The 90,693-nt window shown below is 39.8% G+C and carries 73 protein-coding genes and 1 tRNA gene; 50 read left to right on the forward strand and 24 right to left on the reverse strand.

All coding sequences use genetic code 11. From position 1 onward, the window contains the following. The first annotated feature begins 2 nt into the window (after positions 1–2). Positions 3–77, forward strand: a tRNA-Asn gene (locus tag ACHUFV_RS24140). A gap of 140 nt (positions 78–217) precedes the next feature. Here the strand turns inward: ACHUFV_RS24140 and ACHUFV_RS24145 are convergent. Then, positions 218–445: a hypothetical protein gene (locus tag ACHUFV_RS24145; protein WP_394238681.1), complete on the reverse strand. Its 228-nt coding sequence runs from the start codon at positions 443–445 to the stop codon at positions 218–220. 235 nt (positions 446–680) lie between these two features. Between ACHUFV_RS24145 and ACHUFV_RS24150 the strand changes: the two genes are divergently transcribed. Then, positions 681–1,397, forward strand: coding sequence for a metallophosphoesterase family protein (locus ACHUFV_RS24150; protein ID WP_394238683.1), 717 nt, complete (start codon positions 681–683; stop codon positions 1,395–1,397). 51 nt (positions 1,398–1,448) lie between these two features. On the opposite strand, the gene ACHUFV_RS24155 is transcribed toward ACHUFV_RS24150, so the two are convergent. From ACHUFV_RS24155 to ACHUFV_RS24170, 4 genes are all read right to left on the reverse strand, one after another. After that, positions 1,449–2,666 carry an ATP-binding protein gene (locus tag ACHUFV_RS24155; RefSeq protein WP_394238684.1) on the reverse strand — a complete coding sequence of 406 codons (1,218 nt, stop codon included), beginning with the start codon at positions 2,664–2,666 and terminating at the stop codon, positions 1,449–1,451. Positions 2,667–2,900: 234 nt separating this feature from the next. Then, a complete protein-coding gene (locus ACHUFV_RS24160) occupies positions 2,901–4,169 on the reverse strand; it encodes a cytosine deaminase (RefSeq protein ID WP_394238685.1) in 1,269 nt (422 codons plus the stop codon). A gap of 3 nt (positions 4,170–4,172) precedes the next feature. Then, positions 4,173–5,438, reverse strand: coding sequence for a cytosine permease (gene codB, locus ACHUFV_RS24165; RefSeq protein ID WP_394238687.1), 1,266 nt, complete (start codon positions 5,436–5,438; stop codon positions 4,173–4,175). A gap of 346 nt (positions 5,439–5,784) precedes the next feature. Then, a complete protein-coding gene (locus ACHUFV_RS24170; protein ID WP_394238689.1) occupies positions 5,785–5,940 on the reverse strand; it encodes a hypothetical protein in 156 nt (51 codons plus the stop codon). Between the two features lie 359 nt (positions 5,941–6,299). Here ACHUFV_RS24170 and ACHUFV_RS24175 point away from each other — a divergent pair, with 359 nt between their 5' ends. Further along, positions 6,300–6,758 (forward strand): Hsp20/alpha crystallin family protein, encoded by a 459-nt coding sequence (locus tag ACHUFV_RS24175; RefSeq protein ID WP_394238691.1) that lies wholly within the window; start codon positions 6,300–6,302, stop codon positions 6,756–6,758. Positions 6,759–6,810: 52 nt separating this feature from the next. Here the strand turns inward: ACHUFV_RS24175 and ACHUFV_RS24180 are convergent, their stop codons facing one another. Beyond that, the gene (locus ACHUFV_RS24180) at positions 6,811–7,683 is read right to left on the reverse strand and encodes an AraC family transcriptional regulator (RefSeq protein WP_394238693.1); all 873 of its coding nucleotides are present in this window, start codon (positions 7,681–7,683) and stop codon (positions 6,811–6,813) included. A gap of 389 nt (positions 7,684–8,072) precedes the next feature. Here ACHUFV_RS24180 and ACHUFV_RS24185 point away from each other — a divergent pair, with 389 nt between their 5' ends. From ACHUFV_RS24185 to yppF, 13 genes are all read left to right on the forward strand, one after another. Further along, on the forward strand, positions 8,073–9,071 hold the full coding sequence (locus ACHUFV_RS24185; protein WP_394238695.1) for a LacI family DNA-binding transcriptional regulator: 999 nt from the start codon (positions 8,073–8,075) through the stop codon (positions 9,069–9,071). Between the two features lie 238 nt (positions 9,072–9,309). Further along, positions 9,310–10,125, forward strand: a complete 816-nt coding sequence (locus ACHUFV_RS24190) for a sugar phosphate isomerase/epimerase family protein (RefSeq protein ID WP_394238696.1) — start codon at positions 9,310–9,312, stop codon at positions 10,123–10,125. Between the two features lie 24 nt (positions 10,126–10,149). Further along, complete coding sequence (locus ACHUFV_RS24195) at positions 10,150–11,319, forward strand: substrate-binding domain-containing protein (RefSeq protein ID WP_394238698.1); 1,170 nt, start codon at positions 10,150–10,152, stop codon at positions 11,317–11,319. A 27-nt stretch (positions 11,320–11,346) separates the two neighbouring features. Then, positions 11,347–12,522: a levoglucosan dehydrogenase gene (locus ACHUFV_RS24200; protein WP_394238700.1), complete on the forward strand. Its 1,176-nt coding sequence runs from the start codon at positions 11,347–11,349 to the stop codon at positions 12,520–12,522. Positions 12,523–12,704: 182 nt separating this feature from the next. Beyond that, positions 12,705–14,204, forward strand: a complete 1,500-nt coding sequence (locus ACHUFV_RS24205; protein ID WP_394238702.1) for a sugar ABC transporter ATP-binding protein — start codon at positions 12,705–12,707, stop codon at positions 14,202–14,204. Beyond that, positions 14,185–15,177, forward strand: coding sequence for an ABC transporter permease (locus ACHUFV_RS24210; protein WP_394238704.1), 993 nt, complete (start codon positions 14,185–14,187; stop codon positions 15,175–15,177). Before ACHUFV_RS24205 ends, ACHUFV_RS24210 begins: the two co-directional genes overlap by 20 nt. 30 nt (positions 15,178–15,207) lie before the next feature. Further along, positions 15,208–16,386 (forward strand): Gfo/Idh/MocA family protein, encoded by a 1,179-nt coding sequence (locus tag ACHUFV_RS24215; RefSeq protein ID WP_394238706.1) that lies wholly within the window; start codon positions 15,208–15,210, stop codon positions 16,384–16,386. Continuing rightward, the gene (locus ACHUFV_RS24220; protein ID WP_394238708.1) at positions 16,383–17,351 is read left to right on the forward strand and encodes a sugar phosphate isomerase/epimerase family protein; all 969 of its coding nucleotides are present in this window, start codon (positions 16,383–16,385) and stop codon (positions 17,349–17,351) included. The genes ACHUFV_RS24215 and ACHUFV_RS24220 overlap by 4 nt, the downstream gene beginning before the upstream one ends. An 86-nt stretch (positions 17,352–17,437) precedes the next feature. Further along, complete coding sequence (locus ACHUFV_RS24225; RefSeq protein WP_394238710.1) at positions 17,438–18,406, forward strand: ROK family glucokinase; 969 nt, start codon at positions 17,438–17,440, stop codon at positions 18,404–18,406. Between the two features lie 891 nt (positions 18,407–19,297). Next, on the forward strand, positions 19,298–19,519 hold the full coding sequence (locus ACHUFV_RS24230) for a hypothetical protein (RefSeq protein ID WP_394238712.1): 222 nt from the start codon (positions 19,298–19,300) through the stop codon (positions 19,517–19,519). A 201-nt stretch (positions 19,520–19,720) separates the two neighbouring features. After that, complete coding sequence (gene gloA2 / locus ACHUFV_RS24235) at positions 19,721–20,137, forward strand: SMU1112c/YaeR family gloxylase I-like metalloprotein (RefSeq protein ID WP_394238714.1); 417 nt, start codon at positions 19,721–19,723, stop codon at positions 20,135–20,137. A gap of 75 nt (positions 20,138–20,212) precedes the next feature. Further along, a complete protein-coding gene (locus tag ACHUFV_RS24240) occupies positions 20,213–21,592 on the forward strand; it encodes an MDR family MFS transporter (RefSeq protein ID WP_394238716.1) in 1,380 nt (459 codons plus the stop codon). Positions 21,593–21,812: 220 nt separating this feature from the next. Continuing rightward, positions 21,813–22,010, forward strand: a complete 198-nt coding sequence (yppF, locus tag ACHUFV_RS24245) for a YppF family protein (RefSeq protein ID WP_394238718.1) — start codon at positions 21,813–21,815, stop codon at positions 22,008–22,010. A 116-nt stretch (positions 22,011–22,126) separates the two neighbouring features. Here yppF and ACHUFV_RS24250 read toward each other — a convergent pair whose 3' ends face one another. Continuing rightward, a complete protein-coding gene (locus ACHUFV_RS24250; RefSeq protein WP_394238719.1) occupies positions 22,127–22,606 on the reverse strand; it encodes a DUF3920 family protein in 480 nt (159 codons plus the stop codon). Between the two features lie 408 nt (positions 22,607–23,014). On the opposite strand from ACHUFV_RS24250, the gene ACHUFV_RS24255 reads away from it, so the two are divergent. Next, positions 23,015–24,556, forward strand: a complete 1,542-nt coding sequence (locus ACHUFV_RS24255) for a flavocytochrome c (RefSeq protein WP_394238721.1) — start codon at positions 23,015–23,017, stop codon at positions 24,554–24,556. Positions 24,557–25,376: 820 nt separating this feature from the next. Here ACHUFV_RS24255 and ACHUFV_RS24260 read toward each other — a convergent pair. Continuing rightward, positions 25,377–27,356 carry an oxidoreductase gene (locus ACHUFV_RS24260; protein ID WP_394238723.1) on the reverse strand — a complete coding sequence of 660 codons (1,980 nt, stop codon included), beginning with the start codon at positions 27,354–27,356 and terminating at the stop codon, positions 25,377–25,379. A gap of 417 nt (positions 27,357–27,773) precedes the next feature. On the opposite strand from ACHUFV_RS24260, the gene ACHUFV_RS24265 reads away from it, so the two are divergent. Next, positions 27,774–28,697: a catechol 2,3-dioxygenase gene (locus ACHUFV_RS24265; RefSeq protein ID WP_394238725.1), complete on the forward strand. Its 924-nt coding sequence runs from the start codon at positions 27,774–27,776 to the stop codon at positions 28,695–28,697. 109 nt (positions 28,698–28,806) lie between these two features. On the opposite strand, the gene ACHUFV_RS24270 is transcribed toward ACHUFV_RS24265, so the two are convergent. After that, positions 28,807–29,586 (reverse strand): DeoR/GlpR family DNA-binding transcription regulator, encoded by a 780-nt coding sequence (locus ACHUFV_RS24270; RefSeq protein WP_394238726.1) that lies wholly within the window; start codon positions 29,584–29,586, stop codon positions 28,807–28,809. A gap of 742 nt (positions 29,587–30,328) precedes the next feature. Here ACHUFV_RS24270 and ACHUFV_RS24275 point away from each other — a divergent pair. The 8 genes from ACHUFV_RS24275 to tkt all read left to right on the forward strand — a co-directional run bounded on the left by ACHUFV_RS24275 (position 30,329) and on the right by tkt (position 39,295). Continuing rightward, a complete protein-coding gene (locus tag ACHUFV_RS24275; protein WP_394238728.1) occupies positions 30,329–31,438 on the forward strand; it encodes an MDR/zinc-dependent alcohol dehydrogenase-like family protein in 1,110 nt (369 codons plus the stop codon). 218 nt (positions 31,439–31,656) lie between these two features. After that, on the forward strand, positions 31,657–32,940 hold the full coding sequence (locus ACHUFV_RS24280; protein WP_394238730.1) for an MFS transporter: 1,284 nt from the start codon (positions 31,657–31,659) through the stop codon (positions 32,938–32,940). A 130-nt stretch (positions 32,941–33,070) separates the two neighbouring features. Then, positions 33,071–34,075, forward strand: a complete 1,005-nt coding sequence (locus ACHUFV_RS24285) for a dihydroxyacetone kinase subunit DhaK (protein ID WP_394238732.1) — start codon at positions 33,071–33,073, stop codon at positions 34,073–34,075. A 15-nt stretch (positions 34,076–34,090) separates the two neighbouring features. Beyond that, positions 34,091–34,750, forward strand: a complete 660-nt coding sequence (dhaL, locus tag ACHUFV_RS24290; RefSeq protein ID WP_394238734.1) for a dihydroxyacetone kinase subunit DhaL — start codon at positions 34,091–34,093, stop codon at positions 34,748–34,750. Between the two features lie 263 nt (positions 34,751–35,013). Beyond that, positions 35,014–35,490 carry a ribose 5-phosphate isomerase B gene (gene rpiB / locus ACHUFV_RS24295; protein WP_394238735.1) on the forward strand — a complete coding sequence of 159 codons (477 nt, stop codon included), beginning with the start codon at positions 35,014–35,016 and terminating at the stop codon, positions 35,488–35,490. A 28-nt stretch (positions 35,491–35,518) separates the two neighbouring features. Then, positions 35,519–36,469, forward strand: coding sequence for a class II fructose-bisphosphatase (gene glpX, locus ACHUFV_RS24300; RefSeq protein ID WP_394238737.1), 951 nt, complete (start codon positions 35,519–35,521; stop codon positions 36,467–36,469). 118 nt (positions 36,470–36,587) lie between these two features. Beyond that, entirely contained in the window at positions 36,588–37,247 is a 660-nt protein-coding gene (fsa, locus tag ACHUFV_RS24305; RefSeq protein ID WP_394238739.1) for a fructose-6-phosphate aldolase, read from the forward strand. Positions 37,248–37,288: 41 nt separating this feature from the next. Next, entirely contained in the window at positions 37,289–39,295 is a 2,007-nt protein-coding gene (gene tkt, locus ACHUFV_RS24310) for a transketolase (protein ID WP_394238740.1), read from the forward strand. A gap of 273 nt (positions 39,296–39,568) precedes the next feature. Here tkt and ACHUFV_RS24315 read toward each other — a convergent pair whose 3' ends face one another. The 5 genes from ACHUFV_RS24315 to ACHUFV_RS24335 all read right to left on the reverse strand — a co-directional run bounded on the left by ACHUFV_RS24315 (position 39,569) and on the right by ACHUFV_RS24335 (position 45,404). After that, positions 39,569–40,297, reverse strand: coding sequence for a TcaA NTF2-like domain-containing protein (locus ACHUFV_RS24315; RefSeq protein WP_394238742.1), 729 nt, complete (start codon positions 40,295–40,297; stop codon positions 39,569–39,571). Positions 40,298–40,488: 191 nt separating this feature from the next. Continuing rightward, complete coding sequence (locus ACHUFV_RS24320; RefSeq protein WP_394238743.1) at positions 40,489–40,749, reverse strand: YiaA/YiaB family inner membrane protein; 261 nt, start codon at positions 40,747–40,749, stop codon at positions 40,489–40,491. Positions 40,750–40,861: 112 nt separating this feature from the next. Then, positions 40,862–42,166 (reverse strand): DUF418 domain-containing protein, encoded by a 1,305-nt coding sequence (locus ACHUFV_RS24325; RefSeq protein ID WP_394238745.1) that lies wholly within the window; start codon positions 42,164–42,166, stop codon positions 40,862–40,864. An 82-nt stretch (positions 42,167–42,248) separates the two neighbouring features. Beyond that, the gene (locus ACHUFV_RS24330; protein ID WP_394238747.1) at positions 42,249–44,342 is read right to left on the reverse strand and encodes a metallophosphoesterase family protein; all 2,094 of its coding nucleotides are present in this window, start codon (positions 44,340–44,342) and stop codon (positions 42,249–42,251) included. A 144-nt stretch (positions 44,343–44,486) separates the two neighbouring features. Further along, positions 44,487–45,404, reverse strand: coding sequence for a DMT family transporter (locus ACHUFV_RS24335; RefSeq protein WP_394238749.1), 918 nt, complete (start codon positions 45,402–45,404; stop codon positions 44,487–44,489). A gap of 425 nt (positions 45,405–45,829) precedes the next feature. Here ACHUFV_RS24335 and ACHUFV_RS24340 point away from each other — a divergent pair, with 425 nt between their 5' ends. The 3 genes from ACHUFV_RS24340 (at position 45,830) to ACHUFV_RS24350 (ending at position 48,498) form a co-directional block, all read left to right on the forward strand. After that, positions 45,830–46,579 (forward strand): YveK family protein, encoded by a 750-nt coding sequence (locus ACHUFV_RS24340; protein ID WP_394238751.1) that lies wholly within the window; start codon positions 45,830–45,832, stop codon positions 46,577–46,579. Then, positions 46,569–47,270: a CpsD/CapB family tyrosine-protein kinase gene (locus tag ACHUFV_RS24345; protein ID WP_394238752.1), complete on the forward strand. Its 702-nt coding sequence runs from the start codon at positions 46,569–46,571 to the stop codon at positions 47,268–47,270. Before ACHUFV_RS24340 ends, ACHUFV_RS24345 begins: the two co-directional genes overlap by 11 nt. A gap of 139 nt (positions 47,271–47,409) precedes the next feature. Beyond that, positions 47,410–48,498 carry a LysM peptidoglycan-binding domain-containing protein gene (locus tag ACHUFV_RS24350; RefSeq protein WP_394238753.1) on the forward strand — a complete coding sequence of 363 codons (1,089 nt, stop codon included), beginning with the start codon at positions 47,410–47,412 and terminating at the stop codon, positions 48,496–48,498. A gap of 61 nt (positions 48,499–48,559) precedes the next feature. On the opposite strand, the gene ACHUFV_RS24355 is transcribed toward ACHUFV_RS24350, so the two are convergent. Together ACHUFV_RS24355 and ACHUFV_RS24360 are read right to left on the reverse strand one after the other, a co-directional pair. After that, positions 48,560–49,282 (reverse strand): hypothetical protein, encoded by a 723-nt coding sequence (locus ACHUFV_RS24355; RefSeq protein WP_394238755.1) that lies wholly within the window; start codon positions 49,280–49,282, stop codon positions 48,560–48,562. Positions 49,283–49,828: 546 nt separating this feature from the next. Further along, complete coding sequence (locus ACHUFV_RS24360; RefSeq protein ID WP_394238756.1) at positions 49,829–49,957, reverse strand: hypothetical protein; 129 nt, start codon at positions 49,955–49,957, stop codon at positions 49,829–49,831. A 502-nt stretch (positions 49,958–50,459) separates the two neighbouring features. On the opposite strand from ACHUFV_RS24360, the gene galE reads away from it, so the two are divergent. The 14 genes from galE to ACHUFV_RS24430 all read left to right on the forward strand — a co-directional run bounded on the left by galE (position 50,460) and on the right by ACHUFV_RS24430 (position 65,299). After that, positions 50,460–51,449 (forward strand): UDP-glucose 4-epimerase GalE, encoded by a 990-nt coding sequence (gene galE / locus ACHUFV_RS24365; protein ID WP_394238758.1) that lies wholly within the window; start codon positions 50,460–50,462, stop codon positions 51,447–51,449. Positions 51,450–52,009: 560 nt separating this feature from the next. Further along, the gene (locus ACHUFV_RS24370; protein WP_394238759.1) at positions 52,010–52,159 is read left to right on the forward strand and encodes a hypothetical protein; all 150 of its coding nucleotides are present in this window, start codon (positions 52,010–52,012) and stop codon (positions 52,157–52,159) included. Positions 52,160–52,456: 297 nt separating this feature from the next. Further along, positions 52,457–54,592 (forward strand): BglG family transcription antiterminator, encoded by a 2,136-nt coding sequence (locus tag ACHUFV_RS24375; protein WP_394238761.1) that lies wholly within the window; start codon positions 52,457–52,459, stop codon positions 54,590–54,592. Beyond that, positions 54,589–55,971, forward strand: a complete 1,383-nt coding sequence (locus ACHUFV_RS24380; protein ID WP_394238763.1) for a family 4 glycosyl hydrolase — start codon at positions 54,589–54,591, stop codon at positions 55,969–55,971. The genes ACHUFV_RS24375 and ACHUFV_RS24380 overlap by 4 nt, the downstream gene beginning before the upstream one ends. A gap of 5 nt (positions 55,972–55,976) precedes the next feature. Continuing rightward, positions 55,977–56,699 (forward strand): 6-phosphogluconolactonase, encoded by a 723-nt coding sequence (locus ACHUFV_RS24385; RefSeq protein ID WP_394238765.1) that lies wholly within the window; start codon positions 55,977–55,979, stop codon positions 56,697–56,699. Positions 56,700–56,712: 13 nt separating this feature from the next. Further along, the gene (locus ACHUFV_RS24390; RefSeq protein ID WP_394238767.1) at positions 56,713–57,063 is read left to right on the forward strand and encodes a PTS lactose/cellobiose transporter subunit IIA; all 351 of its coding nucleotides are present in this window, start codon (positions 56,713–56,715) and stop codon (positions 57,061–57,063) included. 177 nt (positions 57,064–57,240) lie between these two features. After that, positions 57,241–57,582, forward strand: coding sequence for a PTS sugar transporter subunit IIB (locus tag ACHUFV_RS24395; RefSeq protein ID WP_394238769.1), 342 nt, complete (start codon positions 57,241–57,243; stop codon positions 57,580–57,582). Between the two features lie 36 nt (positions 57,583–57,618). Then, the gene (locus ACHUFV_RS24400; protein WP_394238771.1) at positions 57,619–58,953 is read left to right on the forward strand and encodes a PTS sugar transporter subunit IIC; all 1,335 of its coding nucleotides are present in this window, start codon (positions 57,619–57,621) and stop codon (positions 58,951–58,953) included. Between the two features lie 214 nt (positions 58,954–59,167). Then, complete coding sequence (nagB, locus tag ACHUFV_RS24405) at positions 59,168–59,917, forward strand: glucosamine-6-phosphate deaminase (protein WP_394238773.1); 750 nt, start codon at positions 59,168–59,170, stop codon at positions 59,915–59,917. A gap of 262 nt (positions 59,918–60,179) precedes the next feature. Then, entirely contained in the window at positions 60,180–61,163 is a 984-nt protein-coding gene (locus tag ACHUFV_RS24410) for a glycosyltransferase family 2 protein (protein ID WP_394238775.1), read from the forward strand. A gap of 13 nt (positions 61,164–61,176) precedes the next feature. Further along, the gene (locus ACHUFV_RS24415; protein WP_394238777.1) at positions 61,177–61,608 is read left to right on the forward strand and encodes a GtrA family protein; all 432 of its coding nucleotides are present in this window, start codon (positions 61,177–61,179) and stop codon (positions 61,606–61,608) included. A 543-nt stretch (positions 61,609–62,151) separates the two neighbouring features. Beyond that, on the forward strand, positions 62,152–63,213 hold the full coding sequence (locus tag ACHUFV_RS24420; RefSeq protein ID WP_394238779.1) for an ATP-grasp domain-containing protein: 1,062 nt from the start codon (positions 62,152–62,154) through the stop codon (positions 63,211–63,213). A 15-nt stretch (positions 63,214–63,228) separates the two neighbouring features. Continuing rightward, positions 63,229–64,011 carry a PHP domain-containing protein gene (locus ACHUFV_RS24425; protein ID WP_394238780.1) on the forward strand — a complete coding sequence of 261 codons (783 nt, stop codon included), beginning with the start codon at positions 63,229–63,231 and terminating at the stop codon, positions 64,009–64,011. After that, on the forward strand, positions 63,977–65,299 hold the full coding sequence (locus ACHUFV_RS24430) for a polysaccharide deacetylase family protein (RefSeq protein WP_394238782.1): 1,323 nt from the start codon (positions 63,977–63,979) through the stop codon (positions 65,297–65,299). The genes ACHUFV_RS24425 and ACHUFV_RS24430 overlap by 35 nt, the downstream gene beginning before the upstream one ends. Before the next feature lie 903 nt (positions 65,300–66,202). Here ACHUFV_RS24430 and menC read toward each other — a convergent pair. From menC to ACHUFV_RS24445, 3 genes are all read right to left on the reverse strand, one after another. After that, positions 66,203–67,315 carry an o-succinylbenzoate synthase gene (menC, locus tag ACHUFV_RS24435; protein ID WP_394238784.1) on the reverse strand — a complete coding sequence of 371 codons (1,113 nt, stop codon included), beginning with the start codon at positions 67,313–67,315 and terminating at the stop codon, positions 66,203–66,205. A gap of 87 nt (positions 67,316–67,402) precedes the next feature. Beyond that, positions 67,403–68,533, reverse strand: coding sequence for a M20 peptidase aminoacylase family protein (locus tag ACHUFV_RS24440; protein ID WP_394238786.1), 1,131 nt, complete (start codon positions 68,531–68,533; stop codon positions 67,403–67,405). A 478-nt stretch (positions 68,534–69,011) separates the two neighbouring features. Continuing rightward, a complete protein-coding gene (locus ACHUFV_RS24445) occupies positions 69,012–70,502 on the reverse strand; it encodes a peptide MFS transporter (RefSeq protein WP_394238788.1) in 1,491 nt (496 codons plus the stop codon). Positions 70,503–71,511: 1,009 nt separating this feature from the next. Here ACHUFV_RS24445 and ACHUFV_RS24450 point away from each other — a divergent pair. The 3 genes from ACHUFV_RS24450 to ACHUFV_RS24460 all read left to right on the forward strand — a co-directional run bounded on the left by ACHUFV_RS24450 (position 71,512) and on the right by ACHUFV_RS24460 (position 75,603). After that, a complete protein-coding gene (locus tag ACHUFV_RS24450; protein WP_394238789.1) occupies positions 71,512–73,689 on the forward strand; it encodes an SEC-C metal-binding domain-containing protein in 2,178 nt (725 codons plus the stop codon). Between the two features lie 130 nt (positions 73,690–73,819). Continuing rightward, complete coding sequence (locus tag ACHUFV_RS24455) at positions 73,820–74,980, forward strand: hypothetical protein (protein WP_394238791.1); 1,161 nt, start codon at positions 73,820–73,822, stop codon at positions 74,978–74,980. Positions 74,981–75,159: 179 nt separating this feature from the next. Next, complete coding sequence (locus ACHUFV_RS24460) at positions 75,160–75,603, forward strand: hypothetical protein (RefSeq protein WP_394238793.1); 444 nt, start codon at positions 75,160–75,162, stop codon at positions 75,601–75,603. An 83-nt stretch (positions 75,604–75,686) separates the two neighbouring features. On the opposite strand, the gene tagU is transcribed toward ACHUFV_RS24460, so the two are convergent. The 3 genes from tagU to secA2 all read right to left on the reverse strand — a co-directional run bounded on the left by tagU (position 75,687) and on the right by secA2 (position 80,552). Continuing rightward, positions 75,687–76,661 (reverse strand): polyisoprenyl-teichoic acid--peptidoglycan teichoic acid transferase TagU, encoded by a 975-nt coding sequence (tagU, locus tag ACHUFV_RS24465; protein ID WP_394238797.1) that lies wholly within the window; start codon positions 76,659–76,661, stop codon positions 75,687–75,689. Between the two features lie 618 nt (positions 76,662–77,279). After that, positions 77,280–78,179, reverse strand: coding sequence for an accessory Sec system S-layer assembly protein (locus tag ACHUFV_RS24470; protein WP_394238800.1), 900 nt, complete (start codon positions 78,177–78,179; stop codon positions 77,280–77,282). Positions 78,180–78,182: 3 nt separating this feature from the next. After that, positions 78,183–80,552, reverse strand: coding sequence for an accessory Sec system translocase SecA2 (secA2, locus tag ACHUFV_RS24475; RefSeq protein WP_394238801.1), 2,370 nt, complete (start codon positions 80,550–80,552; stop codon positions 78,183–78,185). Between the two features lie 829 nt (positions 80,553–81,381). Here secA2 and ACHUFV_RS24480 point away from each other — a divergent pair. The 3 genes from ACHUFV_RS24480 (at position 81,382) to ACHUFV_RS24490 (ending at position 86,780) form a co-directional block, all read left to right on the forward strand. Further along, positions 81,382–84,039 (forward strand): S-layer homology domain-containing protein, encoded by a 2,658-nt coding sequence (locus tag ACHUFV_RS24480; protein WP_394238803.1) that lies wholly within the window; start codon positions 81,382–81,384, stop codon positions 84,037–84,039. Positions 84,040–84,543: 504 nt separating this feature from the next. Then, the gene (locus tag ACHUFV_RS24485; RefSeq protein ID WP_394238805.1) at positions 84,544–84,978 is read left to right on the forward strand and encodes a zinc-ribbon domain-containing protein; all 435 of its coding nucleotides are present in this window, start codon (positions 84,544–84,546) and stop codon (positions 84,976–84,978) included. A 584-nt stretch (positions 84,979–85,562) separates the two neighbouring features. After that, complete coding sequence (locus ACHUFV_RS24490; protein ID WP_394238807.1) at positions 85,563–86,780, forward strand: stalk domain-containing protein; 1,218 nt, start codon at positions 85,563–85,565, stop codon at positions 86,778–86,780. Positions 86,781–86,864: 84 nt separating this feature from the next. Here the strand turns inward: ACHUFV_RS24490 and ACHUFV_RS24495 are convergent, their stop codons facing one another. Both ACHUFV_RS24495 and ACHUFV_RS24500 read right to left on the reverse strand, forming a co-directional pair. Then, positions 86,865–87,923, reverse strand: a complete 1,059-nt coding sequence (locus tag ACHUFV_RS24495) for a hypothetical protein (protein WP_394238809.1) — start codon at positions 87,921–87,923, stop codon at positions 86,865–86,867. Positions 87,924–87,940: 17 nt separating this feature from the next. After that, the gene (locus tag ACHUFV_RS24500; protein ID WP_394238811.1) at positions 87,941–89,395 is read right to left on the reverse strand and encodes an MBOAT family O-acyltransferase; all 1,455 of its coding nucleotides are present in this window, start codon (positions 89,393–89,395) and stop codon (positions 87,941–87,943) included. A 295-nt stretch (positions 89,396–89,690) separates the two neighbouring features. Between ACHUFV_RS24500 and ACHUFV_RS24505 the strand changes: the two genes are divergently transcribed. Continuing rightward, positions 89,691–90,476: an N-acetylmuramoyl-L-alanine amidase gene (locus tag ACHUFV_RS24505; protein WP_394238813.1), complete on the forward strand. Its 786-nt coding sequence runs from the start codon at positions 89,691–89,693 to the stop codon at positions 90,474–90,476. Positions 90,477–90,693: the final 217 nt, after the last annotated feature.

Here is a 90,693-nt window from a genome sequence, read left to right on the forward strand (position 1 = left end):
ATTCCGCAGTAGCTCAGTGGTAGAGCTATCGGCTGTTAACCGATCGGTCGTAGGTTCGAGTCCTACCTGCGGAGCCAGTTTCTTAAATTACATACAATTAATAATAGAGACCTAATCCCTTGATTAGGTCTCTTTCTTCATTGTTATAGATTCTTTATCAATCATTCTTGGAATCTATAATAATAGATTCAATCTCTTATCCTTCCATCTTATTTTGTTAATCAAACCAGAACGGTTTTCTTTTGCTTTGGCGATCCTCGCCAACATGATCATAATGTTTATGATCATGGCCATGATGTTTATCATCATCCTTTTTAATAATGACCACATCATCTGCGAAAATAATCACTTTATCAACCTTAATAATGAGGTTTCCATCATCATCAAACATTCCGGTAAGATTGCCTTTATCGAAACGAATGTGGTGATGTTTTTTTTCTTCCATTCATTTTCCTCCTTTCAATCTTCTACAATTAAATTATGCTTTCTAGTAACAGAAGGTATGGACAAGTACTAAAAAGCGGCAGTCCATTTTTCTATTTTTTTAAACTCGCTATTAAACATCTTGCTGATTTTAAAAGTAGAACATCAACTACTGATGCAACGTTTGGGACGTAAACTTTGTACATGCTGCAATGTTCAGATAAAATAAAACTAATTTTAAAAAAGGAGGGGACTAAATGAAGATTGCTTTTATTTCGGATATCCACGGAAATGCCAATGCACTTGATGCAGTGCTAGAGGATATCAATGGACGTTCTGTTGATAAAATTTGTGTTCTTGGAGACATTTGTTATCGCGGACCTGAGTCGCAGCGTTCACTGGATCTTGTTCGCTCGTTACATACAGATGTGATCAAGGGGAATGCGGATGAATGGGTGATCCGCGGAGTGAATAAGGGAGAGGTCGCCGATCATGTGCTTGGAATGATGAATAAGGAACGGGATTGGATTTGTTCCCAGTTGGATGATGAAGCCATTAGTTACCTTAAGGGTCTGCCTACAGAATTAAAGCTGGAGGAGGAGGGTGTAACGATTCATGCCTATCATGCGACACCTAGCAGTCTTTTTGATATTGTGCTTCCTCATGAAAGTGAAGAAACACTAGAAAGGAAAATGATGGTTCAATCGGCTGATATTTATATTTATGCACATATCCATCGACCGTATATACGATTTTTGAATGGAAAATGCATTATTAATATAGGCAGTGTCGGGCTTCCTTTTGATGGAAATGATAAGGCCTCATATGCGCTATTGGATCTACACGAGGGCAGCTGCCAAACCTCGATTGTGAGGGTGGCATACGATGTGAACCAAACGATTCAGCAGTTTGCCGAATCAGATTACCCGAATCGTGATCAGCTTATTTCTATTTTAAAAAATGCACGGATATAGCAAAAAGGGCTCCTTTGCACATGAGGCAGGAGCCTTTTTAAAAAAAGAAATTTATACTGGAATCGTAATCGTAAACGTCGTACCATTGCCTTTCTCGCTATCCACTTTAATCGTTCCTTTTACCTTATGGATGGTACTGTACACCATCAGCATTCCGAGGCCTGTCCCGTGATTTTTCGTAGAATAAAAGGGTTTGCCTAAACGAGCAATCTGTTCTTCTGTCATGCCGATTCCTGTGTCTTTTATCGAGATGATAATTTGATTTTTCCGTTCAAACACGTGAATCGATAGAATTCCACCTGTATCCTTCATTGATTCAATTCCATTTTTACATAAGTTGATTAAACATTGTTGAATTTGATTCTTATCGTACTTTCTTTTTAACGTGTTCTGAAAGGAAAGATGAATTTCCACCTGGTGCATATGGGCATAAGGCTGAAGAATGTTCTTCGTATACTCAACCTCTTCTTTAAAATCGGAATAAACCATGTTTTCACTTTGCGGTCTGGAGTAGGCTAGAAAATCATTGACGATTTGCTCAGCTCGCTGCAGCTCTAGTAAGGAATATTCAATATAGCCTTTTTCCTTTCTTGGTATATCCTTTGATTCGTTTAATAGCTGCAGGAAACCATTTGTCACCGTAAGCGGATTTCGAATCTCATGGGCCACACTTGCTGATAGCTCACTGATCAAATGTAACCGTTCCGAATGGACAAAAGCTTCTCGTGCTTTCATATTGGCAATGATTTTCTCGATTAAGAAAGTCAGAATAAAGGTCATCACAATATAGGTTGATAGGGAATTGATAGCCAAAATCCAGAATTCTTGATTTAACGGTACTTGAAAAGCTAATGTAATAAGATAAAAAAGGATGGTAAAAAAAGAAACTGAAACCGCTAAGGAAATTCTGTGATTTTTTTCTAATCGCTGAAACCTTCTGCTCCATATTTGGATGAATGGAAATATAACCGTATTATATAGAAATGCCTGAATTGCACCATCGCCGCCAATAATCAAACAACGGTAGGTGATAAGAATAAGATAAAGAATAAAGCCATATTTATATCCACCGTATAGTGCAACGAGAATTAAAGGGATTGAACGTAAGTCAAAAATAAACCCGCTCTCCAAGTGAATAGGAAATGACATACATAATATCATCGAAACCGCTGCAAGAATCACAATAACCAGATTACTTAACACATGCGTCCGATTTTCAAAAAAGACAAGGTATGTCAAAACCGGCAAAAGTAAAAATAAAAAATTCAATAAAAGGGATTCTAACAAACCACAAGCTCCTCCCATCAAAAAAATCACAATCCTAGCTATTCTACCATAATAATCAAAGCAAATCCTTCCTTTTTTGAAGCATTGGTTCGGTTCTTTTGCCACCATTTAGTGTTGGCTGGATGTAAAGAGAAAATACTTTAACGCATTAACAAAGCGGGGGACTGACCCCCGGTGCGTTAATGCGCGAAAGTCAATCCCCCTTGTTTAAGTATATTATTTGTTAAAGTTGATTCTTTCTTCCGTTTGTCCAAGTTTGATGCTGGTTTTAGCTGGCTTGGTTTGGGCGATCACACTACCGTTTCGAATCGAGCAGGTAACCGTTGCTTGTTTGCGGATCACTTCGTATTCGTTTTCGGCAGACAATATAATGAGGTTGGCTGGTTTGCCTTCTTCAATTCCGTAGCGATCTTCGATATTTAATGTTCTAGCACTATTAGCAGTGATAAGGTCAATTGAGTCAACAATCTGCTCGTAGCCCATCAATTGGGAGGCATGAATGCCCATATGCAGTACCTGTAGCATATTGCCTGTTCCAAGCGGATACCATGGATCAAAAATATCATCATGACCAAAGCATACATTTAATCCTGCCTCGAGCAGCTCTTTTACTCGTGTTAAGCCTCTGCGTTTCGGATACGTATCAAATCGGCCTTGAAGATGAATATTTACAAGCGGATTTGAAACAAAGTTGATATCCGACATTTTTAATAAACGGAATAATTTATACGTGTACGCATCATTGTAGGATCCCATCGCAGTTGTATGGCTTGCAGTTGTACGTGCACCAAGTCCGCGTTCGTATGCTTCCTTTGCTACCACCTCGACAAAGCGGGATTGCTCATCATCAATTTCGTCACAGTGGATATCCACTAAACGATCATATTTTTCTGCCAGGTCAAAGGCAATTTTCATCGAATCCACGCCGTATTCTCTAGTGAATTCAAAGTGGGGGATACCGCCGACAGCATCTGCACCCATTTTTAAAGACTCTTCCATTAGCTCCGCGCCGTTCGGATAAGAAAGAATGCCTTCCTGCGGGAAAGCCACCAGCTGAAGGTCCACATATGGTGACATTTCTTCTTTTACCTCAAGCATTGCTTTTAAAGCGATAAGCGTTGGGTCTGTCACATCTACATGTGTACGAACATGCTGAATTCCCTGTGCAATCTGCCATTTCAAGGCTGTTTTGGCTCTTGTTTTTACATCTTCAAATGTCAGTGTTTCCTTACGCTCGGACCATCTTTGGATCCCTTCAAAAAGAGTGCCGCTATGATTCCAATCAGGTTCACCTGCTGTCAGGGTCGTATCCAGGTGAATATGCGGGTCAATAAAAGGTGGGAGGACGAGTGAGCCCGCCGCATCAATGATTTCACGGTCTGTCGTTTCGATCTCAGCCTGTGTAATCTGCGTGAATTTTCCGTCCTCAATCACAATATTCCATAATCCAGTTTTTCCTCTAAGCGTTGCATTTTTAATAATCATCTATTAGCTCACCTTTTCATTCAATTTACGTACAGTCTTAGGTGCGAATAAAGGCGCACTTTTCATAAGAACTACATATAGGATGATCGATCCGACAAGTCCATTAATTGGCGCGATGCCTGGTACTAGCTCTGCAGCGGCTACTCCGCCAGCCCATGCTAGAATGGCCATCCAGTTCACTGATTTAAACGTCATTTTTTCAAATTTACGCTTATATTTCTCACGGCTTAGGAAGAAGTAATCAGCGATAATAATGGCTCCGATAGAAGGAAGCGCTGAACCTAGTACAGTTAAGAATCCAGTAAAGTTGTTGTACAGCCACATCGCTGCGATCGTTCCAAGAATACCATTGAACACGACAAATTTATTTCTGCCCCATTTTGTGATGGTTGTATAGCCTAAGCTTGATGCGTATAATGCATTTTCATTCGTTGTCCAAATATTAAGGCCAAGTACGATAATCGCTGGTAAAATTAGTCCTTGTAAAAACATGACATCTGAGATATCTGATTTGCCATAAGTCATTGCTCCGATTGCACCGAACAAGAACATTAATGAGTTTCCTAGGAAGAAAGCAATCCCTGTTGCGGTTACAGCTGACTTAGGTGTTTTGGCAAAGCGGGTAAAGTCAGGTGTCAAAGTCCCGGCGCTAACGAAGGAGCCGATACAAATCGTTAAGGCTGCGGCAATTCCAAGGCCTTGAACCGGCTGATAAGCCATTAAGCCTTCCATACCACCGATTGTTTCCGTTGCTTCAGAAACAGAGTAGCCTCCAAGGATGGCAATTGCAGGTACGGCCACCATTCCAAGTATAGCTAGAGCTTTCATTCCATAAATGGCTGTTAGAGTCATTAACATTCCTGAAAGTACGATAAGAAGATATAAATTAATACCAGTTGCTTTATATACAGGTACGGCAAACATTGCCACACCAACACCAAACCATCCAACCTGAGTGGTCGCCAGTAGAAAAGAGGATAGATAGGAACCTTTTACGCCAAAAGCATATTTTGTTAAAAGATGTGTGGATAATCCTGTTTTTGCCGCGATATGGGCAAGGGCACCGGTATAAATGCCAAGTAATAGATTCCCAGCCAGAATGACTAGAATAAATGTTTTAAAGCTTAGACCGTTGCCGAGTGTTCCACCAGCCCACATGCTTGCGGAGAAGAACGTTAATCCAAGCATGACCGCGAGAATTTTCCAAAATCCGCTTCGATGTTTTTGTGGTACAGGTGATAATGAGAATTCTAAATCTTTGTTTTCCATTTCCAATTCCTCCAATAAAGTATTTTTGGAACTGGTACCGACGTTTTTGGCAATAAAAAAAGGTTTATTGCCAGATACGACAATAAACCTCTTCTACTTATCCATAGACAGATAGGTATAGCAAAATAGAGCATACCCCGCCTATGATAAATGTCCGTTGTCCTTGTCAGCCTCTCTGGACTGAATTAAAGGTACCAGTATTTAATTGAGTTTATTATTGCAGGAAAAAGATAGACTGTCAACAGTGAATTTTCGAGTAAATGCAATTTTCCATAAAGAAGGTTTATAGATTTGGGTTAGGACGGGAATAAAAAACAGGCATCCGTCAAGGTGCCTGAGTTATTTTTTAACAGCTTTGCATACCTACTAAAACAAAGCCGCGATATTCATTGTAATCTAAAGCAAGACTATTCGTGAATTCCATAATGTCCCGTTCAATAGCTATTTGTACACCATTGATTACTTCTACTTGATCATCTTCCTGTGGCTCATCCAGAGACACACCAATCTCCGGGCCCCCTCAGCCATAGCCTGAAAAATACAAGCGAACTCCAGATTTATTCTGCGAAGCCAACAAAGCAGTCAGCTCATCACGAGCAATATCCGTAACCTTCAACCTTCTCCATCCCTCTCTATAAAATTATAATAATATGAACCTAATAATATACCATATGGGGTATAAAGTAAAGCCCTTTAGCACAGTAATACGCTGGGGGACAGTCCCCCAATGCGTTACTGTGCTACCGAGGTGGGGGTCTGTCCCCCAACGCTTTAGAGCAGTAACGGGCTTGTTTTTTCACATCTTTTGGATGCCTGCATAGGATATGGAGGATAGTTTCTTGCCTGGGAGGGGATGACCAGATGTTTGAGCGTAAGAAAAATGAGGGTAATGATCATTTTGGAGAGTTAATGAGGCCGATTAATCAATTTTTAAATGAGAAGCCTGTAAAGGGATTTTTGCAGCAGATCGATGAACTGTTTCAAAAGTCTTTCACATTTACACCTTCTATCAATGTGGACGTCGTGGAAACAGAACAAGATTATCGCATAACTTCAGAGCTTCCGGGAATCAAACGGGAACAAATTGACATTGATATTATTGATCATTACGTAACAATCACCGTTCAATCATCCGAGTCCTTAACGGAAGAAGATGAAAACCGAGTTGTGGTTAGAAGGCAGCATTCGATGCAGCGATCAAGCAGAACCATTTCATTGCCGCAGCCGATTAATGAAAAAACGGTAAAAGCTTCATATAAAGATGGATTGCTGGAAATTATTGTTCCTAAGGTAAAGGGAAGGAAAATTTACTTAGAATAGCAGGCAAATTAAAAACAAGCAGCGGATACTGCTTGTTTTTTGCTGTCTGGCATTACTTTTTCGAAACGGGAATCCAAATTTCACTCCTAAAAGTAGGTGACGTAACGTACTTATGTTCATTCCAAAGAATTTCTGGTCCTTCCACTAGCTGGTAATTAGCAGCAGGAAGCCACTCGGAATAAATGCGCCCCCAAATATTCTGCAGTGTATCAGGAAACGGCCCGACAGCTTCGAAAACCGCCCATGTGGAAGCGGGAACCTCAAGCTGTGCCATATGTTCCGGGCACTCCTTCGTTGTCGCCACCCCAATGTAATGATCAAGCTCGCCTTTTTCCTCCATCCGACCCTCCGAAAAATTGGTGGATGCACTAAGCAATCCGATTGGTTCGACATTTGAAAGGCTCTTTAACAAGGTGATTTTTTCCATATCAAGACTTTGCCACATGGACGAGATTTCCGGATTTACCCCGTTAAAAATAATCGGTACCCGCTTCATCAAGCCTAAAATGCGGAACGCTTCTTTTTCCACAATACGATAGTTCATTTCATTTCCCCCTTGAATCGTTAATTGAAAGGTCATTTTCGGAAAAGCCTTCAGAGAATGTCCGCTGCTTCTTGCCTCCGACGGGGTAAGACCGTGCAGGCTGTGAAACGCACGGGTAAAGGAATCTGCCGAGCTATACCCGTATTTCACCGCAAGATCAATCACTTTTACGGAGCTGTCACGAAGATCAAAGGCTGCAAGCGTAAGACGTCTGCGGCGAATGTATTCTGCAAGCGGGATCCCCGCAAGAAAGGAAAACATCCGTTTAAATTGATATTCAGAACAAAGCGCAATCCTTGCAGCCTCCTTTAAATCAATCTCAGCCGTAAGATTTTCTTCTATATAGTTTAACGCTTGGTTCAAGCTTTTAAGAGAATCCATCTTATGACCTCCTTCCTTCATAGAATAGCAGGATGAATCCGAATCCATCCGACTTTTCGCGAATGGGTTTTGCGGGGTTTGATAAAAGTAAAGCATACATCTTGTTAAAAGTTTATAATTTGTCCTACACTTACTAAAAACAATGTATACGACAAAAATTGTAATATTCTATCATTTCTCTTCTCACATACAGAAAAAGAGATAACATGATTACATTCCGATACAGTATAGGCTCTATAGAAAACCTTATAAAACAGGTTAAAATGGTGATTTTATTGAAATCGATGCAATTCAAATTTCATAAAAAATTTTTTCTAAAAAAAACTTGAAATTACAAATGTAATCGATTACACTACAAACATAGAGAAGAAACCGAAAGGAAAAATGAAATGGTTAGAATAGCAGATGTTGCGAAATTGGCTAATGTTTCCACTGCAACAGTATCCAGAGTACTAAGTAACACTGGTAAGGTTAAAAAGGAAACATCTGAAAAAGTGTTAGCAGCTATAAAGCAACTAAATTATCAACCGAATATACTGGCTAGACAACTTAGAACACTAGAAACAAAAACCATCCTTGTGGTTGTCCCGGATATTTCAAATCCATTCTTCTCAAAAGTGCTGCGGGGAATAGAGGTAGTTGCCGATGAAAATGGTTACCAAGTCCTTCTAGGTGATACGATTAATAAGCCTGAACATGAAATTGCTTTTCTGGATATTTTACGTCAAAAAAAAGCTGACGGAATGATTTTGTTAACAGCAAGAAGTGACCGCAAATCTCTAGAGCAATTAACTAAAGAATATCCTGTTGTATTAGCATGTGAATATATAGAAGGTGCAGCAATCCCAACTGTTTCAATCGATAATATCAGCAGTGCAAGAAAGATTACAGAGCATCTAATCCAATTGCAGCACGAACGAATTGCAACAATAACCGGACCTTTACATGTTGTGTTAGGACGGGACCGTTTAAAGGGATTTCAACAGGCAATGACACAATATAGTCTGCCATTAGATCAATGTTTAATACAAGAAGGGGATTTCACTTTAGAAAGCGGCTGTAATCAAATGTTAAAATTGTTAGCTCTGGAAAATCCGCCTACTGCTGTCTTTGCTGCAAATGATGAAATGGCTATGGGTGCTATCAAAGCAATTAAATCTAAAGGTTTAAAAGTACCAAATGATATTGCTGTTGTTGGTTTTGATGATATTAAATTCGCTTCCATATTCGAGCCAGCTCTTACAACTATTTCACAACCAACCTTTGAGATAGGAGAAAAGGCAATTGAATTGCTGATTAGCTTGATAAATAATAAACCGATTCAAAAAGAGCAATATATATTAGAGGATAAATTAATCATTAGAGAATCATGTGGGAAGTTTAAATAGTGAGCACTATGGGTTTGTTACAATAAAACTCATTCTCTCCTATATGAAATGTAATCGATTACACTATACAATAAATAGAAATGTAACGAAATATTTTTTTGATAACGAATGTAATCGATTACACTCATATAACAATGCATTATATTCATTCTTATTTTTTAAGGTGGTGGTGCGTTACAACGTTTTGCTAATAACATCCTAATTAAGTAAGTAATTTTTAATAATGGAGGAATAGATCATGACAGTTAAATTTGGATATGTAACAAATACTTGGGGAGGCGTTGTAGGCCATCCTGCTGGAGTAACTTCTATTAAAGATTCATATTACCTTGCTAATGGATCAACGGAAGAAGCTCTAAAGGACATCTCAAGTGCTGGTTATGTTGGATTTGAATTATTTGATGGAAACCTCATGCAATATATAGATCGAAAAGAAGAATTCCTAAAACAAATCAACGAAAACTCTTTAAAGTTTGTCGGAGTGTATACTGGCGGGAACTTCATTTATCCAGGGATTTTAGAAGAAGAAATAGCAAAAATTGAAAGAGTTGCAGCTTTTGCATCAGAGTTAGGTGCTGAACATCTTATCATAGGTGGAGGTGCAGTTCGTTCAGGAGGAATAGAAGAGAGTGATTTTGAAGCATTAGCTTCAGCACTAGATAGAATAGTAGAAATTGCTGAGAAAAATAACTTAATTGCAAGTTACCACCCTCACCTTGGAACATGTGTAGAATCGCCGGATCAGCTGGACAAGCTTATGCCTTTAACGAAAATCAATTTATGTCCGGACACTGCTCATATTGAAGCTGGAGGCGGAGATCCAGTAGAGGTAATGAGAAAATATATTGATCGCATTAAATATGTCCACTTTAAGGATTTTGGAAATGGCGAATTTCAACCATTAGGTGTTGGCCACCAAAAGTTTGAAGAAATGGCTGCCATTTTACATGAAGCTGGTTATGAAGGCTGGATTACGGTTGAGCTAGACAGCTACCCAGATCCAAAGGAAGGTGCCGTTATCAGTCGCAAATATCTTTCACGATTTGAAAAATAAAAGAAACTATTTGGGGGAGAAACCATGAAAAAGAAACTAGCGGTCTTAGCGATGTCGGTATTACTAAGCAGTACAGCACTAATGGGATGTGGCAGCAACTCAAGTACTTCAGGTAAAGATGAAAGTGCGAAGCAGGAAACATCTATAAGCACTTCTGGACCCCTTACAATTAACCAAAAAATAAATGGAGATCAGGAAATTCTAAGTAAAGGTCCTTCTGGGGAAACGGCAGTATCAGCAAAAACACTTCAATTAACTGAAGATGAATTGGCAAAAATCAAAGAAGGTAAATATAAAGCTGCCATTGTTATGCACTATGCTGGTAATGACTGGGCAACTGCACAAATTAACGGCTTAAAGGCAGCTTTTGAAAGAATGGGGATTGAAGTAGTTGCTGTAACGGATGCTCAATTCAAAGCAGAAAAACAAGTATCTGACATCGAAACAGTTCTAGCAAAAGATCCAGATATCATCATTAGTATCCCGGTTGATGCTGTATCAACTGCAAATGCATACAAAAAAGCTGCAGAAGCAGGAGTAAAAGTTGTATTTATGGATAACGTACCAAGCGGATTACAGGCTGGTAAAGATTACATTAGTGTTGTATCTGCGGATAACTATGGAAATGGCGTTGTTGCTGCGGATATCATGGCTAAGGAACTTGACGGAAAAGGAAAAATTGGTGTCGTTTATCATGATGCAGACTTCTTTGTAACGAAGCAACGAACAGAAGCATTTGAAAAGACAATCCAAGAAAAGTATCCAGATATCAAAATTGTTGCACGTGGCGGTATAGCAAGTGAAAGCGATGGGGAAAAGGTGACATCAGGTTTGTTGACAAAAAATCCTGATCTTGATGGACTGTTTGTAGTTTGGGATGTGCCTGCTGAGGGAGCATTAGCAGCAGTTCGTACAGCTGGGAAAGAAGACATGGTTATTACAACAATCGACCTTGGCACAAACGTAGCACTTGCTATTGCATCCGGTGGAAATATTAAAGGTCTTGGTGCTCAATTACCATTTGACCAAGGAATCTCTGAAGCAATCTTAGCAGGTTATGGTCTATTAGGCAAGGAAGCTCCAGCATATGTAGCGGTTCCCGCGCTTAGTGTGACACAAGATAATGTATTAGATTCTTGGAAACTTGTTTATTCTACTGATGCACCTGAGACAATTCAAAACGCAGCTAAATAATAGAAAAGATAATAGGAGGAATACATGATGAAAAAATTAAACGTTGGAATGATTGGCGGAGGATTTATGGGAAAGGCGCATGCACTTGCATATGCGGGAATGCCGATGTTTTTTTGGCCGGCACCAGCCATTCCACACCGCCATACATTAGTTGATGTTACTGAGGAAATTGCTAAAGATGCTGCTGCAAAATTAGGTTTTGACAACTATGCAACAGATTGGAGAGAAGTAATTAACAATCCTGAAATCGATATCATTGATATCGTGACACCAAATAATACTCATGCTGAGATTGCAATTGCTGCAGCTAAAGCCGGCAAGCATGTTATTTGCGAAAAACCATTAGCATTAGGAGCAGAGCAGGCTAAGGAAATGTTAGATGCTGTAACAGAAGCTGGCGTTAGACATATGGTTGCATTCAACTATAGAAGAACACCTGCTGTTGCATTGGCAAAAAAATATATTGAAGAAGGTAGAATTGGAAAAATCTTAAGCTTCAGAGGAACTTATTTACAAGATTGGTCTGCTGATCCTAATTCACCTCTTTCATGGCGCTTCCAAAAGAAAGTAGCTGGATCTGGAGCACTTGGAGATATCGGTACACATGTTGTTGACTTTGCCCGTTATTTAGTTGGTGAAATTACGGATGTAAATGCTGTAACCAAAACGTGGATCCCAGAAAGACCACTTCAGACAGGCGGAGCAGATAAATTAGGTACAGTAAAAAGTGTTGAAGATGCTCCTAAAGGTGCAGTTGACGTAGATGATGAGTTTATCACAATGGTTAAATTCGATAATGGCGCTATTGGAAGTATCGAAGCTACTCGTAATGCATGGGGTAGAAATAACTTCTTAACATTTGAAATTCACGGTGAAAAAGGCTCTTTATACTTTAACTACGAGCGCCGCGATGAGCTTCAAGTATGCTTTGCAGATGATCCATCAGATGCAAAAGGTTTTAGAACTGTTTACACAGGACCTGCCACACCATACGGCGAAGGGTTATGGCCAATCCCTGCCTTAGGAATTGGTTATGGAGAAACAAAGATTATTGAAACATATGATTTCTTTAAATCTATTGTTGAGGGCACTGAAGTATCACCAAACTTTAATGACGGATATCGTATTGAAGCAATTGCTGATGCAATCCTTGAGTCTGCTGAAAAAGGCGAATGGATAAGCCTTGAGAAGGTTTTGGCGTAGTAGAAGAACAACATTAAATAGAGGCTGCTATTTATTAGCTGCCTCTAATAAAAAAATGCTAAAAAACATAGTTGATTGTTGACTTTCGTTACAGGTATGTAGATCATTTGAAATCGAAATACCTGTAATGGAAATCAACAGTTAAGCTTAAGCAAAGCCTAATAAAAAGAAGGTGAGTTACGTTGGAAAACACAGTTCTGGAAATGAAAAATATATCAAAATCCTTTAATGGAATTAATGTTCTAAACTCTGTCAATTTCTCTGTCAGGAAAGGTGAAGTGCATGCCTTGATGGGCGGAAATGGTGCGGGGAAATCCACATTAATGAAAATTCTAACGGGTGTCTATACAGCTGATGATGGTGAGATTCTGATTGATGGAAATAAAGTAGTAATAAACGATATGAAGGATGCTAGGAAAAATTACATTTCAATGATTTTCCAGGAATTTAGTTTAATTCCTACTTTGACAGTAGCGCAGAATATTTTTTTAACAAGAGAGTCTAAAAACTCACTAGGTATTTTAAATGATAAAGAAGCAATTGAGCGAACGAAAGAATTGTTGAAAGAACTAGAAGTGGATATTGATCCGAATGATGTTGTTGCAAAATTAGGTGTTGGATATTGGCAAATGACTGAAATTGCAAAGGCACTTTCCCAAGAAGCAAAAATCTTGATCATGGATGAACCATCATCCTCATTAACTAAGAATGAAACAGAAATTCTTTTCGCTTTTATCGAAAAGCTTAAACGTAAAGGGATTTCGATCATCTATATATCTCACAGGATGGAGGAAATTTTTGAGGTTTGTGATCGTATAACCATCCTGCGTGACGGTAAAAATGTCGTGACTGAAAATATTAAAGACATCAGCATGGAAACAGTTGTCCAAAATATTGTTGGTGTTGAAATGGATAAAGCATTTGAATGGGTTGAGAGAACCTATACAACTGATGTTACACCGGTTTTGGAAGTGAAAAATTTAGCATCAGGTAAAAGAGTTCAAGATGTCAGCTTCAAACTATATCCAGGAGAAATATTAGGGATTGCTGGTTTGATGGGAAGCGGCAGATCAGAAGTGGCTCGTTCCATCTTCGGAATGGACCCAATTGACAAGGGTGAAGTATTTGTTAAAGGGGAAAAGAAATCCATTCAATCCTCTAAAGACGCCATAAATAATGGAATGGCACTTATTCCTGAAGATAGAAGGGTACAGGGGCTTGTTCTAGACCATAGTGTTAAGGATAATATGATTCTCCCAATCCTTTCTAAATTAAAAAAGGGTTTCACAATTGATAACAAGAAAGCAAATGATATTGCTGAGAAGCTAGTAAGAAAGCTGAATATTAAAACTGATGATATCTTCAAAACTACTAAACTATTATCAGGCGGAAATCAACAAAAAATAGTATTAGCAAAATGGTTAGCCAATAATCCAGATGTATTAATTTTGGATGAACCGACAATTGGTGTGGATATCGGAGCTAAAACTGAAATTATCGAAATCATTCGTGAATTAGCGAATGACGGAAAAGGTATATTAGTGATTTCATCAGAACTTCCTGAGCTACTGGCTGTAAGTGATAGAGTTATCGTAATGCACGAAGGCAAAGATCTCAAGGAGATGAATCGAAGAGAAATTCATTCAGAGGAGGAGCTTCAGCATGCAATCCAAGGATATTAAGGTCAATAATCAAATGAGTAATGATGTATCACTAAGTTTTCTAAAAAAGTTTGATTGGCGAAATTATATTGTTTACTTTGCTTTTATTGGTGTAATTATTTATTTCTCTGTCACATTATATGATGATGGATTCGTTTCAACTGATAATATGATGAACATTATCCGCCAAACAGCCATGATCACAATTATGGCCGTGGCAATGACTTTTGTCATCAGCTCTGCTGAAATAGATCTTTCTATTGGTTCAATTACCGCTCTATCTTCACTTTTCGCGGCACTTGCCATTCAATCGGGATTTGGATTTATTGGAGGTCTTGCAGCAGGCTTAGCAACTGGGTTGGCAGTGGGATTCATCAATGGGATTTTAATTACAAAAATTAAGATTCCATCATTTCTAGTTACGCTTGGAACGATGGGAATCATAAGTGGTACGGCTATGTGGGTTACGGATACAGCACCGATTCCAATTCTTGATCAAACCTTTAATTTTATCTTTGGTGCCGGAGAAATTGGCCCGATTCCAATTATCTTTATATGGACAATTATTGTAGTAGTGATTGGACATATTTTATTACGCAAGACATCATTTGGTAGACAAACGTTAGCAACAGGTGGAAATGAAAGTGCAGCAAAATTCTCAGGTATTAATACTGCAAAAATTAAACTCTATGCATTTATGGGAACAGGATTAGCAGCAGGCTTTGCTGGAATTTTATATGCAGGCCGTATGCAAGCAGGTCGTTATACCTTTGGACAAGGGGATGAAATGTCAGTTATTGCTGCTGTAATTCTGGGTGGAACAGCATTAGCAGGCGGTACTGGTACCATTATTGGGACAGTAGTCGGTTCCCTAATGATAGGGGTTATTAATAACGGACTAATTATCATGGGACTTGATGTCAGCCAGCAAATGATCATCAGAGGTTTAATTATCATTTTAGCGGTTGCACTTGGACGTAAATCAGTTCGATAAGATATTGCGGTTTGGATAGGAGGAAATAACATGGAGAAAATTAAGGTTGGAGTAATTGGTACAGGTTTTATTGGGCCAACTCATATAGAAGCAATTAGAAGACTGGGTTTTGCCGAAGTAGTAGGATTAGCGGAAACAAATCAGGAGGCTGCTGAAAAAAAGGCAGCTGAGTTGGGGATTCCAAAAGCATTTGGAGATTATCGTGAAATGCTTCAAGATCCTGAGATTCAAGTTATTCATAACTGTACGCCAAATCATCTTCATTTTCCAATCACGAAGGAGATTATCTTAGCTGGCAAGCATGTAGTATCAGAAAAACCCTTAGCCATGAATAGTGAGGAGTCTGCTGAACTAGTTGCATTGGCAAAACAGCATGGTGTGGTTCATGGTGTAAACTTCAATTATCGCCAGTTTGCTAGCGTGCAAAATCTACAAGCGAAAATTGCAAATGGAGATCTTGGAAAAGTAAACATTGTTCACGGTGGCTATTTACAGGACTGGCTTTTATATGATACGGATTTTAACTGGCGCATGAATCCTGAAATTGGTGGAAAGTCGAGAGCTGTTGCCGATATCGGCTCCCACTGGTGTGATACCGTTCAATATGTAACTGGAAAGAAAATTGTTGAAGTATTTGCTGATCTGGCAACAGTTATTCCGATAAGGAAAAAACCGAAATCGGCAGTGGCAACCTTTAGTACACAAGATCCTTCTGAGATCGAGTACGAGGATGTGCCGATTGGAACAGAAGACTATGCTTCAGTTCTAGTCCGCTTTGAAGACGGTTCAAGAGGTGTATTTACCGTATCGCAGGTAAGCGCAGGTCGTAAAAATCATCTTCATTTTGAAATTGCCGGCAGTAAATGTTCTGCATCCTGGAATCAAGAAGAGCCTGAGAAGGTATGGTTCGGTTACCGGGATAAACCAAACGAGGTTCTTCTTGCTGATGCAAGCCTGTTTGCAGCGGAAGCAAGGGGTGCCATCCATCATCCGGGAGGACATAACGAAGGATGGCCTGATGCGTTGAAAAATATGATGAAAAACTATTATTCTTTCATTCGTGACGGTAAGAGTCTGATAACAGATAAGCCAAACTTTGCAACATTTGAAGACGGACATATTTCGATGTGTATTACAGATGCTATTTTAGAAAGTAACGCAAAACAGCAATGGGTAAAGGTTGAAACGAAGAAGGAGGTTTCTATATGAAACTAGGTGTCTTTACTGTTTTATATCAAAACCTTCCTTTTGAAGAAGCATTAGATAAATTAGCAGTAATGGGTGTGGAAGCAGTAGAGTTTGGAACAGGGAATTATCCAGGAAACAGTCATTGTAATCCTGATGAGTTATTGGAAAGTCCTGAGAAATTAAGAGCATTCCAGCGTGCCATTGAAGACCGTGGACTAATGATAAGCGCCTTAAGCTGTCACGGTAATCCATTACATCCAAACAAAGAAGCAGCCGCAGAAGCACATGATGTCTGGAGAAAAACGGTTTTACTAGCTGAGAGATTAGGAGTAGATGTGGTGAATGGGTTCTCCGGATGCCCAGGAGATCATGCAGAAGCAAAATATCCTAACTGGATTACATGTTCTTGGCCACCGGAATATTCAGAGGCCTTGGATTGGCAGTGGAAGGAGGCAGTCCTTCCTTATTGGAAGGAAGAATCAAAGTTTGCCCAAACACACGGAATTAAGATTGCCTTTGAAATGCACCCGGGATTTGTTGTCTATAATCCGGAGACCCTGCTCAAATTAAGAGAGCATGCGGGAGGAAATATTGGGGCCAATTTTGATCCAAGTCATTTGATTTGGCAGGGAATTGATCCAGTTGAGGCAATTAAAAAGCTTGGCCGCGAAAATGCAATTTTCCATTTCCATGCGAAAGATACGTATATGGACAAAGCCAATGTCAGTGTGAATGGGGTACTGGATACAAAGCACTATAGTAAAATTTTAGACCGTTCCTGGACATTCCGTTCTGTTGGATATGGTCAAAATGAGAAGCTGTGGAAGGACATGGTTAGCACGCTTCGTGCAGTTGACTATGATTATGTTTTATCGATTGAGCATGAGGATATGCTAGCATCCATCGATGAAGGATTAGGCAAGGCTATTGGACTTTTGAAAGAAGTCCTCTTCAAGGAAAAACTTACCGAGATGTGGTGGGCATAAGTCATAATCATTTAATAGAGCAAAAGCCTTGTGGTATTTCACGCTACAAGGCTTTTCTTGTATAAAGGCGAAAAGGGTGAACAACAATGGATGACAAATGGTTAGTTGGTGTAGATATTGGTGGTACGACAATAAAGCTGGCGTTTATTACAGATGAAGGGGAAATTTCTCATAAGTGGGAGGTTCCTACGAACACAGCTGATAACGGAATTCATATTCCTTCGGAGATTGCTAGCGCAATTGATAGTAAGATTTCAGAATTAGGAGAAACGAAAGGGAAACTGATTGGATTAGGTGTTGGGGCTCCGGGACCTGTAAACGATGAGAATGGATCAATTGAGGTAGCCGTTAATCTGGGCTGGAGTCATTTTCCGCTTCGGGAATTGCTTGAACAAGCAACTTCTTTGCCTGTTGTGGTTGATAATGATGCAAATGTAGCTGCGATTGGTGAGATGTGGAAAGGAGCGGGAGAAGGGGCGCAAAATTTATTATGTGTCACACTTGGAACCGGAGTAGGCGGAGGTGTCATTGCAAACGGTGAAATACTACATGGAGTAAACGGCGCAGCCGGAGAAATAGGTCACATTGCAGCTGTGATCGACAATGCAGTGAGGTGTAATTGCGGAAAGCTGGGATGTTTAGAAACGGTTGCCTCTGCAACAGGTGTTGTCCGTTTAGCAGAATCGTATTTAAAATCATCAGATACAAAAAGTATCTTAAGAGAGGCAGCGCACCTATCTGCTAAAAAGATCTTTGATGAAGCGAAAGCTGGCGACGAGCTTGCTTTGAAGGTAGTGAATAAACTAGCCTTCCATTTAGGCTTTGCCCTCGCCAATATTGCAAATGTGACAAACCCAGAAAAAATTGTGATTGGAGGCGGAGTTTCTAAAGCAGGTGAAACGTTATTACGGCCGCTTCAACAGCAGTTTATGCAATATGCTTTCCCACGTGTAGCTGAAGGAGCCGAGCTGAGAATGGCAAAACTAGGAAATGATGCAGGAGTCATTGGTGCTGCATGGCTTGCAAAAACTATGTTGGTTTTACCTCAATTATAAGACTAATTCAAAGTAGTTCCTCAATATAGATGGAAAGTTGATATGAATTGCACCCCCGATTGTTGAAACAACTAACAATTGGAGGTGTAGTTTTTATGGTGAAAATTTTTAAAAGAGAACAAGCTGCCAATAAAAGAAGGCAAAAATACACTCTGTCCGCACAAAAAAACAGCCCATCCACCTATCACCAAAAACCCAATTCTGTATAAACTATAATAAAGGATTAAGAAGGTGATCAGATGCTTCTGCAAATAGCCCTTTACCTGTTAATCGGCTTCACCGTCTTATGGTACCTCAAGGCTCAGCCAATCAACACCATCCTAAAAGAAATTAGCTTCGTCCTCCTATGGCCATTCTTCCTCCTACTCCAATTCGTCGAACTAGTCGACAGCACCAAGAGAAGGCGGGAATGAAGCGGGGGGACGGTTCTCCTGCTTCCAAATGGTTCTCATATATATTTTTGAAAACGCGTAAAGTAGGCGCTTACGAGAATAATGACTATCAAGCATGATGATCTGTATACTCTACAGGTCTTTTTTTTATGCACTAGTGTTGTTGTCCAAAAGCACGCCATGTATGTACAAGAATTCTTTGTATTGTGATAGAGTGAAAGAATTGGTGAATCCAAACATTGACAGACCAAGTTTCACAATTTATTAGCAAAGTACTTTCCAATTTTATCTGAAAGGAGTGGTAAAGCTGGCAGATATTATCGCACTTATTATTATCGCTATTATCATATTCATCCTTATAAAGTTTCGAATCTTACGCATCAGCACCAGAACCTATCGTAACTACAGGTGGAAAGTAACGCCCAGAAGGTTGAAAGTTTCTTATACGAAATTCGATGGGACGGAATTCTTTCAGTTTTACTTAAAAAAAGACCAGCAAATGAAGATGAACTATTCTATTACCGTTGAAAATGGATCAGTAACCATTCATCTATGCAACAGAAAAGGAGAAATTTTCACGAAAAATTTTACTGAAAACGAAGAAGGGCAGTTCACCTTCCAAACAATCGGTAGACTATACTCTGTAGAATTAACTGGGGAAAACACAAAAGGGGGCTGCTCGATTGTTTTTCATAGTAAGGGGGAGACCTTGCCAAAATAAACATATAGAACGGAAGCATAGTCCTGTCCGGATGTTGTCTCAAACTGGCGCGAAAGTTTTGAGACAGTTTTTCACAATGCAAATCATCGGCACGAATGTCGAAAAAATGAGTCCATTAAACAAATCATTTTTCAATCCATATAGAAAGAAATATGATACTATTTTCCTTGTAACTCTTTTGCGAGGAAGGAAAGAACAACTATGAAATTAGTAAGCATCCACCACATTGCGATTATTTGTTCAAACTACGAGAAATCAAAGGACTTCTACATAAGGATCCTTGGGCTTACTCCGCTCAGAGAGGTCTATCGTGAGGAAAGGGATTCCTATAAATTAGACCTGGAAGTGAACGGCCACTACCAGATTGAGTTATTTTCATTTCCAAACCCGCCGGCGCGTCCGAGTTATCCCGAGGCAGCGGGGTTACGACATCTTGCGTTTGCTGTCGAGGATATAGAGGAGGCAGTCGGCTATTTACATGAGCAAAACGTAGAGGTTGAAACTATCAGGGAGGATCCATTTACGCAAAAAAGGTTCACATTTTTGTCTGATCCGGATGGATTGCCGATTGAGATTTATGAACAAGGTAACGCGGATCCAAGGATCGTGAACGAATGATAAAAAGAAGTACTGCAAAATCATGAAATTTGGAAGCGGGAGAACCGTCCCCCCGCTTCCAAAAGGAGGAATACGATGAAGAAGGAGACGAATCAAAAGTGGGTTATTTGGGCCTTGTTGATTGCGACGTTTCTTACGGCGATTGAGGGAACGATTGTGAGTACGGCAATGCCGGTGATTGTTGAGGATTTAGGAGGCAGCAATCTTTATACGTGGGTGATATCTGTCTATTTATTGGCCATGGTAATTGGCACGCCTATTTTTGGAAAAATGGCGGACTTGTATGGAAGAAAGCTGATGTTTACGCTCGGTGTTATCATTTTTGTTGCGGGTTCGATGCTTTCAGGGCTGGCACAGACGATGGAGCAGCTTGTCTGGTTTCGTGTGATTCAGGGAATTGGAGCAGGTGCTTTAACGACCATTCCATTTACGATTATTGGAGATGTGTTTGCTTTTGAACAGCGTGCCAAAATCCAAGGAATGATTAGCTCTGTCTGGGGAATATCAGGGATCGTTGGTCCGCTCGCCGGAGGATTTATCGTTGATTATATTTCCTGGCGCTGGATTTTCTTTATGAACCTTCCGTTTGGTATTGTTTCGTTGATTCTATTATGGGTATCGTTACACGAGCACCTGGAAAAGAAAAAGCAAATCATCGATTATCCGGGTATTTTTACCTTTGCCATCAGTATGACCTCGTTTCTTTACGCATTAACCTTATTGAAGGAGCAGAAGGCACTCACAAGCAGTATCCTGCTGCTGTTGGCTGTAGCGTTGGTTGGAATCGGATTGTTCTTTTGGATTGAAAAAAATTCCAAGGAGCCGATGCTGCCGTTATCGTTATTTAAAAACAAATTTATCTCTGTCGCAAATACGGCTGGCTTTTTATTCGGCTTTATCCTCGTAACCGTTACGTTCTATATTCCTTTATGGGTACAGGGTGTGAATAATTTAAATGCGACTGTGTCAGGTATTTCCATGCTGCCGATGTCGATTACTTGGCCGCTCGGGGCTATGCTGTCAGGAAGATGGCTGGCTAAAACATCAATTGGAAAAATAGCCGTTACCGGTATTTCCATCGTGGCTCTTGGCACCTTCGGCTTAATTTTTATGGATGATCAAACCACAATTGCATTCATGATGGTTATTACAGCAGTTCTGGGCTTCGGATTCGGTTTGGCTCTCACTGCGTTTACAGTCGCTGTTCAATCTGCGGTCGATTGGAAGCTCAGAGGAGCAGCTATGGGGTCCTTTAACCTACTACGAAACCTAGGTCAGGCAATCGGCATCGCGGTATCCGGCCTATGGCTAAGCGATGAACTATACGGTCATGTGCTTGCACAAAGCCTGCATACCGTATTCATCATCCTCGTCATCCTAGCAATAGTCGCCCTCCTTACAGGAAGCATGCTGCTAGGAAAAAATGGCCTATCCTTATCAACAGAAAAAAATTAGATGCAGGGGGACGGTTCTCTCGCTTCCAAAAAGGAAGCAAGAGAACCGTCCCTCCGTTTTTTGGAAGCACAAGAACCGTCCCCACGCTTCGGCAAAGTTTTTGTAGAAAAATGTCGGTAGTTTGAAAATTTTAATAATAAAACACATTAGGTCTCATGTGTTATACTAAAAACAACATAAGCAAGGTGATAAAATAATAAATGAAATGAGTGGATGAATCATGTTAGAAGAATTGATTAAGCGTTTTGAATCGGTAAAGAAGCGTAACCCATTACATGCCAATGAATTATTAGATTATCTGCAAAAAAGCTATATTTACGGTGAATTATCAATCGTTGAATACAAAAAATTCTTCTTAGAGCTTCACAAGCTTGAGGCCCGAAAGCCAGAGCAATTTGTTTTTTCAGTAGCAATGTAAGGTAGGGAAAAACATCTTCATATACGTAATCCACACTATTTTATACTCATACAAAAAAGAGAAAGACCTACTCGGTTCTTTCTCTTTTGTTATATTAATATAATAAATAGGTTATACTAAACCACATTTTCGCGGTCATAAAAGGTCCTGAAATACTCTTCCGTTTTTTCTTTGGCAAACTGAAAGGCATCGATTTCCGTTTTGCGTTCCTTATAAGGCAGTTTTTTATCAGTTTCGAAATGATGCCGGAAGCCTGGGTCCAGATCCTGCATCACATGCCGAAATTCATGGAAAATAGTCTCAATGAGGGTTTCATATTCCTCGTAATGAAAAATAAAAACAATCCCCAGCTCTCGCCAATAAATCCCCGCGGCAAAACGCAAATATTCATCTTCATCCTCGCCTAAATCGCTTACAATCTTATTCGCTTCCCTTATCGAACAAAAAATAACCGGTATTTGAAGCAAGGTATCCATATGGGCAAAAATTTCATGGTAAATGGAACGAATATTCCAAGAAAAATCACTGTCCAAAATATACCAGTTCTTATATTGTTGAAGGATCGTACGCTTCTGCAAAACTTCGGCTAATGTCATGAATCCAGCCTCCAATCCAAAATGGTCAACATGCTACTATCATATAGCCTATAGGTGCAGGATTATACCTATTGGATAATATTTCCATTGTTAAAATTATTCTAAAAAGGCTATAAAATCAGACGATTTTTAGAGAAAATATAAAATACATGCCTATAAGGATTACAAATCCAATAACTCAAAATTATAGAAATATTGTATAAATATTCCATTAGAATAGAGTAATCATCTATTATAAGACCTGCTCAAGCTATATAAAATATGAAACGATAACGTTCATTAAAACGACAAAAACTTGTGAGCGTTTTATAAAAGCCGCTGAATTTTATAGAAAAATAATATAGGAATTTGTATGATATCAACGTACTAACAAATGTGAATCTATTCACATTAAAGGAGATGACAATAATGAAGAAGAAAAGCATATTTTTTGTGCTCTTCTTAAGTATTTTTATGCTAATTGCTGCGGGCTGCGGAAGCAATAACGCAAGCGAGCCGAAAAAGGAAGATCCAAAAGAAGAGAAAAAAGAAGAAGCAAATAAGGAAGAAGAAGCTGTCACAGGTGCATCTGAAGAAGGCTCCTATACTCCATACGAAGAGCTTAAGGACAGCTATGATATCGTTATTATCGGTGCTGGTGGTGCAGGTATGACCGCTGCACTTGAAGCAAAAGCAGCAGGCATGAACCCAGTAATCTTAGAAAAAATGCCGGTTGCTGGTGGAAACACATCAAAATCTTCCTCTGGTATGAACGCGTCTCAAACAAAGTTCCAAACAGAGAAAGGCATTACAGATAGCAACGATAAATTCTATGAAGAAACATTAAAAGGCGGTAAAGGAACAAATAATCCTGAAATGCTTCGTTACTTCGTAGATAATTCAGCAGCTGCTATTGATTGGTTAGACTCCATTGGTATTCGTTTAAACAATATCACAATTACAGGTGGCATGAGCGTAGAGCGTACACACCGTCCTGAAGACGGCTCTGCTGTAGGTCAATACCTTGTAGCTGGATTAGTTAGAAATGTTGAAGAGCAAAAAATCCCTCTTTTCGTAAATGCTGATGTAAAAGAAATTACTGAAAAAGACGGAAAAGTAAATGGAGTTAAAGTCGTTTTTAATGGAAAAGATAAGAAAACCATTACAGCAAAAGCTGTTGTCGTAGCTTCTGGTGGTTTCGGAGCTAACATGGATATGATTGAGAAAGTTAGACCAGATCTAGCTGGCTATGTAACAACTAACCAAGAAGGAAGTACTGGCGACGGTATTAAGATGATTGAGGATTTAGGCGGTACAACAGTTGATTTAGAACAAATCCAAGTTCACCCAACTGTACAACAGGAAAATTCCTATTTGATTGGTGAAGTAGTTCGCGGTGAAGGAGCAATCCTTGTTAACGCGGAAGGTACAAGATTCCATAACGAAATGGATACTCGCGACAATGTAACAGCAGCAATCAATGCACTTCCAGAACAAAATGCTTGGCTTGTATTTGATTCAGGTGTTAAATCTCGTGCAAAAGCAATTGAACAATACGAGAAAAAGGGCTTTACTGTAAAAGGTGATACAATTGAAGCACTAGCTGAGCAAATGAAGGTTCCAGCAGACGCATTAAAAGCATCTCTTGACACTTGGAACACAGCAGTAACAAATAAAAGCGATGCAGAATTCGGCAGAACAACTGCAATGGACAACGCTTTAACAGGTGCCCCATACTATGCAATCAAAATCGGCCCTGGAATCCACTATACAATGGGTGGAGTAGTAATCAACACAAATACAGAAGTACTAACTAAAGATGGACAACCAATTCCTGGTCTATTCGCAGCAGGAGAAGTAACTGGCGGGCTACACGGTCAAAACCGTATCGGCGGAAACTCTGTAGGTGAGATCATTGTATTTGGCCGTCAAGCTGGAATTAAATCAGCTGAATTTGTAAAAGCGCAATAAAATTAGTTTTATATCACTATTAAACTGAAGGAATGCTTCTGAACTGGAAGTGTTCCTTCAGTTTTTTTGTTTTTTATTATAGTAGAGTTGGGCTGGGCTTTTTGAAGGACAAAATCGATTTGTGGGGAGGTAGAAATGTCCATGAGAAGGCTTATGAAGGACAAGATCGAGTTATGAGGTGGACGAAATGTCCATGAGAAGGCTTATGAAGGACAAAATCGAGTAGTGGGTTGGCCAAAATGTCCTTGAGGAGGCTTATGAAGGACAAGATCGAGTAGTGGGTTGCACGAAATGTCCTTGAGGAGGCTTATGAAGGACAAAATCGATTTGTGAGGCGGACGAAATGTCCTTGAGAAGGCTTATGAAGGACAAAATCGATTTGTGGGGAGGACGAAATGTCTTTGAGAAGGCTTATGAAGGACAGGATCGATTTGTGAGGAGGACGAAATGTCTTTGAGAAGGCTTATGAAGGACAAAATCGATTTGTGAGATGGACGAAATGTCTTTGAGGAGGCTTATGAAGGACAAAATCGAGTAGTGGGTTGGACGAAATTCCCTTGAGGAGACTTATGAAGGACAAAATTGAGCTGTGGGGAGGACGAAATGTCCTTGAGAAACCCTTTAAAGGACAAAAATCGATGCACGCATAAAAAGAGGTCCTTCACCCAGTTCATGAAGGACCTCTTTCTTTTATCTAATCAAACTACTATCCGTCAAAAAAATGAAGGACAATTACCTTTTTTCAGAGAGAAGGCGGTCCCTCATTAGTATGTTCAGGGACCTATCAACTTTCCTTCATCAGCCAAATCAAAACAACCAATCAAACAGGCACAACATTCCGTTTTTCACAAACCTGAGACTCCAGCACATAAGCCAATTCAAATCCATCCTTTACGGCTGTTGACAAGGACCCTGGATGATTGACCGCATCGCCAATAACAAACACATTATCGAAATGTAGGCGATACAATTCCTCTAATGGATTGTACGCCTGTGTTCCCATCGCGATCACCACATTATCCATTACAACCTCACGCTGCTCACCTAAAGCAGGATCCTTAATCATGACTGCACCCGGTTGAATCTCCGTTACCCGGTGGTCTGAGATGATTTTGACATTGGATTTCTGCAGACGATTCATCAGGCGCATTCTTGTTGGAGCGCTGATGCGTTTACCAATCGCAGTTGGAAGCTCAATAAAGGTCACATCATTCCCCTTAGCCGCCAGCTGGTCGGTGATGCTAAAGCAAATCATGCCGCTGCCCATTACGACGATTTTTTCCCTGTTGAAGTATTTATGGTGTGAATAGACATATTCATATCCATAGACATTCGGCAAATTATGCCCCGGGATATCCGGAATATATCCTTTGGCACCAGTTGCTAAAATAACCGCATATGGATCCATCGCTTTTAACAGCTCAATCGTTGGCTCGGTATTCATGCGGATATCAACACCTAACCGCTCCAATTCATGCTGCTGGAATTCAACAAACCAATTCATTTTTTCCTTATGGAGCGGCTTGCTTACAAGATGAAGCTGTCCGCCAAGCCGGCTGTCTTTTTCAAATAAGGTAATCCTGTAGCCTCTTTCGGCAAGAACCCTTGCTGCTTCCATGCCTCCCGGACCGCCGCCGACAATCACAACATGGCGCTTATCCTGAATCGGGGTTAGGTGATCAAATTCCATTTCCCTTCCTGCCCTCACGTTAACCGCACATTGAACATGGAGATGCTTACCCACAGATCTGATGCAGTGCATACAGCAAATACATTTACGGATTTCACTTTCACGGCCCTCCATTACCTTGTGAACCCACTCCGGATCAGCAATTTGCCCGCGCCCGATGGCGATAAAGTCGGCTTTTCCGTCTGCCAAAATCGACTCAGCAAATTCGGGCTCGCGAATAACACCTACAGCGATAACAGGGATGCTAACGGCTTTTTTCATTTCCTCTGCAAGATAGACCCTCCAACCTTGCTCGTAAAGCGGCGATTCGATAACCACTTCAAAGGATTCGTAGGTTCCCGCACTTGCATGAATCGCATCAACACCTATTTTCTCCAGGTGCATGCCAATTCTTTTTCCCAGCTCGACATCCATACCGCCTTCCACAAATTCATCAACACTTAACCTTACTATGACAGGATAATCACGTCCGCATTGCTCTTTAATGCCGAGAATGATCTCCTCTAAGAAGCGCATTCTGTTTTCAAAGCTGCCGCCATATTCATCGGTCCGAATATTAGTAAGAGGGCTTAAAAACTCATTCACCAAATAACCGTGTGCGGCATGAACTTCAACTCCGTCTGCACCTGCAAGCTTTGATCTAACAGCACCCATAATAAATTTGTTTACAAGCTCCTTCACTTCGGCAGTGGTTAATTCCCGCGGCTCTTCTCCAACTGCAGCACTAGTGATGGGGCTTGGTGCGACGATTTGTCTGCCGTCTATATAAATCGAGCTTGACTGACGTCCGCCGTGGTGCAGCTGAACGAACATTTTCGTTCCATACTTATGTAGGGCATTAGCCAAACGGTGGAATCCCGGAATGAAGCGGTCATCGTCAATCCTCGTTTGTACAGCCGAAGCCTTTCCGTACTTGTACTCAACAGAGGTCATCTCCACAATAATTAACCCCGCTCCGCCCTTTGCTCTTTCCTCATAATACCGAATTTGATGGTCCGTGATTTCGCCTTCAGTACCGGATAGGTTGGTTTCCATCGGAGGCATGACAACTCGGTTTTTCAACAGAAGATTACCGATTTTCCCTTGTTCAAATAAATGAGTGTAATTCAAAATCAATTCCCCCTTTTTAAAATAATGTTAAAAGTTTCACAATCTAATCCGAAAAATAAGTCCAATCCCATTATAATGGAAGAAGCAAGGTGTTTTATGATGTAAAAATGACAATTAAGTGAGAGATAGAGTTTGTCTTGAAAAAACGACAGCTACTGTCTAATTATATCGATTTTTCAGACAGTTGGTGCCATTGTATATCTATTTTGGAAGCGTTATCATTAGTTTGTAAATCTTATTTCATAGTTGTGTTGTGAATGATCCTAAACAGGGATGTACATTGATAAATCAGGGGATTTGGGAGGATCTTCTTTTTTATCAAAAAATGACGTCAACATGGTTTATTAGTTCAATAGGCTGATAGAACATCTATGAAATAAACGAATTCTAGTAATGAAAAAAGGGGCGTGTTAATCTATGATGAATTTTAACGGTATTGAAAGATTGGGACGTATTCAGCTAAGAGTACATGACTTTGAAAAATCAGTTGATTACTACACAAATGTTCTAGGTCTTGACATTACGGGCCGCGACGAAAACAGAGTCTATTTAAAAGCATGGGACGAATGGGATCATCACAGTGTAATCTTAGAAAAGTCCGATTCTGCCGGAATGGATCACATGGCCTTCAAAGTAACAAATAATGAAGTTTTAGATACATTAGAAAAGAAAATTGGTGACTTTGGCTGCTCTATCGAGCGTGTTTCAAATAAATCACGTATTGGTGAAGGGCAGGCAATCCGTGTTCTTGTTCCAACAGGACATAAAATTGAATTCTATCATGATATTGAATATGTAGGTGTCCCTACTGGTACACTCAATCCGCATCCATGGCCAGATGGTCTAAGAGGAATTGCACCGCATCGTCTTGACCATGCATTATTATCAGGCGATGACGTTGTGAATACAAAGAGATTATTTAAAGATGTATTAGGCTTTGTAGAAACGGAAAAAATCGTCACAGTTGACGGTGAAGACTTAATTGCTACATGGCTTACAACTACCATGACTGGACACGATATTGCTTTAATCAAAGGGCCAGTAGGGAAAATCCACCATGCAGGCTGGTATTTAGAAAGCTGGCATGATATTTTAAGAGCTTCCGATATTCTTTCACGTAACGAAGTAGAAATTGACGTTACACCTACTCGTCATGGTGTAACTAGAGGTCAAACCATTTACTTCTTTGACCCATCTGGAAACCGTAACGAGGTATACACTGGAGGATATGCTGTCTATTCTGACTTCCCAACCATTACTTGGACAGAGGACAAGCTTGGACAAGGTATCTTCTATCACCGCCGCCAGTTAAACGAAGCGTTCACTTCTGTATTTAGTTAATCAATACCTCTGAAAAAAATACAAGGGAGATCCTTTAATTAATGGGATCTCCCTTTTTCTTCAAAAAAATACTCCGTCAAGCACTAGTCCCGACGAAGTATACTCTTTATTAATTATCTAGAGGCGTAATTACATCAATATCATGCTTTGTAAGGACTTTTAAGGTCTCATCATTTATGGATTGGTCTGTAATCAATGCATCAATTTGATTAAGGTCTGCGAAAACTGCACTGGAGTTGCTTCCGATTTTCGTTGAATCGACTAAGGCGATAACCTTTTTAGACCGTTTGATCATTTCCTTTTTAAGTGAAATTTCATAGAGGTTAAAGTCAGTTAAGCCGGACTCTGCGGAAAAGCCATTGGCTGATGTGAAGAACACATCAATATTAACAGTATCAAGTATACTAACCCCTAAGGTACCTTCGATAGAAGTTGAACCTTTTGTCACCATTCCGCCAATCAATATAACGGTAATATCTGGATTGTCTTTTAGTTCTAATGCTGTTTGGAGTCCGCTTGTTACAACGGTTAGGCGAATAGGCTGATCCTTTAAGTAGCGGGCAAATTCTAGGACAGTCGAACTGGCATCCAGCAGAATACACTGTTTTTCTTTCACAAATTCCGAAGCGAGCTTTGCAATTTGCATTTTTTCATGTTTGTTTTTCTTTTCACGGGCTGAAAAACTCATTTCATTATTGTTTTCATCATTCAGAACAGCGCCGCCATGAGTTCTCGTTAATAGACCTTCCATTTCCATTTTACTGAGGTCAGTCCGTAATGTCGCTTCTGACACTCCGATTTCCTTAGCCAAGTCCTTCACAGTAATTCTTTCCTGCTCATGCAGGATTTGCATAATTATATTTTTTCGTTCGCTTGCAAACATTTTCATATATGTTCATCCTTATAACTTGGTATATTATTTTCATCTTATTGTATTTTTGCTTATTTTTCAATAATATTCTCTTTTAAACTTTTTCTTTATTTAAAAAAACGAAAAAACTGTGACGAATATAAAAGGGAAACTAGCTATCTATAGGATTCCCTCGCCATTTATTAAGGCCATCCACTTCTTTCATTTGCCTTCTTGAAGGATCTCCTTCTATTCTTCTTCTGTATATAGACGAAAATAAATATATTAACCACAATATATAGCACTTTTAAAATGCGTATAATCAAATATTTTTTTTCGTTTGTTTTCGTTTTAATTTAAATAAAGATAAATAAAAATAAATAAGAAAAATACACAAAAATATAATTGACAAAACAAAAATAAATGATAATATTTAGAGTGTAAAGCGAAACAAAACAACAAACAGGAGGTGTAGAGAACGAAATAAATTGAAACCGATTCCTTAAGATAGAACAATTTGTTTCTTATTAAAGATTTAGTGATTGCAATCAAGATTCAAGTGATAGAATAGTAGATTCCTAGTAAATTCAATTGATCTTTTTAACTGTAACAGATGTCACGGAAAGACGGAGACAAATCAGGTAGTATAAAAAGACGTGCTTATTTTAATAAAAGTATTAATCAATAGTAACATAGCTATTTAATATCCATCATAGATTCCTTCTCATCCATTTACATAAAAGATGATGGAAATAAACATATAAGAAAAGGAGATTTCCAAATGACACAAACACTTAACAACGAAACAATGCAGAAAGTTGAACTTCCAAAAACAATGAAAGCGGTTGTAGCATACGCTCCTGGGGATTACAAATTTGAAGAAGTACCTGTACCGACAATAGAAAATGATAAGGAAATCATCATCAAAGTAGAAGCATGTGGAATTTGTGCAGGTGATGTTAAAGCCTTTGATGGTGCTCCAAGCTTCTGGGGAGATGAAAAACAGCCTGCATACATTAAGGCACCGATGATTCCAGGACATGAATTTATTGGCCGGGTTGTACAAAAGGGTTCTGCCGTAAAAGATTTTGAAATTGGCGATAGAATTATTTCCGAACAAATTGTTCCATGTGAAGAATGCCGCTTTTGCAAAAGAGGTCAATACTGGATGTGTGAAAAACATGATTTATATGGATTCCAAAATAATGTAAACGGCGGTATGGCTGAATACATGAAATTACCGAAGGAAGGCCGTAATTATAAAGTTCCTGAAGATATGCCTATTGAACAAGCTATACTAATTGAGCCATATGCTTGTAGTATGCACGCAGTTCAAAGAGCAAAAATCCAGCTTGGAGATTTCGTTGTCCTATCAGGAGCAGGAACACTAGGATTAGGTATGGTCGCTCCAATTAAGAAATCAGGAGCAGTAACACTAGTCGTGTTGGATCTTCAAGATGACCGTCTTGAATTAGCAAAGAAATTCGGCGCAGACATTGTTTTAAATCCAAGCAAAGTAGATGCCGTGCAAGAAATTAAGAATATGACAGAAGGTTATGGCTGTGATATTTATATTGAAGCAACAGGGCATCCTGCATCTGTTGAGCAAGGCTTAAGTGCAATCAGAAAGCTTGGTACGTTTGTTGAGTTTGGTGTATTTGGTAAACCAGTAACGGTTGATTGGAGTATCATCAGCGACCGCAAAGAACTTGATTTGTTAGGTGCACATTTAGGGCCATATTGTTATCCATTAGTAATCGATGGCATTGCAAAAGGTGAAATTCCAACTGAAAGCGTAGTGACTCACCAATTTGGATTAGAGCAATTCCAAGAAGGCTTTGACCTTGTGAAAAAAGGTTCAGAATCCTTAAAAGTTATTTTAGTACCTTAAGTAATCAAAATCCCTTGTTTTACGATTTCCCAATAAATACTGTAACGCTGTCCCTGGATAGTATGTTTACCATTCAAAGATTACCTTCCCTGTTGATTGCCCCCAATCGGTAGGGAAGTTAATCGGAATTGAAAGCGTTTTATATGAAAAAAAACTCTTTGAAAAGTATTAGATAAATAATAAATAAATTTTATATTGGCTTTGGGAGGGTTAGGGAAATGAATGATTTGAGGCAGCAAGGTAATTTTTTAGATAAGATCGGCATTCCTTCAAATCTTGTGTGGGGTTACGTAGGCGTCCTTATTTTTATGATGGGTGACGGCCTTGAGCTCGCATGGCTCAGTACATATCTTGTTGAACAGGGAATAACCATTCAACAGGCAGCAACACTTACGACCGCTTATGGTGTAACCATAGCGATTGCCGCTTGGTTCTCCGGCGTCCTGGTAGAGGCCATTGGTCCAAGAAAAACGATGACTATCGGTGCTTTATTCTATGCAATCGGTCATGCTTTATTCGTCGGCTTTGCCTTGCCGGAATTACATTATGGCTTGATGATCCCGACATATGCTATCAGAGGTTTTGGCTATCCGATGTTCGCTTATTCATTTTTAGTATGGGTTACTTATAAAACCCCGCAGCAAAAATTAGGAACGGCAGTTGGCTGGTTTTGGTTTATGTTTACAGGCGGATTGAGCGTATTAGGTGCTTATTTCTCCAGTTGGTCCATTGCAGCTTTTGGCCATATTCCTACCCTTTGGACTGCTATTCTTTGGGTTATCATCGGTTGGTTTTTTGCAGTCTTCGTTAACCGCGATAAATTTGAGCTTAAAGCAAAAGACGATAATTCAGCATCATCAAAATTAAAAGAGCTGTTAAACGGAATTACAATTATAAAAAGAGAACCAAAGGTTGGTATTGCGGGTATTGTCCGTATCATTAATCAGACATCACAGTATGCGTTCCCATTATTCTTACCGCTCTACTTAGCTGACTATGGAGTCACTATGACAGTCTGGTTAAATATATGGGGTACGATTTTCATCTCGAATATTGCTTTCAATCTAATTTTCGGTGTTGTCGGCGATAAATTAGGCTGGAGAAACACGGTTACATGGTTTGGGGGTATCGGCTGTGCCACCTTCACACTATTATTATACCTCGCTCCACAATGGTTTGCCGGAAATATCTTTGTTCTTTCCATCATCGGTGTATTATGGGGCGCGTGTCTAGCAGGATATGTTCCGCTTTCTGCCTTAACTCCATCACTCGTTAGTGACGGCGATAAAGGAGCAGCTATGTCGATTCTAAATCTCGGAGCAGGTTTATGCGTCTTCGTTGGACCATCACTTGTAGCTTTATTCTATAATTTTGTCGGCACACAAGGAATTATCTTCATCTTAGTAGGTCTTTATGTATTAAGTGCTGTTCTCACTAGATTTTTAAAATTACCTTCGGAAGCCAATGTAAAAGCAGAAGATATTGAAGAAAGAGTGATCTAGTTTTATAGATTTTGTCAATAATTATTAAGACAATATTAAGCTATATTTATATGTCATTGACTCGACTGATATGGCAAAATAAAAATGATTAGATGGTTGACCATCAAAATGATAAAGGAGTGCAGCAGCTATGAAAAAGCTCATTAACAATCCAAAAAACGTTGTAGAAGAAATGCTTGAAGGATATTTGAAAGCGCACCCAGACTATATAAAAGCATTACCCGAAAATGACCGTGCACTCGTGACAATGAAAAAGACAAGAGAAGGTAAAGTTGGCATATTAATTGGAGGCGGTTCAGGTCACGAACCGGGATTTCTGGGATATGTAGGTGCTGGAATGGCAGATGGGGTTGCCGTTGGAAATATTTTTGCCTCCCCGTCACCTGATCCAATTTTGGAAGTAACAAAAGCAATTGATCAAGGTGCAGGCGTTGCGTATTTATACGGAAACTATGCTGGCGATGTGATGAACTTTGGAATGGCTGCAGAGTTGGCAGAATTAGAAGAGGATATTAAAGTTGGAATGGCTTTAACATCAGATGATGTAGCGTCAGCTCCGAAAGCGGAAAAAGAAAAACGCCGTGGAATTGCCGGATCCTTATTTATCTGGAAAGCAGCGGGAGCAGCAGCTGATTTTGGCTATAGCCTAGAGGATGTTATTCGTGTTGCGAAAAAAGCGAATGAAAATACCCGCTCTATGGGTGTTGGCTTATCTCCATGCTCATTGCCGCAAACGGGTAAACCAAGCTTCGAAATTGGTGAAGATGAAATGGAAATCGGTCTTGGCCATCATGGGGAGCCTGGAGTTGAAAAAGGACCAATAAAAACAGCTGATGAAGTAGCAGACCGCCTTGTTCATGATATTTTAGCTGATATCGAAATAACCAAAGGTGATAAAGTTGCTGTACTTGTGAATGGCCTTGGTTCAACACCAAGAATGGAATTATATATTATGTTTAGAAGAGTAGAGCAAATCCTAAGCGAATTAGGAATTGAAATCTATCGTTCCTATGTGGGAGATTATATTACTTCATTAGAAATGGGCGGCTGCTCTGTAACCTTAATGAAATTGGATGATGAGTTAATGAAAGCCGTTGATCATCCGGTTGATTGTCCGATGTTTGTTCAAAAATAAAGGGGGGTTATGAAAATGGAATTAACAGCAAAAGAGCTGAAACAATACTATAAAGAAATAGTCGAAATGATTGAGGAAAAAAAGGATTACCTTTGTGAGCTTGACCGTAAATTGGGCGATGGTGACCACGGTGTGACGATGTCTATCGGTTGGCAGGCAATCAATGATAAATTGGAAAACGAGCTGGTTGCTGAGGAAGATTGCAGCAAAATCAGCATTACGGTTGGAAAAACCTTTTTAAGTGCGGTTGGATCCTCTGTTGGTCCACTATACGCAACAGGTTTTTTACGCGGAGCAAAAGAAATTAAAGGCAAAACCGTCATAAACGATCAAGATCTTGCTCAATTCTGGATTGCCTTTGCTAAAGGTGTGAAGGAACGCGGACAAGCAGAGGTTGGCGATAAAACAATGATTGATACACTAGAGCCTTTCTTCCAAACATTAGAAGAATCTTTCAGTGAATCACAGGATTTCGTCCGTTCGTTCCGCCTGGCAGTAGAAGCAGGGAAAAAAGGAATGGAATCAACGAAAGATCTATTATCAAAAAGAGGGCGCTCGAGCCGTTTAGGTGAGAGATCCCTTGGTGCGCAGGATCCAGGCGCAACGTCAGCTTATTATATCCTATCGACGTTCCAAAGCTTCGTTGAAACACAAGTATTAAATGTAGGCGTATAAAAGACTATTGAATAAAGAATGACCACAACTCAACATAGATCCTTCAACCTGCATAATAGAAAATGAAAACATTCAAAAAAAGAATCAGGAACATTTATTTCTGGTTCTTTTTTTTGAAAAAAATTTGCGAAATTTTATTAAACGAAAATAAATAATAAAATAAAACGACAATAAACAAAAAAAAAAATTGAAAAACGATAAAGTGTGTATTAAAATGAAAATAGATAAAAATAAAGGCGAAAAATTTTAAGGGGGTTAACGAAATGAAAATTGGTATTGGCAGTGATCATAATGCGTTTCAATTTAAGGAAGAGATCAAAAAGTACTTGGCAGAAACAGAGCATGAAATAGTAGACTATGGCTGCTACAGCGAGGATGCGGTGGATTATCCGGATGTGGCATTTGAAGTGGCAGAGGCTATCAGTAATAGCAAGCTGGATCGCGGAATCTTAATCTGTGGAACAGGAATTGGTGTATCGATTGCAGCTAATAAATACCCAGGCATCCGTGCGGCGCTTTGTCATGATACATACTCTGCTGAAAGAGCGCAGCTTAGCAATAATGCACAAATCATTACGATGGGTTCACAAATTATCGGACTTGAAGCCGGTAAAAAAATTGTTGATGCCTACCTAAATTCCGAGTGGGCAGAAGGTTCAAAACGAAAAGTCGATAAAATTATCGAAAAAGAAAAAGAATTCGTAAATGTAAATTTTATAGAAACAGTAGCTTGTAACTAACAAGCAAAATCTAAAGGGGGGCAACAACATGCGATCATTGTTACTGGATTTATTAAAAGTAACCGAATCAGCCGCTATTGCAGCACTGCCGTGGATTGGCAGCGGCGATAAAATGGCTGCGGATGGTGCCGGTACAAATGCGATGCGTGAAGCGTTAAACAGATTAAGGATAAACGGAACAGTCGTGATAGGTGAAGGAGAAATCGATGAAGCACCCATGCTGTATATAGGTGAAAAGGTGGGGACCGGTAAAGGTCTGGAAGTAGATATCGCTGTCGATCCGATTGAAGGAACAAATCCTACTGTTAATGGGCAAAGCAATGCTAGCACGGTTATCGCTGTTGCTCCGAAAGGAACTCTGCTACATGCTCCTGATATGTATATGGAAAAAATGGCAGTTGGTCCAAAAGCAAAAGGAAAGATTGATATTGAAGCACCGTTGTTAGACAACATTCATGCCGTCGCAAAGGCGAACGGTAAGGATATAAGGGAATTAACGATTCTCATTCAAGATAGACCAAGACATCAGAGCTATATCGATCTAATTAGAAGGTCTGGCGCAAAAGTTCATTTATTCAACGATGGTGATGTAACCTATACAGCAGCAACCTGTATCGAAAGCTTGAATATAGATATGTTTCTAGGAATCGGCGGTGCTCCTGAAGGTGTTCTCGGCGCTGTTGCCGTAAGAAGCCTCGGTGGAGATATGCAGGCCAAGCTGCTGCCGTTTGATGAAGAAGAATTGAATAGATGTATGGATATGGGGATTCTTAATCCGACTAAGCCATTGCGACATGAACAATTAATTGGCTCGGATGAGTGCATTTTTGCAGCAACCGGAATTACAGACAATCTGTATTTAAACGGAATAAAGAAGGAATCCAACCAGTATGTCACCCATTCCATATTGATCTATGGAAAAGAACAGCGGGTACGTTATGTAGAGAGTCTGCATCCGGTTTTTGAGTTTGCTAGATAGAAAGAGAAACAGGACATTATTTAAGTGCATTTTTTGTTCCGTTAGTTGATTAAGGTTTCTTGAACGGGAAATACACATCCAAATTTAACAAATAAAAACATCATTGGAGGAAACCAAAATGGAATTTTTCTTAGACACAGCCAACATTGAAGAAATTAAACGAATTAACCGTTTAGGTCTGGTTGATGGTGTGACAACGAACCCAACGATCATTGCTAAGGAAAACAGAGATTTCGAAGAAACAATTAAAGAGATTTGCAGTGTTGTAGACGGACCAGTCAGTGCAGAAGTGATTGGCCTAACTGTTGAAGAAATGGTGAGGGAAGCGAGAATCATTGCTGAATGGGCTCCAAATGTTGTCGTGAAAATCCCAATGACAGAAGCGGGGATTGAAGCAGTCCATATTTTAGCAAAAGAAGGCATTAAAACAAATGTAACACTCATTTTCTCTGTATCGCAGGGTTTAATGGCTGCAAAAGCCGGCGCAACTTATATAAGTCCATTTGTAGGAAGAGTCGATGATATTGGTGTGGACGGTTTAGAGCTTATAAAAAATCTAAAAACGGTTCTTGTAAACTATCAATTAAAAGCAAAAATAATCACAGCGAGTGTAAGAAACATCGGACACTTGGAAAAGGCAGCCATTGCTGGTGCTGACATTGCGACAATCCCTGGAAGCTTATTCCCTAAATTATGGAGCCATCCATTAACTGATAACGGAATTAAACAATTTTTAGCAGATTGGGAGAAGGTACCGCAAAAAGAAACAAGCAAATAATAGGATAAAGCAACGAACTAATATGAAAAGGAGTGTTTACTTTGGCAATTACTGCTACCTCCGTAGAGCAATTATCTATTAATGCTATTCGCACACTTGCCATAGATGCTATTGAAAAAGCCAATTCAGGCCATCCTGGTTTACCGATGGGTGCGGCACCGATGGCTTACGCCTTATGGACGGAGTTTATGTCACATAACCCGAAAAATTCAAAGTGGTTTAACCGCGACCGTTTTGTCTTATCTGCCGGCCATGGCTCGATGCTGGTCTACGCATTGCTTCATCTATCAGGCTATGATGTGACCATCGATGATTTAAAAAATTTCCGTCAGTGGGGTTCTAGAACTCCGGGCCATCCTGAGTATCGTCATACAGATGGAGTGGAAACTACTACAGGTCCGCTTGGACAAGGGATTGCTACAGCAGTTGGGATGGCGATGGCAGAAGCACACCTGGCAGCTACTTACAATAAAGAAGACCTCACAGTCATTGACCATTATACATACGCATTAGTCGGTGATGGTGATTTAATGGAAGGCATCTCACATGAAACAGCATCACTTGCCGGACATCTTGGGTTAGGAAAATTAATCGTTCTATATGATTCTAATGATATTTCCCTTGATGGTGATTTAGATAAATCCTACTCAGATCATGCAGAAGAACGCTTTAAAGCCTATGGCTGGCAGGTTATTCGAGTGGAAGACGGCAATGATGTAGCGGCATTAGGAAATGCGATAAGTGAAGCAAAAAGGAATACAGCACAGCCGACGTTAATTGAAGTGAAAACGGTGATTGGATACGGCTCGCCAAATAAATCAGGTTCCTCGGCTTCGCATGGTGCGCCGCTTGGAAAGGTAGAAGTACAATTAACAAAGGAAAACTATCAATGGGACTTTGAGCCATTCCACGTTCCTGCTGAGGTGTATAACGATTTTACTGAAAAAGTGGTTAAAAAAGGTGCCTTAGCCGAAAACGCCTGGAACGCCGTCTTTGCCACTTACAAAGGAAAGTATCCTGAAGCAGCTGCAGCGTTGGAACAAGCAATCAGCGGTGAACTTTCTAGCAACTGGGCCGAGAATCTTCCAGTCTTTGAAATGGGAGAAAGTAAAGCAACGCGTGATACATCTGGTCAAGTGCTGAATGCGATTGCAGAAGCTTTACCACACTTTATCGGTGGAAGTGCAGATTTGGCCGGATCCAACAAAACAACGATTAAGGGGCAGGCTGATTTTTCAAGAAATACCTATGAAGGTAAAAATATTTGGTTTGGTGTTCGTGAATTTGCTATGGCTGCGGCCTTAAATGGTATGGCTTTGCATGGAGGATTAAAAGTATTCGGCGGTACTTTCTTTGTCTTCAGTGACTATCTTCGTCCAGCCGTTCGTTTATCGGCTCTAATGAAATTACCTGTCACCTATGTTTTAACACATGATTCCATTGCGGTAGGGGAGGACGGTCCGACACATCAGCCGATTGAACATTTAGCTTCCTTCCGCGTGATGCCTGGATTATCCGTCATTCGTCCGGCAGACGGCAATGAAACAACTGCCGCTTGGAGACTAGCGGTGGAATCAAAGGATAAACCGACTGCCCTCGTACTGACAAGACAGAACCTGCCAACATTAGAAAGTACGAAAGAGAAAGCCTATGAAGGGGTAAAAAAAGGTGCTTATGTTATCAGCCCATCTGCAAAAGAAACACCAGATGCCTTATTGATTGCAACTGGATCTGAGGTTCAGCTGGCCATTCAGGCACAGCAGGTGTTGCAAGAAAAAGGAATTAACGTAAGTGTTGTTAGTATGCCGTCATGGGATCGTTTCGACGAACAAGACCAAGAATATAAGAATGCTGTATTGCCTCCGCAAGTGACAAAACGGTTGGCGATTGAAATGGGCTCGCCGTTTGGCTGGGAACGCTATGTAGGTAACAATGGCAGGATTATTGGCATCGATGCGTTTGGAGCTTCAGGAAAAGCTGAGAAATTAATGGAGCATTTTGGATTCACGGTTGAGAATGTTGTAAAACAAGTGGAAGATTTAATGTAAGCCGCCTTACTCAACAGATGGATAATACAAATTATGTGAAAAGTAGATAGAACATAAAAATAAAAAAACGAAACGAAACCATTTGGATTCCTCCCTCGGAACGGCTGAATCCATGGAGCTTTGTGGAAGGGAACGCCATAAAGTCCAGAGAAAAGATACCATTTCATTGTAGGAATGGCATCTTTTCTCTGGGTGCGAATGACTCAGAACCCTGTTGCGAAAGGCTTTGTAACGGGGTTTTGAAGTCCTCGGAACCTCTTTTGCTGTTTAGATTTATATCAAAGTCGTTACCTGGAGGTCCGTAATTAAAAACACGCCATATTGGAATTTTTTCACGGTGTAGACATTTTCAAAGTCCATAATCGATTCTCTGCCTTCATCGCCATAATAGACGCTGAACGATTCCTGGACCGTTATGTGATACGTATCTTCTCCGATCGGTGTGATGCTGGAAATTTCATAATACAATAGGGTCTCCTTAATATTCCGATCATAGGTATCAAGCACATATTCCGCCTGAGCATTGTAGAAGGCACTCGCCGGGTCAATTAAATACATGATATAAATGAAGGCACCCTCGTTGACAGCTAATGGATAGTTGGCCATATATTCATCCATTAAAAGGTACATTTGCTGCTCTTCCAGTTCAGTGGGGCCTTCTTGAGTTGATGAAGATGGGATGATGGCAGGTCCTACAGGCTCCTCCGTTACGGGTTCAGTTTCAGTTTCGGTTGCGGGTTCGGAAGGCTGGGGTGCCGCTGGACGTTTGCCGCCTCCTGTTTGGTTATCACCTTTTGGCAGTTCCGGTTTTGGATTAGTTGGTTTAGGTACCTCATCTGTTGGCTGCGTTTCGGTTGGCGCTGGTTCATCAGCTGCTCCTTGATCCTGGACGCCCTCCGCAGGTGTTTCTGCCTCTTCACTCGATTTCTCCTTATCGTCGGAGCACCCGGCTAAAATGAATAACAGAATCAATAAAATCATCAATCCGCGCTGTTTGATCATCGACTTCACCTCTGAATGATTAGGGCGTGATGACTGATTTTTGGAGAGGATGGATAAGGATTCTATCAGCTGGTAAAAAAAGCCCCAACCCTATCCTATTCCGGGTGCAGGGTGAATTATGCCTTATTTTCAGAAAGCCCCATCAAAAAAGGCACCAACTCTCACTAAAGAGCTAGCACCTCTATAAATCTTTAATCCATCTTCGAAGACTGATTTTTACGCTCAAGCTCAGCCATGATTTCAGTATCTTCATAGTTATCGCGTGTAACCTTTTGTGTCAGAATCGCACCGACGGCCACTAGTATCATAACCGCAAGATAATAGCCTTTTTCATTTAACTCTAAGGACTCCTCATTGTAGAGACCGATACAAAATAACAGAATACCAGCAATCAGCGTGAAATAAGACAGCAGCGTGAAGGCAGGTGTATTCCGGCGTCTGTATTTATTCATAGTTCCCCTCCGTAAATAACTATAAGTACTATTTTAATAGTAAGAATAAAATTAAATGAATTATACCATAAGTTACCACAGGAGGGTAGATTTTCTGCTACATACCTGTACCCTATCCATTCAACCCGCTGGATTTCTCCTCTTTTTTCATCGGCTGAATATACCCGTATGTTAGGGTCCGCCACAGCCATTCAAACGGACCGAAGCGAAAGTTCTTCAGCCAGATATAGCTGAATAGAGTTTGTGCAACATAAATTGCGAGACAAATCAGTGTTCCTTCAGCAAGACTGACTTTGCCGAAATAACCGAGGCCAAGGAAAATTCCAACCGAGATGAAGGTCTGCAGAAGATAGTTCGTTAACGCCATTTGCCCGGTATAGCCAAGAGGTCGGAGCAGCTTCTGCCAGAACTCGCGGCGAAGCATCAATGTCAACGATGAAATATAGAAGAAGCATAGAGTCAATCCACTTAAACTAGTAAATAGGTAGGTAGCATTTTGTTGGTAAACGCCCACATCAATGACTTCTGTTTTAAAAATGGCCAACAAAGCCACGAGCGGAATGCTTAAAACCAGCGTCGTCCACCAAACCTTTTTAATCAGTGGCAGATGTTGTGAATCCGGTTTAAACACTCCTTTTTTTCCAGCATAAAGGCCGAATAGAAACATCGCCAATACGGTAATGATGGTAAATGGAATGTTTGCGGCAACACGACCCATTTCTGTTTGCAGGCGATAGGAAACCAACTCTCCATACGGTGCGTTTTCATACATATCAACATATTCAGAGAGCATGCTCGCCCTATCTTGGTCGGCCTCAGTATTAATGGTTTCCAGCTTAGAGGCAGGAGCAAGAAACTGTGCAGAAACCATTGCATGGAATACAAATAATAAGCTGAAGGCCCAAATCAAGAGCGTCTTTGGCTTTCTTTTATAAAAAAGCAGCAGGAGAAATCCGGTAATCGCGTAGGTATGCAGGATATCGCCGAACCAAAGGAAAACGAGGTGGAGCACCCCAAATAACAAAAGTGCAAACAGCCGTCTTGAAAATAATCTGTTGATTTGTAGCCCCTTCTGCTCTGCGCGGCTCATAAATATGTAAAATCCGAGGCCGAATAAAAAGGAAAAAATCGTATAAAACTTCGTTTGGACAAACATTTGAAACAGCAGGTCAAGCCAATAATTCACGCCCGAATAGTCCGGATGACTTTCCAGAAAGGCCGGGGAATGGAAGGCAGGCATGTTGACTAGAAAAATGCCAAGCAGCGCAAAGCCCCGGATAATGTCAATCGTCACAATCCTTTCACGACCGGATATAGGTGTTGATTTCATTCCATCATCTCCTACAGTAAAGATCCTGTTAGCTGGTGTATTTCTTTTTAAAAGAAGCACACCAGCTAACAGGCAAAACGCAAACACAACTAAATTAACTAATATGCGAATATAAGACAGGGTATGCTGAATTGATTGGATATAAGTTCCAGAAGGGTATCCCGAGGACCTACATACTGGAGATATCCTCATCCTCCATTTTGCATAGCTTATATTCGATCGCTCCTGCGGTATAGGAAAGCAATCCGAGATGGTTTTCCATTTCTATAATATCCTCTTTTTGGACTGGCTGGTAGCAAAGCTGATCCTTCCAAAGGTACGTTTGTGGAACAGTTTTCTTATCTTCAATTGTTTGAATGCGATAAGAAAGATCGCAGTACCGAATAATATCCTTATTCTTTCTCTTTACGCTGTTTACTTTAATAGCCATTTTTAAAAGAGCGCCCCAAGCACCTGAAAAACTCATGTTTTTAATTGGACTGGATGTAAATTGCTTTACATTCAGCTCGCGGCCGTCAGGGAAGGTAACGTTTGAAAAAACAGAGCTTCCATAATGGACATCTCCTGAAAAAATAATGCATTCATTCGGTCCCCAATTTGCTATCCTCTCAAGGAAGCTAGTAAAGCCTTTGCCGTTATATTTCCAGGCCTCAAAATCAAAGGTAGTCTGGACCTTCATCCCTAGAAGTTTAAGTGGGTACACATAATCATGTAGGAAGGATTCGATTAGTCCCATGCCGTAGACAGGCGTGGCGGAAACAACAATAAGCGGGCTGCCTGCACGCCAGCCACTGTCATACAGATGCTTGGTCACCTGCAGCCACTCGTTCCGATGAATCAGCTGAGGTGGCCGTGGTGCATCTTCAATGATTTTTCCTAAACTAACTGGCTTTGGCTGAAGGGCGTATTCCCGTTTTGTCCTCGTATCCAGAAAAACGGCAGTCGGCGAGGTGGGGGCAATAAAGTGCCATTGCTGTTCCTGCCAAAGGAGCTCTGTCCAATTATTATGATTCTTAAGCATATTCCCTTCCCTAAAAGTATGAAAATAGTTGTTTATGATGGTGATGAACTTCTGGTCAAACGCATCCGGGTCATTTCCCCAGCCTTGAAACGCCCAATAAGCGGATAGTCCATTAGCTACCACATGTCTGCCAAGGGGTGACTGCTCCACATTCTTCATCCAAACGTCGGATATATTCCAATCATCTGTCACATCATGATCGTCAAAAATCATGTAGGAGGGAATGTTCGCCATCAATCGTCGCACCTTGTATAACGAATGCTGAAACGTTGTTAGAATCTCCTGCTGCTCGTAGAAGCGGTCCCTAAGCTGCTGGATGACCTGCTGCTGCTTTTTGTTGAGCGAAGGATCGGGCTGTTGGAAATGAAGATGGATATGATTTTTCTCAAGAGCTTCCTCGAAGGATTCAAAAAGATTCTGTTCATGGGCGGACTCCCAGAGTGCCGGACTCCACACTAATAAATACATGGTAGCATATTCGCCGAATTCAATGAGATGATTATCAGCTGAGGATGAAGTAAAATGACAAAGATTTTCCATGATAAACTGTCTACCGTTGATTTGGCGGATGGAGGTGCGTAATGGTTCTTTGGCTAGATGGCTGTCTAACTCCTGCAGTGGCTCTCGCTGCCCCATTAATTGCTCTCCAAGCTGGGAAATAACACGGATGATTGGATCGGGAACGTCATCAGCGTATATTTGATCGCCTAGTAAAAAAAGAGCACTAGGCCGGTTTTCTACGGAGTCAAACTGCTCGTTAATCTGATTATCACCGATTGCAAGCGTGTCCTCTCCTTCACCGTGCAGCTTACGGCACGATCCGAAAAGCAGTCTGCATGGTTTTTCAGGGCTGTTCATGAAAAAGGTTGGATAGTTCAAATCACCATAGACAATGGAAGCGGGGTTATCAGAGGTAAGCAAGCTTAGGTCCCCAAGATGAAAGGACTCATGGTCATTGTCAAAAAATAAATTATAGCCAAGTAATGAATCCTTAGGAAATGTTCCTTGAGCTGGGGTGACTTTGATTAAGTGGACAAACAATCTATCTCCAAATTGGATTGTCCGGGTGTCACTGTGAGTGGAAAGCAGCGTTTCATTCCAGCGCTCTTTCTTTCTTACCATATGATAAAGCTTTGCAGTGATTTGAAAACGAGAGCTTGTCGCGATCCAAATAAAAACCTGAGTTGGCTCTACTCTACGAATGAACGGCCCGGCTAATACGGTAGGCAATGAAAACTCCATACAATCACCTCTTAAGAATAGACTTGCTCCATCCTATTCCCAAAACCAATCTAGGTGTCTGTCTAAAAGCGGTGTCAGGCACTACAAAAAGACAAATGAGGGTCATTTGTCTTTCTGCAGTGCCTGACACCATTGTTCTGCTTCTTACATCATCATCTGTTTGTTTCGGCGTTGTAGCAGGAGGGCTTCTAGTGTTCCTGAGCCTAGGAGGACTCCTGAGATGATGAGGACGAGTCCGGCATAGTGGGCGGGTACGATGGCTTCGTTTAGGAAAAGGGCCGCGCCTACTATGGAGAAGAAGGTATTTAGATTCAAGAAAATCGATGCCTCTGCCGGTCCGACTTGGCTGATGCAATAGTTATAGACTGCATGGCCGACACCTGTTCCAAATACAGCGGAAAGCAGGAAGACAATCCATAGCGACGGAGCGGCATCTGGAATGGTTGCCAAGCCGTTTGGCTCAATCCCTAGGCTGATGAGAAATAGAATAATAGAGCCAAAAAACAGCATATAGCCGGTAAACAGAACCGGATTCATTGTTTTGGAGGCTTTATTGATAATAAGAAAACTAATGGCCTGCGCTAAAATGGCCAAAAAGATATCAAAGTCTCCTAGATTGATGGAGTGTATCGTGCCGGTACCAAATAATACGGTGATGGACACACCAACACCGCCAAGGAAGAAGCCTAATAGCGTCAGTGCTGTCGGTCTTTTTTTCAAAAAAATCATCGATAACACAACGGTTAACAAGGGTCCCAACCCGAGAATCAACCCGGCATTGGCCGCGGTTGTTTTGGACAATCCAGTGGCTAAGAAATAATGATGGAGAACGACGCTTAGCATCGATCCTGCGGCTATGTATCCCCACTCTTTTCTTGAGGGCAGGCGGACCTTACGTGTGATGCTGAGCATCAGAAGCACTACCAGCGAGGCGGTGAAAATCCTTAATGACGTAATTGTTATCGGAGCCCAGTTATCAACGATTGTTTTCACCATCGAGACATTGAAGCCCCAGACAATCATTAAGCAGAACAGAACCATGTATATTTTCATTGCATTCATTATGAACCATTCAACCTTTCGAGTAGTATGACGTTATTTTAACATTATTCTGTAAATTTAAAATCAAAAGGCTCATACAAGATGAATTACCATAAAATTTTTTTGTTGGGATTTGTAGAACTATAGTATAATAGCATTTGTAAATCAGACGGAATCATGAAGCCTTACGTGGAGTAAATTCAAGGTGGAAACTCTCTGCGAAATGTAGTCAACCGTTCAAAAAGGCACTATTTGAAAAATATCACTGATTACCACAGAATTGCCATCTAGGAAAGTCTTTGGTTTTTTATATTTTTCGACTATAATAGAAACTATTGGGAAAATACAGCGACTTTTGGCTTATTTTGTAGAATGATAGCAGCTGCTTCTTTTTTTTACCATAAGATTCAGAAGCAATTGACTTCATACAGTATTGGGAGGGCAAAATGGAAGAAGAAACGATAAGTTTGCGAGAATTATTTGCTGTTTTGAGAAAAAGATTATCCATGATAGTCATTATAACTGTACTTGCAACCGTCATTAGCGGTGTTGTCAGTTATTCCTTTTTAAAGCCGGTTTATCAGGCGTCCACACAGATTCTAGTCAGCCAGGCGGCTGCAGGATCCTTAGCATCCATCGCCGGTATGTCCTTTGATAATGATGCAAAATACATTGAAACCTATAATGTAATTTTGAAAAGCCCATATATCCTAGATCAAGTGGTGAAGGAGCTGGACCTAGATACAACAGCACAGGGCTTGAACAATCAGGTTAACGTGACGCAACAGGGGAAATCACAGGTTGTCACAATCGCAGTGCAAAATCATGATCCTGCAGAGGCCGTAACAATTGCAAACGAAATTGCAAAGGTATTCCAGCGTGAAATTTCTGCACTGATGATGATTGACAACATTCATATTTTAACACCTGCCGAATTACCGGAAAATCCTGCACCGATAAAGCCGCAGCCGGTATTAAATATGGCGATTGCCTTAGTTGTCGGATTAATGGCATCAGTAGGAATTGCCTTTTTATTAGAATATCTTGATAATACCATCAAAAATGAACAGGATATTGAAAAGCTGCTTGAATTACCAGTCTTAGGAACGGTTAATACCATTGAACTGGAAGACGGAAAATCAACGAAAAAATCAACGACGATGAACAGTAAGCGGGGTGCAAAGGTTGAAGTTTAATAAAAAGGAAAAAAACAAGGTTTCGAATAAAAAATCCTTAATCACCTTTCTCAATTCTCGTTCACCTATTTCTGAACAATATAAAACGATTCGGACCAATATACAATTTTCATCTGATTTAGGAATTCGTTCAATCGTTGTCACGTCATCAGCACCAGGAGAAGGAAAGTCAACAACCGTTGCCAACCTTGCGATTGTGTTTGCCCAGCAAGGAAAGAAAACTCTTTTAATTGATGCTGACATGCGAAAGCCAACGATCCATTATAAGTTTAACCTGGAAAACCATAAGGGTCTGACAAATGTCCTGACCAAACGGAATGATCTTGAAGACTGCTTCCAAGAATCAGTGATAGAGAATCTATCCGTTCTCACAACAGGGCCAATCCCGCCAAATCCAGCTGAGCTTCTCGGTTCAAAAATAATGGATGATGTATTAGGGGAAGCATTAGAGCAGTTCGATATGATTTTAATCGATACGCCGCCTGTGTTAGCCGTTACCGATGCACAGATATTAGCTAATCGGTGTGATGGAACTATTTTAGTTGTTAAAAGTGGGGAAACACAAATAGATGCTGCTAAAAAAGCGAAGGAATTACTATTATCCGCTAACGGAAAGCTGCTAGGTACGGTTTTAAATCAGAAAAAAGTCAACCAAAGTCATTATTACTACTATTATGGCAGGGAAGAATAAGTAACTATCAAAACAAAAAGGATGGCTCACAAGGGTCATCCTTTTTGTTTGCTAAAAAAGTTCACTATTAGCGAACAAAAACTGCATAGCCCCTTCTTTTTTAAAGCATATTAATTGAAAAGAAAAGGAGGGTGATGGTTTGAAGCAAAGAGGAATGTGGGTGGCTCTGCTTGGTTTAGCGGTGTCCATCTGTGCTTTACTGCCTCTAAAAGCTCAAGCTGGTGAGCAGGCACATGAAGTATCTGTCAGACAAGTATTTGAATCAATGGGCTATAAGGTTACAGGGAAAGGAAAAAGCATCACCTTAACCCGTGAACAGGATGATGTTATTCAATTAGAAACAGATTCTAATCAGGCGCAAAAAAATGGCAAAGCTTATCCCTTAACAAAGCCCATTCGTTTTGATCAGCAAGCAGGTAAGAATATGATTCATGTGTTGGATGTTTATAAACTAAGCAAGGAAGAGAAAAAGGAAAAGCATTACCGGGTAAAGCAGGGCGATTCCTTATTTTCAATCTCTCGCCGGTTCCAAGTGACGGTGGAGGACTTAAAAGCATGGAACGACTTGATGTCGAATGTCATCATCCCGGGGCAGCACTTACATACACAGGATCCTATCTATATTGTAAAAGCAGGCGATTCCATTTGGGAGATTGCCCATAAAACAGAAAGCTCTGTGAAGGATATAAAAAGAACAAACGGCTTATTACTAGACATCGTTAAGCCAGGCCAAAGGCTGCGGATTCCGACTCAACCTTCAATCACACCGCCAAAGCAGTTTGCTGATGGTATCTTCCCGTTAGCTCAAGAAACCTATGATCCATTTGGGGACAGCTACGGAAATAGCCGAAGCTTCTCAACCAACGGCCAATCAAGAACGCATGAGGGTGCCGATATTATGACACCAAAATGGGTTCCAATCTTTGCTGCTGTCGAAGGAACGGTAGTAAGGTATGGATGGAACACGCTTGGAGGCTATCGAATCACAATTAAAGCAAAGGATGGGACAACCTTTTATTATGCCCATTTGATGGGATATCCACCTGGTCTGAAAAATGGCCAGTACGTTTCAAAGGGGCAGGTAATCGGATATGCAGGTGATACCGGCTACGGGGACGAAGGGACAAACGGCAGGTTTCCCCCACATCTTCATTTCGGTATGTATGACCCTAAAGGAAAGCCAATCAATCCATATCCGTATTTAAAATGGTGGGAAATGCAGCCTTAATAAGGGAGCGGGAATAAATGAAAAAAGCACAAGACCTGATTAGGTTTTGTGCTTTTTATGTTTAAAAATTTTGTAATTCATTAATTACATGCGTCAGCCGCTCTTGCTTCTTCGTTTGATATTCGCTTCTAAATTCAACTGCCTCGCTAGGGCTGTGACCGTATTTTTCTAAGTCTATTTGCAGCTGGTTATAAACGGTATTAAACGTCTGATCGGCATTGCGTTCAAGTGCAACAGCCGCATCCTGATATTTCACAGTAAGATCCGACTTAGTTAATTTGCCGCTGACATAATCAGCCTTTGCCTGTACCATTAACTGGTCCACTCTGCTCATTTCCTGAATTTCAAGATCTGAGAAGATGGTTCGGTATGCGGATTTGATATCGTTTAGAGAGGTACCATTAAATGGAGAAACACCAGTATTTCCTTGTACTCCTACTCCGCCATTAAGGCTGCCAGTAGTGCTTTCCGCTGGATTACTTATTGGTTGATTGGGGTCGGTAGCCTGTGCTGGGCCGTTATCAGACGCAGTGGTCGCATCCTGTGAAGTGCTAGTAGACCCATTGCTGGCTTCAGTGCCATCCTGATTGCGGACTTCCCCTTTAGAACCGGAACCATTAGCTGCCTCTCCAGTTTCCTTTTGAGCTTCCTTTTCAGCAATTTGTATTTCCTTCTTTGCCTTTTCTGTTGTTGTTTCTACTTCTTTATTCCACTGAAGGAAACTCACCGTAATAGCCGTAATGGCTAGAACAATCCCAATTATAATAAAGTATTTACGCCTCATTTTATAATCCCTTCTTTAAAATTCCATACGTTCAGTTCATAGTATCGGTTTGATCATAAATGTACTGAAGTTACTCTATTTTATTATATAAAACTAAAAAAATAATAGAAATCATTTTCTTACTATAAAATATTATCATCTTTTGTAAAATTATCCGGAACCATCCTGTCTGCTAATGGAAAAGAAAAAGTGGGTTGGTGAATAAAGCGGGAGTATAATTTTAGTCAATGGTAATGAAAAATTAGGGGAAGAAATGGAGTCTATACCAAGTCAGTTCAATATTATTTGCGTGAGATAATAAGGAAAGCTATGAGTGAGAGGGAAAACTCGTGAAAGCTAAAGTCGAGTCTTTTATGAAGACATGATTCATGCTTTTAACTTGTACAATTGTTTTGATTATCTGGATTTATGCAATTCTATCTCTATATTTTTCGGCGTAGTGCATGGCTATTTGATGAGGATTTAATATTATTGAGCTAGAATAAACTGTAATAGAATTTCGTATAAATAGAAATTCTATAGTATCTGAATTGAAGGATAGAAATTTTAACTAAACAGCTTCTTCCGTGGACGATTACCTATCTTTACATATATACCGCCTTCTCTCGCTTTAAATAACTTGATTCCAAATAGTTTAAGTGGCGTACTGATTTCCTTCATTTCGATTAACGGCATATTGGTTCTCTCCTTACAGCATGTTAGTTTAACATTTGTCACACATAATTATACACTATTCTATTACTTTTGACATTTCTGATTTTTCAAACTATGAAATTACGCAAGGCAAAGGGGCTCCGATGAGGTTAGCCGAACAGTTTTTTTCTTGAGCGGTTCCAAAATTTTATATAATATTCCCCTTCGCTTGATTTAAATAATCTAATTCCGATTAGCTTAAGTGGGGTTGTAATCTCCTTCATTGCAATTAAAGGCATATAATCACTCCTATATAATTTAAAGATTCAAATCTTTCTATTATTATACCTTAAAAGAAACGATTTTCGCTATAAAAGTTCTTTATAAGGAACAAAAATTGTATATAACAGAATAAATCGGTTCAAAGAGCTGTATAGTCTACAGCGTTTTTTGTTGTCTACTAGAAGCAATTCCGATCAATTTACGGCAAGAATTATAAGGGATATAATGGTACTATCTGGAGTTTTTTAAAGGAGATGTTCCTATGATCCTAGTCGTCGGCGGGGCCGGTTATATCGGCAGTCATTTGGTAAAAGAATTAGTGAAAGAAAAGGAAGTTGTGGTGCTTGATAATCTATCAACAGGGCATAGATGGGCAGTTGATGAGAAAGCTGTTTTTGTTGAAGGGGATTTAGGAAATTCCAAGGATTTGGATTCCGTATTTTCTACATATAAAATAGAAGCGGTTATGCATTTTGCAGCCAACAGCCTGGTAGGCGAATCGGTTGTGGACCCGATGAAATACTATCAAAACAATGTAGCAGCAACCATGACGTTACTAGAAGCTATGAAGAAATACGATGTGAAAAAATTCATTTTTTCATCTACTGCAGCAACATATGGGATTCCGAATGTTGAAATTATTACAGAAGAAACCCCGACGAATCCGATTAATCCGTACGGCCATTCAAAGTTAATGGTTGAGCAGATTTTGGCTGATTATGCGAGAGCATATGGTTTCAAATATGTCGTGCTGCGTTATTTCAATGCGGCAGGTGCCTATGAAACGGCTGAAATTGGTGAAAAGCATCATCCGGAAACACATTTAATTCCGCTAGTTCTACAGCAGCTGTTAGGAGAGCGGGAAAGCATCTCCGTTTTTGGCAGTGACTATGATACGCCAGATGGTACCTGCATCCGTGATTATATCCATGTGACGGATTTGGCCAGAGCACATATGCTAGCACTCGATGCCTTACTGTCAGGTAAAAAAGACACCTCTGTCTATAATCTCGGTAATGGGTTAGGCTATTCCGTAAAAGAGGTAATTGAAACCTGCGAAAAAGTCACCGGCAAAGCAGCGAATGTCATCATGGCAGATCGAAGAGAAGGGGATCCGGCAAGACTTGTCGCTTCTTCAGAGAAAATCTTTAAAGAACTTGGATGGAAAGCAGAGTATACGTTAGAGGATATTATTGCGAGTGCGTGGAATTGGCATTCGAGAGGGATTTCATGGGGAGCATCCGTTTTTTGACGGGTGCTTTTTGTGTCTTTGGTAATCTGGGTTAATTAATCTATTTAGGGGCTTGCAAAGAGAAGAGAGATTAAAGGATGGCGGTCATTGTAGTGCCCGTGAGGAGGAAAGAGAAGGGCTAGTGGGGACTATCGGGATTTGATAGTGCCCGTGGAGAGGAAAGAAAAGGGCTAGTGGACATTATCAGGGTTTGATAGTGCCTGCGAGGAGGAAGGAAGAGTGCTAGCGGGAACTATCGGGATTTGATAGTGCCCGTGGAGAGGAAAGAAAAGGGCTAGTGGGCATTATCAGGGTTTGATAGTGCCTGCGAGGAGGAAAGAAGAGTGCTAGCGGGCACTATCGGGATTTGATAGTGCCCGTGGAGAGGAAAGAAAAGGGCTAGTGGACATTATCAGGGTTTGATAGTGCCTGCGAGGAGGAAGGAAGAGTGCTAGCGGGAACTATCGCGATTTTATAGTGCCCGTAGAGAGGAAAGAAAAGGGCTAGTGGGCATTATCAGGGTTTGATAGTGCCCGTGAGGAGGAAAGAAAAGGGCTAGTGGGCATTATCAGGGTTTGATAGTGCCCGTGAGGAGAAGCGAAAAAGGTAAGCGGGAATTATCGGGGTTTGATAGTTCCCGTAAGGAGGAAAGAAAAGGACTAACGGGAATTATCAGGCTTGATAGGGAATCAAGCAGGCCATCTGATGCCCGAATCCTGATTCGCAAATGACAAAAGAGAACTAAGAAGCCAATCTACTGCCTGAAAACAGAAATGATTCATGAAAAAGGTAACCAAGAAACCCTTTATCAAAAACATTCCCCAACTGTGCACAAACCAGTACCACTCATAACCTCCTTACTTAAGTAAAAACTCCATCATTTCCCCCTCCCCCGTCCTCAAACTCTCATAATCTCCTATCACCGTAATTGTATTTTTTTCCGAATGAATTGGACGAAATCTGTTATCTGGATATATTGTAAGCGGTTTCCCCTGGTGGTAACATAAAGTCAAGAGGTGGTTGATACCATGCTAAACTCGAGAGCAACTCAGATTTTGAACAAGCTGTATGAAGAAGAGGACTACATTTCAGTTCATGAGTTAGCCGAGCTGACCAAGTCTTCGGATCGTTCAGTAAGGTACAATTTGCAAAAAATTGATGAGTTCCTAAACAAAAATCAAATTGATTTTTTAGAAAGGCATCATTTAAAGGGTGTGAAATTAAATGTTACGGACAATACAAGAAAGGTGTTAGCGAACTTTCTTGCCGAGCATAATCCCTATCAAACGATCCTTTCTAAAGAAGAAATCCAGCTGTTCATGACGCTGCACATCTTAATCAATCAAAAGGAGATGCCGATTTCTTTTTTTGAAAAAAGCTTAAATGCATCGAGAACGACAATCAACAATATCTCAAATGAACTCAACGAGTTTTTTGAAAGCAAGCATTATCAATTTCATCGTGTTCCTAAGAAAGGAATTTATATTACGGGTGATGAAAATGCACGAATTCTTGATTTTGTCGAGCTGTTCAGCAGCAGCCTGAACATTCATGAATTCTATCATTATATTGAAGTTGGGAAAACCTCATCGAAGCTAGGGGATCTGCTCCTGAAGCATTTATTTAACCGAAAGGATTTAGAGTATATCAAATCACTTATCCTTTACCTTGAGGATCAATTAAATGTAATGTATGACGATAAGTCATTTCTAATGCTTACGGTTTATTTTACGAGATTAATCAACCGTTCGCGGGCTAAATTGATTCTGCAACACAATGAGATGCAATGGAAGGTGGAGGCTAAGGACCTCGAAGGTTATCAAGTATCGGAAAATATCCTGAATAAATTGGCTAACGTTTACGCTGAAGTTGAAATCAGCGAAATAGAAATCGCCTATTTAATGAGTTTTATCGTCAGTATGAAGACGATTAAAACGGAACAAAAGACAAAGGAAAGTGTTTCTGAGATTGCCGATAGGCTGATTAAGGAAGTGGAAAAGTATTACCAAATCTCTTTTTCCGATAAACGAGAGGAGTTACATAGGTTATTGCTTCTCCATATCGAACCGATGATGAATCGGATTCGCTTTCAGCTTAAATTGGAAAATCCGCTCTATGATGAAGTACTTCAAGCACATCAAGACCTTTTTTACCATCTTAATGAGGTTTGTAAAAAAATCAACGCTGTCTATCATATCGATATAAATAAGCAGGAGGTATCTTATTTAACGCTCCACTTTGCTTCGATGATGGAAAAGCTACGGGAGTATTCCGAAGGGCCGAAACTCTTAGTAGTCTGTGTCGAAGGCGTAGCGATTTCCAAATATTTAGCAGCATCCCTTACCAACCTTTTTAATATATGGGAGATTGATACGCTACCGGTCAGACACATTACCGATTCTATTGTCAATAAGTACGATCTTATCGTCAGTACGGTCCCTTTACCGAAGCTGGACCGCAAGAAAGTGATTGAAGTCAACAGTGTTCTCACAAAAGAGGATATTGAAAAATTAAAGGACAAGCTGAATGTCAGCTACAATTATACGGCGGAGAATAACGTGGCATTGGTGAACCGGCTTGTCAATGTTATTCAGGAATCCTGTGAAATAAAGGATATCTATAAGCTAAAATATGATTTGCTTACTGAACTATTAAATCGTGATGAAAAAAAATCACTACCAAATCAATTAGAAGTAAAAATAAATTTTTCCAAAGAATTTGTAAAAGTAAATCTACCCGCAGACCATTGGAAGGACGCCATCAACAGCGGCGTGGGGATTCTTCTGAGAAATGGCTGTGTAGCAGAAAGCTATGGAGAGAAAATTATCAGCAATCTCGAGGAGTTTGGACCGTATATGTCCATTGCTCCAGGAGTAGTTCTCTCTCATGCAGGTCCGGAAGACGGCGTGTTTGAAAATTCAATGAGTATTGTGACCTTGAATCAGGGGGTCGAATTTCATGATCGCTTTGACGAACCGGTGCATTTGATTATTACAATTGCCCTTAAAGAAGGGAATGGACATTTATCGATCGTTGAAGACTTAATTAAGCTGGCCAACAACAAGAGCTTTGTTAACGATATGCTTCGATGCAATCAGTCACAGGAAATAATGGAATTATTAATGAAAGAAATAGACTTTTTACCAGAGGTGAATAGAGGATGAAAAAACTAGTTGTACTAGGCGGTGGCGGAGTTCGCTCTCCATTTTTAGCAAAATCATTAATCTCAAATGCAAAGGATTTACACATAAGTGAGATTGTTTTTATGGATGATAATGAAGATAAATTACGAATTTTTGGTGGCATCTCCAGAACAGTTGCCAATGCGATTGACCCAGAGGTGAAATTCTGGACGACGACATCTGTGGAGGAAGCTGTAAAGGATGCCCATTATGTAATTACGACATTACGTGTGGAGCAGGACAAGGGTCGTTTCCAGGATGAAAAAATCGCACAGGAATATGGGTTATTAGGTCAGGAAACAACCGGTGTCGGTGGGTTTGCGATGTCGCTTCGTTCCATTCCGATGCTGAAAAAATACTGCAAAATCATCAATGAACTGGCAGATCCAAATGTGTTAATCTTTAACTTTACAAACCCATCAGGACTTGTGACACAGGCGCTGCGCAGTGAAGGCTTCGATAATGTCTACGGTATCTGTGACGGCCCGTCTCATTTTATCGAAACATTGGAAGAAGTGCTTGGCGTAACACATGATGAGTTCGATATTACTTGCTACGGCTTGAACCATTTATCCTTCTATCGTGATGCAAAGGTGAATGGACGTCCAATGATGGACGAGCTGTTAAACCATCCGGATTTATATAAAAAGACAGATATGAGACTGTTTGATAAGGAATTAGTTGAAATCCTTGGCAACGAGCTGCCTAACGAATATCTCTATTTCTTCTTCTATCATGATAAGGTAATCCGCTCGATCGAAGTAAATGGCGGTGCAAGAGGACAGCTGATTAAGGATATCAACGAAAGAATGCTTGCTAGTATCAACGAAGTGGACCCAGAGGATACGAATGAAATTTTCAACATCTATATGAAACACATTATGGAAAGAGAAAGAAGCTACTTTGCCATTGAATCAGGTGAAACAAGACCAGAGGAATTCCCGGTTCCGACATTACAGGAGTATGTTCAGCAGCCGGATAAGGGTGGATATTCCGGCATTGCATTGAACTTTATCAAAGCCTTCCATGGTGATAAAAAGACAAAAATGACATTAATGGTTCCAAACAACGGTGCGATTAAAGAATTACAGGATGATGATGTCATTGAGATTACCTGTGATATCGAAAAAGGAATTGTTTCTCCAAGACAAATCAGTGACATACCAGAGCTACAAATGCATTTCATTAAAACAATCAAGCGCTTTGAAAGATTAACCGTTGAAGCTATAAATGAAAAGAATCGTTTAAAAGCAGTTGAAGCATTAATGATTCATCCATTAATCAATTCTTATAACATTGCTGCGCAAATAGTAGACGAATTGCTTGAATTATATAAAGACCATATTGGACAGTGGAGCTAATTACGATGGAGATTAAAACTGTTAAAGATTATGATGCATTATCGGCGTGCTTGGCTGATGAAGTTCTTTCCTATATGGTGTCGTCCTCTGAGAAGTTGATTTGTCTTCCCTCAGGGGACACCCCCTTAGGTGCTTTTAAATGGATTGCGGAGTCTCTTGCAGAAAAAGAAGCTCCATCCTTACACTATAAGCTAGTCGGGCTTGATGAGTGGGTCGGAATGGGAAGAGAGACAGAAGGCAGCTGCCAATTTTATATGAACGAGCATCTCTATAAGCCAGGAAAGATAGATGATGCAAGGATAGTAGAATTTAATGCGAAAGCTGAGGATTTAGAAAACGAACTAGAGAAAATGGATCAATTTTTAAAAGAACATGGTCCTCTTGATCTAGTTGTACTTGGCATCGGGATGAATGGTCATCTCGGATTGAATGAGCCGGGGACTAGCTTTAAAACGTACTCACATATTGTCCCATTAACTGATAAAACAAAGGAAGTCGCGCAAAAGTATTTTTCAGAGGAAACCCCGCTTGAAAAGGGAATTACCCTTGGCATCAACTATTTTTTAGAAGCAAAAAGGCTAATCGTCATTGCCTCAGGAAAACACAAGGCAGACATTATCAAACAGCTTGTGGACAGTGAAGCTACCGAGTCACTGCCAGCATCGATTGTGAAGCTGCATAAGAACAGTACTTTGCTGATTGATGAAGCTGCTGCATCAAGCCTGTAAGGAGGAGAAAAGGATGAATGAGGAAAATACGCAAGTAATGGATCAGGATATGGAGCAGATCTGTTTTCAAATTATCGCCTTCTCTGGGGAGGCATTTTCAAAAATGATGGAGGCGATGAAAGTCTGCCGCACAGGTGATTATGAAAAAGCAGATGAAGAAATGGAAGAAGCGTCAGACCTATTAAATCAAGCGCATAATGCACATACGAATTTGCTTGTAAATGAAGCGCAGGGAAAAAAGGTTGAATTCTCTGTCCTACTAGGCCATGCCCAGGATAATTTAATGAATACCATGCTGACGAAAACATTAATGGAAGAAATGATGAGCATGTATAAAGAGCTGAAGGGTGAACGTTTGGCATAAGAATTATGATGTTTTTCTTGAAAGCTTTGTTAAAGAACAATGTTGTTTTTGTAGCAGGTTGATTGTAGTGGAAGGCACGAAGACTCCTGCGGTCGCCCGCGGAAAGCGAAGTGCCTGTAACTAAAATCAACAACTTAGTTTTACAGAGCATTTTAAAAAAGAAAGGGATGAAAAACGATGGATTTAAAAAAATTACACGTATTGCTTGTATGTAACTTAGGTGCTTCAACAGGTGTTATGGTAGCTAAAATGCGGGACATTGCAGCAAACAGCAAGAGCTTGGCTAATACGGATGTCAAAATTGATGCACGTCCGGCAGGCGATATCAAAGAGTATCTGGCTAATTACGATGTAGTGCTGATGGGACCACAAATCAAGCACCAATATGATCGCTTAAAGAAAATCTGTGATGAACATAATAAACCAATTGGCATTATTGATATGAAGGATTATGGATTTGTAAACGGCGGTAATATCCTGAAGCAGGCGATTCTTCTTACCTTAAATCATACAGCTTAAAACCAATTTATTTCACTTCAAAAGGAGTGTGTCCAAATGTCTGCAAAAATGCATGGATTTATTAATGGTTTGGAAAAATATCTGGCGCCATTGGCGTCCAGAGTGGAAAGTCAGAGACATATTTCGACGATCAAGGATTCAATGATCAGCCTGATGGCCGTGTTAATGGTTGGATCGATTTCACTAATCATTGGAGGCGTCGGGAACTTCTTCCCAGAAGGCGGAGCCATTCGCAACTTCTTCGTCGATAATGCAACACTGTTAAATATGCCATTTACCTTTACGTATGGTTTGCTTTCAATCTATGCTGCGGTATCCATCTCGTACACGCATGCCAGAAAGCTCGATATTACGCCGTTTCACGCCATTATTGGCGGTTTATTAGCAACCCTAATCCTATGTGCAAAAGTGGTTGATGGTCAATTCGATATGGCGTTTCTAGATTCAAGAGGTTTGTTTATTGCTATTTTTGCTTCGATTTTATCTGTTGAATTAATGAAGTTTTTAGTAGAGAAAAAAGTAACGATTCGTATTAAAGGATTGCCTGATATGATTGGTAAAACCTTCGAATCGATACTGCCTTTATTCATTATTATCATAATCTCTGTAGCAATCAATACCATTGTGATTTCAGTAGCTGATGGTCAAAACCTTCCTGAAGCATTCACAACGATGTTTGCACCGGCAGTTAACAGTATCGACTCTCCATGGGGAGTATTCCTGGTATCACTTGCGGAAATGATTTTTTGGTTCTTAGGCTTAAACGGATATGCTATTTTAGTAGGGTTTACCTTACCGTTTATGACACAATACCTTGCAGCAAACGCAGCAGCATTTTCTGCAGGTCAAACACCTGAGTTTATTTTTACAGAAAACTGGTGGGGCTACTTCCTAGCATGTACAGGATCAGGGGTAGTAGGTGCCATCGCAATTCTTGCTTTATTCAGTAAAGCAAAAACACTAAGATCAGCGGGTAAAGCATCAATTGTTCCAGCCATTTTCAACATCTCAGAGCCGGTTGTATACGGATTGCCTGTGGTATATAACCCATACTTATTCATTCCGTTTGTATTAGGTACACCATGCCTAGGGTTATTCACCTACTGGGTATTCGAGATGGGCTGGGTACGTGCACCAATCGCAGCCGTAGGTGGTATGCCGACACCAATCGCCCAATACCTAGTTACCTTAGACTGGCGCGTCTTCCTACTAGTTCCAGTCATCATGGGACTTGCGATCTTAATGTACTATCCATTCTTCAAGCTCTATGAAAAATCAGTGCTTGCCAAAGAAGAGGAAGAAGCAAAGAATAAATCGACCAAAGTCATTACAGAAGATGACCTAGATCTAGATTTTCTAGAAGAAGCTTAAATCACTAGAATAATAAAATTGCTCACCGCAGCCAAAGTTGGGGACCCAACCCTTAAAGAAACTCCCAAAAAACCCTAACCTCATGTTAGGGTTTTTTTAGGAAGCATGGGGACGGTTCTTGTGCTTCCATACCGTGAAGGAACCAGTATCCAACTACAAAACGATTTATTTGATCGAACAAAAACGTCCGTTTTTAAAAAGGAGGAAAAGGAAAATGAAACTGATTCTTGTAAAGGATTATCAGGAGATGAGTAAACAAGCAGCAGAATATGTAATTGAAAAGTTGCTTCAAAATCCAAACATGAAGCTGGGGCTTGCAACAGGCGGCACGCCGATTGGAACGTATAAATTCCTAATTGAGGATCACAAAAGGAATGGTACCTCCTATCAAAATGTGAAAAGCTTTAATCTTGATGAATATGTTGGATTATCGGCTACAAATGAAAATAGCTATCATTACTATATGAATGATGTGTTTTTCAATCATATTGATATTAAAAAGAAAAACGTCCATATTCCTAGCGGAGATGCGCCAGATATTCAAAAAGAGTGTGAGGATTACGAGACGGTTCTTACTAAACATGGCAGGGTTGATCTTCAAATCCTTGGGATTGGGAACAACGGACATATCGGCTTCAATGAGCCAGGTACTAGCTTTGACTCTAAGACCCACATCGTTAAACTGGCTCCTTCTACGATAAGAGCCAATTCAAGATATTTCGAGAGCATGGAAGAGGTTCCGACGCGAGCAGTAACAATGGGGATTTCTACAATTATGCAAAGCAAAGAAATTCTGTTACTTGTCTCAGGTGAGAGCAAAAGTAAGGCGCTGCTAAAGCTATGGGAAAATGAAGTGGATGAATATTTTCCAGCTTCTGTTTTGAAAAAACATCCTGCCGTTACGGTGATTGCAGATGAAGCGGCATATGCTGAATTGAGGGCTAATGATAGGGCCTTTGCTTGAATGTCATCATGGTGGATAAAGGAAAAGATGTAAGCATCCGTATCATATGGGTGCTTTTTTGCTTTGGAAACACCTTCCTAACAGAGTATACCGGAAATTCCCCAGTCCTTTTAGAACACTCTTATCATTTTACTATGTATAGATAGGATTAATTTGTCACTTTAGTTCTATATTAAATATCAATGAGAAATTGTAGACTTAAAGCAGTTGTCTGAATTATGGAAAATAATGAGATGCTAGCAACAAAGGAGTCAAATGATCAATGAAAACTGTAACAATTTTAGTACCCGCCTATAATGAAGAAGAGGTTCTGTACCAATTATATGATCGGTTAACATCCGTCATAGAGGGAGTCACCTCCTATCATTTTGAACTATTATTTGTGAATGATGGAAGCCGTGACAACACACTATCCAATATTAAAAGTATGCGATTGAAGGACAGCAGAATTTCCTATGTCGATTTATCACGTAATTTTGGCAAAGAAATCGCTATGATAGCGGGCTTAGATTATGCCAAAGGGGATGCTGTGGTTATTATAGATGCAGATTTACAGGATCCACCGGAATTAATTCCGGAAATGATTAATTATTGGGAACAGGGATTTGACGATGTATATGCAAAAAGAAAATCACGTTCCGGTGAGACGTGGTTGAAAAAATGGACATCCTCGGTTTATTATAAAGTGCTTCAAAAAATAACCAGAATCCCCATTCAAGAAAACACAGGTGACTTTCGTTTGCTTGACAGGCGCTGTGTGGAAGCTCTTAAGCAGCTAAGGGAAGCTCAAAGGTACACAAAGGGCATGTTCAGCTGGATTGGCTACAATAAAAAGGAAATTCTGTTTGATCGTGACCCGAGAGCAGCAGGTGAAACAAAATGGAATTATATGAAATTAACAGACCTGGCCATTGAAGGGATTACCTCTTTTACGACAGCTCCCTTACGATTGTCAGCCATGATTGGCTGTGGAATTTCCTTTTTTGCCTTTATTTATATGGTCTGGATTATTGCCAAAACACTGCTTTTCGGGGAACCGGTGGCAGGATATCCTTCGTTAATGACCATTATTTTATTTTTAGGAGGAATTCAGCTTATATCCCTTGGGATTATTGGAGAGTACCTAGGAAGAATCTTCAATGAAACAAAAAAACGTCCGCTTTACTTTGTCGACGAGTACAATAATGAAAAAGCACGAAATAATCATAATGAGTCCGTTGAATTGAAATCATATGTCAAGCATTAAGGCAGGAGCTTCAATGAAAAATAAGAATGAACTATTCAATTATTTATTGTTTGGTGTGTTAACCACAATTGTGAATATAGCCAGTTTTGCTGTTTTTGATAAAGTACTGGGGCTGGATTACAAATTAGCCACAACTATCGCATGGGTTCTATCCGTTATTTTTGCCTTTGTGACCAACAAGCTATATGTCTTTTCTAGTAAAAATATCGGCGGGAAATCTGTCTTTCGTGAATTTATTTCGTTTTTATTTTTCCGCGGGCTGTCCTATGTATTAGACATCGCTTCTATGATTATACTGATTGATTTTGTAAAGATAGACAGCTTACTAGCAAAAATAGCAGCAAACGTTATGGTAGTTGTATTTAATTATTTTGCCAGCAAATATGTTATTTTTAAACCTTCATCAAGTAGTGAGGGAGCAGAAGCAGATGAAAAAATTACTTGATTATATTTCTAAGATTAGACACAAAGGATGGTTAAAAAATAAACGGCAAAATTCCGTTTAAATGGGGAAATACCCTTATTTCCCTAAAAATAAGAGGAGTTTTTCCGAGTATGTATCCAAATCTTTGGATTTTTTCTTATTTTAAAGCAGTTAAACGGAATACCTCCGCTTATATCTACTCCTCGATCCTACATCATATACATTAACCGGAAATTCTCCGCCTATGAATTTTTATACTCCACGGAAACCGACAATGAAGAAGCTGAGTCTTGATTTTAAGGACAAGTATTAAAAAACTATAAAATGCATGGCGAATTCCTTTACGGATTACCATGCTTTTTCACTTTTTGCACTACACAAGTGAATCCGTCAGACCTTTGTTATAGGTCTTAATTTAATGGTAAATTTCCTCCTATATCATGATTTGTGATACAATTTTACAGGCGAGCTTGCAAATCGCTTACTATTATTTTTTTCGTTTAAAGTAGACGTTACATAATAGCGTTTTTTATAGTTGCAGGGAGAAATACAAGGGAGGACCGTATGGCGAGGATAGTATTAGACAGCTTGGATAAGCGGATGACCATACCTATCGTTAACTACTATCACAAAAGTGGTTATGAAATTGATGGCATTTGTTTTAAAGGATCCAAGCCTTTAAGTAAAAAATATATAGCTGAAACGCATTATATATCAAAAGATAACCTAGAGGAAGAGTTTACAAAAATAATCGACAGCTATTCATCTGATGATTATCTGATTATCGGGAATCCGCAAATAATCGAAGTCGTGAATAAAATAAAGCCAAATATAAAATATATTATTCCGACGGATGAGGCGATAGATGCTGCGACTGATAAGAGAAGGTTATTGGAATTAGCCGAACAGCTGGGAGTAAAAATTCCAAAAGAGCTGCAGTCTCCTAAATATCCAATGGTGATTAAATTAAATACATCTGAAGGAATCAGTTTAAAGCCGGTGGATCGTTATCGAATCGTGAAAAATGAGCAGCAATATCAAGAAGCAATGAAGAAATTCGCGGACTATAAAGATAACATCATCATGCAGGAATATGTGGAGGGAAATGGATATGGCGTGTCCATGCTATTCGATTATGATTCGAATTTAATTGATTACATCGTCCATGAGAGACTGCTGGAATATCCGATAGCCGGCGGGCCTTCAGCGCTATGTAAAAGCACGTATAATGAACAATTGGTTCATTACGCAAGCAAATTACTAAAGGAGCTTAAGTGGCAAGGACTAGCGATGGTGGAGTTCAAAGGGGATACCTTAATCGAAATCAATCCACGCTTTTGGGGAAGTCTGCCACTATTATTTGTTGCGGAGTCAGATCTTTTTTCAAATCTGATTGAAACATTAAATAACAATCAAAAGACCATTAATGAGACACAGAGTTTTTACAAAAAGGATAAATTCATGAGTTACTTCCCGCAATGCTGGATATCAATTCTCATGCATGTAAAAAAGGGAAATCTTAAAACGGCTATCGAAAGCATACCTAAGGTTATGATGAGCAAAGAGGGTATTTTGAAATTTTCGAACCCGGCACCTTTTTTTAGATACCTTCGTACATTGAAATAATGGAGAGATAGAGAAATGAAGATATGCTCACATATTCATACATATCATTCAGAGGATTGCGTTTCAAGGGTAGAGGATATCGTTGAGAAGGCAATTGAATTAAAGTATGATTTGATTATAGTAACGGACCATGATACAACCAAAGGCGCTTATGAAGCATTGAAAGTGGCTCAGGGCAGAATAGATGTCATCATCGGGGCCGAATTTGGTACGGAAATGGGTCATATTCTGGCCATTAACATAGATGATACTGTGGAAAAAAACTGTATGAAAAAAGGAAAAAAATACGATTTTGATGATTTAGTCAAAAAAGTACGGGAACAAAATGGATTATTATTTTTAGCTCATCCCGTTCAATCAAGAGCAAAAATTAATTTTGATTTCGTAGAGAAGCTTGATGGAATTGAACTGATTAATGCGCGGGTAGAATCAAGCTTTGCCATAAAGAAATCTAATGAACTAAACAAACGGATACGAGCGAAATATAATCCCTCTGTTATTGCCGGATGCGATGCACACACAATTAAAGAGCTGGAAAGCACGTATATGGAGGTGGATGTCCCGGATTCCTCACAATGGGATATTAAGGAGCTATTACTCGGGGACAAAACCTTATACTTAAAACGGTCATCCTATAAGCTGATTGCCTGGAACAAGCTAACCCGAAACAGGGGAAAAGGGATTAAGCATAAAATGAAGCAAGTGATCAAAATGATTTTAGGGATATTTATAGATTTCAAGATAGCATTGGGAGGAAACAGCTTTGAAGCTATACGAATATGCAAGGAAGATCAATAAGAAAATTAAACAGAGGAGAAAAGATGCAGCGGGGAGATATTTATCAGCTGTTAGACGAATTGAAAGAGTAGCGCCGATAAAAAATGGGCGTTATGTAGCCATGACCTTTGATGACGGACCAATGAATTTACCGCCAAACCCGATTAATGAAGAGTACCAAAGCAATCACAGCTTGACTGCCTTATTAATCGAAATTCTAGGTAAATATCATGCCAAAGGAACCTTTAACGTCATTGGAACAACGGAGAACAACTATCCCGATAAAATTGGCAAGCTTCACTCGCCGACCTGGGGCGGGCAAAAACACGATCATTATCCCAAATTTAATGAGGACAAGCATGCAGGGGCAAAGAACCAAAGAGAATTAATCCAATCTCTGATCGAAAATGGTCATGAGCTATCGAATCATGGACATAATCATGTATTATTTGGTCCTAATAAAATTGTCTATGGCAGCAGAAGCCATATGAAATCTATTTCTGATGTATATAATGATTTGAATAACCTGCATCAATATCTTCAAGATGAATTTAACTATCAATTAAAGCTATCAAGGCCGCCGCACTATATTGATACTATTCCGGATGGTTATAATTCATATGATGCCTATGCGATGATGCAATACCAATACCTTGCAGCAAGCTTTGACGGAGGCGGCTGGCTGCCGACCGAAGGAAATTATCAAGCGGATATTGATAAAATGGTCAAGCCATTGGAAAATGCACTACGGGAGTCATCTGATTCACTCAATGGGCAAATAATCTTTCAAAAAGATGGATACAATATGTCGATTATGACACCGGTAGGACATGCATTGCCGAAGCATCTTGAACTGTTAACCAATGAGGGCTATCAGGTGATTACAGTCAGTGATTTGCTAAAATTATCACCATTTGAGGACATTGATACAGATGCAGAATATTTACCAGGACTGATTGAATTAGATCAAGCAGGCTATATCATAGGCTATAGAAATAATACCTTCCATCCGGAGAGAACCTTAACAAAGGGTGAAATGGTCATGATGAGCCTGACAAAAAAAGAGCTGGCTGATGTATATAAAGAGGGAGTATTGGATAGAAACTTCCAAAATAATATGAAGAAGCATCCGTATTATGCGGCTTATTCGAAGTATGGGATGCTGGATACCCTATCACAAAGCAATGACCCTGCCACATCTGAGGATATAAGAAAATTCTTCTATGAAAGGCTTAACAAGGATGTTCATGTAGCAGATAGAAATGAACTGCTGCGAAGGGATTATGTTGAGGTATTAAACAATAAATAACAGATGAATAGTCAAATAAGAGTCTGACTCTTTTGTTATCAGAGCATCCGTATTTTTGCGGGTGCTTTTTGAATGAACCTTGGAATAGTATTTAGATTAAATTATCACACATGGCCTGTACAATGCCCATGAGTAGAGATAATAAAGGCTTGGTGGCATTATCGAGGTTTGATAGTGCCCGTGATGAGGTGAGAAAAGCGTTAGCGGGAATTATCGGAGTTTGATAGTGCCCGTGATGAGGTAGGAAAGCCGTTAGCGGGAATTATCGAGGTTTGATAGTGCCCGTGATGAGGTAGGAAAGCCGTTAGCGGGAATTATCGAGGTTTGATAGTGCCTGTGATGAGGTAAGAAAAGAGTTAGCGGGAATTATCGAGGTTTGATAGTGCCCGTGATGAGGTGAGAAAAGCGTTAGCGGGAATTATCGAGGTTTGATAGTGCCCGTGATGAGGTAAGAAAAGAGTTAGCGGGAATTATCGAGGTTTGATAGTGCCCGTGATTAGGTGAGAAAAGCGTTAGCGGGAATTATCGAGGTTTGATAGTGCTCGTGATGCGGTAGGAAAGCCGTTAGCGGGAATTATCGAGGTTTGATAGTGCTCGTGATGAGGTGAGAAAAGGGCTAGTGGGAATTATAGGGGGTATAGGGAACCTTGCATATAAACTGATGCCCGAACCAGCTATCGCACAAGAGAAAAGGGAATCAAGCCACCCATCTAATGCCCAAAACAACAACCAAATCTGAAAAAAGGTAATCAAAAAGCTCTTCACCAGAATTCCCGTAACTAAAGAATATTCCCATCCACACGACACAAAAAAATTCCCAATCAAAACCGGGAATTTTTGTCCGCAATACTAGCTCATTTTCACAACAAACCAAGATACCTATTTTCCGAAAAAACCCCACTACTACCGTCCTCGATAAGTCTTCGTCTCAACCGTATAATAATCAACCATCCTTCGGTTCACCTCATACCCAATCCCCGGCCCATCAGGCACAGTAATCAAACCATCCTTCACCACAACCTCCGGATCAATGATGTCACGTTCCCAATAATGTGAGGAACCAGCCGTATCGCCTGGCAGCGTAAAATTATCCAGTGACGTTATCGCGATATTATGCGCTCGTCCCACGCCAGCTTCCAGCATTCCTCCACACCAAATTGGAACACCTTGAGCCTTACACAAATCATGAATCTTTACCGCCTCAGACAAGCCGCCAACGCGTCCAATTTTAACATTGACTACTTTGCAGCTTCCGAGTGCAAGCGCCTTACGGGTATCCTCCACAGAAAGAATACTCTCGTCCAAACAAATCGGTGTCTGTATCTGCGATTGGAGCTCGGCATGATCAATAATATCGTCTGACCCCAATGGCTGCTCAATCATCATCAAATTGTACTGATCCAGCTCCTTCAGTAAATCGATATCTGCCAGCGAATAAGCGGAGTTCGCGTCAGCCATCAATGGCAACGTAGGAAAATGCTTTCGGATGGAGGCAATCAGCTTCACATCCAACCCGGGTTTAATTTTCACCTTCATCCGGCGGTACCCTTCTGCCACATACTTATCAATGATTCGCAGCAGTTCATCGGTTGTCTTTTGAATCCCAATCGCTACACCGACCTCGATGGTTTTCTTTTCCCCGCCTAGTGCGCGACTCAATGAAATTCCTTTTCTTTTTGCATAAAGGTCCCAAACGGCACCTTCAATGGCGGCCTTTGCCATATTATTTTTTCGGATAAAAGAAAAGCGTTTATTTAGGTCATCCGGGTGTTCGAAAGGCGATTCGAAGGAGAGCGGCAGCAGGAAATCCTCGAGCATATGCCAGCTTGTCTTCACGGTTTCCTCGGTATACCAGGGGACATTGAATGCAACACCTTCTCCCCAGCCGGAGACGCCGTCTTCATCGATTGCCTCGACCAAAATAAAGTCCTTTGTCTTAAACGTCCCGTAGCTTGTTGAGAACGGCGATTTTTGCTCCATTTGTAAATGCCTTAATACAACTCGATCCAGCTTCATACTTTGCCTCCATGGTAAAACAATTCTTAGGCGGGCATGTTCTCCAAATGCAGATTTTACCTACAGTCCACCCGTAAAAATCATACCCTATTTCTTCCCGCGTTCAAACGTTTTCATCACAGTTGCAGCGAGAATCAGAACCCCATTTAAAATATCTTCTCTATTAAACGTCATATCTGGGTGATGCAGCCCTGGCTTTAAGTCACAACCGAGTCCAAGCATCGTTGTCTTCAAATCTTCCTTCATGAGCGAATAGAAGTGGAAATCCTCACCACCCGATGTAACGACGGGCGGTGCGCAGCATTCTTGTCCCATTACTTCAATGATGGCACGTTCCATAATCTCCTGTGCTTCTGGATCAACCTGCGCTGCTGGCAGCTTGATTTCCGATTTTAATTTAATATCTGTGTCATAGATAGCAGAAAGTCCTTCCGCAATTTGCGTCAGTTTATATTCTAATTCATTCATCACATCGTTGTTTTGGGCCCGCAAATCGAGCGCAAACTCAGCACGATCCGGGATGACGTTCCCATTCGGTCCACCCGCATGAAACGCTGTCATTTTAATCGATGCAGGTACCTGAGGATCGACATGGATTTTGCTGATTTCCTGAATCAGGCTGCTTCCAACCTCAATCGCGTTAATTCCGAGATGCGGTCGCGCACCATGTGCCGAAACCCCTTTAATTTCACCCGTCACAGACTGTGAAGCGCCGTGGCAGATGGCAGGGGAGGCATAGCCGCTGCGCAGCTCCTGGATGGGGCGAAGATGGACGCCATAGAGGAAGTCCACGTCATCCAGTACCTTTTTCTCGAGCATTTTTAAAGCGCCCGAGCCTTTTTCCTCAGCGGGTTGAAAAATAACCTTCAGCTTACCCGGCGGCTTATAACCCATTTGATTAAATAATTTTACGACACCGAGTGCCATCGTGGAATGCGAATCATGACCGCAGGAATGAACTGCCTGCCATTTTCCGTCCTTTTCCTGCCACAGCGCATCCATATCGGCACGAATGGCAACGGTAAAATCCCCTTCCCCGATTTCACCAACAACTCCAGTACAATCATCAAAGGTTTGGGTATGAAACCCCTCCTTCTCCAGCTGTTCTTTTATAAATTTAGTGGTTTGAACCTCTTCCCAACTAATCTCTGCATGACAGTGGAGATGGTCAAACACAGCAAAAATGTCGGTTTCGATCTGCTTCAATGCTTGTTTCACGGTGCTACATCTCCCTTTTTGATAGGAGGTATGATTCCTCCATTTATTTTAAAAAATTACTTTTGGTGATATAAAGCTCTACTATAGATTATTTTCATATTGTATTGAATGTGAAAAAGAAAATGGTTCTTACTATGATTTTATCAATAATCATAGTGTTCACATCCTAGTGACAACGAGTACGTCTTAATAAGTAGAAATAATTTTTTATATCTTACAATAATATAATGTAGTCGCAACGCATTCAAGGATTTTTAACCGAATCTTCAGTAAAATTTCATTCTTGTTGCAAGGTTGAAATAATCTCAGCAATTTATTCACATGATTAATATCTATGTTCCCAAAATAATGTTATGCGTTAAAGCGCCGGGGGTCAGTCCCCCGGCGCTTTAACGTGATGGGGGACTGCCCCTACCGCGTTAAAGCACAAAAAACCTGCTTCGATCAATCCGAAGCAGGTTAAATATTGAAACAATTCTTATTTTACACCCTTCATCAAGCTTTGGATCTTAGGTGAAATGGCAAAAAGGATAAGACTTAGAACGATAGAAGCCCCACCAATTGCACCAAAGTAAACCATTTCTGTTGCAGGTGAGTAGAATTTAACTAGTTGTGCGTTAAGGGCTTGTGCAGCAGCACTTGCAAGGAACCATAAGCTCATTGTTTGAGCAGAGAACGCTGCTGGTGCTAGCTTTGTTGTAGCTGAAAGACCAACCGGAGATAAACATAATTCTCCAAGTACAACAATGAAATAACTTAATACAAGCCATAATGGACTTACTAATGAATCTGATCCGCCAAGGGATGCAGGTAATAGAATGACCACGAATGAAAGTCCAGCGAATAATAAACCTAAAGCAAACTTTTTCGGAATAGATGGCTGACGGTTACCAAGCTTAACCCATAATCCAGCAAATACTGGAGCAAAAATGATAATAAACAGTGGGTTTAAGGATTGGAACCAAGCCGGTGAAATCGAAATGCCGGCAAAATCTAATTGTGTACGCTTATCAGCAAAGCTTGCAAGGATGGTTGATCCTTGTTCCTGAATAGCCCAGAACATAACCGCAGCAATGAACAATGGAATATAGGCGATAACGCGTGAACGTTCCTCTGCAGAGGTTTTTGGACTGCGATACATAACAATGAAATAAAGAGTAGGAATGATAATACCAAGAATAGCGACAAGGTTAATAAAACTCTCAATTGTCAGATAACCGGCTGGAATAGCAACCGCCACGATGATAGCAAGAATAACAATACCAATACCAAATCGAGTAAATACCTTTTTCTTTTCATCCGGACCAAGCGGGTTAGCCACATACGTACCAGCAAGACCAAGATTTTTTTTCTTTGTTAAAACAAACATAACTAAACCAAGGAACATACCAATTGCTGCAAAACTAAATCCTAAATGGAAGCTAGTATTCATAACCGAACCAACGATTAATGGGGAAATAAAAGCTCCAAGGTTGATACCCATGTAGAAGATACTGAATCCTGCATCACGGCGTGCATCACCAGTTGCGTAAATATCACCAACGACACTTGATACGTTCGGTTTAAGAAGTCCTGTACCAAGAACGATTAATACCATGGAAACAAAGAATAATGCTACACTGCCTGGAATAGCAAGCGCGATATGTCCAAGCATGATCAAAATACCACCAAAGAAGATAGCTTTTTGTGTTCCGAAAATCCGGTCAGCTAACCAGCCACCGATAATTCCTGACATGTATACGAGAGAACCATAGATGGAGACAATAGCGAGGGCAGTCGATTCTTCAATCCCCAAGCCACCTTTGGATACCTCATAGTACATATAGTAAACAAGGATGGCTCTCATACCGTAGTAAGAGAAACGCTCCCAAAACTCGGTGAAAAACAGGGTAAATAATCCTTTGGGATGTCCAAAGAAGCCTTTTTGCGGAACGCTTTCCACAATTTTCTGTTTATTTATACCAGACACTTTATAACCTCCTTTATATTCTTTTAATATAATACTTTCTGAGGTGGACATTTGTCAAAGCGTTGGTAAATATTCATATTAGCAAAATAAATCCCAATATTAATTAAAATAATTTCTATAGTAATATAATAAAAAACAAATAGATTATTTTATGCGAAAGTTTACTAAACGGAGGATATGAGGGAAGGATAATAATACCATTCATAACTCTATCAAATAGATGAAAAGTATTCAATGAAAGACTGACTTCCAATAAATAGTTTTATTACTTAAAATAAAGAGAAAAATCAGGAAAATAATAGTTCACGTTACTGTATTAACGCATCGGGGGACAGTCCCCCGGCGCTTTAAAGCGCCGGGGCGATATGCATGTCATCCGCTTCATGAAGGACCTGTAAGGCTTAGCGAATCGGTAAAATGTCCTTCATCCGCTTCATGAAGGACCTGAAAGGCTTAGCGAATCGGTAAAATGTCCTTCATCCGCTTCATGAAGGACATAAACCGCATAGCGAATTGGTAAAATGTCCATCATCTGCTTCATGAAGGACATAAAACACCTAGAGAATTGGCAAAATGTCCGTCATCTGCTTTGTGAAGGACATAAACCACGTGGAGAATTGGCAAAAAGTCCTTCATCTGCTTCATGAAGGACATAAACCGTATAGAGAATTGGTAAAATGTCCATCATCCGCTTTATGAAGGACATAAACTGCATAGAGAATTGGCAAAAAGTCCATCATCCGCTTCATGAAGGACATAAACTGCATAGAGAATCAGTAAAAAGTCCATCGTCCGCTTCATGAAGGACATAAGCCACATAGCGAATCAGTAAAAAGTCCATCATCCGTCTTATGAAAGACATAATCCTCTTAGAAAACCTAAATGCGATAAAAGGGCAGGGGGCTTTCCTCGCGAGACATACCACTATAATATATGTTACATTAATAACATGTTTTTTACTGGCATTTTCTTGTATACTAAATGGTATGAAATGTAAGAGGTGTTTATTGTGGAAGTAGGTAGAAACGATCTCTGCCCATGTGGCAGCGGAAAGAAATATAAAAAGTGTTGTATGAAGAAAAATCAGGTAGTTGAAATTGGGCAGGTTAAGCGTGAACGGTTTTTTCATTTAAAATATCAGCTAGTACAGGGTTTGGTTAATGAGGTTTTCCCTTCTTCTTTTAAAGAGCTGAACGCTTTAGAGAAAGAATTTAAAAAGCGTGTGGAAGTCGATATTCCGGAATCCTTTATCCAGCATTGGCTCTTGTTTTTCCGTCGTGATGAGCAAGGCTTACGCGGGATTGAACGCTATAATCAAGTGAACGGAAATCAGCGCGATCAAAATTTAAAGGAACTGGCTCTTGAATGGGAGAAAATGATTCCTCGTCTGATTCAGCAGGTTGATTATGACGAACAGGGTGTCATTGTCGAGGATTTGTTTACGAACGAAAGATTCCATATGCCGTACTGTGAAACAATGCCAGAATACACACCATGGGCTGGAACCTTATGTATGCTGGAGGAATTTGACGGCGGCTACTATATCAATGGTGTGGCAACCTCAGTAGATCCAGAATCGGTGAAGCATACCTATGATTTCATTGTACAGAAGATGAAGGAAATGAACGGTTCATCTCTAGAAGTGGCCTTTGAACTCTATCCTGAGATCCTGAAAGCCTTGCTGGAGGATCTGGAGGCTTCGAGAAAAGAGGTCGAAGTGACACGCGTAGAGCTTCATTATGATGTTCAAAGCTTGGATCCCGTATTCCAAGCCCTACAAGAAGACGAGGGCTTTTATATGGATGAATGGCAGGGTGACAGTGGTCAAGGGGCATTTTTGAAAAATATCTATCTTTACGAGGACAACTGCGCATCAGGTCCTGTTCGGATTGCCGAGGTAGAGGGAAGTGTGGATATCACTGGCAAAAAGCTTGTGTTTTCAACACTGTCTACTGACATAGCTGATTCCTTTAAAAATAGCCTATCTAACCTGCAGGGCGTAAAACTAGTTGATGAAAAAGTGGACAAAATGATGGCTCCTCAAGATATAAAAGTATCCTTGTACAGCGTTATGTTGTCTAACGGAGTACCGCAGGAGTTTGCAGCACTGGCCCAGACAGCGATGATTCTGGATGAAACAGACCAGCCGCTGCCGTTGTTCGACGGAATGTCTCCAGAGCAAATGGCAGTTGAAGGAAAAGTAGAAGAGCTTGAACAATGGCTTCGCAAGCATGAATACGGCAGCTACTTTACTATGAAAAAATCAAAAGGTCAGATAAAAGTGTCGCCAGATTATAACGCAGTCAGAAGAAAATTAGGTCTCGAGCTGTCGCCATTTGTAACACTTCGTGAAGAACGGGAAACGAGACTTGTTCCGGAAATCCTGGTTGAAGCTGAAGTGCCATCTTCCGAAGAGCAGGTATTAACGAATGCTGCTGTAACTAAAGAGGACCTCGACCTAATGGAGGAAATCGGCATTCCATTTGAAGAAGCTGAACAATTCTATGTGAAGGATATTCTCGAATGCTTCCGAGAAAAAGGGGCAGGGAAATCCCAGAGTACGTATTATAAATATCGTCTAGGGCTGCAGACAATTGGTTACTTTTTAAGTCAAAAAATCGTCTACTCTTGGTCAGATGTAAACGAAAACGACTGGAGAAAGTGGCTATCCTTTAATTATTTAGCCTTCAATATGGACGCAACCGTAAATCAGGTAAAGGGCTTCATGTCTGTTTTGAAAAGCTTTATTGATAAAATTGACCTGGAGTATGGAACCAAGCATGCGCCAGTAGTCAAAAAGCTGATAAAAGAGCTTGAGCCATCCATCCTATCAGCGGTGAAGGTCATGGATTCCTATGCATCATACCAAGAGCGCCGGAATGAGCTTGAATATGAAATGGATCCACTATTCAATACGATTGAAGCGGGTCCGGAAATCGCGGATGATCGAGTTATTGGATTGTTTGAAGTTACGACAGCAGGTGAAAATGGAGTCAACTTGGAGCTCCTGGCATCTAACAGCAAAAACTACGTAGCTTCAGTCGATGCCAAACACCTCGAACACATTGAACCAGGCATGGTCATCTTCGGAAAAATAGAAAAACAAAATCGATGGAAGCTAAGTAAAATATATCGAACATTCCCTGCGGAATCTGTTCAATATATTGGTACGCTTGTAGCACAATAAAAGTAAAAGGAACACCCGTGGTATGCTAGATATTACGGGTGTTCCTTTTTTGCTGCCCTCTATAAAGTTCACTACTAATCTATTGATTTTTCAGATAGTAATAGAGAAAATGAAGTGGGGGGCGCAGATTATGAAAAAATATTTGGCGGCATTACTATTCGCGGCACTACTTACAGTTCCAACTGTTTCCTTTGCTGAAGAGACAGAGGTAAACTCAGATGATGTCAAATTAACAGATACAGCTTCGGAGCAATTGGAGACAGAACAGACAGCAGTTGATGAAAACTCAAATACAACACCAGTAATAGGCTGGCAGGAGCAGGATGGGAAATGGTTTTACTATGATAAAGATGGAAATCTAGTTACCGACGAATGGATTGAAAGCGGAAATGCGTGGTATTACGTTGGTGTAGATGGTGCTATGTTAGCAGGCGATGCCTATACGATCGATGGTAAGGGATATTTCTTTAATCGATCAGGTGCCATGGCAGCAAACGGCTGGGCGACAGACGGTCACTTTTGGTATTATGCAAAAGCGAACGGTGAATTATGGGAGGGCTGGCTGCTTTATAATGGTCAATGGTATTATTTCTTCAACGATGTTCAATACATGGTTTTTGGACCTCAAACTATTGACGGGAAAGTATACCTTTTTGATAGGGATGGTGCACTAGTCACAAAAAGTGGCTGGATCCCATTTATGAATGATTGGTATTACATAAATGGGGACGGAACTCTTTTAAACGGCTGGCTGTCGTATAATAATCAATGGTATTATTTGTTGGATGGTAGAATGGCAACAGGTGCACAGCTCATTAATGGGCAATATTATTACTTCGACGCTAGTGGAGCAAACGTTACAAGAGCCGGCTGGGTTTCATATGGTCAGTCTTGGTATTACATAGGGGAAAAAGGTGTCCTAATGGAAGGATGGCTACCGTATAATGGTCAATGGTATTACTTAGGTGATACCTATGAGACGCCTTTTCCGGAATATCCTTATTTTTATAAAGAATATGCTCCTGCTAGGATGGCAGCAGGCTATGAAATTATTGACGGTCAATCATATTATTTTGACGCAAATGGTATCATGGCAACCAATAGTTGGGTAGGTGGGGAGGCTTATTCTCGATACTATGCACAGGAAAATGGAGTGTTAAAAACTGGATGGTTCGCATACAACGGTGAATGGTATTATCTTGGAGACTATATGGTAACTGGTACTGTGACAATCGGTACTGAAGTCCATTATTTTAACTCTAACGGTGTTTGGCAATACCAAATAAGCTAATAATGCATTAGTATAAATTGAATTCAATAAAAACTCCTTTTGCAAAAGCTGACTTGCAAAGACACTCTCAGCTTTCGAGAAAGGAGTTTTTATTTTCATAACTATCCAATAGTGTTAAAATGGGCTCAGATAATACAAAGGCATACAGGCAACCAAACTAGAAACAAAGGAGTACAATAATGAAGTTTGTAAAATGGATTTTGATCCCCCTTGTAATCCTAATCGCTATTGGTTTTGGGGTATATCAATTTGGGATAGACTATGCAATTGATAAGGCTGCGGAAAAAATGGAGACCTCAGGAAAAATGGATGAGGTTAAAGAAATGGTGAAGAGTAACTCTGAGCTTACAGCGTTTATTAAAGAGGTAGAAAATAATCCGAAAGCAAAACAATATTTGGAGAATCAAGCCTCAACTGAAGAGCTTCCTTTTGATACAAAGGAGGAAGCAGTAAAAGTGGTTGTGGACCGAGTAGGGATTACGGAGCTAAATGACATCGCGCAAAAGGCTCAAGCGGGACAAGTCTCACAGGATGAACTCATCCAGCAATACTCAAGTGAATTTTCAGAGGAAGAATTGATGGCGTTAAAAATCATTGCATATAAGGAGCTATACGGACAGTAAGAAGCCAAAAAGCCGGTTAAAGTGCTGATCCGTACAAAATGGACACCCTAAAACAAATAAAGGCCAAGCCTCTGCAGCTCCAATTATTGTGCGGGAGCTGTAGCAGCTTGTCCTATTTTGTTCATTTCTAAATGGGTTTTTAACTCATTTTGTACAGTTTGAATTTGCTCATCAGGTACGATAACGTAGAATATATCATCTATTTTCTTGTTTTCACCTGTGATCTGAAGCTGGTCAATGGTTCCGGCAGCTTCTTTATAATTACTTTGGATATCCATCATCTCAGTAAAAGTTAGGTTCGTCCGAACATTCTTCCCCAGGGCCTCAAATATGTCATCAAAGCGTGTGAGAGAGGCTAAGCTTGCTCCTTTGCTGATAATTCCCTGGATAACCTGCCGTTGCCGTTCCTGACGGCCAAAGTCCCCATTGGGATCCTCTTTTCTCATCCGTACAAAGGCCAACGCTTGCTCGCCGTTTAACTCAATCTGTCCTTTATTGAATTGATGGCCTTCCTCAGTAAAGTTAAGAACATTCGTCACCTGTATCCCGCCTACTGCATTAACAATATCCTTAAAACCCTCCATATTGACCTTAACATAATAATCAATTGGAATATCGAGTAAATGCTCTACTGTTGCCATCGACATTTCCTCACGCCCAAAGGCATAAGCATGATTAATTTTATCCTCTACACCGCGCCCCATGATTTCCGTTCTAGTATCGCGCGGGATACTAAGCATCTTAATGGATTTCGTCTCCGGATTAACCGTCAGCACGATCATGGTATCGGACCGCCCACTGTCCCCTTGTCGTTCATCAACACCCAGCAATAAGACTGAAAAAGGATCAGGGTCCTCCTCTTTTGTTAGTGTAATGACCTCCGGGCGTTTTTCAGATTTCTCTCTTTCAATCGGCTGATGCATCGTGTCCACTGCAGTTGTCAAGGAATGATAGACCGTGTATGCATACGCACCACCGCCGGCAATCAGCAGTACAAGTAATATCCCAATAACCTTTAGCCAACGCTTCCCTTTTTTTCGCTTTCTTTCAGCTCTCATCGCAAATTCCTTCCTCATCCAATATTACCAATTATTTCATTATAATGGATATAATGGGTGAAAAATAGTCCTTTTTCTCTTCTATCTATTAAGTATGTCCGATTAGGATTTCAGCAATGTGGTTTTTCACATGGAATAAATTAGTATCCACAATAGAATGTGGATAAATTGTTAAAGTATGTGGATATGTTAGCAATTGTTGTGGATAAAGTCAGCAATCCTGTGAATATCTTTCTTTTTTTAAATAAAATAGGTTAAAATGCATACATACTAAAAATAATTTTCTGGTATACCAATTATTAGAAATTTGCAATGAAATAATTACCACAGATTTCACTCAAAAGCGAAAAATGTAATTGAGATAATTAGGAATGGATGATAATATATAAGTGTAAGTGAGATAGACTCCTTTATAAATACAATAACCAAGGTTGGTAGCCGGGAGAAAAAACACCTATCATATGATAAGTGTTTTTTCTCCCATTTTTTTAGGTATTTGTTGGTAATCCTGTATTATTATACTAGTAATATAGTTTTGTGTATAAAAGGGTAGTTTTGAATCCTGACAGGAAAAAATAAAAAAGGGGATAAGTAATCATACTTATCCCCTTTAACTCGTTAACTCTGTGGAACATACGCTTTCCATTTACTCAAATCGATTTCTTCCTTTAAAACCAATTCCTTCGGGAAGATGAAGGTCCAAGGCTTGCTTGTGTTGGCTTTGATTTCTAGTTTCTCAAATTTGAAACCGCCTTTGGCAATAATATCACCTGAGGCATCCTCCACATTCAAAGGCAGCTGTTCCAGGTTGACATTCTTTTCGCTTCCGTTTCGGATAAGCAGGGTAACATGTAGTGCCCCATCATCATCCAAACGAGATTGAATGCCCATAAAGTTCACTTCACCCGGCTTAGGAGGCTGGATTGTTTTTACGAGCTGTGCAAGCTTTTCCTTATCCGTGTCCGCCAGGCTCTTTTCCCAGCTTTCTTCTAAATCAAGGGCATGTGGCGCTTTTGGCTTTTGAAGCTCGAATGCCAGCTTCCAATCTGTTTGCGGGATTTCCTTAACCCTTACATTACGATCGTCAAAAATAAAAACCCACGGTACGCTGCTTTCAGCAGGCAGCTCCCCAAGCGTTGATAAATCAAAGGTTTGACGGGCCAGATGTTCTCCGTTAGGTCCAATTAAAAGCAGCGGCACTGGCTCCTTGAACCGAATTCCCTTTGGCAGGCTGTTGCGTATAAAGGCTTTGACTGAAACCCTTCCATCCTCAGAATGGACCTCAATACCTGAAAGAGAGATTTGATTTTCCAGTAACAAAGGAAGCTCGTTATTTAAAAATTGATAATAATATTTTTCTTCCTGACTGATGTTGGCAGCAGGAGGGAAGTGAAGACTTGTCTTTACTTCCTTACCGGTGGATTCTGATTGTTCCCCTAACAGCTCCATGGAATCAACTGTGTGATCGTCGCCTTCTTTAGCTATTTTATTTTTATCACGTTTGAAAAAACCGAACATCTGTTATACCCTCCCCGTGTGATTATCTATGGCTCGTACAATACCTGCCGTTTGGCGGCCGATTTCTCTTTCAATTTTATGATACATTTCTGTAAACAAAGCATAGCCTTCACGGCCGTATTGACGCATTGGGTCCTCCTGGCTGTAGCTTCGTAGTCCGATTCCTTCCTTTAGACGTTCCATTGCTTCAAGGTGTGCCAGCCAATGGTGATCAACAGCAGAAAGGATATAGCGTGGGAACGCTGATAAGACCTGCGGATTTTCCGTAATCTCATCCAGTCTTGCAAAATAGCTTTCAAGCTCTGCTGTTACAAAATCGGTAATGCGGCTTCTATCTGACATTTCAGAAATAGCTGTTAACCCGTCAGTGGTTGGCAGTACCTGTGATAAATTTCTGATTAGTGTTTGAAGCTCCCAATTCTCTGGAATAATGTCTTCAGAGCAAATGATTTCAATTTCATTTTTAACGAAGGATTCAACTGATGATTTAATCAATGGGACTAAATCACGTCCCTCAAGAATGCGGGTACGTAATTCATAGACCGTACTGCGCTGCATATTTAAGACATCGTCTAGTTTAATATTGTATTCGCGGATGGAATAGCCTGAGCCTTCGCAAATACGCTGCGTCCGATCAAAAAATTCAATGATCCTATCACCTGTGATTCGGCCATCTGCATCGACTTTTATTTTCTTCATTAATTTCTCCGCTTCTTCTCTGGCAAAGCGGAGGATGAGCTCATCCTCGAGGGAGATAAAGAATTCTGAAACCCCTGGATCGCCCTGACGTCCGGAACGTCCCTTCAATTGGTTGTCGATTCTGCGGGACTCATTCCGCTCAGTTCCTACCACATAGAGGCCGCCTAGCTCTGCAACACCTTCACCGAGCATAATATCGGTTCCGCGTCCGGCCATATTGGTTGCAACGGTAATTCGACCCTTTTGTCCGGCAAGGCTGATGAGCTGTACCTCCTGCTCTACAGTTTTCGCGTTTAGAATCTCGATTTCAAGATCTAATTCTCTTAAATACTCGGCTACCTTTTCAGACTGTAAAATGGAGGTCGTTCCAATTAGGATAGGCTGGCCAGTTTGATTCAACTCCTTTACCCTTTTGGCAACAGCTTGATATTTATGCTCAATGGTATCAAATACCTGATCAGGCAAATCCTTTCGCATAATGGGTCTGTTGGTCGGGATTTGGACTACATTCATCGAATAGATTTCCTGAAATTCCTTTTCTTCTGTTTTAGCAGTACCCGTCATACCGGAAAGAACGGGATAAAGCCGGAAATAGTTTTGAATCGTGATAGAGGCCTGTGTTTTGTTTTCCTCAGTCAGCTCCAAGCCTTCCTTCGCTTCAATAGCCTGATGAAGTCCGTTGCTCAAAGAACGTCCTTCCATCGTCCTTCCAGTAAACGCATCAACCAAAAGAACCTTTCCTTCTTTTACAATATAATCGACATCCCGCTTAAACATAATATGGGCACGTAATGCCTGTATCACATAATGATAGAGTGTTTGATGCTCAAGGTCATAAAGGTTATCGATATCAAAGCCGCGTTCAATTTTTGCAATACCCTCTTCGGTAAAATTGGTTGTCTTTGTTTCCGGGTCAAAAATAAAGTCTTCGTCGTCCTTAAAGTTTTTAATTATGCGGGCGCACAGGTAGCTTAATTCGTTGCTGACACCTGTTTTTCCGGCAATAATCAGAGGAGTTTTGGCCTCATCAATTAGCACACTGTCAGCCTCATCAATAATGGCAAAATGATAAGGCCGTTGAACACGCTGCTCAGGACTGTATGCCATATGATCTCGTAAATGATCAAAGCCAAATTCATTCCCAACCCCGTATGTAATATCAGCCTGGTAAGCTAATTTTTTGGCTTCAGGCTCCATCATCGGTACATTCAATCCAACAGTTAAACCGAGAAACTCATGGATTCCCCCAATCAACTCACGGTCACGTCTGGCAAGGTAATCATTTACGGTAATAACATGAACACCCTTACCTTCAAGGGCACGTAAATAGCTTGCTAGAGAGGCTACAAGTGTTTTACCTTCACCTGTCGGCATTTCGGCAATGCTGCCTTCTGTTAACACCATTCCGCCAATCAGCTGAACATCAAAGTGGCGCATACCGACAACACGTTTTGCCGCTTCACGTACAACAGCAAAGGCTTCAACTTGAATATCTAATACAGATTGCCCATTAGCAATTTGTTCTTTGAAATAAGCTGTTTTTGCTTTTAGCTCATCATCTGTTAGCTTTTCCATTTCCGGCTCAAGCCGGTTAATTTGCTCTACCTTTTTATAGAAGGAACTGAGTTTTTTATCCTGCTTATCGCCTACTAGCTTTTTAAAGTAACCAAGCATACACTTCTCTCCTCGCAAATCAATCCAGTTTCTTGCATTAGTATAGCATGATTTACATTCTCTTTCAGCATTCCCAACTTTTTACGTTAAGCCTGTAAAAGGTTGAATACATTCAAATTATTATAGTAATAAAGATGATGGGACTCATATTATATAGAAGGAATCAGAATTTCTATATATTTTGTGTGGATTAGATAAAAATAATACTAATATTTGTATAGTATGGTGAGGCTCAATATAAAAATGAGAGGATGGGGATTGATTGTCTATTCATTATATTAATAGAAGAAAGTTGTATGGTATTAGGGTTTTTGTATGGAGATTTGGGATAACGCCATAATATAGGAAGAAACGGGGTAAATAAAGAATGAAGAGAATTTATTAGTTTGAAATATACACGAATATTATTATAGGCGGAAAGCCCTTTAATTATTTAAAATTTGTGGAACTTTTGTGTCAATTAAATGAATTTTATAACTGACTATAACCTTATTTACATATAGTGATAGATAAAACTAATATAAAATATAATATTAATAGATAGGTAATAAAAACGTAACGTTTCGACATAAAAGGAGAATTAACTGTCAAAATAATTGTAGTTTTTTGACAAGTACCATAGATAAAACAAAGGTATATCAAAGCAAATCTGTAATGAAAATGTTAAATAAAGGAATGTTACAAGACGTTGACATTATTCTATAAAAATTCTATACTAATAAATGTTGAAGGGCTGATTTAAGAGATTAAGAATTTAATTGATTCAAGCTCTTAACCATGCTTCAAATAATATATTACTTTTTACACATACAAGGAGGAAAATATCTCAATGGCTTACCAACCAAAGTCTTACCGTAAATATTTAGCAGGCGCAGCAGCAGCAGCTGTCGTAGCATCTGCAGTACCAACAGCTGGATTTGCAGCTGCATCTTTCACTGACACTCAAGGTCACTGGGCTGCTGAAGCAATTGATTATCTAGTAGGAACTAAAGCACTTGATGGAATGGCACCTGGAATCTTCGCTCCAGAAGCTGACCTTACTCGTGGTCAAGCAGCAGCAGTTCTTGCTCGTGTATTAGGACTTGATATTGTTGATAGTGCAAAGACGGATTTTGCTGATACTAAAGATCACTGGTCTTCTAAATATGTTAAAGCTTTACAAGATTACAATTCAAAAATCATCGGCGGTTATGGCGATGGAACTTTCCAACCAGAAGGATCAATCACTCGTCAAGAATTAGCAAAAATGGTTGTAACTGCATTTGGTTACGAACTTGATGACACTAAAGATGTTGCATTTGATGATAACAACTCATGGGGAGCAGAATACGTAGAAATCCTAGCTAGCCTTGGTATTATCGGCGGATACGGCGATGGAACAGTTCTTCCAGGCGAAAAAGTTTCTCGTGCAGAAGCAGCTACTTTCGTTTATCGTTCTGAAGTTCCTGCTGAACGTATTGAAGTTAAAGATAAGGAAGTTGAAGTTGTAACACCTGCAGTTGAGAGTGTAAGTGCGATTAACGCTAAGCAACTAGTTGTTAAATTTACTACAGCGGTGGAAAAAGATTCAGTTGTAGCTGCTGATGAAACATTGGTTGATGGTGCATTCAAGCTTGAAAAAGTTGCTGCTACATCACCTTCAGTAAGCCTAGATGGTGCAAAAGCTGTTTTAAGTGCTGATGGAAAGACTTTAACAATCACTTATGCAACTGCTGGTGCAGCTGGTGAATATGCAAATGGTGATTATGTGTTCTCTGTTGTTAAAAATAAAGTACAAACAACTAACACTACTAAAACTGAGTATATCCCAGCATATACTTCATCTACATTAGTGATTAAAGATACTACTAACCCGACTGTTGTTAGCACAGAAAAAATAAATGCTACTCAATACAAACTTACATTTAATGAGCCTATTAAATCAGAAGGTGTTATTTCTGGAACTTATGCTGACGGTTCAGGCGTTGCACCTGTTTCTGTTGCAACACCAACAAAAGTTGATCAGAAAACTTTAACCGTAACATTAACATCAACTGTAGGAAAGAATGTTAACGTTACTTTAGTAGGTGTAACAGATTACAATAACAACTTAGTTTCTCCGAACCCAATTACTTTTACAGCTGTAAAATCCGATAAAGATGGAGTTGCTCCTACTGCTACTGTAAAAGCTCTAAGTGCATCTAAACTTGAAGTGAAGTTTAGCGAAGAAGTTCAGGACTTCCCTGCAAAAGCTGATTTTACAATTGATACTGTAGGTTTAGTTGCTGGCGATAAAGTTGTTCAAGATACTACGGATAAAACAAAGTATACAATTGAACTAGCAACTCCATTAGTTGCAGGTTTCCATAATATTGCTGTTGCTGCAAATAAATTTTATGATTTATCTGGAGAAGGAAATGCTGCTCATGCATCAACAATTCAGATTACAGCAGACCAAACTGCTCCTACGCTAACTAATTCTAAAGTGGTTAAAGAACGTGATGGTAAAGAGTATTTGGTATTAACATTTAATAAAGATGTAGTATTAAGTGGTTTCGCTGGAGCAATTACTGTATCTGGTAAATCAGTTAAAGATTATGTAACAACTTCACCGGTTACTTTTGATACAGCTTCTGCATTTGTAGCTAATGGTACAAATGTCCGTAATGAATATAAAATTGCATTAGATCAAATCACTACAGGTGGAAATGGCACTGCTCTAGTTAAAGATACAACTTATACAATTGATCTACCTGCAAATGCTGTTAAAACATTAACAAACACAGTAGGTAATGAAGCTAAAACAAATGCTATTACATTCACTCGTGGCACAGATTCAGCTGTAACAGGATTAGGTGTGGCAGAAGTTAAGACTAACCAAGCATCATTAACGGGTGGCGCTGCAGGAAAAGATATATTACTTGCTAATAATAAAGTAACTGTTACTTTTGATCAAACAGTTGATGGTGCATCTGCTATAGCAGCATCTAACTATGTAGTTGATGGAGCTGTTGTGAAGTCTGCTGAATTAGCAGGTGATAACAAAACAGTTACACTTACACTAGAGGATAACAAAACAACTTATTCAGGTGCACGTTATTTAACAATCACTGGTGTTAAAACATCAGCAGGTCTTCCATTAGCGGAAACATTCAAAAAGGCAATTACGCTAAATGAAAATGTTGCACCAACTGTTACAGGTGTTAAAATTAATGCTACAACTGCTACAACTGCTGATGTTGAACTAACATTTAGTGAAGTTGTATCTCATACTGCTGATACTGCTGATTTCAATGTGTTTGTAGATGGTTTAACTGATGCAAATGTATCAGTAGCAACTGTTACTGCAACTGCTACACCAACTGATAAAGTTGTTGTTAAAATCACTTTAGATGATATTGCGAAGTTATCAAGTAAAACAATTACTTTAAAAGCTAACACATCTAAAATTGACTTTAAAGATGCAGCGGGTAATACTGTTGAAGTTGGTACAGTTACTGTTAAGTAATTAAGAATAGCTGGGTTAACTCTAAATTTTGTTGAGTCTGTAGGATAAAGGAATGTATTCTTTTATTCTTGATCTAGCCTTTGGAAAGCTCTGTGGAGAGTAAAATCTCTGGAGGGCTTTTCTTTTTCTTCCATTCTTGTAAATAAAGAAAAAATGCAAAGCCTCTAGTCTTATCCTTCTTATTCCCACTTCTTCTCATATTCGGATTATTCCCATTTGAAAGTTCAATCCATTCTATATGTAAATTCCAAATTTTAACTTAAATAGTGCCGCCTTTATAATGATTTTGTTGCTGTTCTTTTGGTATGGAGTCCCTTGTAAGACAGCACTATAGTATGGTCATCCTTTTTGTAAATATTGTAATAATGCTACATATTATGTGACTACTTCATTCTCTTAATCATATATAGTTACATTTGGTAGTATCGCCTTACATTTTAATAATATGTGTTTTACTATAATTGTATAAGACGACTAATTGTAGATACTAAAGAGGTGAAAACAGTGGGGAATTCTATTGCTGAATGCCGTCCTGACTTGCTGAAGGATTGGGATTATTCGAAAACGATTTATAATCCCTATGATGTTTCACTAGGGTCTGATAAGAGGATTCATTGGAAGTGCCATGTCTGTGGCTATGAATGGGAGGTAGAGGCCAAAAATAGAGCGACTACTAATACAGGCTGCCCTTTATGTATGAAACGGTGGAATACATCGTATAATGAACTCACTTTATCTTATTATTTAAAGCAAGTTTTTATTTCCACAATAAATGGTTTTCAACTAGATATAGAAGAAATTAAAGAAGTTGATATTTATATCCCAGATTTGAATCTTGTTATTGAATATGACAGTCTCTACCACCATGAAAAACGTGAAGAAATAGATACTTTTAAAACGAAGTTATTATTAAAACATAGATTTATGGTAATCCGCTAAAAACGTCGGGACGGTTCTCATGTTGCATAGATAGAAAGGCCAGTGGAGAGAAATCTTTACGGGTCTTTTCTATTAATTAGAAAAACGAATCAAATAGAAAAATTAGCTTATATTATTATAGTGTATAGAAACATCAACTCTAATTCTTATGATAGGTTTTGTATGGCTAGGGCAATTGATAATAGTAGAGGATCTTTCATGTAAGGCTATTCGCTTCAGTAGGGAGTTAGCGACTTTAATAGAAATACGAGGAACCCAACAGGGTAATAAGAACTACATAATAAGGTAGTGTCTTACTAGTTTATTAATAAAAATATTCAGAAATATCATAAAATTATATACCTATTTAGTATTAGATCATGGTACTATTAATACTAGCTTCTTTTACCTATATTATAGTTTTATATAGAAAAATATGGAGAATTACAGGTGATTAATACATCTGAACATTATGCTAATTAAAGCATTTGGCTAGTATTCTGTCTGATATTATGCAACATGTTGTGCCGCTTTATACTTTTCTTCAACACCTTTCTATAGTAAAAGTAGCTGCCTTACTATAATCGGGAAGCAGGTATAGTTTTATGAAGAAGGTTTGCTATTATTTTAGTTTTTTATTCTTTTTAATTCTATTAATGTGTATGAGTGTTCCAGTTTCGGCAAATTCCCCAATACAAGTGCAGGTTGACGGAGATGAAATTAAGTATACTGCTTCGCCAGCCATTATTAATAATAAACTGATGGTACCTGTTAGAAAAACGGCCGAGATTATGGGGTTAAAGGTAGAATGGTCTGGCCAAGATCAGATGGTCTCAATTATTGGAAATGGAAAAACGATAGAGATCATGGTTGATTCGAAGAAAGCTACTATTAATAGAAAACAAATACAGTTAGAGGTTGCTCCGACAATAGTAAACGGGGAGACCTTGATTCCACTTCGATTTCTATCAGATGAATTTGGATATATACTGGAATGGAATCCAAATAAAAACACTGTTGCATTATTTAGTTCAATGGAGGAGGATCAAAATAACGATCAGGAAGTTAATGCGGATATCCCTGTATTAATGTATCATAGCTTGATAGATAATTTAAACACTTCACTAAGTGTCGATCCAGAGCGATTTAGAGAGCAGATGGCTGCTTTGAAAACTAGGGGATATAACACGATTACTGATTATGACTTGTTAAACTTTTTGGAAAAAGGAACCCCTCTTCCTGATAACCCAATCTTAATTACCTTTGATGACGGCTATAAAAGCAATTACAGTGAAGCATATCCCGTATTAAAGGAATTAGGATTGAAAGCAACCATTTATGTCATTACCAGTCGGATTTTTGAAGATGTCACAATTTTGCCTGGAGAATCAGAAAAGATTACCTGGAAGGATGCTAGAGAAATGATGGGAACCATGCTGATACAAAGTCATACATGGGATTCTCACAAAATGGTGATGAGTGCAACAGGAGCGGAGCGGGGGCTGATCGCAAGTCCAATTATTATTAATGGACATGTAGAATCACAGCAAGAATATGAAACTCGTATTTATGAGGATTTGGTACAGTCGAAAAAAGCAATAGAAGAAAAGCTGGGCTATGAGGTCGTTTCAATCGCATATCCATATGGAGACTATTCACAAGAAACCATCAATATGGCTCTGAACGCCGGCTACAAAATGGGCTTTGCTGTAAGAGATGGAGTAGTAAATAAAGAGGATCATTTATTTAAGCTAGATCGAATTCAAGTTTACGGGAGTTACTCTGGTGAGGAATTAATTAATGTGATTGAGGGTGCTAACTAAGTGCCAGGCACCTTCCAGTAAATTGTAAACAAAGCATCCCCAAGCGGCAAGCTAGACTGCCCTAGGAGATGCTTTGTTTTTTTATTAAAGGGAAGAAGAGGAGGACTCCAAATCTATTCCCAATTGCTCCCTAACGAATTGCAAATGCTCATCAATATTACCCACATCAATTTTCACTCCAAAGTCACTTGGAATATCGGGATTACTGTAACCCATTATTTTATCCACAATCAATTTACCAACCTCCGGATAGAAGTGATAGGGATCATAATAATTATTTGGATCCGTTGTGATGGAATTAAGGTAGGCAAAGTTATAAACATTATCAAATACATATGTAATCTCAGTCAACCAACGTTCATAGTCCGCAAAGGTTTCTTTGTCTCGAACATTCCCCTTTAGTGTGTAATCGGACGTTGGATTGGTAAAGATAATAAATTTTGTATTAGGGTTATTCTTTTTTAACGTCTCTAATGTTTGAAGATAGTTTTCATCATAATTTGTCGGTGTATCAGTAAAGGTATTCTGAAATGATGTTTTTGCTGCCAGCGCTTCTTCGTTCGTAAACCTTTTTGCCTCAGCAGTATTCTTTCGGTTATACATGCGAGTTTCGATGAATTCCTTCTTAGTAGAAGCGGTGTAGTTTTGAAAAGAGTATTTTAACGTATCATATGAAAGTAATGACTTGATTCGATAAAACGGGCTGTTAGCTTGATCAATGTAATGCAGCGGGTCCTCCGAATTATCAAGCAGATTTTTCTCGAAGCTGTCATAATATAATTCCATGACGATGGTATCAAAATCTCCGCCCTTTACCTTTTTTGCATATTCGATATAGTCGTTATACTCCCAAACCCTCATGGCACTGACTGAATAGTTATATGCCTTATGTCCGATAAAATCCTCCTGATTTATATGCGTTGTCCTGCTCGATCCAATAATTAACGTATCATAATCAAAGTCATTAAATGTGATGAAGTTGGTCTTCTGCTGCCTTTCATCGATTACCATTTGCCTTTGATTATACTTGCTGGAATGATTCGTAAGCCACAGTGGGTCAATATAGTAATTCACTGCCACTACCAGAAGCAGCGGTAGGATAGCGAGTAGTAAGGTACGTATGGACCATTTTTTGTATTTCATTTAGCAACCACCTAGACTTAAAAGTTAAAATATAGGAATTCCGATATCTTGTTAAGATTAATGACGCAGTAAACAAATAAAGCGGCAATGAAAATAGAAACCGTTACTGTTGGCCGGAAATTTTTCATCAGTTCAATTGAATTTTTCAACGCTAAAATAATGACAAAGGCGACGATGATCAAAACAGAAGCCTTCATGATTTCAATGTGATCGATAAAATAGGTAGAGTATTGGATTCCATACTGATTAAGAACGGAAAGCTTTCCATTTAGATAATCGGGAAGCGTAAAGCCATTGAAACCAAACATTCCCTTCAGTACTTTAAGAGCATCGTCGAATGAGGTAGCTCTAAAAAACACCCAAGCAACATTAACAAAGTTAAATGTAATAAACCAGGCAATAATCTTTGGTAATCTAAAACCTTGTGCTTTCCAAAATCGGTTCATACACATGGCTACACCGTGCATAATCCCCCAGAAAATAAACGCCCATCCAGCACCATGCCAAAATCCGCTGATAAAGAAAATGATTAATACATTTATGTAGGTTCTAGCCTTCCCTTTCCTGCTTCCGCCAAGTGGGATATAAATATATTGTGTTAGAAAACGACCGAGTGTAATATGCCACCTTCTCCAAAAATCTTGGATATCCAAGGATTTATAGGGTGAGTTGAAGTTCATTAGCAATTGAATGTTAAACATTAGAGAGATACCAATGGCCATATCACAGTACCCGCTGAAATCAAAATATAATTGGAAGGTATAGGCTAGTGACGTAATCCACCCTTCGATAAACGTTAATGACTCTGCCTGGTCAAATCCTTGTGTTGCCCAAATTGCAAACGTATCTGCAATGGCTACTTTTTTAAACATACCAATGGAAAAAATAAAAAAGCCCATAGATATATTCTTCCAATTAATAAACTTTTTCCGATTACTCATGAACTGAGGAATTATTTCATTATGATAGACAATCGGTCCGGCAATAAGCTTTGGGAAAAAGGTAACAAATAAGGAGTAGTCCAATAATGTATAATCCTTTGTCTCTCCTCTGTAACTATCGACTAAATAGATGATTTGTTCAAATGTAAAGAAACTAATGGCAAGCGGTAAAGCAAGCTTTAATAATGCAATATTGGAATCAAAGGCGGAATTAACTGTTAAAATAAAGAAATCAGAGTACTTGTAATAGCCGAGAAAGGCAGAATTAATGATAATACCCGCAACTAAAATAGCCTTTTTGTTAATTCTCGAATGCTCTTTTCCGAGCAAAGTACCTAATGCAAAGTTAAAAAAGAGAGAAATAAGTAATAATGGTAAATAGGCAATATTCCACCAGCTATAAAAGAATAAAGAGCTTGCCACCAACCAATATTTAGAAGCAACAGTAAGCCGCCTTTTATTAAGAAAAAAATAAACGATAAATACAATAGGTAAGAAAACAAAAATAAAATCAAAAGAATTAAAAAGCATACAAACTTCTCCATTTCTCGACATTTTCTCAACATATAAGTTTATCAAAAAAAGGTGCCAGGCACCATCCAGATAATTGGTAATTAAATCAACTTATCATTAAAATGCCCTGAAATATGCTGATTACCATAAAAAATGGAGAGTTCCTAGTTCTGAAATTGGAAAAATAGTAGGGGGATATAGGGAAACATGGCCTGTTTCACATGTACCTATTTGTACTTTTTTCACAAATATGAAAGTAGTCCACACCATTTGGGTTATTTTTGCATATAAAATACTGAGGTGAAGATGAGATATGTTTAAATTATTTCTAGATCCAGGTCACGGAGGCAAGGACCCAGGTGCTGTTGGTAATGGATTACAGGAAAAAGATATAACATTGTCAATCTCGCAGGTCATTCATAAGACTTTGGTAAACGAATATCGTGATATTGAAGTCTGGATGAGTCGTCAAGATGATACCTTCCCTTCTTTAAGTCAACGGACAAATGATGCGAATAAGTGGGGTGCACACTTCTTTCTTTCCATCCATATTAATTCTGGCGGAGGTACAGGCTTTGAATCCTTTGTATATCCGGATATGGGACCGCCGACAACTACTTATCAGAACCTGATTCATGATGAAATTATGAAAGTCGTCGGCCTGAAGAATCGTGGGAAGAAACAAAGCGATCTGCACGTGTTACGCGAAACAAACATGCCGGCGATCTTAACTGAATGTGGATTCATTGACAATTCGTTTGATGCTGCAAAAATGAAGGATTCCAACTGGATTCAAGCTGTCGGAAAAGCACATGTAAAAGGTCTTGAACGAGCATTTAGCTTGAAAAGGAAAAACCCGACCTATGAAGTCATTATCCCTAATTTGGAATACTGGCAGGCCAGCGCCTTGGCACCGGAGTTTCAAAAAAGAGGCTATACTGCACAAGGCGTTGCATTAAAACATTATGCAGCAAATGAAACACCAGCAGCAAATGACCCGTATCAATTAGTGATTACAACGGATTATGCCAATGCCCAGAACGTAATTGCTGAGTTGAAGAATAGAAACTATGACCGTACGTATGGACGGGAAGTCTAATAGGGTGCCAGCGTATAATGGCAAATAAGTCAAACACCATTTTTTAGGTAAAAGAGACCGACCTTAAGCATAGCCCTTCCAAATCTTTTTTTTTGGAAGGGTTCAACTACCACAGAATTTATTATAGAGCTTCTCTAGATCGTGAAAGGACCTTGCTTTTCCATCCTACAGAGGTTACAGCCTAGTTATATAAACTCGGAATCTTTCATGTATTATT

The organism is Niallia oryzisoli (genome assembly GCF_043641075.1).
GTDB classification, from domain to species: Bacteria; Bacillota; Bacilli; order Bacillales; family Cytobacillaceae; genus Bacillus_BD; species Bacillus_BD oryzisoli_A.

Coding starts and splice junctions, on each gene's coding strand:
- ACHUFV_RS24145 (WP_394238681.1), bottom strand. CDS start 445: ATGGAAGAAAAAAAACATCACCACATTCGTTTCGATAAAGGCAATCTT.
- ACHUFV_RS24150 (WP_394238683.1), top strand. CDS start 681: ATGAAGATTGCTTTTATTTCGGATATCCACGGAAATGCCAATGCACTT.
- ACHUFV_RS24160 (WP_394238685.1), bottom strand. CDS start 4,169: ATGATTATTAAAAATGCAACGCTTAGAGGAAAAACTGGATTATGGAAT.
- codB (WP_394238687.1), bottom strand. CDS start 5,438: ATGGAAAACAAAGATTTAGAATTCTCATTATCACCTGTACCACAAAAA.
- ACHUFV_RS24175 (WP_394238691.1), top strand. CDS start 6,300: ATGTTTGAGCGTAAGAAAAATGAGGGTAATGATCATTTTGGAGAGTTA.
- ACHUFV_RS24180 (WP_394238693.1), bottom strand. CDS start 7,683: ATGGATTCTCTTAAAAGCTTGAACCAAGCGTTAAACTATATAGAAGAA.
- ACHUFV_RS24185 (WP_394238695.1), top strand. CDS start 8,073: ATGGTTAGAATAGCAGATGTTGCGAAATTGGCTAATGTTTCCACTGCA.
- ACHUFV_RS24190 (WP_394238696.1), top strand. CDS start 9,310: ATGACAGTTAAATTTGGATATGTAACAAATACTTGGGGAGGCGTTGTA.
- ACHUFV_RS24195 (WP_394238698.1), top strand. CDS start 10,150: ATGAAAAAGAAACTAGCGGTCTTAGCGATGTCGGTATTACTAAGCAGT.
- ACHUFV_RS24200 (WP_394238700.1), top strand. CDS start 11,347: ATGAAAAAATTAAACGTTGGAATGATTGGCGGAGGATTTATGGGAAAG.
- ACHUFV_RS24210 (WP_394238704.1), top strand. CDS start 14,185: ATGCAATCCAAGGATATTAAGGTCAATAATCAAATGAGTAATGATGTA.
- ACHUFV_RS24215 (WP_394238706.1), top strand. CDS start 15,208: ATGGAGAAAATTAAGGTTGGAGTAATTGGTACAGGTTTTATTGGGCCA.
- ACHUFV_RS24220 (WP_394238708.1), top strand. CDS start 16,383: ATGAAACTAGGTGTCTTTACTGTTTTATATCAAAACCTTCCTTTTGAA.
- ACHUFV_RS24225 (WP_394238710.1), top strand. CDS start 17,438: ATGGATGACAAATGGTTAGTTGGTGTAGATATTGGTGGTACGACAATA.
- ACHUFV_RS24230 (WP_394238712.1), top strand. CDS start 19,298: ATGAAGATGAACTATTCTATTACCGTTGAAAATGGATCAGTAACCATT.
- gloA2 (WP_394238714.1), top strand. CDS start 19,721: ATGAAATTAGTAAGCATCCACCACATTGCGATTATTTGTTCAAACTAC.
- ACHUFV_RS24240 (WP_394238716.1), top strand. CDS start 20,213: ATGAAGAAGGAGACGAATCAAAAGTGGGTTATTTGGGCCTTGTTGATT.
- yppF (WP_394238718.1), top strand. CDS start 21,813: ATGTTAGAAGAATTGATTAAGCGTTTTGAATCGGTAAAGAAGCGTAAC.
- ACHUFV_RS24250 (WP_394238719.1), bottom strand. CDS start 22,606: ATGACATTAGCCGAAGTTTTGCAGAAGCGTACGATCCTTCAACAATAT.
- ACHUFV_RS24255 (WP_394238721.1), top strand. CDS start 23,015: ATGAAGAAGAAAAGCATATTTTTTGTGCTCTTCTTAAGTATTTTTATG.
- ACHUFV_RS24265 (WP_394238725.1), top strand. CDS start 27,774: ATGATGAATTTTAACGGTATTGAAAGATTGGGACGTATTCAGCTAAGA.
- ACHUFV_RS24270 (WP_394238726.1), bottom strand. CDS start 29,586: ATGAAAATGTTTGCAAGCGAACGAAAAAATATAATTATGCAAATCCTG.
- ACHUFV_RS24275 (WP_394238728.1), top strand. CDS start 30,329: ATGACACAAACACTTAACAACGAAACAATGCAGAAAGTTGAACTTCCA.
- ACHUFV_RS24280 (WP_394238730.1), top strand. CDS start 31,657: ATGAATGATTTGAGGCAGCAAGGTAATTTTTTAGATAAGATCGGCATT.
- ACHUFV_RS24285 (WP_394238732.1), top strand. CDS start 33,071: ATGAAAAAGCTCATTAACAATCCAAAAAACGTTGTAGAAGAAATGCTT.
- dhaL (WP_394238734.1), top strand. CDS start 34,091: ATGGAATTAACAGCAAAAGAGCTGAAACAATACTATAAAGAAATAGTC.
- rpiB (WP_394238735.1), top strand. CDS start 35,014: ATGAAAATTGGTATTGGCAGTGATCATAATGCGTTTCAATTTAAGGAA.
- glpX (WP_394238737.1), top strand. CDS start 35,519: ATGCGATCATTGTTACTGGATTTATTAAAAGTAACCGAATCAGCCGCT.
- fsa (WP_394238739.1), top strand. CDS start 36,588: ATGGAATTTTTCTTAGACACAGCCAACATTGAAGAAATTAAACGAATT.
- ACHUFV_RS24315 (WP_394238742.1), bottom strand. CDS start 40,297: ATGATCAAACAGCGCGGATTGATGATTTTATTGATTCTGTTATTCATT.
- ACHUFV_RS24320 (WP_394238743.1), bottom strand. CDS start 40,749: ATGAATAAATACAGACGCCGGAATACACCTGCCTTCACGCTGCTGTCT.
- ACHUFV_RS24330 (WP_394238747.1), bottom strand. CDS start 44,342: ATGGAGTTTTCATTGCCTACCGTATTAGCCGGGCCGTTCATTCGTAGA.
- ACHUFV_RS24335 (WP_394238749.1), bottom strand. CDS start 45,404: ATGAATGCAATGAAAATATACATGGTTCTGTTCTGCTTAATGATTGTC.
- ACHUFV_RS24340 (WP_394238751.1), top strand. CDS start 45,830: ATGGAAGAAGAAACGATAAGTTTGCGAGAATTATTTGCTGTTTTGAGA.
- ACHUFV_RS24355 (WP_394238755.1), bottom strand. CDS start 49,282: ATGAGGCGTAAATACTTTATTATAATTGGGATTGTTCTAGCCATTACG.
- ACHUFV_RS24360 (WP_394238756.1), bottom strand. CDS start 49,957: ATGCCGTTAATCGAAATGAAGGAAATCAGTACGCCACTTAAACTATTT.
- galE (WP_394238758.1), top strand. CDS start 50,460: ATGATCCTAGTCGTCGGCGGGGCCGGTTATATCGGCAGTCATTTGGTA.
- ACHUFV_RS24375 (WP_394238761.1), top strand. CDS start 52,457: ATGCTAAACTCGAGAGCAACTCAGATTTTGAACAAGCTGTATGAAGAA.
- ACHUFV_RS24380 (WP_394238763.1), top strand. CDS start 54,589: ATGAAAAAACTAGTTGTACTAGGCGGTGGCGGAGTTCGCTCTCCATTT.
- ACHUFV_RS24385 (WP_394238765.1), top strand. CDS start 55,977: ATGGAGATTAAAACTGTTAAAGATTATGATGCATTATCGGCGTGCTTG.
- ACHUFV_RS24390 (WP_394238767.1), top strand. CDS start 56,713: ATGAATGAGGAAAATACGCAAGTAATGGATCAGGATATGGAGCAGATC.
- ACHUFV_RS24395 (WP_394238769.1), top strand. CDS start 57,241: ATGGATTTAAAAAAATTACACGTATTGCTTGTATGTAACTTAGGTGCT.
- ACHUFV_RS24400 (WP_394238771.1), top strand. CDS start 57,619: ATGTCTGCAAAAATGCATGGATTTATTAATGGTTTGGAAAAATATCTG.
- nagB (WP_394238773.1), top strand. CDS start 59,168: ATGAAACTGATTCTTGTAAAGGATTATCAGGAGATGAGTAAACAAGCA.
- ACHUFV_RS24410 (WP_394238775.1), top strand. CDS start 60,180: ATGAAAACTGTAACAATTTTAGTACCCGCCTATAATGAAGAAGAGGTT.
- ACHUFV_RS24415 (WP_394238777.1), top strand. CDS start 61,177: ATGAAAAATAAGAATGAACTATTCAATTATTTATTGTTTGGTGTGTTA.
- ACHUFV_RS24420 (WP_394238779.1), top strand. CDS start 62,152: ATGGCGAGGATAGTATTAGACAGCTTGGATAAGCGGATGACCATACCT.
- ACHUFV_RS24425 (WP_394238780.1), top strand. CDS start 63,229: ATGAAGATATGCTCACATATTCATACATATCATTCAGAGGATTGCGTT.
- menC (WP_394238784.1), bottom strand. CDS start 67,315: ATGAAGCTGGATCGAGTTGTATTAAGGCATTTACAAATGGAGCAAAAA.
- ACHUFV_RS24455 (WP_394238791.1), top strand. CDS start 73,820: ATGAAAAAATATTTGGCGGCATTACTATTCGCGGCACTACTTACAGTT.
- ACHUFV_RS24460 (WP_394238793.1), top strand. CDS start 75,160: ATGAAGTTTGTAAAATGGATTTTGATCCCCCTTGTAATCCTAATCGCT.
- tagU (WP_394238797.1), bottom strand. CDS start 76,661: ATGAGAGCTGAAAGAAAGCGAAAAAAAGGGAAGCGTTGGCTAAAGGTT.
- ACHUFV_RS24470 (WP_394238800.1), bottom strand. CDS start 78,179: ATGTTCGGTTTTTTCAAACGTGATAAAAATAAAATAGCTAAAGAAGGC.
- secA2 (WP_394238801.1), bottom strand. CDS start 80,552: ATGCTTGGTTACTTTAAAAAGCTAGTAGGCGATAAGCAGGATAAAAAA.
- ACHUFV_RS24480 (WP_394238803.1), top strand. CDS start 81,382: ATGGCTTACCAACCAAAGTCTTACCGTAAATATTTAGCAGGCGCAGCA.
- ACHUFV_RS24490 (WP_394238807.1), top strand. CDS start 85,563: ATGAAGAAGGTTTGCTATTATTTTAGTTTTTTATTCTTTTTAATTCTA.
- ACHUFV_RS24495 (WP_394238809.1), bottom strand. CDS start 87,923: ATGAAATACAAAAAATGGTCCATACGTACCTTACTACTCGCTATCCTA.
- ACHUFV_RS24500 (WP_394238811.1), bottom strand. CDS start 89,395: ATGCTTTTTAATTCTTTTGATTTTATTTTTGTTTTCTTACCTATTGTA.
- ACHUFV_RS24505 (WP_394238813.1), top strand. CDS start 89,691: ATGTTTAAATTATTTCTAGATCCAGGTCACGGAGGCAAGGACCCAGGT.